Source organism: Rhodococcus sp. IEGM 1341, assembly GCF_030056895.1.
Classification (GTDB): Bacteria; Actinomycetota; Actinomycetes; order Mycobacteriales; family Mycobacteriaceae; genus Rhodococcoides.
Genome location: NZ_JASHKV010000003.1, coordinates 229,522 through 344,864, shown reverse-complemented (window position 1 = coordinate 344,864; position 115,343 = coordinate 229,522). Strand labels below are relative to the sequence as shown.

Below are 115,343 nucleotides of genomic sequence, written 5' to 3'. Positions count from 1 at the left end.
AGGGGTACCGAGCGTGTCGATCACGACCTCCGCGACGGCCTTCATCGTGGTCCGGCGATCCATCGCGGCTCGCTGAATCCACTTGAACGCCTGCGGTTCTGTGAGCGATTGCGATTCCATCAGGATGCCCTTGGCCTTCTCGATGAGCTTGCGCGTCTCGAGCCGATCCTGCAGGTCGACGATCTCGGATTCGAGGGCGGAGATCTCACCGAAACGGCTGGCGGCCAACTCCACCGCAGGCATCAGATCGGCTTTGGTGAACGGCTTGACCAGATACGCCATGGCCCCGGCATCGCGCGCCTTCTCCACGAGCTCGCGTTGACTGAACGCGGTGAGAATGACGACGGGCGCGATGCGCTTCTCTGCAATCTCCGACGCCGCATCGATTCCGTCCCGACGCGGCATCTTCACATCCATGATGACCAGATCGGGACGCAGTTCGACGGCCAACTCCACCGCCTGCTGACCGTCGGCCGCTTCACCGACCACGTCGTACCCCTCCTCGCGGAGCATCTCCACGAGGTCCAATCGGATCAGGGATTCGTCCTCTGCCACCACCACACGAAGCGGGGGCTTGCCAGTACCGTGCGCACCAGGAGCATTCATCTGTATCGGTCTCCTTTGACAGTCATCGCCCATCAGGGCCGTCGAGCATCTGAAGGGTACCGGTGCGCGAGGCCGAAAGCGCATCTTCTAAACTCGTCAATCGTTGCTTGAAAGACGCCAGCCCTCGTATCCCAATTGGCAGAGGAAACGGATTCAAAACCCGTCCAGTGTGAGTTCGAGTCTCACCGAGGGCACCACAGCACAGCGTTCGACTCTTCGGGTCCGGTAATGGTCACCCTCGATCGCGCCTACAGTGGAGTGATGTACATACCCAGCAGTCTTCGTTGCCACGACACCAGTGCGGGCAATTTGTGCGCAGCGAAGGTCGACCATCGTTTCGGGGATTCGGCGGACCAGTCCGCCCAGTGGGTCTTCTACACCTGCAGCGCCGATTCCACCCACGAGACCGGTTACGTCGACCGCCTGGTCACTGCCTGAAACATGTTCGTAGAACGCGCGTACGTCCATGCCGACGATGTCGGATCGGACTGGCCCTTCACCGTGCCTGCTGTCGCCGACCTCGCTCGCGACGGACTCGAGTTCCTGGCACCGGTCACAATTCTGGTCGGAGACAACGGTTCCGGTAAATCGACGCTCGTCGAAGCAATAGCCGAGGGTTTCGGAATCGATGCCCGCGGCGGTCGCGCGGCGCAGCAGTCGCGTCGACTCGACGAGGTGACCAGCGCGCTCGGAGAGGTACTCGAACTCGAGACCACGCCACGAGGTTCTCGAATGCTTCGTGGCCCACGACTGAACAAGCGCGGCTTCTTCCTGCGCGCCGAGACCGCGTTCGACATGGCCGAGAACCTCGGCGGCGTGCCGGGTTTCTGGGACGAGAACACCGCCGAGATGAGCCACGGTGAAGGGTTCCTGACCATGTTCGGTGCAATGTTGGCCGAACCCGGTTTCTACGTTCTGGACGAGCCCGAATCGGCCCTGTCGTTCACCGCGAGCCTGCAGCTCGTTGCACTGATGTCCGAGCTGGGCAATGACGGCGCGCAAATCGTCTGCGCCACCCACTCACCGATTCTGGCGTCGACGCCCGGTGCGGACATCGTGGAAGTCGGCGAACACGGTCTACGCCGAAGCACTTGGGACGAACTCGAATTGGTACAGCACTGGCGTCGCTACCTCGACGACCCGAACAGCTATCTCCGTCACCTGCTCGACTGACCGTCGGCCATCGACACCTCACGACGGCGACGCACACTTCCCGGCGAGACGCCCGTGGCGCGCTTGAACGCCTTCCCGAACGCAGCCTCCGACAGATACCCACTGCGCCGGGCCACTTCGGCCATCACCACGTCCTCGGATCGCAACGTGCCGTACGCGACCTGCATCCGCCACGTCGCGAGATAGCTCATCACGGAATCACCGACCAGCTCGGTGAAACGTGCCGAGAACGCCGAGCGAGACATGTTCACCCTCGATGCCAGACCCGCAACGGTCCACCGCTCGTGCGGGTGTCGATGGATCAGCGCCAACGCCGTTCCGATCCGATCGTCCTGCAATGCACCGAGCCAACCCGACTGCGCACCTGGCGTATTCGCGATCCACGACCGCAGCGCATGGATCACCAGAATGTCGGACAGCCGGGTGATCACCGCTTCTCCCCCGGGCTCGAGCACACGCGCCTCGTCCGCGACCATGGCCAGCACGTTCTGCATCCTCGATTGCCTCGGGCCCGGATCAGCGTCGACCACCACCAGCGCGGGCAACAGGCGAACGAGCTTCTGCGCGGCAGGATGATCCAGCCGCACCGCCCCGCACACGAGAGTCGCAGCACGGCCGGCACCGCCCGCGTCGTGAGTGAGCACCGCGTAGCGATCGCTGATGTACTCGTGCGGGAGATCGTGAACGCTCGTCGCCCGAACCGAAGCGTCGCCGGCTGCAATGAGCACGTGCCCTCGCCCGTGCGGTACCAACGCGAAATCGCCGGGGACCAACTCACGCGTCGGCTCGCCGGGAACCGACAACGCGCAACTGCCGTCGACGACCGTGTGAAACCACAGCGCATCCTCCATGGCGGGCAGTGCGAGACCCCAGGATCCGCTCATCTCGGAGCGCACGTAGAACGATCCGGTCATCCGTAGAAAGTGCAGCGCTTCACCCAGAGGGTCGGACGACTTCCAGGGATCTGCGCCGCGCATGCACCGATCGTCCCACGAAATGGACGATCGGACATCGAATGCGGCTGTGTGCGCATTGCTCATCCCGCCCCTCGGGACGAGGGTGGACAACTGAACGCTCACCTGCCGGAGGGAACCACCGTGTTGGATCGAATGCTCGCAGCCGCCACCGCCGTTGCTGCCGTCGGATGTGGGCTCGTTGCCGGAGTGCTGCTCGCCTTCTCCATCAGCGTGCTCCCCGGCCTGGCAACACTGCCGGTACCCGACGCCATCGCCGCCATGCAGAGATTCAATGCGGCGATTCTCAACCCGATGTTCCTCGGCCTGTTCTTCGGAACGGCCATATCGTGCACTCTCGCAGCGATTATCGCCGTATCGACCGGTCGGGGTTCACCGGTGCTGGTCGTGAGCGGAGCTGTTCTCTACCTTCTCGGATGCCTCGCGATCACGGCTGTTGCGAACGTCCCCCTCAACGACGCGTTGGCCGGGGTGGATCCCGGCAGTGCTGCCGACACCCAGGTGTGGCAGAACTTCACCGAGAAGTGGACGCGATGGAACACCGTCAGAACAGTGGCCGCGACTGCGGCCTGCGCCGTTCTGATCCTCGGTCAGGGTAGATCGGCGCTGGGCTGATCGGACACCGAGTCCTGGTGTCGCTTACGGATTTCTTCCTCGAACCGCGCGATGAGGTGGTCGGTGTCTGCCGTGGACACATCGCGCGCGCCCTCGTCCATCGAGGCGTCACGACCCCGGCGCAATGCAGCAAGTTCGGCTTCGAGTTCGTTGTTGTCGAGTACACGTGGATCCAGCATGACCTCCATTGTGGTCCCCTGTCCGGTGCCCCCGCGGGGAATTGCTTTAATCACGCAATGAACGTCGTGCACAGCTTCGCACCGATTCTCGGCCGCGGCGCGACCACCTTGATTCTGGGCTCGATGCCCGGCGTCGCGTCGCTGGCCGCGCAGCAGTACTACGCGCATCCACGAAATGCGTTCTGGCCGATCATGGGAACGCTGTTCGGTGCAGGCCCCGAACTTCCCTACGATGCGCGCACCGAGCGTCTGCGCAGCCAGGGCGTCGCGATATGGGACGTGCTGAAGCTGTGCACGCGCGAAGGAAGCCTGGACTCGGTGATCGTCGAATCGTCCATCGAGACAAACGATTTCGAGCAATTGTTCGCCGAGAATCCCGGCATCGACAGGGTGTTCTTCAACGGAGCCAAGGCCGCCGAGACCTACCGGCGGTACGTGAAATCGGCAACGCCCCAGGTGGAATTCGAACGACTACCGTCGACCAGTCCGGCGCACGCAGCACTCGATCTGCAGGCGAAAACGCGAATATGGACCGACGCACTCAGTCGCGGACCCGTTTCGGGAAGTGCCGGATGAGACCTTCCTGAACGACGGTGGCGAGCAGCTGCCCGTCCATCGAGAAGAAGCGGCCGGTGGCCAGTCCGCGCGAGCCGGCCGCGACCGGCGATTCGGTGGCGTAGAGAGCCCATTCGTCGAACCGGAACGGCCGGTGAAACCAGATGGAGTGATTCACCGTCGCCGCGACGATGCGGTCGAGTCCCCACGACAGTCCGTGGGTGGTGATGATCGAATCGAGCACGGTGGTGTCCGACGCGTAGCCCATGGTCGCGGCGTGGAAGATCGAGGCGTCGGGCAGATCCCCGTCGGCCTTCATCCACACGCGATTGTGATTGAGCTTCTCCCCGGTGCCGTGCATGATCCACGCGGGATCGTTCGCGTAGCGCATGTCGATCGGCTTGAGGGCGTCGACGAACATCTGCAGACGGTCCTCGTACCCGACGAAATGATCGCCGAGCGGAGGCACTGCGTCGGGATACGGAACCTCGGGAACCTCGACGCTGTGCTCGAGGCCCTTACCGAAATCCTGGAAGGCCGCGAGCATGACGAACAGCTCGTTGCCGTCCTGTACGGCGGTGACCTGCCGGTTGGCGAAGGCTCGGCCGTCGCGCTGACGCGAGACCCGGTACTCGATGGGCTTCTTGACGTCACCCCCGCGAATGAAGTGCGCATTGATCGCGTGCACGTCCCGCGACGTACCGGATACGGTCCGGCCCGCCGCGATCAGGCCCTGAGCAACGAGCTGCCCCCCGAACGTTCGACTGCCCACCTGCTCGGGGTGAACGCCGACGAACACGTCCTCCTCGATCTCCTCGAGTGCGAGGAGATCGAGGAGCGTCTCTAGATCTGTCCTGCGTACAGCTGTACTGCTCGGCGCGCTTTCGCTGACGCCGGTTCCCCCCGCTTCGACCACTTACCGGTCCTCTTCTCCGATTCGGTGCACATGGATCAAGTTGGTCGAGCCTACTGTGCCGGGAGGGGCACCGGCCACGATCACGACCTGATCGCCCTTGTTGTACCGACCGAGTTCGAGCAGCGCCTTGTCGACCTCTTTGACCATCGCGTCCGTCGAGCCCACATCGGGGACCAGGAACGTCTCGGTTCCCCAGCTCAGCGACAGCTGGCTGCGCACCTCGGAGATGGAGGTGAAGGCGAGCAACGGAAGCTTGGTGTGCAGACGAGCCAACCGTCGAACGGTGTCACCCGACTGGGTGAACGCGACGAGTGCCTTCGCGTCCAGGCGCTCACCGATGTCGCGGGCAGCGTAGGAGATGACGCCACGCTTGGTGCGCGGGACGTGCGTCAGCGGGGGAACACTGTCGCCCTCGGTCTCGACCGTCTCGACGATGCGAGCCATGGTCCGCACGGTTTCCATCACGTACTTACCGACCGAGGTCTCACCGGAGAGCATGACCGCGTCGGTACCGTCGAGCACTGCGTTGGCGACGTCGGACGCCTCGGCGCGCGTCGGGCGGGAATTCTCGATCATCGATTCGAGCATCTGGGTCGCGACGATGACGGGCTTGGCGTTGGCGCGGGCGATCTGGATGGCACGCTTCTGCACCAGCGGAACCTGCTCGAGGGGCAACTCGACGCCGAGGTCGCCGCGGGCGACCATGATCGCGTCGAATGCGAGCACGATGGCTTCGAGATTGTCGACGGCCTCGGGCTTCTCGAGCTTGGCGATGACGGGAACTCGACGGCCCACGCGGTCCATCACGGCGTGGACGAGTTCGACGTCCGCGGGAGAACGGACGAACGAGAGCGCGATGAAGTCGACACCGAGGGCAAGGGCGAACTCGAGGTCGGCGATGTCCTTCTCGCTCATGGCGGGAACGGACACGTCCATGCCCGGCAGGGACACGCCCTTGTTGTTGCTGACCGGTCCACCTTCGGTGACACGGCACAGTACGTCGTTGCCTTCGACGCCGGTGACCACGAGGCCCACCTTGCCGTCGTCGACGAGGAGGCGGTCGCCTTCCTTGGCGTCCTGGGCAAGCTCCTTGTACGTGGTCGACACCCGGTCGTGAGTGCCCTCGCACTCCTCGACGGTGATGCGGATCAGCTCACCGGCCGCCCAGGTGGTCGAGCCCTCGGCGAATCGGCCGAGACGAATTTTCGGTCCCTGCAGGTCGGCCAAGATACCCACGGCTTTGCCGGTGGCGTCCGATGCTGCGCGGACCCTCTCGTAGTTGGCCTGATGATCGGGGTGATCACCATGGCTGAAGTTCAGTCGTGCGACATCCATTCCACTCTCGACGAGTTCGCGGATGCGCTCTGTGGTTGCGGTTGCGGGTCCAAGGGTGCAGACAATCTTCGTACGTCGGCTCACGAAGGCGAGCCTAGCCGCTGGACGCCGCGTTCTCTATCGCAGACGCATCCACTAGAATACTACCGACGGGTAGCCGCGCTACCCCGCTGCTGGGACGGTCTGTACCGGTTCAGAGACGGGGGTCACCCGACCGCCAGAGGCAGTGCGGTCGGGTGTACCGGCGACGGCAATTCCGAGTGTCCGGTGAGGAAAGCATCGACTCCGTGAGCCGCGGATCGACCCTCCGCGATGGCCCACACGACCAACGACGCACCGCGATGCGCATCCCCGCACACGAACACGCCCGGTGCCGTGGTCTGCCAGTCGGGACCACACGAGAGCGCACCCCGCTTGGTCAGCGCCAGGCCGTACTCGTCGAGTAGCGGACCGTGCTCGACACCTTCGAAACCGATCGCGAACAACGCCAGATCACAGGGCAATTCGATCTCCTCCCCGATGGGCGTGACGATGCGTCGACCGTCCGCGTCGCGCTGCACCTCCACCTCGGCGAGCACCATCGCACGAACGTGCCCGCGCTCGTCACCGAGGAATCGCTGCACCGCGACCTGATGACGCACGACGCCACCCTCGGCGTGCGCGGGTGAGGTGCGCAGCACCAGCGGCCACGACGGCCACGGCGAGAGACTGTCGTCGCGAGCCCCGGGCAGAGCCGGGTTGTAGTCGAGCTGAGTGACCGATGCTGCACCCTGCCGGTGGGCCGTTCCCAAACAGTCGGCTCCGGTGTCACCGCCGCCGATGATGACCACGTGCTTGTCCGCAGCGGAGATCGACGTGGGACCGTCGCCCTCGCATTCCTTGTTCGACGGCACCAGATGCTCCATGGCCAGGTGGATGCCGTCGAGTTCGCGACCGATGACCTCGGCGTTGTCACGGGCCCGCAGAGCTCCGACTGCGAGAACGACTGCGTCGAAGGATTCACGCAGTTGCTCGACGGTGAAGTCGATCCCGACCTCGCAGTCGGTGACGAAGTGCGTTCCCTCGGCCCGCATCTGCATGAGCCGCTGATCAAGCACGGACTTCTCGAGCTTGAACTCGGGGATGCCGTATCGCAGCAGACCGCCCAGACGATCGTCCCGCTCGTACACGGTGACGTCGTGCCCGGCGCGGGTGAGCTGTTGCGCCGCAGCCAATCCCGCAGGGCCGGATCCGACGACGGCGACCCTCTTGCCGGTGGTGATCGTCGGCGGCTGCGGAACGATGCTGCCGTCTTCCCAGGCCAGATCCGCGATGGTCTGCTCGACCCGCTTGATCGTCACGCTTCCGCCGGTGGCCGCCTCGGAGATCGACAGCACACATGCCGATTCACACGGGGCCGGGCAGACCCGCCCGGTGAACTCCGGAAAATTGTTGGTCGCATGCAGTCGATCGCTGGCCGCATCCCAGCGGCCGCGGCGCACCAGGTCGTTCCATTCGGGGATCAGATTTCCCAGCGGGCAACCCGCAGTCCCCGAGTGGCAGAACGGAATACCGCAGTCCATGCAGCGACGCGCCTGATCGGAGACCTCGGCAGCACGCTCGCTCGTCGGCTGGTGCGAATACACCTCGTTCCAGTCCTTGACGCGCTCGCCGATCGGACGCTTGGCAGCCTCACGCTTGACGACTTTCAGAAATCCCTGTGGATCAGCCACGTGCAGCCTCCATGATCGCAGCATCGACGTCGCGCCCTTCGGCACGCGCCATTCTTGTCGCCTCCAGCACTCGCTGGTAGTCGACGGGCATGACTTTGGTGAACAACGCAGACCGGCGGGGCCAGTCGGCCAGCAGCGAGGTCGCGACGGTGGAACCGGTCCACCGTCGGTGATTCTCGACGGTCTCGCGCAGCCACACCAGATCGTCCGGGTTGGGCACCTGCAGTTCGACCATCGCCATGTTCACGTCCGCCGGATCGAGACCGAGGACGAACGCGATACCGCCGGACATACCCGCAGCCATGTTGCGACCGGTCGGCCCGAGCACCACGACGCGACCGCCGGTCATGTACTCGAACGCGTGGTCGCCCACGCCCTCGTTCACCGCGATCGCTCCCGAGTTACGGACCGCGAACCGCTCCCCCGCCTTACCGCGCAGGTACACCTCACCCGAGGTGGCACCGTAGAGAATCGTGTTTCCTACGATCACGTTGTCCTCTGCGACGAACGGTGCGTCGTCGGCAGGGCGCACGACTATTCGACCGCCCGACAATCCCTTACCGACATAGTCGTTCGCGTCACCGACCAGATCGATGGTGATACCCGGCGGCAGGAAAGCCCCGAGAGACTGGCCGGCCGATCCGGTGAACGCGATGCGAATGGTGTCGTCCGGCAACCCGACTGCGCCGTAGCGCCGGGTGACCTCGGACCCCAGCAGCGTTCCGACGGTGCGATTGACGTTGCGTACCGGCAGCTCGAGCTTGACCGGATGCGCATCCTCCAACGCTCCTTCGGCCAACTGGATCAGAGTCCGATCAAGCGCCAGATCGAGACCGTGGTCCTGCGCGCGGAGGCGTCGACGCTGTGTCATCGGGGCACCGTGGCGGTCGACGGGCATCGCGAAGATCGGGGTCAGATCGAGTCCCTTGCTCTTCCAGTGCGCCACTCCGGCTGCCGTCTCGAGCACGTCGGCGTGACCGACCGCCTCGTCGATACTACGGAAACCGAGCTGCGCCAGGTACTTTCGCACGTCCTCGGCGATGAACTTGAAGAAGTCCTCGAGGAACTCGGGCTTACCGGTGAACCTCTTGCGCAGCTCCGGGTTCTGGGTGGCGACACCGACCGGGCAGGTGTCCAGGTGGCAGACGCGCATCATGATGCAGCCCGCCACGATCAGCGGGGCCGTCGAGAACCCGAACTCCTCCGCGCCGAGCAATGCCGCAACGATGACGTCGCGTCCGGTGCGCATACCGCCGTCGCACTGCACGGTGATGCGATCACGCAGGCCGTTGAGCACCAGCGTCTGCTGGGCGTCGGCGAGGCCGATCTCCCACGGAGCGCCTGCATGCTTGAGCGAGGTCAACGGCGCAGCACCGGTTCCGCCGTCGTATCCGGAGATGAGAACGACGTCCGCGTGTGCCTTGCTGACGCCCGTCGCCACCGTGCCGACGCCGACGGAACTGACGAGCTTGACGTGCACGCGCGCCTTCTCGTTGGCGTTCTTCAGATCGTGGATCAGCTGCGCGAGATCCTCGATCGAGTAGATGTCGTGGTGCGGGGGCGGCGAGATGAGGCCGACACCCGGCGTCGAGTGTCGGGTCTTGGCCACCCACGGATACACCTTGTACCCGGGCAGCTGACCACCCTCGCCCGGCTTGGCACCCTGCGCCATCTTGATCTGAATGTCCGTGGCGTTGACCAGATAGTCGCTGGTGACACCGAACCGACCGCTGGCGACCTGCTTGACGGCACTGCGTCGCGTCGGATCGTAGAGCCGGTCGACGTCCTCGCCGCCCTCCCCCGAGTTGGACCGTCCGCCGAGATTGTTCATCGCGACGGCCATCGTCTCGTGCGCCTCGGCGGAGATGGATCCGTAGCTCATCGCGCCGGTGTTGAACCGCGTGACGATCGACTCGACCGATTCCACCTCGTCGAGCGGAACCGGCGGCCGGACACCGTCCTTGAACTCGAACAGACCGCGCAAGGCACCGCCCTCGCGAGCGAGCCGGTCCACCTCGTCGGTGTACTTCTGGAACACGTCGTATCGGCCGGTACGCGTGGCATGCTGCAGCAGGAACACCGTCTCGGGGGTGAAGAGGTGCAGCTCGCCCTCGCGTCGGAACTGATACTCGCCGCCGATCTCCAGCCGCCGATGGACGCGGTCGGTCGGATTCTCGGGGTAGGCCCTGCGGTGGCGCAGCTTGACCTCCTCGGCGAGCACGTCGAGACCGACGCCACCGAGCTTGCTGACCGTGCCCTTGAAGTACTCGCGCACCACCTCGCGATCGAGACCGACGGCCTCGAAAACCTGTGCGCCGGTGTAGGACCCGACGGTCGAGATGCCCATCTTCGACATCACCTTGAGTACGCCCTTGCCGAGCCCGTACAGATAGTTCCGTACCGCGATCGTCGGTTCGACTCCGGTCAGTTCACCCTCGCCGACCAGATCCTCGATCGACTCCATCGCCAGATACGGATTGACCGCTGCGGCACCGAAGCCGATGAGCAGCGCCAGATGGTGCACCTCGCGCGCGTCACCGGATTCGACGACGAGCGCGATCTTTGTGCGCTCCTTGGTGCGAACCAGGTGATGGTGCACCGCCGAGGTGGCCAGCAGCGACGGGATCGGGGCCCGCGTGTGGTCCGAATCGCGATCGGAGATGATCAGCGTGGTGTAGCCCGCAGCGATCGCTTCCGATGCCCGGGCCCGCAACTCCTCGATGGCCTCCGCGAGACCTTCACCGCCGCGCTCCACCTCGTACAGCCCACGCAACACCGTGGCCGACAGTCCCGGATGGTCTCCGTCGTCGTTGATGTGGATGATCTTGTTCAGCTCGTCGTTGTCGAGCACCGGCCACGGCAACACGATCTGCCTGCACGACGCCGCAGTGGGCTCGAGCAGGTTCTGCTCCGGACCCATCACCCGCGCGAGCGAGGTCACGATCTCCTCGCGGATCGAGTCCAGCGGCGGGTTGGTGACCTGTGCGAACAGTTCGATGAAGTAGTCGTAGAGCTGACGCGACCGCTGAGACATCACCGCGGCCGGGGTATCGGTACCCATCGATCCGAGCGGCTCGCCCCCGGATGCGGCCATCGGCGTCAACACGACGCGCAGGTCTTCCTCGGTGTAGCCGAAGGCGACCTGCCGACGCACCACCGAGTCGTGGTTGTACTGGATGTGAGCGCGCTCGGGCAGGCTCTTGATCTCGAGCAGGCCCGCGTGCAGCCACTCCTGGTACGGATGTTCGGTTGCCAGTTGAAGTTTGATCTCCTCGTCCGGCACGAGACGTCCGGCGACGGTGTCGATCAGGAACATCTTTCCTGGCTCGAGGCGACCTTTGGCGACGACCTCGGATTGGGGAACGTCCAGCACGCCTGCCTCACTGGCGAGGATCACACGGCCGTCCGCCGTCTGCCACCAGCGGCCGGGGCGAAGGCCGTTACGGTCCAGCACAGCTCCGACATAACTGCCGTCGGTGAACGTCACGCAGGCCGGACCGTCCCAGGCCTCCATCATCGACGAGTGGAACTGGTAGAACGCTCGCACCCGCGGATCCATCGTGCGGTGGTTCTCCCACGGCTCGGGCACCATCATCATCACCACGTGCGGCACGCTGCGTCCGCCGAGGTGCAGTAGTTCGAGCACCTCGTCCAAGGACACCGAGTCCGAGGCATCGGGGTTGCAGATCGGGAACAAGCGCTCCAAGTCGCCGGGGATCAGGTCGCTCGACAGCAGCGCTTCGCGAGCCCGCATCCGATTTCGGTTGCCCTTGACGGTGTTGATCTCGCCGTTGTGCGCGACGTAGCGATGCGGGTGCGCCAGCGGCCACGACGGGAACGTGTTGGTCGAGAAGCGACTGTGCACGATGGCAATGGCGCTCTTGCACAACGGGTTACGCAGTTCCGGAAAGTACAGCGGCAGCTGCATCGTGGTGAGCATGCCCTTGTAGACGATGGTGCGCGAGGACAACGACGGAAAGAACAGTCCCGACCCCTCGGCCTCGATCTCGGGGGTGACTCGCTCGGAACGCTTACGCAATCCGTAGACGAGACGGTCGAGAGCCAGACCGGCCGGACGCGTGCCGTCGACCTCGGGAGCGGTGACGTAGAGGTAGCTCATGTACGGCATGCAACCGAGGGCGGTGAGGCCAACATCGGCTCGATCGGGATCGACCTCGACCGGAACCCAGCCCAGGATGTCCAGACCTTCTTCGGCGGCAACGGATTCGACGCGCTCGACGGCGATGGCCCGCTCACGGATGCCCTGCGGCAGAAAACACACTCCGGCCGCGAACGTGTTGTCACCGTCGGCTCCGGGCGCGGGCAGGTCGAACGGCGCGAGGGAGTCGAGGAGTTCGACAGGGAGCTGAATCAGAATGCCCGCGCCGTCACCGCTGTTGGGCTCGGCACCGGCAGCTCCGCGATGTTCCAGGTTCTCCAGTGCCAGAACCCCGTCGGCGACGATCGCGTGGGAACGGCGACCCGCGATGTCGGCGATCATCGCCACGCCACAGGAATCCTTCTCCGAGCTCGGGTCGTACAGACCTTGCTCCGCAGGCATCCGAGAAAACAGCACCACGATCACCTCCACGTAGGCCGGTGGGGTGCGTGCAAGCGGTGCAGTGTCTACGACCCTGCATCGGAAGTCTCGGCAACCCCGTCGGCTGGTCGGCTCGGATCGACCGAAACGGTCGGATGAGCCGAATTGAACTGCCTATCGGGAATTCACCGGGACAGCTCTGGCCCGCGAAAGAATCCGGGATCTCTCCCGGCTGGCGAAATCGTAGCAGCTGGCATTCGCATCGATGCAATCACGAATGTCGGCTGTGACGAATGCGATCGTCAGTCGCGCAACGGTCGACCGTGCTGATCACGCACGCTGCCGGTGAGCATCAAGATGCCGTCGATCAACGGCCAGATTCCGCCGATACCGCAGGTGAGCCACGTGACGGCTATCTGCGCCACCGCGATGCCCGGCTGGTTGAGATAGAAGCGACCCGCTCCGAACGCGCCCAACAAGATGCCGAGCAGACCTGCCGTCAGCTTCTGCTTGTCCGAGAACGGCTCACCGGTGACCGGGTGCCGACCGTACGGAGCCATCGGGTCCATGTATCCGGGCCCGCCCGCGTACGGGGGACCACCGTATTGGGGAGCGCCGTACTGAGGACCGCCGTACTGGGGAGCGCCGTACTGACCGTCCGCATAGTGCGGCGGCGCACCGTACTGGCCGGAACCCTCGGATGGCGGTGGGTAACCGGTGCCGGGCGGAGGTCCGAACTGCTGACCCTGATCACCGGCACCGGCACCAGGGGTGTTCGGGGTGCCGTGGTTCGGGGTCGTGTACTTGGGGTCGGGTGCGCCGTAGACGGGACCCGATCCTGTAGGGGTGTTCTTCTCGAACGAGATCGTCGGCTCCGTCGAACCGGATCCGTCTTCCGGCGAACCGTTGGACGGCCATTTACCTGAGTCACTCACTTCGGGCTCCCTTGTGCGGATGCGGTGCGAACACGGGTTCAGTCTCTCAGTTTTCGCCCCTGAGGGTCCGTCACATTGCCCACCAGTATCAGCACGCCGTCGACGAGGTGCCAGACGAACAGCCCGAACAACACGATCAGTCCGAGGCCGAACACTGCGGTGAGCAGCACCCCGAAGAAGAACAGGAACAGCTGGGCGACACCGATCCCGATACTGCCGAGATAGAAGCGACCCACACCCAACCAGCCGAGAAATATCTGCAGCAGGCCACCGACGATCTTGGACTTGTCCGACAGCGGCTCGCCGGTCATCGGATCACGCCCGTACGGTGCATCGGGGCCTACACCGAACCCGGGTCCGCCCTGGTAGCCAGGGGGTACGCCATAGCCCTGCTGGCCGTAGCTCTGTTGCGGGAAACCCTGCTGGCCGTACCCCTGCTGTGGGTAGCCCTGCTGTTGATAACCCGGCTGTGGGTAACCCTGCTGACCGAAATTCTGTGGCTGGCCGTACCCCTGTTGCGGATAGCCCTGCTGCGGATACCCCTGTTGCGGATAACTCTGCTGGCCGTAACCCTGCTGCTGGTAGCCGGGGGGTGGCGGAAATCCACCCAGCGGATTATCGGTACTGCCGTCCGGACTCGGTGCCGGGTAGCTCGGCGTGCTGGACCAACCCGGCCCGTTTCCGATACCCGAGTACGTGTCCCACCCCGGACCCGTGGGGCCGGTCGGACCGTGCGAGGGCGCGGACTCCGAGGTTCCAGGAGGCTCCGAGAGCGACGCTTCGGCAGTGGCGTCGTAGTCGAACGGCGTGCCGAACGACGCGGTCGGCTCGGTTGCGTTGTCGCTGGAATCGGCAGTGCCGGAACCCGGCTCGGGCTCGGGTCCAGGGGTCTTGTCGAAATCAACCACGCGTACTGCCTTCTTCCTCGGCTTTCTTGTCGGACTTCCCAGCGGGCTGCACGTCGGCGGTGCCCGCGTCCGTGGTGTCGTCGACCGGCGTCGGGCGCGAGCCTGTCGGATCCGACGAGGTGACCTCGGAGACCTCATGATCCTCGTCGTCGTTCGACCTCAGCGTCGCCGGTTCTTCTCGGCCCTTGGTGGCAATCACGAAGTACGCGACCGCCAGAACGAAGATGATGGCGGAGGTGAAGGTGTTGATGCGGATACCGGCGATCGTCGTGGCGAAGTCGTCGCGCATGAGCTCCACCCAGAACCGCCCCGCGCAGTATCCGGCAACGTACAGCGCGAACAGTCGACCGTGGCCGATCGCGTACTTGCGGTCCACGAGAACCAGAAGGACTACGACCGCGACGCTCCACAACAGCTCGTACAGGAACGTCGGATGCACCACTTTTTCCACGAAACCGGTCGAGACTCCGTTGAGTGGATCGAGTCGTCCGTTGGCGTCGACCCGTTCGTAGATCTCCAGACCCCACGGCTGAGTGGTGGCACGGCCGTACAGTTCCTGGTTGAAGTAGTTACCGATGCGGCCGATCGCCTGGGCGAGAAGAATCGGTGGGCCGACAGCGTCACCGAATGCCGGCAACGGAATTCCGCGTCGACGGCAGGCGATCCAGGCACCGACGCCGCCGAGGAACACCGCTCCCCAGATTCCCAATCCGCCGTTCCAGACGTACAACGCTTCGATCGGGTTTCCGCCGGGACCGAAGTAGGTCTTCCAGTCGGTTGCGACGTGGTACAGACGCCCGCCCAGTAACCCGAACGGGACGGCCCAGACTGCGACGTCGAGGACTGTGCCCTTGGTTCCGCCTCGGGCCACCCAGCGCCGATCACCCCACACCACGGAAACGACGATGCCGATGATGATGAACAGGGCGTAGGCCCGCAGAGCCAACGGTCCGACGTGCCACACCCCCTGCGGCGGACTGGGAATGTAGGCCAGGATCGCGGTCGAAGTCACGACGCTACGTTAGCGGAACGGACACCCTCGGCGAGTTCCGTCGTCAGGTCACGCACGGCGTCGAGTCCCTTGTCCACGGCACTGACCAATGCCGAACCGACGATCACGGCGTCGGCATAACGGGCGATCTCGGCAGCCTGCGCACCGGAACGGACACCGAGGCCGACACCGATCGGGATGTCGGAGTGCTCACGAATGCGCGCCGAGAGCGCGGGGGCCATCGAGGACACCGCGTCGCGGGCTCCGGTGACGCCCATCGTCGAGGCCGCGTAGACGAAGCCGCTACTGGCTTCGACGGTGCTGACGAGCCGCTCCTCGGTCGACGACGGCGCGACGAGGAAGATTCGGTCGAGTTCGTAGCGGTTCGAGACCTCGATCCATTCCTGCGCCTCGTCGGGAATGAGATCCGGAGTGATGATTCCGAGCCCACCCGCGCCTGCGAGGTCCCGCGCGAAGTTCTCGATGCCGTACTTGAGCACCAGGTTCCAGTAGGTCATGACGACCGCTTTTCCGCCCGCGGCAGAGACCTGCTCGGTCACTGCGAACACGTCCTTGACCCGAGCACCGGCTCGCAGCGCAACGTCGGCTGCGGCCTGAATCGTGGGGCCGTCCATCACGGGATCGGAATACGGAATACCGACCTCGACGAGGTCGCATCCGGCGTCGACCATGGTCTTGAACACCTCGACCGAGCGCGGCACGGTCGGAAAACCCGCGGGTAGGTATCCGACGAGTGCTGCGCGCCCTTCGGCGCGGCACTGCGCGAAGGTCCCGGAGAGGCGAGAGTCGTTGTTGCTCATGGCTTGATACCCACTTCGTCGTCCACGTTCGCTTCGCCGTCTCCGTCGATCAGCCCGAACCATTCGGCCGCGGTGTCGACGTCCTTGTCGCCACGCCCGGACAGGTTGACCAGGATGATCGCACCTTCGCCCAGCTCCTTGCCGAGTGTCAATGCACCGGCGATGGCATGCGAGGACTCGATCGCCGGAATGATGCCCTCGGTGCGGCACAGCAGCTTGAAGGCGTTCATGGCTTCGGTATCGGTGATGCCGCGGTACTCGGCGCGCCCGATGTCGTGCAGGTACGAATGCTCCGGACCGACGCCCGGGTAGTCCAACCCCGCCGAGATGGAGTGGGAATCGACGGTCTGACCGTCCTCGTCCTGCAGCAGATACGAGTACGCACCGTGCAGCGCTCCGGGGGTTCCACCGCTGATGGTCGCGGCGTGGCGACCCGTCTCGACGCCGTCACCTGCCGCCTCGAAACCGATCAGTCGAACGTCGGCGTCGTCGATGAAGGCATGGAAGATGCCGATCGCGTTGGAGCCACCTCCGACGCAGGCAGCGATGGCGTCGGGCAGCCTGCCCGTGGACGCGAGCACCTGCTGCCGCGCTTCGAGGCCGATGATGCGTTGGAAGTCGCGCACCATGACCGGGAACGGGTGCGGCCCGGCGACAGTGCCGAAGCAGTAATACGTGTTGTCCGCGTGGGTGACCCAGTCGCGCAGCGCCTCGTTGATCGCGTCCTTGAGAGTGCGTGAACCGGACTTCACTGCGACGACTTCCGACCCGAGCAAACGCATTCGTGCGACGTTGAGGGCCTGGCGCTCGGTGTCGACCTCGCCCATGTAGACGACGCAGTCGAGACCCATCAGCGCACAGGCCGTGGCGGTCGCGACGCCGTGTTGACCGGCACCTGTCTCCGCGATGACACGAGTCTTGCTCATCCGCTTGGCGAGCAAAACCTGGCCGAGAACGTTGTTGATCTTGTGAGAACCGGTGTGGTTGAGGTCTTCTCGCTTGAGCAGAATACGAGCGCCGCCTGCGTGCTCGGACAGCCGTGTCGCCTCGAAGACCGGTGACGGGCGACCGGTGTAGTCGCGCTGCAGTCGGTCGAGTTCAGCGAGGAACTCGTTGTCGCTGCGCACCTTCTCGTACTCGGCGGTGACTTCCTCGATCACACCCATCAGAGCCTCGGGCACGAATCTGCCGCCGTAGACGCCGAAGTGGCCACCCACATCGGGCTCGTGCGCGCTGCGATCGGTGAGGCCGATGCTGCTCTGCGGCAGATCAGCGCCCTTGAAACGGACTGCCTGCGGGGCGTCCGTGGTGGAAGAAGAATTGCTGGTGCTCACCGGTCCAGTGTGCCCCAACGGCGGACCGCAGCCGCGCTCGGGTCAGCGTGCGGGCTTGGGGCACGACGGATGCGTTCCCGCCGTCACCAGGTCCGAGACGGCCGTGCGTGGATCCCCTGCCGTGACCAAGCCCTCGCCGACGAGTACCGCGTCGGCACCGGCACCGGCGTAGGCGAGCAGATCTGCAGTGCCCCGCACCCCGGACTCCGCGATACGGATGATCTCGCTGGGCAACCCGGGCGCGATACGGCCGAAGCTGTCACGGTCGATCTCGAGCGTCTTCAGATTGCGGGCGTTGATACCGATGACGCTGGCACCGGCTTCGAGGGCGCGATCCGCTTCGGCCTCGGTGTGCACCTCGACGAGCGCAGTCATACCCAACGACTCGGTGCGGTCGAGCAACGAGGTCAACGCATCCTGTTCCAGTGCCGCGACGATCAGCAGGATGACATCGGCACCGTGGGCCCGAGCCTCGTGGATCTGGTACGGACCGACGATGAAATCCTTGCGCAGCACGGGAATCGAGACGGCGGCACGGACCGCGTCGAGGTCCGCGAGTGAACCGTGGAACCGACGCTCCTCGGTGAGAACGCTGATGATGCGAGCGCCGCCCTGCTCGTATGCGCGAGCGAGAACAGCCGGATCACCGATGTCTGCCAACGCGCCCTTGGACGGGCTCGCCCGCTTCACTTCGGCGATGACGCCGATGCCGTCCTCACGGAGGGCAGCTGCCGCGTCGAGGGGGGCCGGGGCTGCTTTCGCTGCTGCTTTCACGGCGGCGAAATCGACCACCGATTCACGCGCGGCCACGTCGGCTCGCACACCGTCGAGAATCGAGTCGAGAACAGTCATGGTGCCCCCAGTCCTTTCTGAGCGTCGACGTCCGATGTGAGGAATCTCATCGGGGTCGGACCTAGCGTAGAGGTCCGTTTCAATCCGACGAACGCCGGGTACCGGACTCGTCGGTAGGGTCTTCGCCTGCGTCGAGCGCGTCCCACATCATGCGTTCGGTGAGGTCCTCTCCCTCGTCCTCCGCGCCGGCACCGGATGCCGTGGTGCGCGCGCGCCGAGCGACCTCGTCGCGACGCACCGCCGGGGCGTCGTACTTGGACGAGAGTACCTGCGGCGCAAACGTTTTCCGAATCGACACCACAGCAGCAGCGAAGGCGCAGACTGCACCGACGAGGGTGACGATCGCCGGCAGAATCGAGACGTCCGTCATCGAGACCTGGGCGCGTGCAGGAAGCTCAGCCAGCGCCGCGGATTCGGAATTCGAAGCCCCGGCAGTGAGCAGTCGAACTGCCGGAATCGCGGCCGCCACGGCTACAACGGCGATCAACAGGGCCAGCACCCGAGAGGCCCACCCTCGCACGGCGAACGACGCTGCGATCGCTGCCACCAGCACGAGCGCGAGCGGCGTCGTGGCAGCAGCCCAGGTGCTGCCGAGCAGCTCGTCGGTCCGGCTCTCACCGAGGCCGTCGAACGACGTCACCCGAACCCAGGTCATTCTCGACGCGCCCCACAGGCACGCCGCTGCAACGACCAGAAGCGCGACGGGAAGAGCGGCCGACCCGCGGCGACCGGATCGCTCGGTCATCGGCCGCCGACCTCACGGAGCGATTCCGCTGCCGCGACGGCTCCCAGCACCGCCATCGCCTTGTTCCGTGCCTCGTCGTCCTCGTACTCCGCAACCGAGTCGGCCACGACGCCTGCCCCGGCCTGAACGTAGGCGGTGCCGTCCTTGATCAGAGCGGTCCGAATCGAAATGGCCGTGTCGGCGTCCCCCGCGAAATCGAGGTAGCCCACGATGCCGCCGTAGATGCCGCGTCGCGTCGGTTCCAGCTCGTCGATCAGTTCCATCGCGCGCACTTTCGGGGCCCCGGAGAGGGTGCCTGCCGGGAAGCAGGCCTTGACCGCGTCGAGGGCGCGCTTGCCCTCGGACAACCGTCCGGTGACCGTCGACACCAGATGCATGACGTGGCTGTATCGCTCGATGTGGCGGTAGTCGCTCACGCGAACGGTGCCGGGAGCGCAGACGCGTCCGAGATCGTTGCGGCCCAGATCGACGAGCATCAGGTGCTCGGCGTTCTCCTTCTCGTCGGCGAGCAGGTCCTTCTCGAGCAGCACGTCCTCTTCCTCGGACGTGCCGCGCCAACGCGTACCCGCGATCGGATGCGTGGTGGCCAGACCGTCGACCACCGTCACCAACGCCTCGGGGCTCGATCCGACGATGGAGAACGCCGTCTCGTCGTTCTCGCCCGGGACGTGCATCAGATACATGTACGGGCTGGGATTGGAGGCGCGCAGCATTCGGTAGACGTCGAGGGGTGACGCATCGGTGTCCATCTCGAAACGCTGAGAGAGCACAACTTGGAACGCCTCCCCTGCTTCGATCTCCTCGACCAGGCGAGCGACGTCGGCACCGAAGCCCTCGGACGTGCGCTGCCGCCGGAACTGCGGCGTAGGCCTGGACACGGTGGAGACGGTGGAGGCTGCGGGCTTCGACAGGTCCGCACACATGCGATCGAGACGACGCACGGCGTCGTCGTACGCCTCGTCGACGTGCTCGTCGGTGCCGTTCCAGTTCACCGCGTTCGCGATCAGGGTGATCGCACCCTCGTGGTGGTCGACGGCCGCGAGATCGGTGGCGAGCAGCATGACCATCTCCGGGACACCGAGATCGTCCTGCGCGTGCTCGGGCAGTTTTTCGATGCGCCGCACCGAGTCGTATCCGAGGTAACCCACCATGCCGCCGGTCAACGGGGGTAGACCGGGCAGCCGCTCCGAGTGCAACAGCTCCAATGTCCGCGCCAGCACTTCGAGAGGATCACCGCCGCTCGGCACGCCCGCGGGGACGTTGCCGCGCCACGCGGCTTCACCGTCGATGACCGTGAGCGACGCCGGAGCGCCTGCACCGATGAACGACCACCTGGACCACGAGCTGCCGTTCTGCGCGGATTCCAGCAAGAAGGTTCCGGGTCGGTCGGCACCGAGCTTGCGGTATGCAGACAGTGGAGTCTCGGAGTCGGCGAGCACCTTTCGCGTCACGGGCACCACGCGGTGCTCTGCGGCGAGATGCCGGAACACCTCACGTGAGGTGGTCGAGTCCGAGTTCTCGGTATCGGGAGTGGGGCTGGGGTCGGTGGTCGTCTCGCCGTGCATTTCTCCATCCTCCCAGGTGCGGCAGGAAGGTCGGTGCCCGCGGTAACCTGCCGAGCATGAAACCAGGCGAGCTCGTTCCCGATTTTTCCCTGCCGGACCAGACCGGAGAGACCCGAACACTGACCGGATTGCTGGCGAACGGTCCGATCGTGCTGTTCTTCTACCCCGCGGCCTTCACTCCCGGTTGCACCGCCGAGGCGTGCCACTTCCGGGACTTGGCATCGGAGTTCGCCGAAGTCGGAGCAACCCGCGTCGGCATCAGCGCCGATGCCGTCGCCAAGCAGGCCGAGTTCGCCGCCGCCAAGTCCTTCGACTACCCGCTGCTCTCCGACGAGGACGGCAGTGTCGCCACCGCATTCGGCGTCAAGCGCGGTCTGCTGGCAAAGCTCTCCCCGGTCAAACGCGCGACGTTCGTGATCGGCACCGACCGGAAGGTACTCGAGACCTTCTCGAGCGAAGTACGGTTCGAAGCCCATGCGGACAAGGCTCTGGAGTACCTGCGGGCACATCGCAGCTAGAGCACTGTCCGACGCGATGCCTCGGGTGGGGGGAACCTCGAGGCATCATGTGCAGGCGACAACCAACTCGATCGAGAGGTTCCCCGCGATGAACACGTCGGCGACACCGCAACACACGGTGGATCCCCGTTGGCTCACCGAGAGTCAACAGGAGGCCTGGCGATCACTCGTCGCGCTGGTCACTCGGTTGCCGGCAGCGTTGGACGCTCAGCTGCAGCGCGATTCGCAGCTGACCCACTTCGACTACTTCGTCCTCGCGACGGTCAGCGAGAATCCCCAGCGGCGGATCCAACTCCGCGATCTGGCCGAGTACGCGAATGCGTCGCTCTCGCGCCTGTCACACGTGGTGACGAAGCTCGAGAAGGCCGGGTGGGTCGAGCGCGAGAGCATCCCGGGCAGCCGGGGATCCTATGCGGTGCTGACCGACGCAGGTATGGCCAAGGTCGTGGAATCGGCACCCGGGCACGTCGGCACGGTGCAGTCGCTCGTGTTCGAGGGTCTGTCCGACGCGGAGGTCGAGCAGCTCGGGACCCTGAGTTCGACTCTGCTGGCGCAGTTGGACAAGGGAATAGCAGCGGGGACCGGTCACGCCTGAGTGTCGGGTCCCAACAGGACGTCGGCGTCGAAGCAGGTATGTGTGCCGGTGTGGCATGCCGCGCCGACCTGATCGACGACCAGCAGCACGGTGTCACCGTCGCAGTCGAGTCGAACCTCGTGCACGTACTGCGTGTGACCCGACGTCTCACCCTTGACCCAGTACTGCTGCCTGGACCGTGAGTAGTAGGTGCCCTTACGGGTGTCGAGGGTTCGAGCGAGTGCCTCGTCGTCCATCCAGGCAACCATGAGTACCTGACCGGTGGATCTTTCCTGCACGACAGCGCTGAACAGCCCGGCCTCGTTGCGCTTGAGCCGCGCGGACAGCGTCGGGTCGAGTGTCATCGAAAATCCTCTTCGCTATCGAACGACGATGTGCTCGGCGCGCATCGCATCTTTGACCTGGCCGATGGTGAGATCGCCGAAGTGGAAGACACTCGCGGCAAGAACGGCGTCCGCTCCGGCGTGCACTGCCGGCGAGAAGTGCTCGACGCTACCGGCTCCACCGCTGGCGATCACCGGCACGTGCACCGCAGACCGAACGGCGGCGATCATCGGCAGATCGAATCCGGCCTTCGTTCCGTCGGCGTCCATCGAATTGAGCAGGATCTCCCCGACGCCCAGTTCTGCACCGCGTACTGCCCATTCGACGGCGTCGATGCCGGTGCCGCGTTTGCCGCCGTGCGTGGTGACTTCCCAGCCCGACGGGGTGTCCTGCTGCCCCTGAGGGACGGTTCGGGCGTCGACCGAGAGCACGATGCACTGTGAGCCGAACCGTTCGCTGAGCTCGCGCAACAACTCCGGTCGGGCGATCGCAGCGGTATTGACGCTGACCTTGTCCGCCCCGGCTCGCAACAGCCGATCCACATCGGCGACGGTGCGCACTCCCCCGCCGACGGTGAGCGGGATGAAGACCTGCTCGGCGGTGCGGCTGACGACGTCGAGCATCGTGCCCCTGTCCGAGGTCGACGCGGTGACGTCGAGGAAGGTCAGTTCGTCGGCACCCTGCGCGTCGTAGGCGGCCGCGAGCTCCACGGGATCGCCTGCGTCACGGAGGTTTTCGAAGTTGACTCCCTTGACGACCCGTCCGGCGTCGACGTCGAGGCACGGAATCACTCTGACCGCGACGCTCATCGCACCGGTCCTTCCAGATAGTCGACGGGATCACCGAGTTCGGTGATCACCTTCAGCAATTCTTCGTGCACTCCTGGCCCGGCTGCCAGGACCGATGCAGAGTCGACGGTCCAGGGTTCACCCGCGAGGTCGGTCACGATTCCGCCTGCTGCGCGTACCAGCAGCGCACCGGCCGCGTTGTCCCAGGCACGGTGACCGAAGACGACTGCGCCGCCGAGTACTCCGCTGGCCGTGTACGCCAGATCGACTCCGGTGGCACCGTGCATCCGCAGTCGCGAGGAATGCATCGACAACTCTTCGAGAATGCGGAATCGGAACCGGCCCGGCAGCGAACCGCGGCTGGCGACGTTGAACGCACCGAACCCGATCATGGACTCGCGCAACGCTTTCGGCTTCAGCGCCGGGAGGGCGACACCGTTGAGCAGCAGGGGCCCGCCTGCCACAGCGCCGAAACGCTGATCCACCAACGGCAGCCAGGTGAGCCCGAGCACCGGCTCGCCGTCGTCGAGCAACGCCAACAACGTTCCGGCCGAGGGCAATCCCGACGAGTAGTTGAAGGTCCCGTCGATCGGGTCCAGCACCCAGACGAGTCCCGAGTTCAGGTCCGGTCCCCCGAACTCCTCACCGTGAACGGCGATTCCGGTGGCCTCGTACAATTCCGCACCGAGCCGCCGCTCGAGTTCCAGGTCCACCGCCGTGGCGAAGTCGTCGGGGCCCTTCTGCACCGCGCTCGGTGCGCCGACGCCGGCGACGAACCGATCGTGGATGCCGTCGAGCAGACCGCCGGCGATCTCGAGCAGACGAGTCGGGTCCTCGGGAACGGTCATTCCTGCGTTACCGAGACACCGCGGCGAGGGCGTCCGGGAGCGTGAAACGTCCGGCGTACAGCGCCTTTCCGACGATGGATCCCTCCACCCCGCGGTCGACGAGTCCGGCGATCGCCTCCAGGTCTGCAATCGTGGACACGCCACCCGACGCGATGACCGGCTTGTCGGTCTTGGCACACACATCGGCGAGCAGTTCCAGGTTGGGTCCGGTCAACGTGCCGTCCTTGGTGACGTCGGTGACGACGTAGCGCGAGCACCCGTCGCGCTCGAGCCGCTCGAGAACCTCCCAGAGGTCGCCGCCGTCGCTCACCCAACCGCGACCGCGCAACCGCGGCGCTCCGTCGACGATGAGCACGTCCAGACCGACGGCGACACGATCACCGAACTCGCCGATCGCGCGGGAGCACCACTGCGGATCTTCGAGGGCTGCGGTGCCGAGATTGACTCGCGCGCAACCGGTCGCCAGCGCCGCGCGCAGCGACTCGTCGTCACGAATTCCGCCGGACAGCTCCACCTTGACGTCGAGCTCGCCGACGACCGACGCCAGCAGCTCGCGGTTGGATCCGCGGCCGAACGCAGCGTCGAGATCGACGAGGTGGACCCACTCGGCACCGTCGTTCTGCCACGCGAGTGCGGCGTCGCGAGGCGACCCGTACTTCGTTTCGCTTCCTGCTTCTCCTTGAACGAGACGGACAGCTTCGCCGCCTGCGACATCGACAGCAGGCAATAAGACCAGGCTCACGTGCGGTTATGCTACGGGCCGAGCGTGTGTGAACTCAAAACGGGTCGACTGTGGTGCTACCGGAGTTCCTTGCGCGTCATGCGGGTGGACACCACGCCCATGGCCGCGATCGCGCCGACCACACCGGCCAACGCGATGACCAGACCCACCCCGGCGCTCGGCTGCAGCACCGCGATCAGTGCCGTCGCGAGGGCGAGCACGATCACGGCTGCACCGAGTGCTCGAAAGGCCAAGCGCCCGAGTGAGAACTCGCGCTCGCTCACACCGATCGGACCCAGTTCTCCAGCAGCGCGGCCCCGGCGTCACCGGACTTCTCCGGGTGGAACTGAGTGGCCGAGAGCGCACCGTTCTCCACTGCAGCGAGAAACCGGCCGCCGTGATCGGCCCAGGTGAGCAACGGGGCAGCGATGGTGTCGCTGAGTTCGAGCTCCCACTGCTGCGCGGCGTAGGAATGGACGAAGTAGAACCGGGTCTCGGGATCGATGCCGTCGAACAGCACGCTCTTCTCGGGTGCCTCGACGGTGTTCCATCCCATGTGGGGCAGCACCTCGGCCTGCAAACGCTCCACCGTTCCCGGCCACTCCCCGCAACCGTTCGCCTCTACACCGAACTCGACGCCGCGGTCGAACAGGATCTGCATTCCGACGCAGATGCCGAGCACGGGACGTCCGCCGGCCAGGCGACGGCCGATGATGCGGTCGCCCTTCACCGCCAACAGACCTTCCATGCAGGCGGCGAACGCACCGACACCGGGAACGACCAACGCTTCTGCGTTCAGAGCCTCGTCGAAGTCCGAGGTCACGGTCACATCGGCACCGACCCGGGCGAGAGCCCTCTTCGCCGAATGCAGATTGCCCGAGCCGTAATCGAGCAACACCACAGAAGTCATGTGGGAAGTCTATCGGGGCGTGGTCTCGCGATGAGCGCCACCGCCGCGACGACGACCACCGTGGCAGCGGCGGCTGTGAATCCAGCGGTGTACCCCACACTTGTCGCCAGGACGCCGAGGGCGAGGGCGCCCGCCCCGGTACCCGCGTCGAAGCTGATGTTCCAGACGGCGCTCGCGCTGCTGAATCGCGCGGGGCCGGCTGCGTCGAACGCCATCACGAGACTGTCGTTCTGGCATGCGCCGTATCCGATTCCGAACAGGACGGCTGCGACGAAGAACAGCGCCGCGGGCATGTTGCCGAGCGCGGCAATTGCGAAGAGTGCGATCCCGATCGCCGCGGACACCAGCGCCGGAAACACGGAGCGTCCGATTCCGATTCGATCCGCCACCGAGCCTGCGACGTATCGCCCGACGAGCATCGCGGCGCTGACAACGGCCAGTGCGAGTCCGATCATCGCGGCTCGGTTCGATTCGGCGATCGGCAACAGACTGGTGATTCCCCCGTATGCCGCGGACACCGAGGCCACGACGAGACACGGCACCAGGAATTGACGTACGTCGAGGCGAACCCGCTCGATCCTCGGCGGCTGCGGTGCGGGCCGGGTCGGCGGCAACAGCGCCACTCCGATCAGGCCGGCTGCGGGCACCAGAGCACCGAGGACGAACACGGCCGTCGGACTCGCCGCGAAGATCACCAGACCCAGTGGCAGCGTGACCATCTGAGCCAAGGCGACGGCGATCCCCTGCGCGCCCGTCGCCCGGCCGAGCAGCGCTGTCGGAGCGAGTTCGGCGACTATGGCGGCACCGGCGACCGTCAACAATCCGAAACCGGTGCCCCGCAGGGCGGACACCGCCAGCGCCGGTACGGCCTCGACCGAGACGATGAACAGCAGTGCAGGCAGCCCGAGGAGCAGACACCCGGCGGCCAGAACCGCGCGGTGGCCGACTCGCATCAGCATGCGCGGCACGAAAAGCTGAGTGATCACCGTCGTGGCCATGAAGATCGCGGTGCTGGCAGCGGCCACCGCGTCCGATGCCCCCGACTGGGACACAGCGAGGGGAACCACCGGGAGCAGCAACCCCCAGCCGCCGAAGGAAGCCGCGCCCATGGCCATCGCGGCCGGAAGACCGCGGATGGAGCTCAGGCCACTCAACGCACGAGCGCCGATCGACCGATCACAGACTTCCCTTGGTGGACAGCACGCCGGTCACGCGAGGGTCGTACTCGGTTGCCTGACGCAGTGCACGAGCCACGGCCTTGAACTCGGCTTCGGTGATGTGGTGCTGATCACGGCCGTAGATCACCCGAACGTGCAGTGCGATCCGAGCGTTCGAGGCCAGCGTCTCGAACACGTGCTTGTTGATCACCGTGGAATACGGAACGCCTGGATAGCCGCCGATGACGGAGTGCACCATGTAGTCGGGCTCACCGGTGTGTACGCAGTACGGACGACCGGACACGTCGACGGCCGCGTGCACGAGCGTCTCGTCCATCGGAATGAACGAGTCGCCGAACCGGGTGATGCCCGCCTTGTCGCCGAGGGCCTGACCGAGCGCCTGGCCGAGGACGATCGCGGTGTCCTCGACGGTGTGGTGCGCCTCGATCTCGATGTCGCCCTTCGCGCGCACTGTCAGGTCGAAACGAGCATGGGTGCCGAGCGCGGTGAGCATGTGGTCGTAGAACGGAACGCCGGTGGAGATATCGACAATGCCGGTGCCGTCGAGGTTCAGCTCGACCGAGATGTCGGATTCCTTGGTGGTTCGCTCGATCTTTGCGATGCGGGGAGCGGGTGTTGTCACTTCGGTGCCTCTGCTGTTTCGGTCGATGCGAGTGCTGCGCTGACGGTGAGGAATCGGTCGTTCTCGTGCGCCAGTCCGATGGTGACGCGAAGATACCCGGAAATTCCGACGTCCCGGATCAGCACGCCTTCGTCCAGGTACCGCTGCCAGGTCGCGGCCGCATCGGAGAACCGGCCGAAGAGCAGGAAATTGGCGTCGGACGGCACCACGTCGTACCCCTGGTGGCCCAGAGCCGCTGCCACCCGATCTCGTTCGGCGGAAAGTTCGGCCACGCTCCCGAGAGTGTCCGAGGCGTGCCGCAGGGCCGCCCGCGCAGCTGCCTGCGTGACGACCGAGAGGTGATAGGGCAAGCGCACCAACAGCATTGCGTCGACGACGGCCGGGGCAGCCACCAGATATCCCAGCCGACCGCCGGCGAACGCAAACGCCTTGCTCATGGTTCGGCTGACCACGATCTTGCTGGGGTAGCTCTCGATCAACCCGATCGCGCTGGGCGCAGAGGAGAATTCCGCATAGGCCTCGTCGACCACCACGATTCCCGGTGCGGCGTCGAGGATTCGGCGCAGATCCGCCTCGTCGATGCTGTGGCCCGTCGGATTGTTGGGGCTGGTGACGAACACGACGTCGGGCTTTCGTTCCTCGATCGCCTGCACTGCATAGTCGACGTCGAGAGAGAAATCTGCCCGACGCTTCGCCGGAATCCATTCGGTCTGCGTCCCGGAGGAGATGATCGGGTGCATCGAGTACGACGGCACGAAGCCCAGCGCGGTGCGATCCGGTCCCCCGAACGCCTGCAGCAACTGCTGCAGAATTTCGTTGGACCCGTTGGCCGCCCACACGTTGGCGGTGTCGACAGCGAAGCCGGTCTGCTCGGTGAGGTAGCGAGCGAGGTCGGCCCGCAATTCGTCGGCATCGCGATCCGGGTAGCGGTGCAGCTGCCCGGCGGCGAGCCGAACGGAGTCCGCCACATCGTCGATCAACGCCTGCGTCGGCGGGTGCGGATTTTCGTTGGTGTTCAACTGAACCGGCACGGTCAGCTGCGGCGCACCGTACGGCGACTTGCCGATCAGTGCCTCACGCAGCGGGAGGTCGTCCAACGAGACCGCTTGTCCCAGAGCATCGGTCATGATGGATCACCGGTACGCAGCCCTTCGAAACGCAGCCGCACCGCTTCTCCGTGAGCCGGAAGATCCTCGGCATTGGCCAGCGCAATGACATGTGCAGCAACATCTTTGAGTGCAGCTTCGCTGTAGTCCACCACGTGGATGCCGCGCAGGAACGTCTGCACACTCAGGCCGGACGAGTGGCGCGCGCAGCCGGCCGTCGGGAGTACGTGGTTGGAACCGGCGCAGTAGTCACCGAGGCTCACCGGAGACCACGCTCCGACGAACACGGCACCGGCGCTGCGCACCCGGGCTGCGACGTCGGACGCGTCCTTCGTCTGGATCTCGAGGTGCTCGGCCGCGTAGGCGTTGACCACGGCCAAGCCCTGCGTGACGTCGTCGACCAACACGATGCCGGACTGGCTGCCGTTCAGTGCGGTGGCCACGCGTTCTGCATGCCGGGTGGACGCCATCTGTGCGTTGACGGCCTCGTCCACGGCATCGGCCAGTTCGATACTGTCGGTGACCAACACGCTGGCCGCCATGACGTCGTGTTCGGCCTGGCTGATGAGGTCCGCTGCCACGTGAATAGGGTCCGCGGTGGCGTCGGCGAGAATCGCGATCTCGGTCGGTCCTGCCTCGGAGTCGATTCCGATGAGCGAGCGACACAGCCGCTTGGCCGCCGTGACGTAGATGTTGCCCGGACCGGTGATCAGATCGACCGGTGCCAACTCGCCGCCGTCGGTGTCGACTCCTCCGTAGGTGAGCAGCGCGACACCCTGGCCACCGCCGACCGCCCAGACCTCGTCGACGCCGAGCAGCTGCGCCGCAGCCAAGATCGTCGGGTGCGGCAGTCCGCCGAAGTTCTTCTGCGGCGGAGACGCCACCACCAGAGATCCGACGCCTGCGATCTGCGCGGGCACCACGTTCATCACGACCGACGACGGGTACACAGCGTTGCCGCCGGGCACGTACAGGCCGACGCGATCGACGGGGATCCAGCGTTCGGTCACGGTGCCGCCGGGTACCACCTGGGTGGTGTGGTCGGTTCTGCGCTGATCCGAGTGCACCAGGCGGGTCCGTTCGATGGCGACCTCAAGGGCAGCGCGAACATCGGAGTCGAGCTCTGCGAGGGCCTTGACCAGTTCTTCCTGCGGGACGCGAACGCGGTCCGGTCGGACTCCGTCGAACTTCTCGCTGAACTCAAGGGCCGCGTCGGTACCGCGCTCCTTGACCGCGTCGACGACAGGGCGAACCTGATGCAGCACCGAATCGACATCCACTCCGCCTCGGGGAAGTGCGCCGCGTAGTTCGGCAGTGGATGGAGTTCGTCCGCGTAGATCGACGCGGGCGAGCTCGATGCGGGCAGGCATAGTGGGCCCCTTCGTGAAGTCGGTTCGGTGCCGGGGTTCGGTCGTAACAGTGTGGTTCGAACACCCAGGATAGTTCCACCGAATTCCGCTCAGCCCCGCACGTCCCACAGATGATGGATGGGGTCGTGAATGTAGTAGGCGGCCAGTGATTCGACCGAGAAGTTCGATCCGTCGCTGCGCCGGCCGGTCCGATGCCGACTCTCGGGCAGAACGGCGGCGAAATCGTCGGCGAGGGCGCGCGCGGCGTCACCGAGTTCCGACGCCACTGTCGCGGGATCCTGGGAATTGTAGTCGTCCGCCAGCGCAGTGGCGTCCTGGTCCCAGTTCGCGAACTCGGGATCGTCCTCGGTCAGCACCAGCGCCAGCCGGGTACGGAAGACGCGGTGCGCGTCACGTACGTGCGCGGCGTACTCGAGGTCGGACCACGTCGAGTCGTCGGGTCGCAGTGCAACGTCTTTGCGCCGCAGAACCGCTTCCCAACGCTCGACGTCGGCGCGAATCAGGTCCGGGATGTCGTCGTATACGACGGCACTGGAGTCGAACCCGCAATCCGGGCACGCTCGTTCGAGTACCCAGGTCCAGTTCTTGGTGTCGGGATCGATCGGCATGCCGGTCAGAATAGATGCAGGTCAGGCGTAGCGGGCAGCCAGGTTGTGCAGCGTGCTCTTGATGCCCTGGGCGTTCTTCTGCGGCATCTTGAACAGTTCCAGCATCTTCGGGGACTTCGCCGTTCCGTACTTGAAGCTCTCGGTGACCGTCGTCAGTCCCGGCTGCTTCTCCTCGAACTCCCAGCGCCAGCTGTGCCCCAGCGGATGCTGCCACTCGACGACCTTGTGCTTGTCCGCGTCGACGAACTCGGTGACGGTGCTGGTGATCTTGTACGGCACGCCGTACTGCTTCATGCCGACCGAGAATGTGGCACCGCTACTGAGACGATCGGGACCTTTGACGGTGTCCTTGACGGTTCCGGACCCGTCGAGTTCGCCATGGCGGCGCGGATCGGCCACGATCGCGAACAATTCGGCCGCAGGCGCTCGAACCTCGGTCTGCTTGGAAACTTGCTGCGGTCCTGTGTCGATGGATCTGATGTCTGCCATTCGGGAGGTCTACCCCGTCGCGCTGCGTTCGACACCCGCGGCCGGGCGGAATCGGAGTTGACGGGCGTAGTTCAATGAACGCATGTCCTGGTCAGTGTGGCTCGCATTCCTCGGCGCGAGCATCGTCATCAGTCTCTCCCCCGGTGCCGGTGCCATCGCGTCGATGTCCACCGGGCTTCGCTACGGCCTACGCCGCGGATACTGGAACATCTTCGGGTTGCAGATCGGGTTGCTCCTGCAGATCGGCATCGTCGCCGTCGGGCTCGGAGCTGTTCTGGCGAACTCCGCGCTGGCCTTCACCGCCATCAAATGGTTCGGTGTCGCCTACCTGGTCTATCTGGGCGTTCGCCAGTGGCGTGCGGCACCCACCGATGTCGCCGACGCTCCCGCAGTGGCCGATCGAGGAACGACGATGCTCGCCCGAGGATTCCTTGTCAACGCGAGCAACCCGAAGGCGGTCGTCTTCATGGTCGCAGTGCTCCCCCAGTTCCTCGACCCGGCTCGGCCCCTACTGGCCCAGTACCTGGCGATCGCGGCCACGATGGTGGCAGTCGACATGCTGGTGATGACCGGATACACATCCCTGGCATCTCGGGTGCTGCGGCTGATGAAGTCGCAGCGCCAGCAGAAAGCGATGAATCGCACGTTCGCCGGGATGTTCTTCGCCGCTGCGACGTTTCTCGCGACCGTCCGGCGCGTGACTCCGTGAGGAAATACCGCGTGATCATGAAGAACGCACTCGGCGGCGACCCGATCCCACTGGGACTGTTCGACACACTCCTCGAGGCCAACACGTGGATCCAGGACGTCGGCAAGCGAGACGAGCACGAACTGGGCACTTACACAGTAGGAGTGGAGCCTGCGGAACGACCAGGTGATCCCGAAGTGGAAGCAGCGGAGTGAGTCGGCGGTGTCCGTGTTCGAGCGGTGACACGTTCGACGCATGCTGCGAGCCGTATCTGCTCGGAGTAGCGAACGCACCGACGGCGGAGACACTGATGCGTTCGCGATTCACCGCGTTCGCCGTCGCAGACGTGGACTACCTCCGCAGATCGTGGCATTCCGACACCGCACCGTCCGAGCTGGAATTGGACCCCGATCAGCGGTGGTATCGACTCGACATTCTGGCAACCGACGCCGGTGGATTGTTCGACGACGCAGGAACCGTCGAATTCCGAGCTCGGTACAAGCATCCCGATGGGGCGGGCTCGATGACCGAGGTGAGCCGCTTCGTCCGAGTGGACGGCCGCTGGCGTTACCTCGACGGGGTGGTCTCCCGCTAGAGGTTGCGGAGCTTTGTCGGCCGATTACCGGCGGTACGACGTGCTTCTTGCTTCTCCTTGATGCGTTCGGCATCCTTGCGCACCTGAATCTGGGTGCGCCGCTCCCGGACGAGCCACTGCGGCGGGCTGGCGACGAGCTCGTCGATGGCATCACTGGTCAACGCTTCGGTGACACCGCCGCGGGCCAGTCCTGCGATGGACACGCCGAGCTTCTTCGCGATGACGTCGCGCGGGAAGGGTCCGTTGGTCTGCAAGTCGGTCAACCACTGAGGCGGATCGCTGCGCAACGCGTCCAGTTCGGACCTGCTGACCATCGAATTCTGGAATTCTTCGGGTGCTGCGGGAAGATAGATGCCGAGCTTGTTCGCCGCGGTCAATGGCTTCATGGTCTGCTGCTTGTTCTCCGGGCTCACCGGAACAGCTTATCCGGCCATGAGCGCTCTCGACGCCACGGTCGCTCGCGGCCCGCGTCGTCCCATAGGGTCGACACCGTGAACATCGATGTGCAGACACTGCGCTGGTATGCGGCCGTGGCGCAGCAACTGCATTTCGCGCGCGCTGCTCAGTCGCTGGGAATTTCTCGAATCCGATTGAGCAAGACGGTCGTGGAACTGGAGGAGCAGCTCGGCGTCGACCTGTTCGTACCGGGTGCCTCGCCCACCGAGCTCACCGCGGACGGCCGCGATCTACTGGAGCGGGCGCTGGCGGCGATAGCCGAGGACGACCGGCTGTCGGAACTCGCGCAGGTTGCTGCAGCCGAGCCGACGACCTTCACCATCGGGTACGCCGAGGGAGTCACGCTCACCAAGTGGACACGCATCTGGGCCGATAGGTTTCCCGATGTCACTCTCTCCGTGGTGGCGACAACCCCGGAGACACAGGTGGCGGCCTTGCACGACGGCACGGTCGATGTGAGCTTCGTTCGTCCGCCGATCGATCGCGAAGGCCTCAACGCAATCGGTCTCTACCAAGAAGTGCAGGTCGTGGTGGTACCGAAGGACCACGCAGTCGCCGCATTCGATTCGGTCACCGCCACCGACCTCGCCGACGAACATCTGCTCGCCGACCCCGCGACGGTGCCCGAATGGGCAGCTGTGGCAACCGAACTCATGACCGGCAATCGCCCGGAACTTCCGCCGATGAACTCCGCCGCGGAGACGTTCGAGTACGTGGCCGCCGGGTTGGGGGTGGCGATCGTGCCGCACTCGGTGGCGCGTTTCAACGCCCGTAAGGACCTCGTCTACCGCCCGGTGACCGACGTCGAGCAGTCGCAGATCGCACTGGCCTGGGTCGCCGAACGCGAGGACGACCGCATCGAGGAATTCATCGGCATCGTCCGCGGCCGCTCGACCCGCAGCTCACGCGGTGCATCGGACGAGGCACCGGTCAAGAAGAAGAAAGCGCACCCCTCCAAACCTGCTCGCCCCGTTGCCAAGACGAAAACGAACGCCCGACGCAGCGGGAAGCGTCGCTGAATCTGCACCCTCGCGCCGGCCCGAATCCTGGACGAACCTGTGTTCGAAAGTTTGTCGGTGGGTCGCGATAGATTCTGTTCATGCTTTCGGGGGACGGCGGATCAGGGGTGGACGACATCGATACGGTGCCGCCTGCCCTTGACGTGTCCGATCCCGAGTTGTCGGTGCTGGTGGAGCGGGTCGAGTTCGCGGTTGCCGAGTTGGCGGGGCAGGCGTCGGTCGCGTGGTCGAACCCGGATCGGCGTGCGGTGATCCAACGCATGGAGATGCTGACACGGTCGCTGACCGCGTACTCGTACACCTGGCTGAACGAGTTGATTTCTCAGCATGGCCTCGACGTGTATCCGGGCTCGGTCCCGTCCTCGGTGGCGTGGATGCTGCGGATCACCCCTCGAGCAGCAGGAGCACGAGTCCGTCTGGCCGCGGAATTGGGTGACCGGACTGCGTTCTCCGGAGAAGTACTGGCCCCGTTGCTGCCGCGGACAGCGCAAGCACTGCGGGCGGGGTTGCTCGATGCCAAGCATGTGCAGATGATCCGCGAATTCTTCCGCCATCTGCCCTCGAGTATCGATCCGCAGACCCGCGATCTCGCCGAACGACAGTTGGTGGAACAGGCAGTGAAATTGCGGCCGGACGATTTCGCGCCGGTGGTGGCGTGCCTGGACGCGATGGTGAACCCGGACGGCGACCACGATGATGACGATGACGATGACGACGGAAACCCGCCGAAGCCACGGAAGCGGAGGGATGCGTTCTTCTACCTCGGCGAGCAAGGGGTCGACGGGATGTCGGAAGGAAAATTCTGCGTCGACCCCGAACTACGCGCCTACCTCGAGGCCCTGTTCTCCAAAGCCGCGAAACCGGGAGTGAACAACCCCGCAGACCCGACATCGATCGTCCACGACGAGACCGAAGGGGACGGCAGTGCCACTGCGCCGCAGCCCGAGTCGACGTCCAATGATGCACGGTTGTGGGACAACACCGGCTGTGACGGTGAGGGCGAATGCGGCGAGGGTGCCGACTGTGGTTGCGGCACTGAGTCAGGTGACACGCCTGACACCGGCGACGACGACAGCGACACTGGTGTCGACGATCCTGCCGCGGACAAGACAGCAACGCGGGACGCGGCCGCCGCACGCGATCCCCGCACCCAGAACGAACGTCGTCACGACGCCCTGAAACTGGCACTCCGGCAGGTAATGGCATCCGGAACCCTCGGCACACACCGAGGCCTGCCCGTCACCGCCATCGTCACCATGAGCCTGAAAGATCTCGAAGCCGGCTGCGGTTACGCGAAGACCGCCACCGGATCACGAGTGTCGATCCGCGACGCGATCCGCATGGCCTCCCATGCCCACCACTACCTGACGATCTTCGACGACGACGGCAGAGCCCTGTACCTGGGTCGATCGAAACGCATCGCCTCCGCAGACCAACGCATCGTGCTCATCGCCCGAGACCGCGGTTGCAGCTTCCCGTCCTGCACCCGCCCCGCAACCTGGTGCCAAGCCCACCACCTCACCGACTGGATCGACGGTGGCACCACCGACATCGACGGGTTGACCTTCGGCTGCGACATGCACCACGCACTCGTCGGCACCGGACCAGGAAAGTGGGCAACCACCAAAACCACAGCAACACATCGCTACCCAGGCCGGACCCTGTGGCATCCACCAGCCGGGATGGACCCAAAGCGCCGCGGGCTGATCAATCACGCACACCACCCCGAAGAAGTCCTCTGTCCACCCGACCAACACGACGACACCGGCGACGAGGAACCACGACAACCCGCCTGACGACCCACACCAGTCTCAGGGCACAGCCCTGCCCGCACCCGCGCTGACGTGCCTCAGCGAACCGGGTGGCGCTTCCGATTGTGAATCAGAACAGCTACCCCGAGTCCCACCGACATCAACAGAAGCGGTGCAGCGATGACGAGGGAAGCGTCGATCGCCACGAACAGAATGAGCAGCAACGCTGCTGCCAGAAAATACACGGCGGCGAAACGTGGAGTCCACAGGACGGAGTCCATTCCACACCTCCTTGCGCGTACGAACTACTTGTCGTTACCGAAGGTAACTGAAAGGAGTCGGGTGCACTAGAGGCCCAGGCCCCGCAGTCGGTCGATCTCACGACGATCGCGCTTGGTGGGCCTGCCTGCCCCTCGATCGCGTCTCGGCACGGAAGCCAGTACTTCCTTCGGGGGCGGCGGCGGACTTCGATCGATCAAGCACTCGGGTACGACCGCTGCGCCGACGCGTTTGCTGATGGCCCGCACCACGACGACGATCTTCTCGAGCCCGTCGGCTCGAAGCCTGATCTCGTCGTCGGGGCCGATGCGATGCCCTGGCTTGGCGGGTGTTCCGTTGACGCGAACGTGCCCGCCGCGGCAGGCAGCAGCAGCGGCAGACCGCGTCTTGAACAACCGGACCGCCCAGATCCAGCTGTCGAGGCGGACACTCTGAACTTCCATCTTCGAACGAATTCCTCACATTGCGAGGCGCGACTACATGTCCAGGCCGAGATCGAGCACTGTCACCGAGTGTGTCAGACCGCCGACAGCAAGAAAGTCGACCCCCGTGCGCGCATAGTCACGTGCCACGTCGACGGTCAGGCCACCCGAGGATTCCAGCTGCGTCTGCGGCGCGAACTTGTCTCGGCGCTGCACGGCCATCTGCGTCTGCCACAGCGCGAAGTTGTCCAGCAGAACGAGTTCCACGTTCTCCGCCAGCACCTGGTCGAGTTGCTCGAGGCTGTCGACCTCGACCTCGCATGCGATGTCGGGAGCCGCAGCCCGCACCGCGTTCAGAGCGGCGACGACCGAACCGGCCGCTGCGACGTGATTGTCCTTGATCAGCGCGGCATCGCCCAGACCCATCCGATGATTGACGCCGCCACCTGCGCGCACTGCGTACTTCTGCAGCGAACGCAACCCCGGCAACGTCTTTCGACTGTCCCGGATCTTGCAGTCGGTGTCTGCGACCTCGGCGACCCAGCCGGCCGTCGCGGTGGCGATCCCCGAGAGATGGCAGACGATGTTGAGCATCGTGCGTTCGGCAGTGAGCAAACCCCGAGTCGGGGCCTCGACCGTCAGAACGGCGTGTCCCGGTTCGACCTCGGATCCGTCCTCGATGCGATGCACGACGGAGTATCCGTCAGCTCCGATCACCTCGTCGAGAACCAGGAGGCCGACGTCGATCCCGGCGATCGTGCCGAACTGGCGCGAGACCACCGACGCCGTGGCGACGGCATCCTCGGAAACCGTTGCCAGCGTGGTGATGTCGGGCCCGTACCGCAGGTCCTCGTCGAGCGCGGTCCGAATCAATGCGAGTACCTCGGCGCGATCGACGCCCGGGTTCACCTCGTTCGCGGTGTCGGTCATGTCAGCGTGCTCCCGTCATCACGTCGTCGTTCACGATCGCCAACCGTCCGTCGAGATCTCGTTCGACGAACAGGCTTCGGCGTTGCGCAGGTGCGCTCTCCGGATGATCGCGTCGGGTATGGCACCCTCGGCTCTCACGGCGCTCGGCCGCGGCCAGCACGATCACCTCCGCCGCAGCGGTCAACGCTGCGTCCTCGACGGCGCGCGCATCCACAGGCGGTTCCGATACCACGCCGTGCGCCAGAACGCGTTGCGCTGCAACAAGACCCGTTGCATCTCGTACCACGCCGACCTCGGCGGTCATGGTTCGCTGCAGTACCGCGCGGTCGATACGGGAATACGTGGGCATTGCGACATCGGAAATGCTGCCGTGTCGGCCGACCCGTTCGACGGCCACGTAGGCCGCACGCTCACCGACGACGAGACCCTCGAGCAGACTGTTCGACGCCAACCTGTTGGCACCGTGCAAACCGGTGCGCGCCACCTCACCTGCGGCGAGCAAGCCGGGAACCGAGGTGCGCCCGGATGTATCCGTCGCCACGCCCCCGCAGGAGTAATGCGCTGCAGGTGCCACCGGAATCAGGTCTTTCGCCGAATCGATGCCGGCCTGCAGGCATGAGGCGGTCACGGTCGGGAACCGTTCGTGGACGCGTTCCACCGCGCGGGCATCCAGCAGCACGTGGTCGTCACCGCGCTCGTGCAACAGCTCGGCGATGGCGCGGGACACAACGTCGCGAGGCGCGAGGTCGCCGAGTGGATGCACTCCCGTCATGAAGGCACGGCCGGTGACGTCGACCAGACGAGCTCCCTCGCCCCGCACTGCCTCGCTGATCAACGGGCGACGGCCCGTCGACCCCGCGGCGAACAGCACCGTCGGATGGAACTGCACGAATTCCAGATCCGCGATCCGAGCACCGGCGTCGAGGGCGAGTGCGATGCCGTCGGCCGTCGCGCCGGACGGGTTGGTGCTGCACGAGAAGAGTTGTCCCAGTCCGCCGGTCGCGAGCAGCACCGTCGGGCAATGAACGACGCCGACACCGCGAGGCCCGCGCACGAGCAGACCGACCACCTCGCCGTGGGTGGTCAGTACCCGCAGCGCGGTGGTGTCGAACTGCACCGTGGGCACGGACGCGTCCAACGTGCGCTGCACCTCTGCCCCGGTGGCGTCTCCCCCGGCATGAACGATGCGACGAACGCTGTGGCCACCCTCGCGGGTCCGCGCAACGGTGCCGTCGGCCGCTAGGTCAAACTGAGCGCCCGCAGCTTCGAGCGAGGTGATCGCCGCCCGCCCGCCGGAGACGATGGAACGCACCGCGTCCTCGTCGCACAGGCCGGCACCGGCGACGCAGGTGTCGGCCACATGCGATTCGATAGAATCCTCGAGTTCGGGGCCGACGACCGCGATCCCACCCTGGGCGTACTGCGTCGCGGTGTCGGTGGAACGCCCCTTGCTGACGGTAAGCACCCGCAGGCCGCGAGCTGCCGCCGTGCGAGCCGCGGTGAGTCCGGCAATTCCACCGCCGACCACGACGAGATCGGCCGCGGTTTCCCACGCGACCGATGGATTCACTCGCCGCCGCCAGGGGTGCCGATCTCGATCATCCGCTGCACCGACTTGCTCGCGATGTTCGCGGTCTCGAGGTCGACGTGCACCTCGTCGCGCCCCTCGACGAGGCAGCGCAGCAGAGCAGCAGGGGTGATCATCTTCATGTAGCCGCACGATGCGCGGTCGTTGACGGCGAGGAAGTCGACGTCGGGTGCAGCCATCCGCAGCTGATGCAGCATGCCGATCTCGGTGGCGACCAGAACCTGCTTGGACGCGGTGGTGCGGGCAGCGTCGAGCATGCCGCCGGTGGAGAGGATCTTGACCTTGTCGGCGGGTACGAACCCCTCGCCTGCGAGGTACAGAGCCGATGTGGCGCAGCCGCATTCGGGGTGCACGTACAGCTCGGCATCGGGGTGGGTGCGAGACTTCTCGGCCAACTCGTCGCCGTTGATACCGGCGTGCACATGGCATTCTCCGGCCCAGATGTGCAGGTTCTCGCGCCCGGTCACGCGCTTGACGTGCGCGCCGAGGAACTGATCGGGCAGGAACAGGATGTCGCGGCCCGGATCGATCGACTCGACGACCTCGACGGCGTTCGACGAAGTGCAGCAGATGTCGGTCAGTGCTTTGATCTCGGCGGTGGTGTTGACGTACGAGACGACGACGGCGTCGGGAAAATCGGCCTTCCATTCGCGGAGCTGGTCTGCGGTGATGGAATCGGCCAGTGAGCAGCCGGCGCGCTGGTCCGGGATGAGGATCGTTTTCTGTGGGCTCAGGATCTTTGCCGTCTCGGCCATGAAATGAACTCCGCAGAACACGATCGTGTCCTCGGAGACCTCGGCGGCCATCCGCGAAAGCGCGAGCGAGTCGCCGACATGGTCGGCAACGTCCTGAATCGCAGGCAGCTGGTAGTTGTGCGCGAGCAGCGTCGCGCCGCGCAGATCGGCGAGCCGTCGAACCTCTGCCGCCCACTGGGGAGTTGCCTCCACTCCCCCGTAACCACCTGCTCCGTCGACGATGTCGCGAACTCCGGCGAATGCCGAGTCCAGGATGTTCACCCGGGTAGCGCTGCTGGTCATGACGGTTCTCCTTCACCGATCATCCGGTCGTCGGTGACCGAATTTCCTCCGAGGGAGTTTTCGACCTATGATCGAAAACGTGACCTATCGTAGCACCGTCCACGAAGTACTCATTGCGGTGTTCCAAGTTCGAGCCTTTTCCGACCCCGACGCCCCGGAACTGGCGGTGCTGCTGTGGCAGCGCGCCCTCGACCCCGAGGCCGGCACCTGGTCGCTGCCCGGTGGCACGCTGCGCGACGACGAGAACCTCGCCGCCTCCGCGCGCCGTCAGCTCGCCGAGAAGGTCGACGTGCGCTCGGTGGCGCACCTCGAGCAGCTGTCGGTCTTCAGCGAACCCGAACGCGTACCGGGAGATCGGCGGATCGCGTCGACCTTCCTGGGCCTGGTACCGATCTCGGCCGAGCCGACACTTCCCTCGGACACCGCATGGCACCCGGTTGCGGCACTGCCCGACATGTCGTTCGATCACGGAACCGTCGTCGCGCACGCGAGACATCGACTTGTCGCCAAACTGTCTTACACCAACATCGGATTCGCACTGGCTCCGGTCGATTTCGCGATCTCGTCGCTGCGCGAGATCTACGGTGCCGCACTCGGATACCAGGTCGATGCCACCAATCTGCAGCGGGTGCTGAGCCGGCGCGGTGTCATCGAACCCACCGGACGGCGCGCGCCGTCGGGCAAGGCCGGTGGCAGACCGCCTGCACTGTTCCGCTTTGCCGACAACAGCATTCGAGTCACCGACGAGTTCGCCGCATTGCGGCCGCCCCAGGCGTGAACGGCTGCTGTCAGTCGGCTCGATTCGAGTCGAACGACGGTGGCGGCGGGAAGAACTCGACATCGAGGTCGTCCGGATCGGGATCGGTGTGTTGCAGATTGTCGTTGGGATTCATCGCCGCCAGAAGCATGATCACCAGCGAAGCCATCAGCGCCTGAACGATCAGCACCTGCGGAGTCTCGATACTGGGCGCAACGGTGACGATCGACCCGACCGCCGGATCGGTGACCTTCGGGAACCGAAGAGCAGCAATCCCGTTGCCCACCAGGATTGCAGCGACCGAGCCGACGAGTGCGCCGACGAAGACGGCACCGAACAGCCGTGGACCCCGCTCGGACCTCCACAGCCACCAACCGATCGGGAGAACGAGACCGAGGGCCAAGGAAAGGAACGAGAACATCGCGAGGCCGTCGAAGCTGTGCAGGCTCTCCCCGGTCAGGGCCGCCCCACGATCCTGCGCCACCACGAGCAACTGCTGCGCCGGTGCCAGGAATCCCCACAGCATCCCACCCAGAGCCGACACTGCCACCGAGATTCCGACAACCACCGACAACACCCGAACGGTGCTGCTCCGCGGCGGCACTTCGAGAACGTCCGACATGACCACCTAGCGCCTACCCGTCGCGGCCGAATCGACGAGGCCGTGACGCGAGCACAGCGACGTCCACCCGTCGGGGACTATCTGCACCACCAGGCGGCGACCGCATTCTGCGCAGAACCGCGGCGGCTCCAAACCGAGCCGGACGGCAACCGACAACGAACCCGCACTCACCTCGGCTCCGGCGTCGACAGGCCGACCGGTGTACGGGTCGTAGTGGGTCTCGCTCGTCATTCGACCCACCCTAATACGCCCATCAGATCGTCGAGTTCAGCGCTTTGATCGGCATCTGCAGCTCGCCGAGAAGATCGAGATCCTGCTCTGCCGGGCGGCCGAGTGTCGTCAGGTAGTTGCCGACGATGACGGCATTGATCCCGCCGAGAATTCCCTGCTTGGCACCGAGGTCGCCGAGGGTGATCTCCCGTCCGCCTGCAAATCGCAGAATCGTGCGTGGCAGAGCGAGACGAAACGCGGCGACGGCGCGCAGAGCATCGGATGCCGGCAGCACATCGAGATCTCCGAACGGCGTTCCAGGCCTGGGGTTGAGGAAGTTCAGGGGCACCTCGTCGGGTTCGAGAGCAGTGAGATCGGCGGCGAATTCGGCCCGCTGCGCGAGCGTCTCCCCCATACCGAGAATTCCGCCGCAGCACACCTCCATGCCGGCCTCCCGCACCATGCGCAGGGTATTCCACCGCTCCTCCCAGGTATGGGTGGTCACCACGTTCGGGAAATACGAGCGAGAGGTCTCGAGATTGTGGTTGTACCGATGCACGCCCATCGCCGCGAGCTGATCGACCTGGTCCTGGTCGAGCATGCCGAGCGAGCACGCGATATCGATCTCGACTTCGTTCCGGATGGCTTCGATACCGGCGGCGACCTGCGCGAGCAGCCGAGCGTCGGGGCCGCGCACCGCCGCGACGATGCAGAATTCCGTGGCTCCGGTCTTCGCGGTCTGCTTCGCAGCTTCCACCAGCGACGGAATGTCGAGCCACGCAGCACGAACCGGGGAAGCGAAAAGTCCGGACTGCGAACAGAAGTGACAATCCTCGGGACACCCACCGGTCTTGAGGCTGATGATTCCTTCCACCTCGACCTCGGGCCCGCACCACTTCATCCGCACCTCGTGGGCCAACAGCATCGTCTCCTCGAGACGGTCGTCGCCGAGCTCGAGAACCTCGAGAACCTGAGATCGATCGAGCGCGATGCCGTCGCCGAGCACCTGAGTACGCGCCGTGCGCAAAATGTCCATTCCGGGTCCCCTCGTAGTCGAACGGCATCATCATTGAACACCGTTCAAGTTGAACGGCGTTCACGTTAGGCGCCGGGCTCGGCTACTGTCAAAGCGAAGATGCGTCGAACGACTTGGGGGCAGCAGTGCAACTGAACAGGCAGGACGTCCTGGACGGCGCGATCGCCATTCTCGACGAGTACGGCCTGGCAGACCTGACGATGCGGCGACTCGCTACGTCGCTGCACGTGCAACCCGGCGCGCTGTACTGGCACTTCCCCAACAAACAGACGCTGCTCGGTGCCATCGCCGATCACATACTCTCCGGTGCCGATGCGCCGTCCACCGAAGATTCGTGGGACGCACAGATCGGGCAGATCGCCCACCGACTGCGCGACGCCCTTCTCTCCCGACGCGACGGTGCCGAATTGGTGGCCGCCACCTACGCGTCGAGGCTGACCACCAACCACATTCGCGAACGCATTGCCGCCGTGTGCATTCGAGCGGGACTGCCCCGACGCGACGCGGAACTCACCGCCGACACGTTGCTGTACTACATCCTGGGCCAGACCGTGGACGAGCAGGCGCGCCTACAGATGGACTCCGTCGGAGCCCTCACGCCCGACGCGTCACCGCTGTTCGAAGAACCCGACCCGACGAGCAGATTCGATTTCGGACTGAAGCTCTTCCTCGACGGAGTACGGCATACCGCGGCGGACCGCATCCGCCACTAGTCGATCAGAATTCGGCGAAGACGATCCGCCCGTTCCCGTTGTCCAAAGTCATGGTTCCGTCGTCCCGAGACCACCGCGGAGTGGAGGTCAGGAACTCCGACAGCCACCGGTCCTGCTCCATCAACGCCTCCGGGCAGGCCATCCGCGTCGACCCGAGAGAGTCGATGGTGATCCTGCCCTGCGAGGTGTCCACGGTGCCGAACAACCTGTTGCACCCGGCCTCGGCCGAGATTCGGTCGTCGACGAACTCGAGCCTGACCGTCGTTCCGGCGACCGGCGTGTAGGAGTCGGGTGCCTCGACCGACGAGTACGTCTTGCCTGCCGGGAATTCACCGTACGAGTCGGTGCACCCGGAGGCCACCGCACTCGCACCCAACGCGAGAGCGACCAGCGCGCGCCGCGCGTCAGCCACCGAAGATCGGCCCCAGACCGGCCGCACCGGCATTTCCGCGGGACGCGAACGGGTTGTCGTGCACCATGTACGTCCAGGTCGACGTCGGGCGTCGCAAGCCCGCTTCGTCCAGATCGATTCCGTCCGAGGTGATCTCGGCCGACTCGAACGTAGCGTGCGAGAGATCCATCGCCTTGGAGGACACCGTCTTGAACGCCTCGACAGCGATCCGGTGGTACTCGTCCAACGGATTCTCCCGACCCAGTGCGCGCAGGTGAATACTCTCGCGCACGTCGGCGAGGTGCGCGAGATAGTCCGACCACGACCGATCGAGGTGGTACAGAACGATCTGACGGGCGACCTCGACCAGAGTCTCCTCGGACACGTTCTCGCGCAACTCCTTCGAGCGCGCAGGCGCGTGCTGCTCGAGTAGCGTCAACGCCTCGTCGGTGTCGAGCAACGTGGCCCGGCGGCGGTCCAGGATCTCACGGTGCTGAGCCGTCAGCTGGTTGTAACGCCAGGTACGCGAATGTATCTCGAGCATCTGACCCTCGGCGATGCGCTGTGCATGATCGACGCGGTCGGCCGCAGCCGAGGAAGTGAACATTCCGCTCTCGTCGGTGTCCTTCGGTGCATCCTTGTCGCCGATGTTGTTCTTGACGACGTCGTCCTCCCAACTGCCGAAGAACAGCGAGCGCCCTGGATCTCCCTGCCTGCCTGCACGTCCGCGGAGCTGATTGTCGAGACGCTCGGTGGTGTGGCGACCGGTACCGAGAACGAACAGTCCGCCGAGCTCGGCAATACGTTCGCGATCGGTGCCCTCGGGACCACCGAGCTTGATGTCGGTTCCGCGCCCGGCGATCTGCGTCGATACCGTCACTGCGCCGTGCACACCCGCCGCGGCGATGACCGCCGCTTCCTCGGCGTCGTTCTTGGCGTTGAGTACCACCACGTCGACGCCCGAGGCGGTGAGCGTCTCGGCCAGCGCCTCGGACTCGGCGACATCGTGGGTACCGATGAGAATCGGCTGACCGGTCTCGTGAATCTCTTTCACCTGCAATGCAATTGCAGCGTTCTTGTGCTCGATCGTGTCGTACACACGGTCGTCCTCGTCGACGCGCACCGTCGGCACATTGGGGGCGATGACCGAGACACCGAGGCTGTAGAACGTGCGAAGCTGCTCCCCCGCCGCCATGGCCGTACCGGTCATACCGCACACCGTTGCGTACCGGTTGATCAACGCCTGCACGGTGATCGTGTCGAGAATCTCACCGGTCTCGGTGGGGGCGAGCCCTTCCTTGATCTCGACCGCGGCCTGCAACCCGTCCGGCCAGCGCTGCAGTTCGGCCACTCGGCCACGTGAGGCGTTGATCAGCTGCACGCGTCCGTCACGAACGATGTAATCGACGTCGCGCTGGACCAGCACCTGGGCGTGCAGGGCCACGTTGACCGCAACCAACGTCGTCCCTACGTGCTGCTCGGAGTACAGGTCGATTCCGCCCAGTTCCTTCTCCATCCGCAACGCGCCCTCGTCGGTGAGGAACACGTTGCGTCCTTCGGCATCGGTGTCGAAATGAACGCCCTTGTCCAACAACCGGACTGCATCCATGACCGTCGAAGTCGAGACGTCACCGGAGACCGAACCGGCCAACACCAGCGGAACGAGCGCCTCGTCGACCAGCACGGAATCGGCCTCGTCGATCAGGGCAACGTCCGGCACGGGCGCGACCAGATCGTCGCGGTCGTTCACCAGATGATCACGCAGAACATCGAAACCAATTTCGTTGACCGAGGCATAGGTGATGTCGCAGGCGTAGGCGGTGCGCCGCTCCTGGGCAGTCGAGGACTCGCCGATGGAACCTACGGTGATACCGAGGGACTCGAACAGCGGTTGCATCCACTGCGCGTCGCGTTGCGCGAGAAAGTCGTTGACCGAGATGACGTGCACCGCGCGTCCGGACAACACGTATCCGACGGCAGCGATCGCGCCGGCCAACGTCTTGCCCTCGCCGGTTGCCATTTCCACCACGTCACCGGCGAGCAACCGCACGGCACCGTGCAGCTGCACGTCGAAGGGCCGTAGCTTCAGCGCACGCTCACTCGCCTCGCGCGTCAGCGCCAGATACCGCGGAACGTCGAGACGCTCGGCGGCGTCGACACGCAGCGCGGCCGCCTCGGTCGCCAATTCACTCTCGCTCAGGGCGGCTGCCCACTCCGCGTGCTCCCGGGCCCGGTCGACGCTTCGACGCGAGGTGCTCTGCGCCTTCTGTGCGGATCGGCCGAGTACACGCCAGAATCGGTCGGAGCCCAAAGCCATCTGTTATCCCTACCTGAGAAAGAAAAACCGTTCTCACCCACAGTACCGATGCGGCTCCGCCCAGCTCTAGGCATCGAGCGGCGTCGTCACCGCAATCCGACGCGTGCCGTCGTCCAACGTCACCACCTGATAGGCATTGCGCTCGGTTCCCACCGGCGAACCGTCGGAGTCGAGGTTCTCGAGAAGAAGATGCCCGACCCAGATACCCGGCACCTCGGCCTCGGTGACGATGTCGCGGGCCCGCACACCCTCGATTCCGCGCGACCGATAGTAGGTCTGCCCCTGCCGAAAGAACTCTCGGGTCTGCTGCGGCTCGGCGATCGCCGCACATCCCCGCGCTGTGACCGCCAGAGCCGGATAGTTGTAGATCTCGGCCAGACCGTCGAGATCACCCGAGGTCAGGTACCCCGTATAACGAGCGAAGAAGCTGTCGACCGATTCGTTGTCAGGTGTCATATCGACAACGGTAGGACCCATTCCCGTCAGGGCTGTGTCGGGAATCGGGAAAAATTCGGACGGTGCCGAAGCAGAATGCGCCCCGGTCGCTCGACAGCGCACTCACCCTGCGCCGCGTCGCGCGTCAGCAACGGATCGTCGAGTGGCTGGGGTCGGCGGCTGCGCCGTTGACCTCGCCCGAACTCGCGCAGCGGCTCGGGGTCTCCGTGCGCACCGTCGAACGCGACCTCGCCCGGTTGCGTGAGTCCGGGGTCCCCCTCGATGCGGTGCCGGGTGTGCACGGCGGATCTCGGCTGGCAAGTGTCGCCTCGCCTCGGCCAGTGCGGTTGACCGCCCCCGAGATAGCAGCACTCATCGCCAGCCTCGCCGCTCTGGGGCCCACCGAAACCGACAGTGCCGCATCGGCAATGAACGCTCTGATCGAGGCATTGACCACCGAGTGACCTGGGAGTGGGCATCACCGTTTTCCACGCCACCAGAAGTCAGAGTTGCGCAACCAATGCCGGCAATCCCGTCGCGGCCGTGGTGCGCCACCGGTGATCGGCCATGTCCGAGACCTCGGTCTCGACCGGGTTGATCTCGACCACCGTCGCTCCGGCGCTGCGGGCGATCGCGGGCAGCCCGGCGAACGGGTACACCACTCCGGACGTACCGACGACGAGAACGAGGTCGGCCTCACGAACCGCGTGCTCGGCCGCCTCCCACGCGGCCTCGGGCAAAGATTCGCCGAACCATACCGCTCCGGGCCTGATCAGCCCGCCGCACAGCGGGCATTCCGGCGGCGGAACTCGCTGATCGGCCTCGGCCGGGGCGTCGGCCGCACCGTCGTCGAACGATGCTCGTGTTCCACAGTCGCTGCAGTACGGCTCGAACAGACTGCCGTGCACGTGCGCGAGAACCGTGGCCCCGGCCCTCTCGTGCAGGTCGTCGACATTCTGGGTGGCGATGTCCACGTGCGCCCGTTGCTGCCATTGCGCAAGTGCCACGTGACCGGCGTTGGGCTCGGAGCGTCGGACCAATTCGGCTCGCCATCGATACCAGCCCCACACCAGATCGCTGTCGGCCGACCACCCCTCCGGGCTCGCGAGATCTCTGGGGTCGAAGTCCTTCCACAATCCGCTCTGGGCATCCCGAAATGTGGCGATCCCCGACTCGGCGGACATGCCTGCGCCGGTGAGTACGGTGATCCGCGAGGCCTCTCGCGCGGAGTCCACGACGGGCTTCGGAACGGCTACGGGCGACTGGTTCTCGGAAGTGCTCACCCGGTTATTGTGCCGAGCGGTGTGCCAGGTCGCGCTACCGTGGTCGCATGAGCATCGACACCACCGCGCGCACTCGACGACGCCGGCCACTGTGGTTGGCCGCCGGCGCAGCTGCCGTCGTGGTGGTGGCTGTCGGGGTTCTGTGGCTGGCACCGAGCCGGTACCTCCCGTGGGACACCGAAGCGTTCCCCGAGGTGAGCACCGGCGAGCTGACCGCCGATCAGGCTCGGGTGGTCGAACTCCTGCGTACCGAGCACGAACTGCAGCGTCCGGGCACGTTCTACGCCGAGGGCGTCGAGGAAGCGTGGTGCGCCGATTTCGTCAGCTGGATCATGAAGGAGGCCGGCCTGCCGTTGTCGAACCCCCATTCGGGTTCGTGGCGCATTCCCGGCGTCTACACCCTGCAGGAGTACTACCAGGAGCAGGGACGATTCGAGGCCGTCGGCGACTACACGCCATCAGTGGGCGATGTGGTGCTCTACGACAACACGAGCTTCAGCGGACAACACACCAACGTGATCGTCGCAGTCGACGGCGACGAGGCCGTCACCGTCGGCGGCAACGAGGCCGGCAAGATCAGAGTGCACACGCTGCACTACGAATCCGATTCCGGGGTAGTCGGATTCGGTCGACTCCAGAGCTGACGGTCACTCCGGCGGGATTGCATCTGCGTCACCGTACGAACGAGCGCCGCCGTCTCGTTTGGCTCGATAGAGCAACATGTCCGCGCGGTCGAAGCAGTCGTCGACGGACTCCCCGGCACGCAGTGTCGTGTAGCCGGAAGAGAAGTTCTGTCCGTCGGGCACGACCGCCGACAACTCGGCCAGCACGGCCGACATGGTCGTCGCACCCACGCCGGGCATCACCAGAGCGAACTCCTCGCCGCCCCATCTGGCGATGGATCCGCGGCCACCGAGCAGGTCCTCGGCAGCAGCAGAGAACCGAATCAACAGCCGATCTCCGCGTCCGTGCCCGTACTTGTCGTTGTACGACTTGAACCGGTCGAAGTCGAGCATCGCCAGAGCCAATACGACATCGGCACCGCGCGGTGTCGTCAACTGATGCAGCCGATCTCGCCATCCTCGCCGGTTGAGCAATCCGGTGAGGGCATCGGTCTGCGCGGCCTGCCGAAGGTCGTCCTCGACGCGCCGACGATCGGTGGTGTCGTGCACTACAGCCATCGTCCACCGAATGCCCCCGGGGCCCGGGACCTCACTGGCCGAGACCCATCCCCACCGGACCGTGCCGTCCGGATGCAGGTAGCGCTTCTCGACGTGCACCGATTCCCCACGCGCCTTGGCGTCGGCCATGATCTGTTCCATGGCGGCATGCTGGGCCAGATCGTCGGGATGAGTGAACTCGCGAGAGGACCGGCCGGCCAACAGGTGACGGGGACAACCGACGATGGCCGCGTACGCCTCGTTTGCGAGAACCAACAATCCGTTCTCGTCGGCCAGGGCCAATCCGACCGTGCTGGCCTCGAACATCTCCCGATACCAACGTTCGGTGTCGACCATCTTCAGCCGGTCTCTTCCTCGAACAGTGCAAGCCACGTCGAATCGCACGGACCACCGAGAATACTCGGTGCGTCGCACCCGGGCGGCACGTGAGCAGGGCTCTGCCGATCTTGACCTTGACATAGCGTCACGGTTCACACTGAACACATGAGAATCGGATCCCTGGCCGACGCCGCCGGAACGACACCTCGAACAGTGCGGCACTATCACCGTCTCGGCCTGCTCGGTGAGCCACGCCGTCTGTCCAACGGGTATCGCGAGTACACGATCGACGACGTGGTTCGACTCATGAGAATCCGCTGGCTCGCCGATGCCGGAATGCCCCTCGGCGCGATAGCAGCCGCCCTCGACCGGTCCGAGGCGGACGAGAGCAACGTGGTCGCCGATCTACGGGCTCTGCTGGCCGGTATCGAATCGGAGCAGAAAGCGTTGGCGCACAAGCACACTCGACTGTCGGTCCTGCTCGACGACGCCGTCGAGCATCGTCCACTGACCGCTCTGCCGCGCGATGCGGCGGACACACTTGCCGCATTGATCGATGCCGCTGCGGAGACCGAGCGAGAAGCGCTGCTCCGTGAGCGTGACCTGCTCGAGGTGATGGCGATCGCGGGCACCGTCCCCGCATCGTTCTTCGAGACGACGACAGCGGCGCTGGCCGATCCCGGAACCCGGCAGACATACCTGGCGCTCCTGCGTAGATTCAGCGCGCTCGAAGGCCGAGACGTCGACGATGCCGCAGACGACATCGATTCGCTCGCAGCAGAATTGGCCTCGATGCTCGATATCGGCGCTCTTCTCTCGGCTGCGCCCGACGACACTGCCGACGAGACCGGCCCGCTGAGCATCGACGACATCGTGCCCGATCCCGCTCAGCGCGCAGTGATCATCGAAGCCACCGCACGTCTGCAGACCACCGAACCGAGCAGACCGGGTGATAGTCGATGACGGTCGTCGCGACGGTGGACCGAGCGAGCATTGTCTCCGCCCGAATTCACCACCGCTTCGGCGTCGTGTCGCCGACGCTCGACGGCGGCCGACTCGTCCTACCGAATCAGGACGGCACCACCGTCGACATCGATTTGTCCTGCGCAACAGTGGTGTCCGTGCCCGCACCCCTGCGGCGGTGGTGGGTCGAGGGTAGTGCCCACTCCTTCGGCCTTCACGTGGACGATCCCGCGGCACTGGTCGCAGCGCTCGGTCGGTCCGCCCCCTCGATCGGATCCGCGTCGGCGCGTCGGAGCAGTCCGGTTGCGAACAACAGCACCATCAAGGCCGCCGCGGTGATACCGGATCCGGCCCAGATGGGCGAGGTGTAGCCGAGACCGGCCGAGATCGTCACACCACCGAGCCACGCGCCCAACGCATTTCCCAGGTTGAACGCGGCGATGTTCGCGCCGGACGCCATCGTCGGAGCGTCGGATGCGAACGACATCACCCGCATCTGCAGCCCCGGGACCGTCGCGAAGCCGAACGCACCCATCAACACGAGGGATGCGATCGTCGCCGGGCGACTCTCCGCGGTGAGCGCGAAGAAGACGAGTACGACGGTCAGTGCACCCAGCAGAATCGTCAGCGATCCGGTGAGGTTGCGGTCTGCTGCCTTGCCGCCGAGGTAATTGCCGACGAACAATCCACCGCCGAACAGCACGAGCAGCCACGGCACCGAACTCGACGCGAAGCCACTGACGTCGGTGAGCGTGAACGCGATGTAGGTGAACGCACCGAACATGCCGCCGTACCCGAGCACCGTGACCGCGATGGACAGCCACACCTGCACCGACCGGAACGCGCGCAGCTCTCGACGCAGATTGCTTACCTCACCGCTCCCGGTGTCACGAGGAACGAGGGCGGCGATACCGATCAGCGCAACGACGCCGATCACCGTGATCGCCCAGAACGTCGAGCGCCAACCGTGGTTCTGACCCAGGAACGTCCCGAACGGAACTCCGAGGACGTTGGCGGCGGTCAGACCGGCGAACATCATGGCGATCGCACCCGCCTTCTTCGCCGGCTCGACGAGGCTGGCCGCCACGACGGCACCGATGCCGAAGAACGCTCCGTGACACAGCGCTGCAACGACGCGGCCGAGCAGCATCATTTCGTAGCTGCTCGACAGTGCGGAGACGAGATTGCCGACGATGAACAGACACATCAGTGCGAGCAGGACACTCTTGCGAGGAAACCGTGTCACGGCGGCGGTGACGAGCAGGGCCCCGACGACCACGGACAGCGCGTAGCCCGTGATGAGCCAACCGGCCGTGGCCTCGCTGACCGCGAAATCGGCCGCGACTTCGGGCAGTAGCCCCATGATGACGAATTCGGTCAAACCGATTCCGAATCCCCCGATGGCGAGGGCGAGCAGGCCGAGTGGCATGTCCGATACTCCTGATTGGAAGATGCGTACGCAATTATCGCGCTATCGCGTGTAGTTGCACGCGCTGAGCAAATGCTTGCATACGCGCTATACATGCGCAAGCCAGACACCGCTGGATCAGACCGAAACCGTCCCCGAACTGGGCACATCGCGGCAAAGCAGACTCCGAGGGTTACTTCACCTCACGTACACGTATTGTTTGCCCCAGAATCCCGTCTTCACCAGAACCGGGTACCACCGTCCGCGACCCCCGACCGAGTGGTCGATACACAGCCGGGAAGTCACTTCTCCTCCATGCACGTACCCCACAGCAGCTCCGATACTTCGGCTTCGGTTGTTCCGGCTCAGGGGGACACCGCTCTTTCGCCCAGCGGACCGCAGCGGCCACCGCAGCGGCACGACCTCGACGGGCTGCGCGGCGTGGCCATCGCGCTCGTTGTCGTATTCCACATCTGGATGGGTCGGGTGTCGGGAGGCGTCGATGTATTTCTCACCCTGTCCGGCTTCTTCTTCACCGCATCTCTGCTGAGATCGGCCGAGGCCGGGGCGAGCCTGAATCCGTTCACCCGGATCACTCGGGTGCTGCGCAGGCTCGGGCCTCCCCTGCTGATCACGCTGGCCGCGGTTGCCGTCGCATCGGTATTCCTGCTGCCGCGCACTCGCTGGGCCGACCTGGGCGATCAACTCGTATCCGGCGTCTTCTACTACGTGAACTGGCAGCTGGCGACCACCGCGAACGACTACCTTGCGGCCGACCCCTCGGTGAGCCCTCTTCAGCACCTGTGGTCGGTGGCCGTCCAGTTCCAGTTCTATCTACTGGCCATCGCTGTCGTGTTCGGTCTCGCGTGGATACGACGCACCGTGCGTCCCGACGGACCACGAAGCTTTCGACCGCTGACGTTCGCGGTGATATTCGCCGTCATCGCGGTGGTCTCCTTCGTGTACGCAGCGGACGGTGTGCAACGCCACCAGGCGTGGAACTACTACGACACCGGTGCCCGGCTGTGGGAAATCATGCTCGGAGCCGCAGTCGCCGCCGTGTTCGCCGCACGCAGCGGCGAGCCGTCCACCGAGCCGACCTCCGATGACACCCGAACGCGGTCGCAGCTACGCGGGGCCCTTGCCGGTATCGGAATAGCGGTCATCGTCGCGTGCGGCTTTCTCGTGGACGGTGTATCGGCGTTTCCCGGTCCCCTGGCCCTGATTCCGGTGCTGGCCACCCTCGCGTTGATCGTCGCGGGCTCCGAGACCGCAGTGGCGGCCACGCTCTCCAACCGGTTCTTCGCCTGGCTCGGATCCATCGCGTTTCCGCTGTACCTGTGGCACTGGCCGCTGCTGATCTTCTACCTGTCGGCCACTGGCCGACCTCACACCGACGTTCTCGGCGGTCTCGGCATCGTCGGAGCCTCGGTTGCATTGGCATGGCTCACCGTCCGCCTCGTCGAGCGACCCACGCAGTCGCCGACATTCACGCCGGCACGCATCGCGGTGACTGCGACTGCGGCGATCGCTGCCGTCACGGTGACGGCAGGGTCGATCGGATGGAACTTCCACATCGACCGGTCGATCAACGCCGTGCAAGCCGACGGATCGGTCGACGAGCAGACTCACCCCGGAGCGCTCGAACTGACCGACGGGATTCGCGTGGAGCCGGCCGACGTCAGTCCCCCGCTGTACTCCGCCCCCGAGGATCTGCCGGCCACCACCCTCGAGGGCTGCATCGCGGACTTCGAGACGCGCGACGCGGTCTCGTGTACCTACGGCGACGTCGACTCGGACCGGACGATCGTGCTTGCAGGCAGCTCGCACGCCGAACACTGGGTGACCGCCCTCGACACGCTCGGTCTCCGGCACGGCTTCGCGGTCGTCACGTTCTTGAAGATGGGCTGCCCGCTGAGCACGGACACGATGCCGATGCTCGGCCCCAACGAATACCCCGACTGCCTGGACTGGACACAGACCGTGCTGGCCGAGGTGGCCGAGATGCAACCCGACTACCTGTTCACCACCGCCACCCGGCCCAGGGAGGACGCGCCCGGCGACTTCACACCGCCCTGGTACGCCTCGGTGTGGCAGCAACTGACCGCGAACGGCGTCGGAATTCTGGGCATCCGAGACACCCCGTGGCTCGCGTATCGGGCCATCGACTGCCTCGCCGACGGCGGCACGGCCGCCTCCTGCGGTATCCCGAGGGACGAGGCGCTGGACCCCGTCAACCCGGCCCTGGCCTCCTCGTTCCAGCTGCCCGGGTTCTCTGCTCTCGACCTGTCCGATGCGGTGTGCGACGACACCGTGTGCCGCGCCGAGCAGGGGAACGTTCTGATCTACCGTGACGAACACCATCTGACCGCCACCTACGTGCGAACGCTCACCACCGAGCTGGGCCGACAGATCGGATCGGCCACCGGCTGGTGGGCCGGACCGTGATCGGAGTCGGTCCAAGGCCAGGGGCATGCGGCTCGCGCTCGGTAAGCCCGGGCCCAGCCGCCACAGTAGGGTTGATCCATGCTGCACGAAGCCTCCGACGACACGCCTGCCATCGCAGTATGGCCGGGATCCGCTTATCCGCTCGGCGCGACCTACGACGGAGCAGGAACCAATTTCGCATTGTTCTCCGAGGCCGCTGAGGCCGTGGATCTGTGCCTGATCGCCGCTGACGGAACCGAGACCCGCATCCGTTTCGAGGAGTCCGACGGCTACGTCTGGCACGCGTATCTGCCCACGGTGGAACCGGGTCAGCGCTACGGCTACCGCGTGCACGGCCCGTGGGATCCGGCAGCCGGGCACCGCTGCGATCCGAGCAAGCTGCTCGTCGATCCGTACGGCAAGGCGTTCGAGGGATCGTTCGACGGCGACCGATCGCTGTTCTCGTACAACATGGATGCGCCGGCTCCCGAACCCGAGGCCGCGGTACCGACCGACGACGAATCCGCGGATTCACTCGACTCCGAGGCACCGTTCGAGGACACCACCGATCTCACCGATCCCGACGACGAGATCATCGAGGACGCTCCCCTCGCGCACGACGACGCGCCGAACAACGACTTCCCCCAGCACGATTCGCTCGGACACACGATGACCACCGTCGTCATCAACCCCTTCTTCGACTGGCAGGCCGATCGCGCCCCCAAGCGCCCGTACCACGAGACGGTGATCTACGAGGCCCACGTCAAGGGCATGACGATCAACCATCCCGACATCCCCGAAGCCGAGCGCGGCACCTACGCGGGCCTGGCGCATCCGGTGATCATCGACCACCTCAACCACCTCGGTGTCACGGCCATCGAGCTGATGCCGGTGCACCAGTTCATGCAGGATCAGGTTCTGCTGGACAAAGGGCTGCGAAACTACTGGGGCTACAACACGTTCGGCTTCCTGGCCCCGCACGCGGAGTACTCCTCACACAAGTCCCCCGGTGCCGCCGTCACCGAGTTCAAGGCCATGGTTCGTTCGTTCCACGCCGCAGGCATCGAAGTGATCCTCGACGTGGTCTACAACCACACCGCCGAGGGCAACCACATGGGCCCGACCATCAGCTTCCGCGGGATCGACAACGCCGCGTACTACCGGCTCGTCGACGGCGACCTCGAGCACTACATGGACTACACCGGAACCGGCAACAGCCTCAATGCGCGACACCCGCACACGCTGCAGCTCATCATGGACTCACTGCGCTACTGGGTCACCGAGATGCACGTGGACGGATTCCGATTCGACCTCGCGTCCACCCTGGCGCGCGAACTGCACGACGTCGATCGCCTGAGCGCGTTCTTCGATCTGGTGCAACAGGATCCGGTCGTCAGCCAGGTGAAGCTGATCGCCGAGCCCTGGGACGTGGGCGAAGGCGGCTACCAGGTCGGCAACTTCCCCGGCCTGTGGACGGAGTGGAACGGCAAGTACCGCGACACCGTCCGCGACTACTGGCGGGGTGAGCCTGCCACGCTGGGCGAGTTCGCGTCGAGGCTGACCGGATCCTCGGATCTGTACGAGGCCACCGGTCGTCGCCCCGGTGCCAGCATCAACTTCGTCATCGCGCACGACGGGTTCACGCTCAACGATCTGGTGTCGTACAACGACAAGCACAACGACGCCAACGGTGAGGACAACAACGACGGCGAGAGCCACAACCGCTCGTGGAACTGCGGCGTGGAAGGCCCGACGGACGATCCGGAGATCCTGGACCTGCGTGCCCGCCAGATCCGCAATATCATGGCGACGTTGCTGCTCAGCCAGGGCACGCCCATGATCGCCCACGGCGACGAGATGGCGCGTACTCAGCAGGGCAACAACAATGTCTACTGCCAGGACTCCGAACTCGCCTGGATGGACTGGTCGTTGGCCGAGAAGAACGCCGAACTGATCGAGTTCACCCGCAACGCCATCTCGCTGCGCGCAGAGCATCCGGTGTTCCGGCGTCGACGATTCTTCGAGGGCCGCCCCATTCGCACCGGCGAGCAGGCCCGAGACATCGCCTGGCTCACTCCGGCGGGCGAGGAGATGACCCCGGAGGACTGGGACAGCGGTTTCGGCAAGTCGCTGACGGTCTTCCTCAACGGTGACGGAATCCCGGAACCGAACCAGCGCGGCGAGCGCGTCGTCGACGACTCGTTCCTGTTGTGCTTCAACGCACATCACGAGACCATCGAGTTCGTGACCCCGGACGGGAACTACGCCAAGGAATGGACTGTGGCGCTGAACACCGCGTCGCGAACCGGGACAAGTGAGAAATCGATCGAAGCGGGTACACCCGTGGAAGTCACCGCTCGTTCCCTGCTCGTTCTACGAAAGACTGCCTGACATATGCCGCTGCCCACCAGTACATACCGGTTACAACTGCGGGGCGATGCCTTCACCCTGGCCGACGCCTCCGACGTGGTCGACTACCTCCACGACCTCGGGGTCACCCACCTGTATCTGTCGCCCATCCTGACTGCGACCGAGGGCTCGACCCACGGCTACGACGTCACCGACACCGCCACGGTCTCGGCCGCACTGGGTGGCCGGGAAGCGTTGACGCAGTTGCATTCTCGCGCGGCAGAGCTGGGCATGGGGATCATCGTCGACATCGTCCCCAACCACGTCGGAGTGGAGGACCCGCGGCAGAACGCATGGTGGTGGGACGTGCTGCGACGCGGCCGTGACTCCGACTACGCGACGTACTTCGACATCGACTTCGGAGCCGACAACGGCGTCGACGGCAAGATCGCCATTCCGGTTCTCGGTAGCGCGAGCGACGTCGGCGAACTGACCGTCGACCGCTCCGAGGACCAGCCTCTGCTCGCGTTCTACGAGCACCGCTTCCCCATCGCCGACGGCACGGACAGCGGCGACGCGCAGGCCGTACACGATCGTCAGGCGTACCGACTGGTGAGCTGGTCCGATGGACTGATCGGGTACCGACGGTTCTTCTCGGTGAACGGCCTGGCAGGAATTCGGCAGGAAGACCTCGACGTCTTCACCGACTCCCATCGCCAGGTGGCCAGTTGGATCGAGGACGGTCTGATCGACGGACTTCGCGTCGACCATCCCGACGGCCTGGCCGACCCGGCCGGCTACCTCACCGAACTACGCGGGCTCCTCGGCCCCGACCGGTGGCTGGTCATCGAGAAGATTCTGGCCGACGGCGAACCGCTGGACGAATCGCTCCCCGTCGACGGCACGACCGGATACGACGCTCTGGCCGCGGTCGGCGGAGTCTTCGTCGATCCCGAGGGCGTGCACGCGCTCACCGCACTTTCTCAGGTGCGCTCGGGCATCGCCTACGACAGCGAGACGCTGCACGAGACGGAACTCGACCTCAAGACCGGTGTCGCCCGCGGGGATCTGTCCCCGGAGGTGCGACGCCTCGCCCGGGCGGTCGTACGGGAGTCCGGCACCACCGTCGAGCTCGAGTCCGTCATCGACGCGATCGTCGCTGTCGTCGCGGCCGTCCCCGTGTACAGGACCGACTATGCACCGCTGGCCCGCGTACTGCCCGGCGTGATCGCGGACGTCGGCGAGGAGCAGCCCGAATTGGCAGCCGGCCTCGGTGCGTTGACGACAGCTCTCATCGGCGGTGCCGAATCGCCGGTGCGATTCGATCAGGTGTGCGGTGCCGTCACCGCCAAGGGCGTCGAGGACTGCCTGTTCTACCGCGCCAACCGGCTCATCTCGTTGCAGGAGGTCGGCGGCGATCCCAGCCGATTCGGTTGCAGCACAGAGTTCTTCCATCTCACCAATGCGGACCGCGCGAAGCGATGGCCGGCGGCGATGACGACGCTGTCGACTCACGACACCAAGCGAGGCGAGGACGTGCGAGCGCGCATCGGCGTGCTGTCGCAGACTCCCGAGCTGTGGGCCCGATGCATCACGGACTGGGAAGAACTGACCCCGAGTCCCGACGGCACCACCGGAATGTTCTTGTGGCAGAACCTGTTCGGAGTTTGGCCGGCGGACGGCGTGGTCACCTCCTCGTTGCGTGAACGCGTCCATGCCTACGCGGAGAAGGCGATTCGCGAGGCCGCCCTTCGCACCACGTGGACCGATCCGGACGAGGAATTCGAGTCCGCGGTACACAGCTGGCTGGATGCGATCTTCGACGGTGCCGTCGCCCGTTCGATGTCGATGCTCGTCGAGAAGCTCGCTCCGCACGGCCATTCCGACGCTCTGGGCCAGAAGCTGTTGAATCTGGCCGGACCCGGCATCCCCGATGTGTACCAGGGCACCGAGCTGTGGGAGGACTCGCTCGTCGACCCCGACAACCGCAGGCCCGTCGACTACTCGGTTCGTCGATCGATGCTCGCCGCGTCGAACCCCGCTGCGCTCTCGGTCGATACGGGTGCCGCCAAGCTCGCCGTCGTTCGCTCCGCCCTGCACGTGCGACGCGAGCGACCCGCGAGTTTCGTCGGCGGAACCTACGCACCCATCGTCGCGGACGGATCCGCAGCCGAGCACCTCGTCGGATTCGCACGTGGCCCACTGCCCGGCAACGCCGACGTGGTGGCACTGGCCACCCGGCTCTCCCTCGGTTTGGCCGAGCAGGGGTGGGGCGAGACGACCGTGACCCTGCCCGACGGTCGCTGGCGCGATCGGCTCACCGACGTCGAACACACCGGCACCGTGTCGGTGGCCGAGGTGTTCGCCTCGCTCCCGGTCGCACTTCTGGTGCGCGACAACGAAGGAACGGTGACACAGTGACGTCTCCCGCAGTGACATCACCGGCAGTGACATCGGCAGCAGCAACTCGTCGGTTCCAGGTCTGGGCACCGACCCCCGAGACGGTCCGGCTCCAACTCGACGACACAGTGCATCCGATGCAGCGCTCCTCGAACGGGTGGTGGCACGCGGATGTCGAGTGCAGCCCGACGAGTCGTTACGGCTTCCTGCTCGACGACGCAGACAAGGCCCTCCCGGATCCGCGGTCGCCGCGGCAGCCCGACGGAGTCCACGAGCTGTCCCAGGTCTTCGACGTCGATCCGACGCTGTGGACCGACGCGGCCTGGACCGGCCGGCAGCTGCCCGGCTCGTCGATCTACGAAATGCATATCGGCACGTTCACCGACGAGGGCACGTTCGATGCGGCCATCACCAAGCTCGATCATCTCGTCGATCTCGGCGTGACGTTCATCGAGATCATGCCGGTCAACGGGTTCAACGGCGTGCACAACTGGGGCTACGACGGTGTTCTCTGGTACACCGTGCACGAGGCGTACGGCGGCCCGGAAGGCTTGCAGCGGTTGGTCGATGCGTGCCACGGCCACGGCATCGGCGTCGTTCTGGACGTGGTCTACAACCACCTCGGCCCGTCCGGCAACTACCTCGACCGCTTCGGCCCGTACATGACCGAGGGTGCCAACAGTTGGGGCCAGGCGATCAACTACGCCGAGGCCGACTCGGGCGAGGTGCGGCGCTACGCCCTCGACAACGCGCTGCGATGGTTCTCCGAGTTCCACATCGACGCGCTGCGACTCGACGCGGTGCACGCGATCGTCGACCACACTGCGATGCACCTCCTCGAACAGCTCTCGATCGAAACCCGAAGCCTCTCGGCTCATCTGGGTCGGCCATTGACCCTGATCGCCGAGAGCGACCTCAACGATCCGATGCTGATCACTGCTCGATCGGGTGGCGGTTACGGACTCGACGCCCAGTGGGACGACGACATCCACCACGCGATCCATGCCGCGGTCTCCGGTGAGCGGCAGGGTTACTACGGTGATTTCGGTTCACTGCAGGGGCTTGCGAACACGCTGCGGCAGGGCTTCTTTCACGCCGGAACGTACTCGAGTTTCCGCGGTCGCGTCCACGGTCGCCCACTGGACACCCGGCGTATCCCGGCCAGTTCCCTGGTGACCTACACGACCACACACGATCAGGTGGGCAACCGTGCGATCGGCGACCGACCGGGCTTCTACCTCTCCCCCGGCCAGCTCGCGATCAAGGCCGCCCTGGTGCTGACCTCCCCCTACACTCCGATGCTGTTCATGGGCGAGGAATGGGGAGCGTCTACGCCGTTCCAGTTCTTCACCTCGCACCCCGAGCCCGAGCTGGGCAAGGCCACCGCAGAGGGGCGCAAGGCGGAGTTCGCCGAGCACGGTTGGGACAAGAGCGATATCCCCGATCCGCAGGATCCCGAGACGTTCACGCGGTCGAAGCTGAACTGGTCGGAGTTGGGCGACGGCGATCATGGGCGACTGTTGGCCGTCTACCGCGATCTGTTGCGGCTGCGTCGTGACCGGACCGAACTGACCGATCCGTGGCTCGACCACGTGAAGGTGGAGTACGACGAGGACGCGCAATGGATCGTCGTACGCCGAGGCCGCATCAGCGTGGTGTGCAACCTGTCCGAATCCGCAGTGACGGTGCCGGTCGGCGGCTCCGCACTGCTCGAGTGGGAGCCGACGACCTCGGACGAGACCGGCTCTGCCACCACGGTTCCCGGTCACTCCGTCGTCGTGTTGGAGTCCTGACGCTTACGTAGATTGACCAGGACGAACACGGCGGTGATCGCCAGCACCACCGCGGTGGCGACGGCCGCGACATGCATGCCCGACACGAACGCAGCATGCGCGGAATCGAGCAGAACCGTCGCCACCGAGTCCGGCAACTCACGAGCCACCGCATCCGCGCCGCCGAGTGTCTCCCCTGCCCTGGCTCCGAGCTCGGGGGTCAACTGGGTGACGTCGATTCCGCGACGGAAGATGGCCATGACCACGGTGCCGAGTACGGCGACACCCAACGCGATACCCAGCTCGTACGCGGTCTCCGACACCGCCGAGGCCGCTCCCGCTCGTTCGGGTTCGACGGAGCTGACGACCAACTCGGAGGTCAGCGTGAGCGCCACACCGACCCCGGCTCCCACCAGGACGAACCCTGCGATGAACAACGCCGGTCCGCTGTCGGTCGCGAGTCCGACCAGGATGCCTGCGCCCACGGCGGCGACGATCATCGCGACGCCGAGAACCGTTCCCGCGCTGAAGTATCGAACCAGGACCGCGACCAGCAGTGAGGTGACGATACTGGCGGCGGTGCCGGGCAGCAGCAACAATCCGGCTTCGAGTGGGCTGTTGCCGAGCACGAGCTGCAGGTACTGCGAGCCGAAGAACAACACCCCGGCGAGGGCGAACACCGACAGGAAGTTCGTGGCCACGCCCGTCGAGAACGCCCGGTTGGCGAACAGTCGTAGGTCGATCATCGGGGCGGCAAGCGTCCGCTGACGACGGACGAACACGTACCCGGCGATGACGCCGACCACCGCGGAGAGCAGGTAGACCACGTCGAATCCGTGTGCCGCAGTCTCTTTCACCGCGAACACCACGGGGACGATGGCAAGCATCGACAGTGCCGAGCTCGTCAGGTCGAAGCGCCCCGGGTTCGGATCCTTGGACTCGGGGATGACCAGGGGCCCGAGCGCGATCAGCACGATCATCACGGGGATGTTGATGAGGAACACCGATCCCCACCAGTAATGCTCGAGCAGCCAGCCGCCCACGAGCGGGCCTGCGGCGGCACCGCCGCCTGCCATCGCGCCCCACACGCCGATCGCGGCGACGCGTTGACGCGGGTTCAGGAAGATGGTCCTGATCAGGCCCAGAGTCGCGGGCATCAGAGTTGCGCCGGAGATGCCCTGCAGCACTCGGGCGGCGATGAGCATCTCGGCGCTGGTCGACACGGCGGCGACGAGCGAGGCGAGACCGAAGCCCGCTGCTCCGATCAGCAGCAGTCGACGACGACCGATTCGGTCACCGAGCGTGCCCATGGTGATGAGCAGGCCGGCCAGGACGAACGAGTAGACGTCGATGATCCACAGCAGCTGGTTGCTGGTGGGTGCCAGATCCGCGCTGACGAACGGCAGGGCCAGATCGAGGACGGTGCCGTCCACAGCGATGAGCAGCACCGCGAAGGCAAGCACCACCAACCCGAGCCAATCTCGGGGGCCGGCCCGATGCTCGGACGCTCCGTCGACCTCGTGCACCGAACCGGTGCGCACGTCACTCACCACGATCTCCTACGTTCTGCGCTCGGCCACCGGGTAGGTCGGCCGAAGCGACGACAGGTACCGACCGTCCAGCCGGTACAGTGATCGAGAGTACCGCGAACCGTCCAGCCGGTAAAGTGAGTTTCATGTCATCGGACACCCGCGACCGAATACTCGACGCACTCGAATCGATGCTGATCGAACACGGCATGACCAAGGTGACCCTCGACAGCGTCGCCGCCGCCGCAGGCGTTTCCAAGGGCGGCTTGCTCTATCACTTCAAGACCAAGGACGCCCTGGTTGCCGCCATGGTGAGGCGACTCGGTGCCCAGGCCGATCAGCAGCGCGCCGATGCTGCAGCAGGGGGCACCTCGGTGTCCGAGTGGTATCTGCAACCACCCGACTCCATCTCCGAGAAGGAGATCGCACTGTATCGATCGACCCTGGCCGCGTTACGGAGCGTCGACGGTAATTCCGGCGAGGTGCAGGACGCCGTCACGGAGATGATGCGGTTGTGGGACGAGGGGCTACGCGCCGAAATCGACGACCCCGTTCAGGCCGAGATCATCCGACTCGTCGGCGACGGCATCTACCTGGGCGCCCTCCTCGATCTCCCGGGCGTGGACCCCGAACTGCACCGACAGGTGGTCGATCGCCTCCTCGGCCGGTAACGCCGTAGGTAGGTGCGGTGGGCCGACTCAGGTCAGGTAGCGGTACACCGGAGAGCCCGGCTCCAGCTGCTCGACGTGCAGGTGCGAATTCCGCATACGTTCGAGCAGCGGGCTCAATCCGGTCGCCGACCCGAGTTCGACGCCCACCAGAGCCGCTCCGGTCTCGCGGTTGTTGCGCTTGACGTACTCGAACAACGTGATGTCGTCCTCGGGGCCGAGCACCTCGTCGAGGAATCGGCGCAGCGCCCCGGGTTCCTGCGGGAAATCGACCAGGAAGTAGTGCTTGAGCCCCAGGTGGACCAGAGAGCGCTCGAGAATTTCTCCGTAACGGGAGACGTCGTTGTTACCACCCGAGACCAGGCACACGACGGTACTGCCGGGGGCGATGTCGAGGTGCTCGAGCGCAGCCACCGCGAGTGCGCCCGCGGGCTCGGCGATGACGCCCTCGTTCTGATAGAGCGCCAGCATCGCCGTGCAGATCGCGCCCTCGTCGATCTGTGTGATCAGGAACGCGCCCGGGCCCGCACTTTCGAATACCGGCGCAGTGAGCAGCGGCAACGAGGCATGCGAGACCACACTCGCTCCCAGCGACCGCAGCGCGGCGTACGGCACGTCTCCGATCCGGCGGACGGCAGCTCCGTCGACGAACGGATCGATGTCGGCGAGTGTCACCGGACCACCGGCGATCAGTGCGGCGGTCATCGACGCGGCTCCGGACGGCTCGACGCCGACCAGTGAGGTCTGCGGTGCTCGCTCACGCAGGTAGCTCGAGATGCCCGCGATGCATCCGCCGCCGCCGACCGGCATCACGACGACATCCGGTGCGCCGCCGAGCTGGTCGACGATCTCGGCGGCGATGGTGCCCTGGCCGGCCACGGTTCGGGGGTCGTCGAACGGCGGCACCATCGTGGCACCGGTACGAGCGACATCCTCGGCAGCCGCGGCAGCCGCCGCGTCGAACGTGTCGCCGATGACGATGAGATCGACGAATTCCCCTCCGTGCACCCGGATGCGGTCACGCTTCTGCTTGGGGGTGTTGGCCGGGACGTAGATCCTCCCCCGCACCTGCATCGTGCGGCATGCGAATGCGACGCCCTGTGCGTGGTTCCCGGCGCTCGCCGTCACCACGCCCACGGCGCGCTCGGCATCCGTCAGCTGATCCATCAGGTTGTATGCGCCGCGAATCTTGTACGACCGCACGATCTGCAGGTCCTCGCGCTTGAGGTAGACCTTTGCGCCCGTCTCCGCAGACAGCCGCTCGCACAACTGCAGGGGTGTCGCGGCCACCACCGAAGAAATTCGCACCGCAGCGGCATCGATGTCGGCAGCGGTGACGGCTACCGACGATGAGTGCTGGGAGGCGAGTTCAGGGGATGAAGACACCAGGACATGCTGCCACCAGCGTGGAACGGTTGCCCATCCGGGACCGTTCCACGACCGGTGCAGACACTCCTCAGGCGCGCGAGAGAACCAGAACCGGTATCTCGCGGTCGGTCTTCTTCTGGTACTCGGCGTAGTCGGGGTACGCGGCAACCGAGCGTTCCCACCACACGGCCTTCTCGTCGCCGGTCACTTCACGTGCGATGTAGTCGTGCTTCTCGGGACCGTCCTGTAGCTCGACCAGTGGCTCGGCCTTGACGTTGTGGTACCAGACGGGGTGTTTCGGCGCGCCGCCGAGGGAGGCGACGATGGCGTACTCGCCGTCGTGTTCGACCCTCATCAACGGCGACTTGCGGAGCTTGCCGCTCTTGTTGCCCTTCGTGGTCAGCAGCACGACCGGCATACCGTTCATCATCGTGCCTTCGGTTCCGCCGGAGTTCTCGTAAAGCTCGGCCTGCTCGCGGGCCCAGTCGGATGAACTCGGTTCGTATTCTCCTGTCAATGGCATGGCTCTCAGTCAACACCCACCGACGTTGCGACGCCAGGAGATCGGCAACAATGCCAGGCCGGAGCCCAAGTTCGGTGGACCGAATCTTTTGTTGGGTATAGTCTGAACTTCCCGCAGCGGAGACCCGAATCTGCCGGTGGCACCAGAGGAGAACGCGATGACCTACACGAGCACCCAGGTGACCCGTCGACCCGCTCCTACCCTGCGCACCGCGGACGTGGCAGGCATCGCATGGCCGGTCTACAAGCTCGAAGCCCTCGCACTCGGACTTCTCGTGTTCGCCGCGACCCTCGTCATCGCCGGCTCGCTGCAGGCAGCCGTGCTGGCCGGCGCAGCGGTCGCCGTAGTCGCCTGGTGGACGCTGCGGCTGACCGAGTTGGGTTCGACCGGGCCGGCCTCAGCCCGTCAGGCAGCCCGGCCCCAGTAGCGCCTTCAGGTCGCCCATCAACGCCGAGGTCGGCGTCACCCTCAGGCTGTCGTCCAGCTTCATCGTGGTGATCTTGTCGCCGCTGACCAACCGCAGATGGACGTCCGAGGTCCCTGGGTGACTGATCAACACCCGCTTGAGCGCGCCGACCTTGTCGGCGGTGCACAGTCGCGTCGGTAGACTCACCGCGAGCGGCTTGTCGATACCGATGGCCGAAAGATCCGGCACCGCAAGGTCGTTCGCGATCAAGGAAACTCGGTCGTCACGCACCGAAACCCGACCCTTGACCAGCACCACCGAGTCCTCGGTGACATCGGCACCGAACACCGAGTACGCCTGTGGGAAGAACAGCACCTCGATACCACCGGCCAGATCCTCGAGCTGAGCCGACGCCCACGTCAGACCGTTCTTGTTGATCCGACGGTTCACCGAGGCCAGAATGCCGCCCACAGTCACCTGGGTGCCGTCCTTGATGTCACCCTCGAGGATGGTCGGGATGTTGCAGTCGGACTTCGCCGCCAACATGTGCTCGACGCCCAGGAGCGGGTGGCCCGAGACGTAGAGACCGAGCATCTCGCGCTCGAGGGCGAGCCGATGCTTGGATTCCCACTCCTCGTCCGGCACTCGGACGTTGAACACCGCGGAGATGGACTCGTCGGCATCCTCGCCGCCGAACAGATCGAACTGACCTATCGCCTCGGCCTTCTTGGTGCCCATCACCGCGTCGATCGCGTCGGCATGGATGAGCATCAGACCTTTGCGCGGATGGTCGAGCGAGTCGAAAGCACCTGCCTTGATGAGGGATTCGGTGACCTTCTTGCTGCAGGCAATTGCGTCGATCTTGCCGAGGTAGTCGGAGAAGTCGGTGTACTTCGACTTCTCCGATCGCGCCCTGATGATCGACGCGACCACATTGGTACCGACGTTGCGGACAGCGCCGAGACCGAACCGGATGTCCTTGCCCACCGACGCGAAGTTGAGTTCGGACTCGTTGACGTCCGGCGGCAACACCGTGATTCCGAGCTTGCGGCAATCGGCCAGATAGATCGCAGCCTTGTCCTTGTCGTCGCCGACACTGGTGAGCAGGCCGGCCATGTACTCGGCCGGGTAGTTGGCCTTGAGGTACGCCGTCCAGTACGACACCAGGCCGTAGCCCGCGGAGTGAGACTTGTTGAACGCGTAGCCCGCGAAGGGCAGCACGGTGTCCCACAGCGCCTTGATGGCCGCCTCGGAGAAGTCGTTGTCCAACATGCCCTGCCGGAACCCGGCGTACGCCTTCTCGAGCTCGGAGAGCTTCTTCTTACCCATGGCACGACGCAGCAGGTCGGCTTGGCCCAGGGTGTAGCCGGCCACCTTCTGCGCGAGCTGCATGATCTGCTCCTGGTAGACCACCAGGCCGTACGTCTCACCGAGAATCACCTTGAGCGGCTCTTCGAGCTCCGGGTGAATCGGCTTGACCTCTTGCCTACCGTTCTTTCGGTCGGCGTAATCGTTGTGCGAGTTCATGCCCATCGGACCGGGCCGGTACAGCGCCAGGACGGCGACGATGTCCTCGAAACCGGTGGGCTGCATGCGTCGGAGCAGATCGCGCATGGCACTGCCGTCGAGCTGGAAGACGCCGAGAGTGTCTCCGCGAGAGAGCAAGTCGAAGGTCGCCGGGTCGTCGAGCGGGAGAGCGTCGAGGTCGATGTCGATGCCGCGGTTGGCCTTGATGTTGTCGATGGCGTCACCGATGACGGTGAGGTTTCGCAGGCCCAGGAAGTCCATCTTGAGCAGGCCGATGGCCTCGCACGACGGGTAGTCCCAGCCGGTGATGATCGCGCCGTCCTGCGCGCGCTTCCACACCGGAATGGCGTCGGTCAGCGGCTCCGAGGACATGATCACCGCGCAGGCGTGCACGCCTGCGTTGCGAATCAGGCCCTCGAGTCCCTTGGCCGTCTTGTAGATGGTCGCGACATCGGGGTTGGAGTCGATCAGCGCTCGAACCTCGACGGCTTCCTTGTAGCGCTCGTGCGACGGATCGGTGATGCCCGCCACCGAGATGTCCTTGGCCATGATGGGCGGCGGCAGCGCCTTGGTGATCTGATCGGCGATCCCGAAACCGGGCTGGCCGAACTGCACTCGGGCCGAGTCCTTGATCGCGGCCTTGGTCTTGATGGTGCCGAACGTGATCACCTGGGCGACGCGATCGCTACCCCACTTCTCGGTGGCGTAGCGGACCATCTCACCGCGGCGGCGATCGTCGAAGTCGATATCGATATCGGGCATCGACACACGCTCGGGGTTGAGGAATCGCTCGAAGAGCAGACCGTGCGGCAGTGGGTCGATGTTGGTGATGCCCATGGCGTAGGCGACCAACGATCCGGCGGCGGAACCTCGGCCCGGCCCGACGCGGATGCCGACGGCTTTGGCGTGGTTGATCAGGTCGCCGACCACGAGGAAGTAGGCCGGAAAGCCCATCTCGAGGATGACCTTGATCTCGTACTCGGCGCGCGCCAGGTAGTCCTCGGCGGGGCCGTCGGGGAACCGTCGCTCGAGTCCGGTCATGACCTCGTGGCGCAACCAGGTGCCCTGGGTGTGGCCCTCGGGCACGGGGAAGATCGGCATGCGGTCGCGGTGCGCCCACACCTCGTCGTACGGCTGCACTCGCTCAGCGATGAGCAGGGTGCTGTCGCAGGCACCGGGCACCTGATCGTCCCAGAGCTCGCGCATCTCGGCGGCGGACTTGAGGTAGTAGCCGTCACCGTCGAACTTGAAGCGAGTGGGATCGCTGAGCGTCTTACCGGTCTGGATGCACAGCAGCGCCTCGTGGTTCTCGGCGGCATCCTTGGTGACGTAGTGGCAGTCGTTGGTGGCCAGCGGCGGAATCGAGAGCTTCTTGCCGATGTCGAGCAGGCCTTCGCGGACACGCCGCTCGATGGACAGGCCGTGATCCATCAGTTCGAGGAAGAAGTTCTCCGGACCCCAGATCTCGCGCCATTTGGCAGCGGCCTCCAGCGCCTCACGATCCTGGCCGAGTCGCAACCGAGTCTGCACCTCACCCGACGGGCAGCCGGTGGTGGCGATGATGCCCTCGGCGTGCTGGGCGATGATCTCCTCGTCCATCCGGGCCCACTTGCCCAGCTGACCCTCGATGGAGGCGAGCGAGGACAGCTTGAACAGGTTGCGGACTCCGGTCGCGTTCTCGGCGACCATCGTCATGTGCGTGTACGCACCGCTACCGGAGACGTCGTCGGACTTCTGGCTGCGGTCGCCCCACAGCACACGCTTCTTGTTGAATCGGGACTCGGGCGCGATGTAGGCCTCGATGCCGATGATCGGCTTGATCCCGGCCTTCTTTGCCTCGTTGTAGAACTCGCTGGCCCCGTACATGTTGCCGTGGTCGGTCATGCCGACTGCCGTCATCTCCAACCGTGCTGCCTCGGCGAACATCGCGCCGATCTTGGCGGCACCGTCGAGCATCGAATATTCGGTGTGGTTGTGCAGATGAACGAACGAATCGGCCACGAAGGTTCTCTCCTGAAGGTCGTGCGTCGGCGTGAATACGAGCCGCGAACGTACTCACTGTAAGCGGTCGAACCGACAGAATTTTCACGCTGCCGGTGTGTCCTGGGAGGACGTGACAGGTGTGACGGATGCGACGAGAAATCGCCTCATCGGGTCGGCACGGGACCGTCGTCCGGGAGCGGACCGACGACGTCGACGTGCTCCGGCAGGAGCGGCTCGACTGCGAACTTGCCGGACACCGCATCCGACGGAAGCGCCTGCACCGCTCGCACATCGGCGCGGCCGGCCAGCTCGCTCAACTCGGCTGGGGTCGCGCGCACCACCAACGTCACCACACACGCACACCCGTCGAGCAGACGTTGCTGCGAGACTGCGGCGATCTGCGCCTGCCGGTCTCCCGCCCCGAACGATTCGGTCGCCAGGCTCGCTGCCCGCGCGGTCGAATTCAGTACCGAGCGTTCGCTGCCCGGCACGCCGACGGTCAGGATCGGGGTTTGCACACGATCGAGCGGAACACGCACGAGCACCTGCGAGATACGAATCCCGTCGGCGACGGCATAGGCCTGTTGGGCGGTGAGTTCGCGATCGAACGACACCGATCCCCACCGAGGTTCGGTGTTGTCGCTGCGCAGGCTCGCCTCGGCGCGGGCCAGGTAGTCGACCACCTGCTCGCCGCTGTCCGGGCCGAGCCGGTCGGTGCCCACGCCCAGCTGTCGTACCGGGTTGAGGTGCCCGATCACCGCGAGCGCCACGAACACGAGTGCCGCGGCAACGACACCGCCCAGCACTCCCCTGGTGCGCATCACGCCTTCCGAAGCACCTCGAGTGCGTGCTCGAGGTCGGCCGGATACTTGCTCTCGATCTCCACCCAGCGGCCGTCGGACGGATGCGCGAAGCCGAGCGACCGCGCATGCAGCCACTGCCGCTCCAGGCCCAACCGTTCGGCCAGCCGCGGATCGGCACCGTAGGTCAGATCGCCGCAGCACGGATGACGCAGAGCCGAGAAGTGCACCCGAATCTGGTGCGTGCGACCGGTTTCCAAGTGCACGTCCAGCAGGCTCGCGGCCTGGAACGCCTCGACCGTGTCGTAGTGGGTGACGCTGGGCTTGCCGTCGGCACGGACGGCGAACTTCCAGTCGTTGCTGCCGTGTCGACCGATCGGGGCATCGATCGTTCCACTGCTCGGATCCGGATGCCCCTGCACCAGTGCGTGGTAGCGCTTGTCGATCGTGCGCGCCTTGAACGCCCGCTTGAGCACGGTGTACGCCCGCTCGGACGTGGCGACCACCATGACCCCGGACGTGCCGACGTCGAGGCGGTGCACGATGCCCTGACGCTCGTGCGCACCGGAGGTCGAAATTCGGAAACCGGCGGCCGCGAGACCGCCGATGACGGTGGGTCCGGTCCAGCCGACGCTGGCATGCGCGGCGACCCCGACGGGCTTGTCCACGGCCACGATGTCGTCGTCGGCGTAGAGGATGTCCATCCCCTCGACCGGCTCCGCCTCGATCGTCAACTCACGGGCCGGCTCGGGCAGCGTCACTTCGAGCCACGACCCAGCGGCCAGCCGGTCGGACTTGCCGACGGCACCGGCATCGACCAGAACCGAGCCCTCCTCGGCCAGCGCCGCGGCGACGGTACGCGAGAGCCCGAGCAACCGAGCGAGACCGGCGTCCACCCTCATTCCGTCCAGACCGTCGGGCACCGGCATCGAGCGCGATTCCCTCACTTGTCGGCCTCGGCTGCGGCATCGGAGTTCGCCTTGGTCACCCGTTCACCGTTCGGCTCGAACCCGAACAGGCTCAGGACGACGAGGAGGATCGCACCACAGACGATGGACGAATCGGCAACGTTGAACACCGGCCACCAGCCCACCGACACGAAGTCGACGACGTGTCCCTGGAACGGACCCGGGGCACGGAAGAATCGGTCGATCAGGTTGCCGAGCGCGCCGCCGAGAACCAGACCCAATCCCAGTGCCCACCACGGCGATCGCAGCGTCCGACCGATCTTGATCACTCCGATGACGACCGCGACTGCCACGACCGTGAGCAACCAGGTCATGCCGGTGGCCATCGAGAACGCCGCACCGGGATTACGCACCAGCCGCAACGTCACGACGTCTCCGACGATCGAAATCGGGTTGCCGGGCTTGACGTAGTGCACCACCACGATCTTGGTCACGAGGTCGAACAGCAGAATCACGGCCGCGATCGCGACCAGCAACCGCGTCTTGAGCGGCTTCGGAACTCGACTCGCGGCGCTGTCGGTATCGGTCACCTGCGAGTCCGCGGTCTCGTTCGGTGCCGGAACACTACTCGTCTCGGCTGGCGGATCGTCGGCGCGGTCTTCACTCACCTGTCCATCATGGCGTATGGACGGCGGCGGGTCCTCATCCGTGCCGCGCACCACCGGTCGCCACGGGCGGTGTCAGTAGCCTGGTGGCCGTGAAGTCGACCGATCGTTTCCGCACCGTCCGCTCCAGCACCGTCCGCTCCGGTTTCCTCGCTGCCTGCTGTGCACTGGTTCTCGTCGCCGGATGTTCGAGCGCCGACACCGACACCGATCCCGCTCCCGAGCAGGCGGCGTCCTCGAACGAGGTGACGATCGCCGTGACGCCGACGACCACCACCGTGGTCGACCCCGGCACCGAGCCGCGACGCGTACTGGCCTTCGAAACCTCCGACGCGAACGAGCAGAACGTGGACCTCACCACCACCTCCACCGTCTCGCAGCAGATCAGCGACGGGGCTCCACAGGACTTCTCCAGCCCCGAACTGACCGTGCCCCTGTCCGCATCGACGTCCGATACCGTCCCGGACGACGACGCCTCGACCGGCGCTACCCGGTCCGTCGAGCTGACCATCGGAGCTGCGACGTCGCCCGACGAGGGCCTGACCGACGCACTCTCCGCATCCGAGGGCTCGTCGGCACGGCTGGCGACCACCGACTCGGGAGCGATCACCGCACTGCACATCACCCCCGCCGACGCCGCGCTCGACACCGCCCGCGCGGCGATCGAACGCTCGTTGAACGCCGCGGTGTACCGCTCCGTCGACTTCCCCGAAGCAGAGGTGGGAGTGGGCGCGACATGGACCGTCGATCAACAGGTACTGAGCGGCATCACGTTGAACCAGCGCACCACGGTCACGCTGCGCGCACTCGACGGTGACCGAGCGACCCTGGACGTCGCGATCACCCAGACGCCCGAATCGACCACCTGGAACCTGCCCGACGACGCAGGGACGCTCAATATCGAGACGTACACGTTCACCGGCTCGGGAACGCTCGAGATCGATCTGACCCGACCACTTCCCGTCGGCGGATCGATCACCGCAGGTGGCGAGCAGATGTACACCGACCCCGAAAGCACAACCGTGCTGCGTCAGACCGTCGGAGATTCGATCACCTGGGCCGCCCGATGACCGGGCGGACCGCGACGCAGCTGCTGGCGGCGCTGTCTGTCCTCGGCGTCGCCGCGTCCGGGTGCAGCGCAGACGAGCCGGCCCCGACCCCTGCACCCGCGCCCAGCTCCGTCCCCGCACCCGATCCCTTGCTCGGTGCCCCCATCACCGACTCCGGCGTCCTCGCCGCAGCGATGTTGGGTCTCGGCGACCTCCCGGACGGCTTCTCCTCGATTCCCGACCCCGTTCAGGATCTCGGTCTCGATCCGGCTCCCGAGTACGACTCCCCCGACGAGTCCGGTACCGATCCTGCCGAGTGCGCTGCGGTACTGGCACCGATCTCGGAGCAGCGGGGCGGTGCGGCGTCGAACGCAGTCGTCCGCTTCTCGGGACCGAACTTCTCCTCGATCGACGAGGACGCGGCGAGTTACCCCGATACGGGCACGGCCGAGGCCTTCACGGCGATCCAGCAGGCGTGGGTGGGGTGCACGACGTTCAGCGGCACGGATGCGGACGGGGTGAGCGTCGACTACGCGTTGGCGGGCCGGGAGCAGTCGACGGTCGGTGACGCGTCGGCCTCGGTACGCCTGACCACCAGCAGTGAAGGGTTCACCTTGGTCTCCGATGTGGTGGTGGCCGTGGTCGACTCGACCGTCGTCCAGATCGTCGTCTCGGATCAGGCCGGCCTGGAACCGGAGACCGTCACCGCTGTCGCCGAGGCTGCCGTCGAACGCATTCGATCGGTGACACCGAGCATGTGAATCGAGCCGGGCCCACGAAAAACTGCCGGTGACACGTCCCCGAGGGGACATGTCACCGGCAGTGTTCTTGTCGGTCAGAGACGATCGGCAGGACTCAGGGTGCGGGGCACGCCGGGCTGGTCAGCTGCGCGAGCGAGACGATGCCGCACGCGTTGTCCTTGGAGAGCTTCCAGACGCCGTCCTCGGGGACGAACTGGAAGGTGCCGGGGTTGGCCTGGCCGTTGAGCGTGATCGTGATGCCCGCGTTGAGGACGCCGGTGCCGAGATCGTCGATGCTGGTGATCTCGATCTGCGCGTTGTTGGCGACGGCAGCGGCGGCGACCTGGTTGATCAGTTCGGGATCCTCGGATGCACCCTGGATCAGGGCGGCCTTCTCCTCGACCGGAACGTTGGGGTCGAGCCCGCGTACGAGCTGAGCGTTGAGGTCCTCCACGGTCGGCACCGGCGGGTACGCACCGGCGTCGGGAGCGGCAGCGGCAGAAGTTGTGACCGCCGTCGTCGTCGCGGTGGGCTCTTCGTCGCCTCCGGAGCTGCAGGCGGTCATGGTGAGCGCTCCGGCGATGGCGATGCCGGCAACCATTGCCCGTCGGGTGTTGCGAAGCTTCAAGTGCTTGTCCTTTTCACTCTGAGTCACGTCTCGATCGTTCTGTGACTCGTCGGTCGTCTGGAATGGGGTCGTCTCGGACCTGGTCCACTATGTCAGCTCGACACGCCCGAGTCACAACGCGATCGGCATACCTGTGAAACCTCACAGAGTTTCCTCAGCGACGCCACAGCTCACTTCAGGCTGTCGAGAACGTCGGCAACGACCAGGTTGTCGTCCGATTCGGCGAAGGTGCGCGCGATTCCCGGCCCGCTGGTTCGCGTCTCGAATCGCACGGTCACCACCGAGTGACCGGCCCCCTGCACCCAGCCGTGACCGAAGTCGGGATGCCGGACGTCCATGCCCGGTTGCCACCGCGGACCGTCCGGGACGACGACATCCGCGGCGGCCTCGATCGGTGCGGGCGACTCCTCGGTCGCATCCGCGGCAGGCTCGTACTCCAGCTCGGGAAACAGCGAACCCTGTCGCACGGCCGACAGCCCGGCCAGCCCGACGCCGACGAGCCTGATCGGACCGACGTCGACCGGATCGACGGCAAGTCGCTGTGCCGTGGCCACGATGGTCTGCTTGTCCACCGTCGCGTACGGCAACGTTGCCGATCGGGTGATGATGCTCATGTCGGACTTGCGCAGTTTCAGTACCACCGTCCTGGCACCCCGACCGTCCTTCAGCAACCGGCGATGCGTCGAATCGACGATGGACTCGATGGCCGGGCGGAGCTGAGCGAGAGAGATCAGGTCCTGTGCGAACGTCGTCTCGGCGCTGACCTGTTTGGCCTCGGCCCGCTCGGCCACGACGCGATTGTCGATTCCGCGTGCGAGCTGATGCAGGCTCGGCCCCATCGTGGCCCCGAGAATCGACGCCACCTCGGACTCCGGGGTGGCCACGAACTTGCCGATGGTGTCGATCCCCAAGCGTCGCAAGCGCTCTCCGGCCACCGGTCCGATCCCCCACAATTTCCGAACCGGCAGAGCCGCCATCAACTCGGCCTGGATTCCCGGAGCGACGACGGTGATGCCGTCGGGTTTGGCCAGTCCCGACGCGATCTTGGCAATCTGTTTTCCGGATCCGGCACCGATCGAGGCGACCAGTCCGGTCTCGGCGAGTATCAGTGCGCGCAGGCCCGCGCAGAACTGCTCGACCTCGTGAACCGTCGCACCGGCGAGTTCGAGCGGCTCACCGAACGCCTCGTCGATCGAGAGTTGTTCGAGAACGGGCATGGGTCCGCGTAGTGCCTCGAAAGCGCGTCGGCTGAGCTCGGAGTAGAGAACGAACCGCGGTGGCAACACCACGGCCCCGGCTCCGACGAGTCGGCGAGCCTGATGCATCGGCATGGCCGAACGCGCCCCGAAGGCACGCGCCTGGTAGCTGCAACCGGCCACCACTCCCCGCCCACCCGCCCCGCCGACGAGGACCGGGCGGCCCCGCAACGTGGGGCGAGTGAGCTGTTCGGCGGATGCGAAGAACGCGTCCATGTCCAGGTGCAGCACCCATCGGCGACTCCGCAGAGTGTCGTCGGCGATGTTCGACATGGTCAGCCGAGATCGACGGTGAAGCCGAGCGTCTGCGCCGCACGGTCGGGTGTCGTACCCGACCACTGCTCGGTGGGCACGACGACCGATCCGTCGACGTCGATCATGACGACTTGGTGATCGCTGCCCGCACTCCCTCACCGAGATCGCTGCCGTCGTCCCCGACGCGTCCGTCGACGAGCGAGAGTGCGAGCACCTCACCGGCGATGAGATCGCGGTGCGTGTCGAGCCACGCCTGCCGATGTTCGGGGACCTCGATGACGATGTCGATGCGGTCCGAGACCTCGAAGCCGTGATTGCGACGCGCGTCCTGCAGTTCGCGGATGCGGTCCTTGGCCCAGCCCTCGGCTTCGAGCTCCTCGGTGACGGCGGAATCGAGCACGACCAGTCCGGCGTTTCCGGGCAACGGCGCCGTCGATTCGGGCTCGGCGGCAACGAGCCTGCGAGTGAATTCCTCCGGCAGCAGCGCAATTCCTGCTGCGCTCACCACACCGTCCGCGTCCTCGGACCAATCGCCTGCCTTCACGGCCTTGATGACGGTCTGGACGTCCTTGCCGATCCGCGGGCCCGCAGCACGCGCGTTGACGACGAGCTCGAACTTTCCGTGTACCGCAACGTCTTCGGTCAGATCGACCTTCTTGACGTTGACCTCGTCGGCGATGATGTCGACGAACGGACGCAGCCGCTCCGCATCGGCGGCCGCGACGGTCACCTCGGGCAGCGGCAACCGCACGCGCAGGTTCTGTGCCTTGCGCAGACCCAGAACGGTCGAGCACACGGTGCGGACCTCGTCCATGCTCTCGACGAGTTCGGGATCCGACGGCAGTTCGTCGGCCTCGGGCCAGTCGGTCAGGTGCACCGAGCGGCCACCGGTCAAGCCCCGCCACACCACTTCGCTGATCAGGGGCAGCAGCGGGGCGGCGATGCGCGTGAGCACCTCGAGCACGGTGTGCAGGGTGTCGATCGCGTCGGCGTCCTCGCTCCAGAACCGCGAACGCGACCGTCGCACATACCAATTGGTCAACGCATCGCAGAACGTGCGCAGCTCGTCGCAGGCACCGGCGATGTCGTTGCCCTCGAGCGCATCGGTGATCGCGTCGCGGGTGGCCGACAGCTTGGCCAGAACGTAACGATCGAGCACGTGCGGCGAACCGGTTCGCCACTGCCCGGGCTTCGAGGCGTAGAGCTGAAGGAAGCTCCACGCATTCCAGATCGGCAGTAACGCCTGGCGGACGCCCTCGCGGATGCCCTGCTCGGTGACGATGAGGTTGCCGCCGCGCAGGATCGGTGAGGACATCAGGAACCACCGCATGGCGTCGGAGCCGTCGCGGTCGAAGACCTCCTTGACGTCCGGGTAGTTGCCCTTGGACTTGCTCATCTTCAGGCCGTCGTCACCGAGCACGATGCCGTGTGCAGCAACAGTTTTGAACGCCGGTCGATCGAAGAGGGCCGTGGCCAGCACATGCAACGTGTAGAACCAGCCGCGTGTCTGCCCGTTGTACTCGACGATGAAATCGCCCGGGTTGTGCGTGGAGAACCACTCCTCGTTCTCGAACGGGAAGTGCACCTGCGCATACGGCATCGAGCCGGACTCGAACCAGCAGTCCAACACCTCGGGAACGCGGCGCATCGTGGACTCACCCGTCGGGTCGTCCGGGTTGGGACGCGTCAGATCGTCGATGTAGGGCCGGTGCAGATCGGTCGGCCGCACACCGAAGTCACGCTCGAGCTCGTCCAGGCTGCCGTACACATCCAGCCGTGGGTACGCCGGGTCGTCGGAAGTCCACGCCGGAATCGGACTGCCCCAGTACCGGTTTCGGCTGATGTTCCAGTCGCGTGCACCTTCGAGCCACTTGCCGAACTGGCCGTCCTTGATGTGCTCGGGAACCCAGGTGATCTCCTGGTTCAGCTCGACCATCCGATCACGGAACTTGGTGACTGCGACGAACCACGACGGCACCGCCATGTAGATCAGTGGCTGACCACTGCGCCAGCTGTGTGGGTACGAGTGCTCGATGGTCTCGTGCCGCAGCAACCGACCCGACGCCTTGAGGTCCTTGATGATCACCGGATTGGCGTCGAACACCATCAGGCCCTCGTACGGCGGCACCAGCGAGGTGAACTTGCCGCCTGCGTCGAGCGGTTGCACCACCTCGATGCCGTTCGCGGTGGCGACGTCCATGTCCTCCTCGCCGAAAGCCGGTGCGAGGTGGACGATTCCGGTGCCCGAATCGGTGGTGACGTAGTCGGCTTGCAGCACGCGGTGCGAGTTCTCGTGGCCGAGGAAGAAATCGTACGGCGGTGCGTAAGCAAGTCCGACCAACTCGGTACCGGTGTGCTCCGAGAGCACCTCCGGCTCCTCCCCCAGTTCCTTCGCGTAGTGCGAAAGACGCGCAGCGGCAAGCACGTAACGCTCACCGTCGGTGCCTCGCACCTGCACGTACTGCACCTCGGGATGCACCGCGATCGCCAGGTTCGACGGCAGGGTCCACGGCGTGGTGGTCCAGATCAACGCGTTCGCGCCGTCCAGGGGCGAGCCGGGAGCCGTCAACGGCATCGTGACGGTGACCGCGGGATCCTGACGCATCTTGTACGCGTCGTCGAGGCGGGTCTCCTGATTGGACAGGGGCGTCTGCTCGTACCAGCTGTACGGCAGAACTCGGTAGCCCTGGTAGATCAGGCCCTTGTCGTGCAGCGTCTTGAACGCCCACATGACGGACTCCATGAAGTCGACGTCGAGGGTCTTGTAGTCGTTGTCGAAGTCGACCCACCTCGCCTGCCGAGTGACGTAGTCCCGCCACTCGTCGGTGTACTGGAGTACCGACTGCTTGCAGTAGGCGTTGAACTTCGCCAGACCCATCTCGTCGATCTCGGACTTGTCCTTGATACCGAGCTGCTTCTCCGCTTCCAACTCTGCGGGCAGACCGTGGCAGTCCCAGCCGAAGCGGCGCTCGACCTTCTTGCCCCGCATCGTCTGGAATCGCGGGACGAGGTCCTTGACGTAGCCGGTGAGGAGGTGGCCGTAGTGCGGCAGACCGTTCGCGAAGGGAGGGCCGTCGTAGAAGACGAATTCCTCGGCACCCGCTCGATTGTCGATGCTGGCTCGGAAGGTGCCGTCCTCGGCCCACTCGTGCAGCACGATGCGTTCGAGATCGGGGAACGGGACACTGCCCGATCGGCCCTCGGCCAGATCGACCAGCGGGTAGGACGCATTCTTCGGACGTGCGCTCGCATCTGCCATATCTGTCTCCTCCGTGCCGGACGCGTACTGGACGCGACACCTGTTGGCACGGGGACGACATTCGACGATCGGGACGTCGGATACCGCGGTACCACCCCGCTTGCTCGGCTCCGACGACACTGTCGCCGGAGCAAGCCTCTCCACGTGAGCTGTGACGGGCTCACCCGTTCGGTTCTACTGGACGTCGATTCGAGGTGGTTGCCCATCGAACCGAGTCGTTCTTCCGAAAGCTCCCCGGTGATAGCCGGATCGACGCCTGAAACAACTGGGGAAATCAGCACATATTACTTGTCGGGTTCCGGCGGTGGTCGTTTGCCCGTCAGTGCACCGACAAGTAGCAGAACTGCTCCCACGATACACACGACGATGCAGGCCCACGCCCACACGACCGACCCCGTCATCAACGCAAGAATTAGAAAGCCGAAGCCGATAGCCGCTGCGCCGAGAGTCAGGACCAGCACGTGATTCCTCGCTCACCGTTCGACGCGACGTCAGGGTGCGATGCTGCCGTGTTCGGCAGCATCGACACGAACTCCTGCGTCAGTTGCCCTTGGCGTACGACTGGCTGTACCCCGACGACTGGCTGTCCTGGTTGAAGTTGTCCTGCCCGTTGTCCACCGGCAGCGCCGAGGAACGGTTCTCGAGCTCTTCGAGCTGCGATTCCAGGTAGGACTTGAGCCGCACGCGGTACTCGCGCTCGAACGTCTTGAGCTGCTCGATGCGACCTTCGAGGACCGAACGCTGCTGGTTGATCGTCGCCATGATCTCGGTGTGCTTGCGCTCGGCATCGGCCTGCAGTGCGTCGGCCTTCTCCTTGGCCTGACGCAGCTGGGTCTCGGAGCGCGTCTGTGCGTCGGACAGCAGCGACTCGGACTTCTGCCGAGCCTCGGACATCATCGACTCCGAACGCGTGCGGGCATCCGAGACCAAACGCTCGGCGTTGGTGCGCGCGTTGCCGAGCAGCTGCTCGGACTCCGACTTGGCATCACCGGTGAGACGATCGGCCATCTCCTGAGCGAGGCCCAGAATCTTGGCGGCCTGCATGTTGGAGTCGCCGCTCTGCTGCGGGGCCGCCGCAACGGGTGCGACCGGAGCGGGCTGGGCCGCGACGGGCGGTGGCTTGGGGGGATCCACCGGGCGCTGTGGCTCGGCCTTCGGTGCCGCGACCTGAGCCGCCTGCGGGCTCTGCCGCGAAGCGTTCTTGGCGTCCGCAAGCTCCTGGTCGAGCTCACCGACCCGCTGGCGGAGGTCGGCGTTCTCTTCGATCAGTCGCGACAACTCTTGCTCGACGAGGTCGAGAAAAGCGTCGACCTCGTCTTCGTTGTAACCACGCTTACCGATGGGCGGCTTGCTGAACGCGACATTGTGCACATCAGCTGGAGTCAGCGGCATGGAAGGATCCCTTCACGCGTCTTGGGGCGGTAGAGCAAGCATTCAGTTATATGCCATTCCGCGCGAGTGCAGAACAATCAAACTGTAACTGGCGTCCATTCTGTCACACAGGACACGCAGCATGCGCTGGGTCCCGCGTTCTAACATTTCGTCTGCGATCTCAGGCCGCGAGACCGCTGGTCACATTCCACGCGATGAAGACGACGAACAGCAGGACCATGATGGACAGGTCCAGTCGCACTCCGCCGAGGTTGAGCGGCGGAATTATCCTGCGGAGGAACTTCACCGGCGGGTCGGTGACCGTGAAGATCGCCTCGAGCACGATGACGACCAACCCGGTCGGTTGCCAATCTCTCGCGAAAGTTCTGATGAACTCGACGATGATTCGACCGATGAGAAGGAGCCAAAAAAGAAACAATACGATGTTGATCACCGTGAACACGATCACGGCTATACTCTGCCTGAATTCGACGGGCTGAGCAAAGCGCGCTGGTCACAGCCCTGCACTACCGCCCCGAACAGCGAATCTCTCACTGCTGACTGTAGAAGCCGGTCTCGGCGATCCGCCTGCGCTCCTGCGGCGAGACGTCGACGTCGGCCGGCGAGAGCAGGAATACCTTGGTCGCCACCTTGTCGAAGGAACCGCGCAGCGCGAAGGCGAGCCCGGCCGCGAAATCGACCAGGCGCTTGGCGTCGGCGTTGCTCATCTCGACCAGGTCCATGATGACCGGAGTGCCGTCGCGGAAACGCTCACCGATGGTGCGCGCCTCGCTGTAGTCACGCGGTCGCAGCGTGGTGATCTTCGAGAGCGGGCCGCCGTCGTCCGCGATAGGGCTGCGTCGCGTCTCCGCACGCACGTCCATCCGAGTGTCCATGGCCAACGCTCCCCTGGTTGCTGCACCTCGCGTGGTCGGTGCCGCGCCACGTCCTCGTCCGCCGATCGGGGCCAGCGTCGCCGGACGCGGGGCCTCGTAGTCGTCGTAGTCGTCCTCGACCTGCGCGTGCCGAGATCCACCGAACGACGGCTTCACGAATTCACGCTCATCCATGTCGTCGTAGGTGTCACGACCACCACGGGAACTGCGTCGCGTGTCCGGATCGTCGAGGTAGTCGTCCTCGTAGTCGGCGAGCGGAACCATGCCGAAGTACGCCTTGAACTTGTGCAGGGTGCTCATCGTTCTGCCTTCCGTGGCGGTGTGTCTACTGTCCATCTCCAGGTTCGCAAGTGTCTGTTGTGACTGATGTGATCCATGGACTGTTATTGCGAGGTTATCGGCCGCGCGCCGAGTATTGCGGTACCGACACGCACGCACGTCGATCCGTGCCGCACAGCAGCTTCCAGGTCTCCGGTCATGCCTGCGGACAGCTCGAGCGCTTCGGGATGATCGGCCGTCAGCCGACGGTGCAGGCTCTCGAGATCGGCGAATGCGGCGTCCGGATCGGCACCGAGCGGTGGCACCGCCATCAACCCCGCCAAACGCAACCCGGACGCGTTCGACACCGCGTCGGCAAGCTCGTGGAGTTCGTCGCGTTCGACGCCGCCGCGGTGCACATCCCCGTCGAGACTGACCTGAACGATCACGTCGAGTTCGGTCCGACGCACACCCTCGTCCAATGCCGCCGTCGTCGCCTTGGACAGTGCGGCCACCAACCGCGCACTGTCGACGGAATGAATGGCGTGCGCCCACGCGGCAACCGACTTCGCCTTGTTTCGCTGCAGGTGTCCGATCATGTGCCAGCGAGGCGGATCGCCGACGAAATCTTCGGCCGTCTCGGCGACCTTGGGCGACGCGTCCTGCTCTCGGGACTCGCCGAAGTCGCGGCACCCCAGTTCGTAGAGAACCCGCACGTCCGAGGCGGGGAAGAACTTGGTCACCGGCAGCAGAGCCACGTCGGCGGGCGACCGGCCCGCATCGACACAGGCGCGGTGCAACCGCTCGCGCACCGACGTCAACGCCGTCTCGATCTCCTGCGCCCGGTCGGTGCCCGACGCGCTGCCGGTGGGTTCGCTCATGACAACCTCTTCTGCCGGTTCACCGGTCTGCCGTTTCGGCCCGATCACCTGGGGATGTGCTGTCCATCCAGACGACACTGGCGATTCGGCCGGTCGATCCTTCACGACGGTGACTGAACAAGGCCCGGTCCTCGATGGTGCACCGCGGATCCTGAGCGACACCGGACACTCCCGCGGCGAGCAGCTGAGCGCGGATACCGGCGGGAATGTCCAGCCCCGGCGTGTTGCGGACCGTGGTCGTCGCGCTGCCGGGGAGATGCTTGTCGACGTCCGCTCGCATGGAGGCGGGCACCTCGTACTGTCGGCCGCTCGCCGCCGGACCGAGAAATGCGCCGATCCGCGCCGGAACCGCCCCGAGCTCGACCATGGCGGCCAACACCCGGGGAACGATGCCGATGCGGGCACCGACCCGTCCTGCATGCACCGCTGCGATCACGCCTGCCTCCTCGTCGGAGAGCAGGACCGGCACGCAATCGGCAGTCAACACCACCAGACCGAGATCACGTTGCGTCGTCACCAACGCATCGGTCATCGGCACCGGCTCGGACACCGGACCGTCCACCACGGTGACGGTGCGTCCGTGGACCTGCTCCATGAACACGAGCCGTTCGAGTCCCATACCCAGTCGATCGCCGAGGCGTCGACGGTTGGCTTCCACCGAAGCGGGGTCGTCACCTACGTGATCGCCCAGATTGAACGTGTCGAACGGCGGTGCCGAGACGCCGCCCGCCCGCGTCGTCGAGACGCGTCGGACACGAAACGGACCGGCGGAAGCGGTGTCACTCACCGCCGCATGAAGGACGGCACATCGACTTCGTCTTCGCCCTCGTCCTCGGCGATCGGAACGCGACGGCCGGAACCGACGGACTCGCGGCCCTGTCCGGACGAGTCCCGGCCCTGGCCGGACGAGTCGCGACCGTAACCCGCTGCGGATTCGCGGCTCGACGATTCGCGGTTGGACGAGCTCGACGAGTTCAGCGGCGGCAGACTGCTACCACTCGGTGCGCCGACCGGGTCGCGGAACACAGCACCGTCGGAACTGTCGGTCGATTTGGAGGACACCTCGCCCGAGCGAGCCGATCCGATGGGGCCGCGGGTGGAGGTGGCAGCTTCGACCGGACGCCGCGTCGGGGTTCCGCCGTCGAAGCCTGCGGCGATGACGGTCACGCGGACCTCGTCGCCGAGCGAGTCGTCGATGACGGTGCCGAAGATGATGTTGGCGTCGATGTGTGCGGCTTCCTGCACCAGCGAGGCGGCCTCGTTGATCTCGAACAGACCGAGATCGGATCCACCGGCGATGGAGAGCAGCACTCCGCGTGCACCTTCCATCGAGGCTTCGAGCAGCGGCGAGTTGATCGCCGATTCGGCCGCCTTGATCGCGCGACCCTCACCGCGTGAGGATCCGATACCCATCAGTGCACTGCCTGCGCCGGACATGACGCCCTTGACGTCGGCGAAGTCGACATTGATCAGTCCGGGAGTGGTGATCAGGTCGGTGATGCCCTGGACACCGTTGAGCAGTACTTCGTCGGCGCTGCGGAACGCGTCCATGAGGCTGACGGCCGCGTCGCCGAGCTGGAGCAGTCGGTCGTTCGGGATGACGATGAGCGTGTCGCAGGACTCGCGGAGCTGCTGGATGCCGGTGTCGGCCTGTCCACCGCGCCGCTTGCCCTCGAAAGAGAACGGCCGGGTGACGACACCGACGGTCAGTGCGCCGAGCTTGCGAGCGATGTTGGCGACGACAGGAGCGCCACCGGTACCGGTGCCGCCGCCCTCGCCTGCGGTGACGAACACCATGTCGGCACCCTTGAGCACCTCTTCGATCTCGTCCTTGTGATCGTCTGCTGCGCGGCGGCCGACCTCGGGATCGGCACCTGCGCCGAGTCCGCGGGTCAGTTCGCGGCCGACGTCGAGCTTGACGTCTGCGTCACTCATCAGCAAGGCCTGAGCGTCGGTGTTGACCGCGATGAACTCGACTCCCTTGAGTCCCTGTTCGATCATGCGGTTGACCGCGTTCACGCCGCCGCCGCCGATGCCGACGACCTTGATTACGGCGAGGTAGTTGTGCGGGGGCGTCATGGGCTCTCGCCTTCCGTGGATTGTTGCCTGAAATGTGGAAAACCCTCAACCTAAACCACAGGCTTAGAGTTATGTCAAGTACTGAACTGGTCGAAACGCTATTCATCGCCGACGACTATCGCCATTAGGCGCGCCGACGCCACGCGAGAAATTCCGGTCCGCGCGTCGAAACTATTTGGTGGTGGGCAGATCCGGACTCGACACGTCGAAGATCTGACCGGGTTGGGACAGCAATGCGATCGCGACCGCGCCCTTGCGCTCGGAGTCGTCCTTGCTGCCCCACACGACGGTGCGCCCGTCGAGCAGCAGAATCGAGATGTCGGACAGCGTGCTCGCCCGCAGCTCGGCGGCCTGATCGCGCAGCAGCGGTGGCAACGTATCGAGAACCGCCAGTGCATCTTTCGTCACCGGATCACCGAACACCGGATTGTCGGTCACCAGACGTACTACCCCTGGCGGTGGCGGCGCGATCGCGAAATCGACGCCGGTGGAGTCCAGGAGATGGGTGCCGTCCGGAGAATCGAAGAACGCCACCGGAACTCGCTCCTCGACCGTCACCTGCACGGTGGACGGATACTGGCGTTGCACGCGGACCGTCGCCAGCGCCGGGATCGTCGCCACCCGCTGCGCAGCGGCCGCTGTGTCGACCCGAACCAGCGGAAGGCCGACGGGTACGTCCAGCCGATCGAGGATCTCCTGCTCGGACACCGACGATGCCCCCGCGACCGCGATGGTGCGAACGGACAACAGCGGCGTGAAGTACACCAGCGCAGCCGATCCCACCACGACGACCACCACGGCGAGCGCAATCAGCGCGGCTTTGCGACGCGACCGCTTCACTCGGGCGCGCTCTTCTTCCCGTGCCTGAGCACGAGCTTGCTTGTCGGTGACCGCGGACGGCGAATCACCCTCTCGTGCAGCTGTTCCCGACCTCGAAGAACGGACTCGATCGGAGCGGCGGGTCACGTCGACGGCCGATCCTTCGGTACTCCGCGGCCGGTCGCAGCACCGAAATCGGTCTTCGAGCGAAGCGCATCGAGAATCGGCCCGCCGAGCATCGTCACGTCGCCGGCTCCCATGGTGATGACGACATCGCCGGGCACACTCAGGTGGGCGACCTGCTTGGCCACCAACGACAGATCCGGCTGATAGTTCACCGGCTTGGTCACCGAAGCGGCAACCAGCGCCCCCGTCACACCGGGCAACGGCTCCTCGCGCGCGCCGTAGACGTCGAGCACGACGATCTCGTCGGCCAACGACAACGCGGCACCGAACTCCTCGGCGAACGTCGCGGTCCGCGAGTACAGGTGCGGCTGGAACACCACCACCACCCGTCCCTGCTCGCCACCCGAACGATCCTGGCCTGCTACGAGGGCCTGCGCGGCAGTCAGCACCGCACGCACCTCGGTCGGGTGGTGCGCGTAGTCGTCGAACACGCGGACGCCGTGCTCACGCCCGGTGAACTGAAAGCGTCGATGCACGCCGCCGAAACCGGTGAGTCCGGCCAGCAATTCCTCGACACCGGCACCGACCTGGCGCGCCGCGACGAACGCCGCCAGCGCGTTGAGTGCAGTGTGCCGGCCGGGGACGCCGAGCCGTACGGTGCGCGCCGCGTCCTCACCTGCGATCTGCAACTGCGCGACGCCACCGATGTCCTCGGGCTCCCACGCCAGCAACCGAACGGCCATGTCGACCGGCCCGGCGTCGACGTCCGAGGACCCGTATCCCAGCACTTTCACTCCGGGAAGGTTCCGCTCGACCACGCGTCGAGCCAGCGCCGCCGAACCCGGGTCGTCCATGCAGGCCACGAGCACACCGCCGGGACCGAGGAGCGCAGCGAAGTCGTCGAACACCTGAACGTAGGCGTCGGTGGTGCCGAAGTAGTCCAGATGATCGGCTTCGATGTTGGTCACGATGATGACGTTGGCCGTGTACTGCAGCAGCGAGCCGTCGCTCTCGTCCGCCTCGGCCACGAACACGTCGCCGCTGCCGTGATGGGCGTTGGTCCCGGCTTCGTTGAGCTCTCCTCCGACGGCGAACGACGGATCGAACCCGCAGTGCTGCAGGGCGACGACCAGCATCGAGGTCGTGGACGTCTTTCCGTGCGTACCCGAGACCAACAGCGTGCGGTATCCCTGCATGAGAGAAGACAGCACGGCCGGTCGCAGCACCACCGGGATTCCACGTTCGCGGGCTTCGACGAGTTCGGGATTGGTCTGAGGAATCGCGGCGTGGGTCGTCACCACCACGGTGGGTCCGCCGTCGATCATGTCCAGGGCGCTGGCGTCGTGACCGATGCGGACCTGGGCGCCGCGTGCGCGCAGTGCGAGCACGCCGCGCGATTCCTTGGCATCCGAACCCGACACCTGTCCCCCGCGAGCGAGCAGGATCCGCGCGATGCCGGACATTCCGGCACCACCGATGCCCACCATGTGTACTCGTTCGAGCTCTGCCGGCAGATCCGACATCGCACCCTCAGTTGTCACGCGGACGTCTCCCTCGTTCTCTTCTCATGCGCGACGCCGCCCAGCTCAGCGCCGCGCCGCGTGCGCGGTATCGAGCACGATCTGCGCGACGGCAGCTGCTGCGTCCTTGTGCCCGGCACCGGCGGCGGCACGAGACATGGTGGCGATTCGTTCGGTGTCGGCCAGCAGCGCGACCACTGTCTCGCTCACGTACTGCTCGGTCAGTGTCGCATCGGCTACCAGGATGCCACCTCCGGCGTCGACCACGGGACGGGCGTTGAGTTCCTGCTCGCCGTTGCCGTGCGGCAGGGGCACGTAGACGGCGGGCAGACCGGTCGCGGAAACCTCGGCGACCGTCATGGCACCGGAGCGACAGATCGCGAGGTCCGCGGCCGCGTACGCCAGATCCATCCGGTCGATGTAGGCGCGCGCGACGTACGGCGCGGCCGGATTGCGCTGCTCGACATCGAGCGAGTTCTTCGGACCGTGGGCGTGCAGAACCGAGATTCCCGCATCGGCGAGAGCCGCCGAGGCTCCGGACACCGCGTCGTTGAGCGATCGGGCCCCCTGTGAGCCGCCGAACACCAGCAGCACCGGGCCGTTCTCGGGCAGGCCGAAGTGCGCGCGAGCCTCCGCGCGGACGGCAGCCCGGTCGAGTCCGGTGATGGTGGGACGCACGGGAATTCCGATCACGTCGGCGTCGGCAGCACCGCGCGCGGCGATCCCCGAGCCCGCGACCGCGGCGAGTACCCGCTCGGCCGAGCGGGCACCGACCTTGTTGGCGATACCCGCTCGTGCGTTGGCCTCGTGGATGACCACGGGAATTCGGCCACCACGGCCGAACAGTCGACCGCGGGCCGCGAGATAGGCCGGTAACGCGACATAGCCGCCGAATCCGACGAGCACGTCCGCCTCGACGGCCGCGAAGATCTCTCGGGTGCGGCGCACCGATCGCACGACGCGCAGCGGCAACTTGAGCAGGTCGACGGTGGGCTTACGAGGCAGCGGAACGGGCGGAATGAGCTCGAGTGCGTACCCGCGAGCCGGGACGAGAGTCGTCTCGAGGCCCCGGCTGCTGCCGAGAGCGGTGACGGTGACGGTGGGGTCGAGGACACGCAAGGCGTCGGCCACAGCGAGCGCAGGCTCGATGTGCCCGGCCGTTCCGCCCCCGGCAACCACTACGGAAATCGGTCGAGATGTCTGCTTCACCGTCGATATCCTCGCTCACCCGAGCGGACGGGAGGGCGACCGGGTTGTGGTTCCGGCCGCGGACGGTATGCCGATCGCGATCCTGCGGCGGGCTCTCGCCGGACCGGATCGCTTCGACGGGGGTTGCCGCGGGCGTTACCGCGGGGAGCGTCGCTCCGGTACGCAGCCGATGTGGGCGACATCGCGTCGGTCCGGGAACTGGAGACGCGCGTGCGGGCACGGCCGGGCTCGGCAGCCCGCGCTGTCCGTGCGTCACTGCCCTTGCCCTTACGGGACTCTAGGCGTTTGCGATCCTGCGCCGCCAGTGTGGGGCGAGTGGACTTCGAGCGCGCCATCGCGGCTCGCTTGGGCGAGAACACGGCGGGCAGCGGCAGCTTCAGAGCTCGCGCGATTCGGCCCTCCTGCCCTGCGTGCAGGGCCGCGATCGCCTCGGGTTCGTGGCGGGCGGCGCTCGCGATGATGCCGAACATCAGCAGCGTGATCGCGGTCGAGGTGCCACCGTAGGACACCAGGGGCAGCTGCAGACCGGTCACCGGCAGCAACCCGACGACGTAGCCGATGTTGATCATGGCCTGGCCGAACACCCAGCACGTGGCACCTGCGGTCAACAGCCGCAGGAACGGATCGACCGAACGCATGGCGATGCGCAGGCCGGTGTAGACGAAGAGGCCGAACAATCCGATGACTGCGAGGCAGCCGATCATTCCGAGTTCCTCGCCGATGATGGCGAAGATGAAGTCGTTGTGCGCGTTGGGCAGGTAGCTCCACTTCGCGCGGCTCTGCCCGAGCCCGCGACCGAACATTCCGCCGTCGGCGAGAGAGTATTTCGCCTGGGTGGACTGATATGACAGGCCCTGGGTGTCCTCACCCGGGTTGAGCCAGGCCTTGACGCGATTGGATCGGTAACCGGCGGTGAACGCGAGCACGGTCGCCAACGCCAGACCGGTCATCAGCACCGCACCGAACAGCCGAGCGTTCAGGCCCGCGAACCACAGCAGCGCCACCAGGATGATGCCCAGGGCGATGGCGGTACTGAGGTTCGGCTGCAGCACGACGAGCAGACACATCAGCAGACCTGCAGGCAACAGCGGCACCAGCAGCGATTTGATGTTGCCGTGCTCGCTGCGCCGCGAGGCCAACAGGTGTGCGCCCCACAGAACCAGCGCGACCTTGGCCAGCTCGGACGGCTGGAAGGACACGACGCCGAAGTCGAACCAGCGGCGCGCACCTTGGCGTTCGGCACCGATTCCGGGAATGAGCACCAACATCAACATGGTGATCGAAACCAGGAACAGCGGAAACGACAGCTTCCTGAGGTAGCGAACCGGCAGCCGGAGAGCGACGTAGAACGCCACGACTCCCAGCGCGACACCGATCAGCTGCTGGGTGAAGAGCGCGTACCCGGACTCATCGGCTGCGAAGGACTCGGCGGACGACGCCGACAGCACCATCACCAGGCCCAACACCGTGAGCAGTACCGCGATCGTGACGACGAGGTGGAAGGACGCGAGCGGTCGGCCGAACCACAGGCCGATTCGGGTGCGTGGAGCGGCGGTGCGGCGAGGTGGACGCGGCGGATGACCGGCGGCAGTCACGATCGCGACGATCCGATGTCGGTGGCCTCGAGGCGCTGGACCGACTCGGCGAAGCTGCGGCCGCGGTGGCCGTAGTCGGCGAACATGTCCAGTGACGCGGCGGCCGGGGCCAGCAGGACCGTATCCCCCGGCGCGGCGAGTTCGGCCGCATGGGCCACGACCGCCCGCATCACCGCATCAGCATCTTCAGCACCATGAGTCACACCAGCATCGTCTCCCGAAGGGAGCCTGACGACCGGAACATCGGGCGCGTGTCGCGCCAAAGCCTCTGCGATCTGCATCCCATCGCGCCCGAGAACGACCGCAGCCACGAGACGATCGGCGATCTCGACCACCAGATCGTCGATCACCGCACCCTTCAGCAACCCACCCGCGATCCACACGACGCGATCGTGCGCCGAGATCGAGGAGCGAGCGGCGTGCGGGTTGGTCGCCTTCGAGTCGTCGATGAACGTCACCCCGCCGAGCTCGCGCACCACCGCCGCACGATGCGGACCCACCCGATAGGTCTGCAGCCCCACCCGAACAGCGTCGGCCTCCACCCCGATCGAACGAGCCAGCGCGCCTGCCGCGAGCGCATCGAGAATGCCGGACGGGCCGCTCGGCTCCACGTCCTCCGCAGCGAGAAACTCGACGTTCGCACCGAAGGCGTCGTCCACGAGCATCCCTGCCCGCACTCCCAGCTCACCCGAGGCCGGCTCACCCAACCGAAACCCGACGACGGTGGCTGCGGGCGATCCGGCAGCGAGACTCGCCGCCCTCGAGTCGTCGAGACCGACCACCGCGACATCGCCACTCAACGCACGAGCCTTGGCCTGGACATATCCGTCCATACCGCCGTGCCAGTCGAGATGGTCCTCGGCGATGTTGAGCACCACCCCCGCCGCCGGACGCACCGACGGAGCCCAGAACAACTGGAACGACGACAACTCCACGGCGAGCACACTCGGATGCGGGGTACCGCGCAACGCGTCGGCGATGGGGAGTCCGATGTTGCCGCAGGCCATCGATGCGATGCCTGCCGCGTCGAGTATCGACGCCAGCATCGAGGTAGTGGTCGTCTTTCCGTTGGTGCCGGTGACCACCAGCCAGCGAGTTCGGGGTCCGTACAACTCGGCCCGGTCCACGTGCCAGGACAACTCGACATCGCCCCACACCGGAATGCCCTGCTCGGTGGCCGCGGCCAGCACCGGAGAGTCGGGACGAAAGCCGGGACTGGTGACGACGAGCGAAAACGCAGCGAGCGCCGCCGGATCGTCGAGCAGGTCGTCCTGCAGCACCACGGCAGCCCCGGATTCCGACGCCTCGTCCAGCGCGGCACGATTCGAGTCGGTGACGGTGACGACGGCACCGAGATCGAGCAACGGTTGCACGACGGCCAGTCCCGAGATGCGGGCACCGGTCACCAGCACCGAACTGCCGCGCAACCAGGTCAGGTCGGTCCGAGCGTCGTGCGGAGATTCGTCCATGCCCTATCCGCCGACAGCAGCGAGATACTCGCTGTAGAACAGGGCGAGTCCGACGGCCGACGCGATGGCGGCCAACAACCAGAACCGGATGATCACCGTCGTCTCGGCCCATCCGGCCAACTCGAAGTGATGATGGAACGGTGCCATGCGGAACACGCGTCGGCGACTGGATCGGAACACCGCGACCTGGATGACGACCGATGCGGCCTCGGCGACGAACAGCGCACCGATGACCACCATGATCAGTTCGGTCTTGGTCACCACCGACAGGCCCGCGATCAGACCGCCGAGGGCCAGGGATCCGGTGTCGCCCATGAAGATCTTGGCAGGCGCGGCGTTCCACCACAGGAAGCCGATGCAGGCTCCCGCTGCGGAGGCGCAGACCAGTGCCAGGTCGAGGGGATCTCGAACGTCGTAGCAGCCGGGGGCGGGCCCGGCGGGCCCGGCGCACGCCTGGCGGTACTGCCAGAAGGTGATGACGGTGTAGGCACCGAGCACCAATGTCATCGACCCGGCTGCGAGGCCGTCCAGGCCGTCGGTGAGGTTGACCGAGTTGGACCATGCGATCACGAGCAGGCAGACGAAGAACACGAAGACCACCGCGGACATCGACCAGGTGGCGATGTCGCGTACGTACGACAGTTGGGTGCTGCCAGGAGTGAGCCCACTCTCGCTGCGGAACTGCAACACCAGGATCGCGAACAGCACGGCTGCCGTTATCTGACCGACGTACTTACCGGTGGCGTTCAGACCCAGGTTGCGCTGCTTGCGGATCTTGATGAAATCGTCGAGAAAGCCGACGAGACCGAGCACCGTGGTCAGACCGAGAACGAGCAGGGCCGAGGCCGAAGGGCCGTCTGCGTCGTAGCCGATACCGATCAGGTGCGAGCCCCAGTAGCCGGCCCAGATGCCGACCAGAATTGCGACGCCACCCATTGTCGGTGTGCCCCGCTTGGACTGGTGACTCGCCGGGCCCTCCACTCGAATCTCCTGGCCGAAGCCCTGTTTCGAGAAGGTCTTGATCAGCACCGGGGTCAGGAGGATCGCGACCGCGAGCGCGATGCCTCCGGCGAAGAGGATCTGCCTCACTGCTCACCCTCCGCGGTGGCGCTCGACGCATCGGCCAGCAGGGCGTCTGCGACGGTCCACATCGCCCCGGACTGCGAGGCTTTCACCAGCACGATGTCGCCGGGACGCACTTCCTCGTGCAGTACTGCGATCGCCGTTTCACGGTCGGGCACCAGCATCGATTCCTCGCCCCACGAACCCTCCATGACGGCACCCTGGTGCAACGCCCGGGTGGGACGGCCGGAGTCGACGATGATCAGACGGTCGACATCGAGGCGGACGGCGAGGCGGCCGATCGCGTCGTGCTCGACCACCGAGTCCGAACCCAGCTCGCCCATCTCTCCCAGCACCGCCCAGCTGCGGCGCTTCGGCCCGTCGTCGCGACGCGACATCGACACCAGTGCTTTGAGTGCGGCGCGCATCGAATCGGGGTTGGCGTTGTACGAGTCGTTGACGACGGTGACGCCGTCGGCGCGGGTGCGCACGTCCATCCGCCTGATCGACGTCGGTGCGGCGGCCCCGAGCGCCTGGGCAACCTGCGTCAGCGTTGCTCCGCACTCGAGGGCGACGGCCGCTGCCGCGAGGGCGTTGCCGACCTGATGCTCACCGTGCACCGCCAGGGTGATCGGTACCGAACCCGCTGCGCATTCGAGCGTGAACGATGCCCGGGCGTCGGTGTCGACCTGCACGTCGAGGGCTCTGATGTCGGCATCTGCGTTGCGCCCGACCGTGACGACGGCAGCCGTTGTACGCGTGACCATTTCGGCGACGAGGCGATCGTCGATGTTGAGGATCGCCACTCCCCCGTCGGCGGCACTCGGCAGCGCCTCGACCAGCTCGCCCTTCGCCAGTGCGATGGCCGCGCGCGAGCCGAACTCGCCCAGGTGCGCGGTTCCGACATTAAGGACCACCCCGATCCGGGGCGGTGCGAGCGTGGCGAGTTCGGCGATGTGGCCGATTCCTCGGGCGGACAACTCCAGACAGAGGAAATCGGTCTCGGCATCCGCTCGCAGCGCCGTCCACGGATGTCCCAACTCGTTGTTGAACGATCCGGGCGGTGCCACCACCGAGCCCAGAGGCTCGAGGACCGCAGAGATCAGGTCCTTGGTGGAGGTCTTCCCGGAGGATCCCGTCACACCGACGACGGTCAGGCCGTGCGCGGCCGTCAACTCGAGCACCGAGGCCCGGGCCAGAGCGCCGAGCGCGGACAGCACTGCCGAACCGGAGCCGTCCGGGTCGTTCTCGAGTGCCATCGCGCGGCTCTCGTGCGGGACCGGACTGACGACCACGGCCTGTACGCCCACCGGACGCGCGGCCAGTACCAGCGCCGCACCTGCGGCAACCGCGGCGGCGGCATGGTCGTGACCGTCCACCTTCGCACCGGGTAGGGCGAGGAAGATGCTGCCGGGGGTGACCTTGCGGGAGTCGAACTCCACCGGTCCTGGCACCACGACCGACGGATCCGGCACATCGTGCACCGTGCCTCCGACGATCTCGGCGATGCGGTCGATCGAGAGGGGGATCACCGTACGCCCGCGCTCGTGCCGACCCGACGCGCATCGATGGCCGAGGCGAGTATCACTCGATCGTCGAACGGATGCTTCACACCCGCTACCTCTTGTCCGGTCTCGTGCCCTTTACCTGCGATCAACACAACATCCCCTTCGCGTGCCCAGGCCACGGCCTGTTCGATCGCCGCCGCGCGGCCTGCCACGTTTCGTACTTCACCGCGGGCCTCGTCCGGCACCGACAATGCGCCGTCCTCGACGGCCTGCCGAATGATGGCCGGATCCTCGCTGCGCGGGTTGTCGTCGGTCACCACCAGGAGCTCTGCGCCGCGCGCTCCGGCGGCACCCATCAGGGGACGCTTCGCGGTGTCGCGGTCGCCACCTGCTCCGAGCACCACCGCGATTCGTCCACGCGAGGATTCGCGCAACGTCGCCAGCACGGCCTCGACGGCGGCAGGCTTGTGCGCGTAATCGACCACCGCCAGGAAGTTCTGTCCACGGTCGATCCGCTGTACGCGGCCCGGCACGTCGACCGTCGCGACCCCGGTCACGGCCTTGCGCACGTCGGCCCCGGCCGCCGCGCAGGTCGCCAACGCCAGCACGGTGTTCGCGACGTTGTAGCGACCCGGCAACCGAACCGAGACCGGCAGCGACGCACCCTGCGGATCGGCGACGGTGAACGACTGGGTGCCGTCGTCGTGCTTGGCCCAATCCGAGACCGTCCACTGCGAATCGGCACCGGTCGACGCCGTCACCACGGCCGACCCGGCCGATCGAGCGATGTCCGCCATCCGCACGCCCCACGCGTCGTCGACACAGACGACGGCGGTGTCGGCACGAACCGCCGAGTCGGCCGCGAACAACCGACTCTTGGCCGAGAAGTAGTCCTCGAGAGAGTCGTGAAAATCGAGGTGATCCTGGGAGAGATTGGTGAACGCACCGATCGCGAAGCAGGTGCCGTCGACCCGGCCGAGGGACAACGCGTGGGAGGACACCTCCATCACCACAGTGTCGACACCCTCTTCGAGCATGACGGCGAAGAGCGCGTGCAGTTGCGGGGCCTCGGGCGTGGTGAGCGCGCTCGGTACATGCCGGCCCAGAACACGTGTCTCGATGGTGCCGATCAGACCGCATCGACGACCTGCAGCAGTCAGGCCGGCTTCGAGCAGATACGACGTCGTCGTCTTCCCCGAGGTACCGGTGATACCGATGACGGTCATCTTCGACGACGGGTTGCCGTACACGAGAGCGGAGACAGCACCCAACACCTGGCGCGGACGCTCGTGCACCAGAACCGGAACCTGTCGACCCGTGCCTGCGAGCGCTCTCCGCACGATCTCGAGTCCGGCCGGATCGGTGAACACCGCCACGGCACCCCGCTCGACTGCGTCGGCGACGAACTCGGCACCGTGTCGAGACGATCCGGGCAGTGCGGCGAAGAGATCGCCGGAAAGAACGGACTGTGCACGCAGATCGATACCGGTCACGCTCACACCGGCGGGATCGGCCTCGCCGATCGTTGCACCGACCGCGGACGCCACCTCCCGTACTTCGGTGTGCGGTGGATGCGCCGGACGTGAACCCGGAGCCGGGTGTGAATCCGATGACACAGTCACTCCTGCTCCCTTCCTCTCTACTGCCGGCCACGCGCCTGCCGCGGCTCGATCACGCCGCGGCGGCAGACGAACGAAGACGCCCGAGCCGATGTGTCAGATTACCGGCGTCCGGGATCGTGATGTCGCCGCCCCGACTACGAGGACCGGCGGGTCGGGATCTCAGTCCGCCTGCAGAACCAGCTTGGGTCCGGGGTCCGCGGACATCGGCACGCTGTCGCGCTGCAGCATCCAGCTGGCGATGTTGTGGAACAGCGGTGCTGCCGACTGGCCGCCCGAACCGTCGGCGCTGCGGGTCGGGGCGTCGAGCATGATCCCGATCACGTAGCGGGGATCGTCGGCAGGCGCGATGCCGGCGAACGTGATCCAGTAGTTCGAGTTCGAGTAGCACTTGCACTCGGGATCGACCTGCTGAGCCGTACCTGTCTTGCCGCTGATCTGGTATCCCTCGACCCCCGCGGCCACGCCGGTACCGCGCTGGTTCCCGGTGTCGTCCTGGGTGACGGATCGGAACATGTTGCGGACGGTCTTCGCGGTGTCGGGACTGACCACGTACACCCCGTCGGGCTGCTGGGTCTCGGTTCGCTGACCGTTGGCGTCCACTGTCGCTTCGACGATCCGCGGCGGGATGCGAACCCCGTCGTTGGCGATGGCCTGATACATCCCGGTCATCTGCAACAACGTCATGGACAAGCCCTGACCGATGGGGAGGTTGGCGAACGTTCCACCCGACCACTGATCACGGCTCGGAACATTTCCCGCGCTCTCGCCGGGCAGACCGACGTCGCTGCGTTGGCCGAGACCGAACTTGGTGAGCATGTCCGCGTAGCGATCCTCACCGACGCGCTGCGCCAGCATGAGGGTGCCGACGTTGGAGGACTTACCGAACACCCCGGTCGTCGTGTACGGCACGACGCCGTGGTCCCATGCGTCCTTGACCGACACGCCGGACATGAAAATGCTGCCCGGTACCTGCAACACCTCGTCGGGTGTGGTGAGTCCGTACTCGATGGCTGCGGCCGCGGTGATGATCTTGTTCACCGAACCGGGCTCGAACGGCGTGGTGACGGGCAGATTGCCCATTTCCTTGGTGCGCTCGTTGTTGCCGACTCCGATACCGGGGTTGAAGGTGTTGTCGTTCGACATGGCGAGCACCTCGCCGGTGTGCGAATCCTGAACGTACGCCGAGGCGTTCTTCGCTCCCGACAGGTCCTTCGCCAACTGCACCTGCTGTTGCACGTAGTACTGCAGATCTGCGTCGATGGTCAGTTCGACACTCGAACCGTTGACCGCCGGCTGCTTGTCCCGCCAGCTTCCTGGAATGACGGCACCGTCGGATCCGCGGTCGTAGGTCTGCGAACCGTCGGTTCCGGCCAGAGTCGCGTCGAGCGAATCCTCCAGACCGAGCAGACCGTGTCCGTCCCATCCGGTGGCACCGACGATGTTCCCGGCCAGCGATCCGCCCGGGTACTCACGGATGTCCTGACGCTCGAGTCCGACCTGCTTGAAATCCTTGCTGATCTTCGACGCCACGGTGGCGTCCACTCCGCGGGCGAGGTAGGTGAATTCGTCGTTGCTCTTCAGCTTCGCGAGCAGGTCCTTCTCGCTGATCACATCGCCGAGATCGCTGTGGATGCGGGCCGCGATGTCCTCGAGGTACTGCTCGGTCTCCGGCTCGGTGGGGTCCTTCGCCCTCGCCTCGTCGAGTTCCTTGCGAACCCGAACCGGTTGGAACGTCAGCGCTTTGGCCTCCATCGTGAAGGCGATCGGATTGCCGTTGCGGTCCAGGATGGATCCACGCATCGCCGGATCGACGAGAGTTGTGGTGCGTTGCGACGCCGACTCGGCCGACAACCTCGGCGCATCGAATCCCTGAATCCACAGCAACTGTGCCGCCGCGACGGCGAGCGCCACATACATCAGAACGCGACCGGTGCCGTGACGGAACCGAAAGGTGGATGAGTCGAGACGCTTTCGGCTCGGGGGCCGACGGCGTGGAGCAGGCGACGGCCTGGTCACTGCCCGCCACCCGATGCTTCGCCGGTGGACTCGGGGGCTTCGACCGCAGGTGTTTCGAGCGAGGGGATGCTCATGGGAACCAATTGTTCAGCAAGCGCGGTGTTTCCAGCTCCATTGCTTGTACTCGGCGTGGCGGCGCGGGTGTCGATCGTGCCCGAGGTTCGGTTGGGCTGAGACGCGCTTCGCGGCGTCTGCTGCTGCGATGACTGCGTGCTCGGATTCGCGACGGTGCCCTCGCCTGCGGCCGCGGCCGGTACCGGATCGAGCGGCGCCACCGGCGCACCGTCGGCCGGAGCCGGAGTACCGACGACCTGGACACCGCCGTCCGGAGCGACGATCAGACGCGCGGAGTTCTTCGCCGGGACCATCCCGAGCTCGGCGGCCTTGCGCGCCAACTCCGGAGCCGATTCCGCCAACTCCACATCACGCTGCAACGACGCCCGCTGCTGAGCGAGTTCGGCGTTGACGGCCTTGGCGGCGCTGAGATCGTAGGAGTCTCCTGCGGACCGAGTGGTCAGGAGCAACGTCAGACCGAGACCGATGGCGAGCAGGCCGATGATCAAGGCGACGAACGGAATTCGCGCGGCGATAGCGCTTCCGTTGAGCGAAGGCCGTGCACCGGCCCCGGAACCACGCGCAGAATCCGAGGTGTGGATCGACGCACGCTGCTGCCTGCGCTCGTATGCGCGAAGTGCAGCGCCGGATCGTCCACCACCCTTGCTCGTACGCTCGGGTCGCGAGAGTGGAGCCTGCGGAGCGACCCTGTTCCTCGGTGCTGGAACCCGATTGCGTTGTGTTCCAACGGTTGTGCCTGGAACCGTCATTCCGCTCTCCTTGCAATCCGTTCGGCGGCGCGCAATCTCACCGGAGCCGAACGTGGGTTGTCGTCTATTTCTGAATCCGAGGCACGCTCGGCACCTCTGGTCAGGAGCCGGAACTCCGGACCCATTCCTGGAAGCTCGACCGGCAGCCCCTCGGGACTGCGGGACTTGATCCGAGGTGCCAACTCCTGCTTGACAACTCGGTCTTCGAGCGATTGATACGACATGAAGACGACCCGGCCGCCGACAGCCAATGCGTCGAGCCCGGCAGGTACCGCCGCCTTCAACGAATCCAGTTCACCGTTGACCTCGATGCGAAGTGCCTGGAAGGTGCGCTTGGCAGGGTGTCCGCCGGTGCGCCGGGTCGCGGCCGGAATTGCGGCATAGAGCAATTCGACCAACGGGCCACTCGTGGTGAACGGCGTGTGTTCTCGGCGTCGCAGTACAGCGGAAGCGATCTTGCCGGCGAACCGTTCCTCGCCGTACGTGCTGAGGACCCGTGCGATGTCGCCGTGCGAGTACGTGTTGAGGACGTCTGCGGCGGTGATTCCCACGGTCGGATTCATTCGCATGTCCAGCGGGGCGTCCACGGAGTAGGCGAATCCGCGATCGGACTCGTCCAACTGCATGGACGACACTCCGAGGTCGAACAGAATCGCGTGAACGGACCCGACAGCAGGCAGACCGGCCTCGTCGAGCGCTTCGGCGATGCCGTCGTAGGTCTTGTGCGCCAACGTGATTCGATCGGCAAAGGGAGCCAAACGGGCTCCGGCCAGCTCGAGCGCATCGGGATCCCGGTCGAGTCCGATGAGGTGCAGGTGCGGGTAGGTCCGCAGGAAATGCTCGGCGTGACCACCGAGGCCGAGTGTTGCGTCGATCATGACGCGAGTACCGCCGGTGGAGCCGAGTGCGGGTCCGAGCAGTTCGTCGGCTCGTTCGAGTCGAACCGGAACGTGGAGCGGGCCTGCGGATCGACGGTGGGGTCGGTCGGCGGACGACTCGATGTCGTCCGGTCCGGTGCCCTCCGTCATGGTTCCTCCCGGTCGCGCGTACGTACTTCTCGCCCGGGTCCGGGCCGTGCGGGTCGCCCACCGAAGCCGACGCGAATGCATCGAGGTCCCTGTCCGATAGGGAACCTGGCGTTGGGGAAGAACGTCAGGGTCCTGATCTGCGAAACCTGGCGTTGGGGAAGAACGTCAGGGTTCTGATCGGGCAGAGGCCTCGCTGCACTCGCAGGCGACCTGGTTCGGGCTACAAGATCCCTCCGAGGGACTCGTCGAAAGCGTCGGAGAAATCCTGTTCGTTCTCGGCGGAGTAGCGCGCCCACGCTTCGTCGTTCCAGATCTCGATGAAGTCCATCGAACCGATCACCACGCAGTTTCGTTCGAGCCCCGCGTACCGGCGATGCTCGGGACTGATGGTGATTCGACCCTGTCCGTCCGGCCGCTGTTCGTCGGTTCCCGAGAAGAACTGGCGAACGTAAGCACGGGCTTTGGGGTTGGCACGAGAAGCCGCCGTCAATTTCCGAGAGCGCTCCGCGAAGTCGGCCGCGGTGTAGACAGCGAGGCTGAAATCCTGCCCCTTGCTCACCATGACCCCTCCTGCAAGCGCGTCCCGAAACTTGGCCGGCAACGTGAGTCGACCCTTGTCGTCGAGCTTCGGCGTGTAGGTACCGAGAAACACTCGCCACCTCCAGCCTCGACTCTCCGCTGCGGACCACTTTACCCCACTCTCCCCCACTTCGAACCATCCGCCGCCGGAAAACTTTGGCCAAAGTGACATTCATGCAGCTCAGCGTGCACAAGATCGGCTGCTTCGGCAGCGATGCCGCGGGTGATATCGCCGGTTCGATTCGGGAGCGACGGCCCTTGGGTCCACCACTGCAGCCGTCTGAGCAGCACCTCGACGTCGGGTGTGGCGGTTGGACGCAGATCTCAGCCCTTCAGTGGGGCCTTGGTGGGGAGAAGTGGGGAATGTGGGTGAAAGTGGGGAGTGTCGGGGAGGGATCCCAGAACTCCCGTGCGCGGGAGTGTTCGAGCCGGCCCTCGACGCGGAGCGGAGGGCTGCAGGCAATTCTGCGGCGTCTGTTCGCGGGCAGAAAACGACAACAGCACCTCACCCGAGGGTGAGATGCTGTTCTACGTCGATGCGTGAAGCTGTGGAGACGAGTCGGTTCGATGGAACCCGGTCGATTCAGTCCTGCTCGAACCTCTTACGGAACCGATCTTCCATGCGAGAGGTGAAGCTGCCGCCCTTGCGACCACCCTTCGATTTCTGTCCGGTAGAACGCCCGGACGTCTCGGCAGCATCGTTGGCTGTGCTGCCTTCGTCCTGCGACGCTGCGGCTCCCTTGCTGGAACCGCCGAACAGGAACAGTGCCCCGGCACCGAACATCAACAAAAAGCCGATGAGACTGACGACGAGAAAAGCCAAACTGTTCGTCGACAATGCAACACCGGCGACGAGCAACACGAGTCCCACTACGAACAGCGCGGCAGCCTGAAAGCGCCTCCTGCTCGACGCCGCGCGTACGCGACCGCCCCTCACATGAGACGCGAATTTGGGATCCTCGGCGTAGAGAGCGCTCTCGATCTGATCGAGCATGCGCTGCTCGTGCTCGGAGAGTGGCACGGTACCTCCCCCTGCACAGATATTGAAGGTCATTTCGGTTACGAAACGACGGGAAGCTGACCTTGGCGGCTACCTGTTGTCGATGATACGAGCTGAATCGGCCGCTTACCACCTACTCGGTCGATGTGTTCCTGAGAAACACCGAAGTTTTCGAGACGCACGTCCCGAAAACTCCGTGCGAACACCGCATGACGTGGCGATTGTCGGCTGACGTCCAGCTGTGTGAGCTACGCCGACAAGGGTGCGGTCATCGGGTCGACGGACGCGAAACGCCCCTGCCCGCCGAGTCGATCCTCGACGGAGTTCAGAAAACGACCGACGTGCCGCTGGAAATCGTCGGCATCGAGATCGTCGATCGTGCTCGACGCACCGGCCTCGACTGCAGCCCGGGTGGCCGAGAAGGACGCGAAGTAGTCGGCCCAGACTGCGAGTTCCGGTGCCGCCTTCGCCATCAACACCCACGCGCTGCGTGAACGAGGACGCGCTCCGATCGAGTTCGGCAACGACGCGAGCACCGCTGCCGCGCCTTTCAGTGCGGCGGCGTAGCTGCCGAGAAATCGATCTCCGGCATTGCTCTCCCCGATGGACTCGGACAGCAGAGCATCCGCTCGACCCAACAGAACCTGAGCCTGACGCGACACCGGCGACCGCACTCCGGCATCGAATGCCTTCGTGATCGTCATACTCGAACACCTCCAGTTCGAATCTCCGGCGCGCACCTGGCGCGGCCGGAACCGTGGCGAAGCCTTACAGTCGAACTCCGGAGACTCCGACTCGAGGATCCGAGCCGGAACCACCGGCGCACTCGGCCCCGATTGTCGAACACCCGTTCGACACATTCAATATAGCTGTGCCCACCGACAAGTTTCCGAAGAAAGGTTGAGAACAGTCGTCACCGATGCGCAGACAACGCCGTACCTGGTCGATCTGACGCCCCCGGAATTCCGCCAGCGGCTGTTCGAGGCACTGTCCATCTACGTCGAGGCCATGGGCTATCCGCGTGGAACCGAACAGAGCAGAGCACCGATGTGGAGCGAACATCTGCACCGGCCGGGCTGGCGAGCAGTCGGTGCACTGCTCCCGAACACCGACCCGACACAACCTGATTCCCTGGTCGCCGTGGCATACGGCTACAACGGTGCCGCGCACCAGTGGTGGCATCAACAGGTTCGCGACGGTTTGCGACGCACGGGGCATTCCCCACAGAACGTCGAGGCCACGCTCGACGACTACTTCGAGCTCACCGAGTTGCACGTCCTGCCGAGCGCTCAGGGGCACGGCCTCGGCGGACGGCTGTGCAGCCGTCTGCTCGACGGCGTTTCCGCGCAGAACGTGATGTTGTCCACACCCGAGGTACCGGAGGAGGACAATCGAGCCTGGCGGCTGTACCGGCGGCTCGGCTTCGCGGACGTACTACGCGAATTCACGTTCGCCGGTGACCGACGCCCCTTCGCAGTCCTGGGCCGCCGGTTGCCTCTCGATGGGCCAGTAGCCTGAGGGTGTGATCGATGCTGTGGTGGTGGGCTCCGGCCACAATGCCCTGACCTCTGCCTGTTACCTGACCGACGCCGGCATGTCGGTCGAGGTTCTCGAGCGCGACTCCGTTGCCGGTGGCGCGGTGTCGACGGTGGAACGCTTTCCCGGCCACCGTGTGGACCGTGGTTCGTCGGCGCACATCATGATTCGTCACACCGGCATCATCGAGGAGCTCGGACTCGCCGACTTCGGTCTGCGCTACATCGACTGCGATCCCTGGGCGTTCGCGCCTGGGGCCGTCGGCACCGACGAACGCGGCATCGTCTTCCACCGCGATCTCGACCGAACCTGCGACTCCATCGCTGCTGCCTGCGGCACAGCCGACGCACGCGCCTACCGCACCTTCGTCTCCGTCTGGGGTCCCCGCAGCGAACGCACCATGCGTGCGTTCGGCGGACCACCAACCGGGGCGAAACTGCTCCGATCCTTCTGGGGCCTCGGCGCGCCCGACGGCGGCAGCATGCTCTCGCGGGAATTCCTGGCCACCGGCGATTCCCTGCTGGACGAGATGTTCTCGAGCGAACGACTCAAGGCCGCACTCGCGTGGTTCGGCGCACAGTCGGGTCCGCCGATGTCCGAGCCGGGTACCGCACCGATGGTCGGCTTCGCTGCCCTCATGCACACCCTTCCGCCGGGCCGCGCCGTCGGCGGTAGCGGCGCGCTGACCGAGGCGATGATCGCTCGGCTACAGCGCGACGGCGCCGAACTGACGCTCGGCGACGCCGTGACCTCGCTCGTACGCCGCCCACACGGCTGGACCACCAGGACCGCGTCGGGACGGGAGATCGACAGCGGCATCGTCGTGGCCGGTTGCCACATCGTGACCACCCTCGACCTGCTGGCAGCCGGCGGCCACGATTCGGCGCAGCTCGCGCGGTGGCGCAGCACCATTCGGGTGGGGCCCGGGATCGGTACCGCGGTCAGACTGGCCACCGACGCCCTTCCGGCGTTCCCGAGCGCGGACCGGATCGCGGACGGCACCCACGGTCTGGCGCTGCTGGTACGCGACCGCAGCCAACTGCGGTTGGCACACGGGCACGCGCTGGCAGGCGATCTGCCGCCCACCCCGGCTGTGCTGGGGATGTCCTTCAGCGCGCTCGATCCCACCATCGCACCGCCGGGACAGCACCAGATCTCTCTGTGGTCGCAGTGGCATCCCCACACCCTCGCCGACGGCAGACAGTGGCGATCGGATGTTCCCGGCGAGCGCTCGTTGGCCGAGTTCGAGGCGGATCGGATCGTGGCCGAACTGGACCGATACGCACCCGGTTTCGCAGGATCGGTGCTGGATCGGTTCGTTCAGTCGCCACCCGACATCGAGCGGGAGCTCGGTCTGGTCGGAGGCAACATCATGCATCTGGACATGTCGCTGGACCAGATGATGATGTGGCGACCGCATCCTCAACTGGCCGGACATCGGGTCCCCGGTGCAGACGGGCTCTATCTCACCGGCGCATCGACCCATCCCGGCGGAGGGGTGACAGCGGCCAGTGGTCGTTCGGCGGCGCGGATCGCGATCGCCGACGCCCGCGCCGCCCGCCGTCGCACGTTCTTCGGAAGGAAACGGGTATGAAGGTTGCGCCGATCGTCGTGGCTGCCGCTGCCGTGGGCTGCCAGATCCTCTACCCCTTGGTGTCGGGATCGACCAGAGACGTGGTGACGGTGGCGGTGGTGGCCCTGCTCGCGCTCGCGTCGATCCTGCACGCGGCACTCAATCGCGGCATCGTATGGGCCACCATTCTCGTCGTCGTGACCGCAGGTACCGGGTTCGCGTCCGAACTCGTCGGTACGGCCACCGGCATCCCGTTCGGCGAATACTTCTACGCGCAGAATCGCTTGGGCCCGAGCCTGTTCGAGGTGCCTGTCGTGGTTCCCCTGGCGTGGACGGCCGGGTTCTATCCGATCTGGTGTGCCGTGACCTTCGTCGTTCGCCGTCTCGATACGACGCAGGTACGCGCCACCGCACTCCGAATCGTGGCGGTCGCGGTGGGGATGGTCGGTTGGGACCTGTATCTCGATCCGCAGATGGTCACCGACGGACAGTGGACCTGGACTGCCGGTTCCGCCGGGCTGCCCGGGGTGCCGTCGATTCCGCTCACCAACTACCTCGGCTGGCTGGTGGTGGCCACCCTGATGGCCGCGGTGATGGAATCGCTCGACCGCGCCGTCGGTCGCCCACAGCCATCCGACGACGCGGTGCCCATCGGGTTGTTCCTGTGGACGTGGCTGGGGTCGGCGCTCGCGCACGCGGTGTTCCTCGACGGTCCGGAACTCCGATACTCGGCGGTGTACGGGTTCGTCGTCATGGGCCTCGTCGGCATCCCCCTGGTGTGGATTGCCCGTCGCGACCGACCACTCGGGGCCGGACCGCGTGCGGCCGTCGATCGCTCCGGTACCGACACGCCTCGCTGACAACCCCTGCCGACTGACATCACCTCGATGTCCTGGCACGATGTCGCTGTGCAGTCGACATCGCGAACATCTCATCGAACCCACCGCCGCCGCGTTCTCTCGGTGGTCGCGCTGGCGCTGCTGGTCGCGCCGATGCTGGCCGGTTGCCTGCGTGTGCAGGTCACGATGGGCGTGTCGGCGAACGACCGCGTCGCGGGTCAGATCGTGGCTGCCAGCGTGCCGACATCGGACTCCGACACCGGCCCGGAACTGGTGGTGCCCTCCTCGATCGAGGACAAGGTTCGCGTCGAGCCGTACAACCAGGACGGATACGTCGGGTCGCAGGCCATCTTCGACGATCTGTCGTTCGGCGACGTGCAGACCCTCTGCTCGATCTTCCAGAACGCGGCCGGATCGTTCCAGCTGACGCTGCAGCGCTCGGGTGACACCGTCACTCTGGCAGGCAACGCCGATCTTTCCTCCGTTCCGGTGCAGGGCTCGGACGTACAGTTCACCATCGCGTTCCCGGCCCGCATCGGCACCACCAACGGCACCCGCGAGAGCGACAACTCGATCTCGTGGAAGTTGCCTGCAGGCGAGGTCACCTCGCTGCGCGCCGAGGTCAACTATCCCGATCCCAACACCCGCAGCTTCGCCGGCTGGGCCGGCATCGTGGGCGGCGTGACCGTCGGCGTCGCGGCCATCGTCGGGGCCATGGCCTGGGTGTCGCGAAACCCACCGCTGCGGGGCCGCGGGTCGCCTAACACCGACTCCGGAAGCTCCGCCGACAGAACGTCTGTGTGAGAGCCCGCCTGCTCGCGCGCACGACGGCGACGGCAAGCGTCCTCGCCACAGCGTCGGCCGCATTGTCGGTGTTCAACTCTCGGTTCATGCCGAGCCTGCGCTCCCCGGACCACGACGTCACCGAGCGCGTCGTCGTCTGCATTCCCGCCCGCAACGAGGTTGCGACGCTGCCTGCGCTGATCGGCGACCTCACGCGGCAACGATCGTGCACAAACTTGCGCGTGATCGTCCTCGACGACGATTCGACCGACGGAACGGCGTCCGCTGCCCGTGCGGCTGCGGACGGTGACCCGAGGATTCGCGTCGTGACCTCCGGTGTCGCTCCCCCGGCCGGCTGGACCGGCAAGGCCGCAGCGTGCGCCGAGCTCGCCAGACTGGCCGACGAGGACGACCCGATGACGTCGCTGATCCTGTTCGTCGATGCCGATGTGCGACTCGAACCGGAGGCGGTGGCGGCAGCGGCCCGGGTACTGCGACGGCGCGGTGCCTCCCTGCTGTGCCCATGGCCGGAGCAACTTGCCGAGAGCACCGTCGAGCGACTCGTCCAGCCGCTGCTCGCCTGGTCGTGGATGTCCACGCTTCCGGTACCTCTGGGCAACGCCACTCTCGCACCGTCGATGGCGGTCGCCTGCGGGCAGTTCATGGCCTTCGACGCCGCCGCCTATCGCGCCATCGGGGGCCACAGCCGCGTGGCGGCGAGCGCAACCGAGGACCTGGATCTGGCACGCGCTCTGCGTCGACGAGGATTCTCGACGGCGGTGGCGTCGGGTGCGGGGTTCGTCCGATGCCGGATGTACCGATCGGCCGCGGAGTTGCGGTCCGGCTACAGCCGGTGGTTGTGGAGCGAGTTCGGTGGACCGGCCGGTTCGGCTGCGGCGGCCCTGGCACTGACGGCAGTGTACGTACTGCCCCCGATCACCGCGCTCACGTCCTCGGGTGTCACACGTCGCCTCGGCCTCGCCGGGTATCTCGCCGGAACGGTGTCTCGGATGTCCACCCGGCGGAGCGAGGTGGGATTGCGGTTCGGGGTGGTCGACGCAGTCGATGCTGCGCTGCACCCGGTGTCGATTCTCGCGTTCGTCGGCCTCGTCGCGGAATCCCACGTGCGCAGGCGTCGTGGCTCGCTGTCGTGGAAGTCGCGTCCGATGCCGCGCCGCGAGCCCTGACCGGTCTCACACTCGTGCGGCCGCGAGCCCCAGATTGCTCAACACCTCACGCGTCGCGCGCGCGAAGTTCAGGGTGATGAAGTGCAATCCGGGCGCGCCCTCGGAGATCAGGCGCTCACCGATGTTCGTGGCGAGTTCGATGCCCACCTCTCGGACGGCGGCGCGGTCCTCCTCCGGACCGGATCCTGCTGCGCGAGTGAACTTCTCGTCCAGGTGCGACGGAAGCGTTGTGCCCGAGAGCTCGAGCATCCGGCGAACCGAACGAAGTGAGGTGATGGGCATGATCTCGGGAATGATCGGCTTGGCACCCTGCTCGGCGTCGAACGCACTCACGCGGTCCCGCAGGCGCAGGTAGTCGTCCACATCGAAGAACATCTGAGTGATCGAGTACTCGGCACCCGCCCGCAACTTGCCGACCAGGCACCGGGTGTCCTGCTCGAGGTCGGCGGCGCGGTGGTGACCTTCGGGGAACGACGCCACGCCGACGTGGAAGTCGCCGAGATCACGTACCAACCGGACCAGCTCCTCGGCGTACTCGACTCCGTCCGGATGCTTCTCCCAGTCGCCGAGTGGATCTCCGGGGGGATCTCCTCGCAGTACGAGAATGTTGGTGATGCCGCGGTCCGCGTACGACCCGACCATCGATCGCAGCTCGTCCACACTGTGCGAGACGGCAGTGAGATGCGCCACAGGGAGGAGGGTGGTCTCCTCGGCGATCTGCCCGGTGACGCGCACCGTTCGATCGCGGGTCGAGCCGCCTGCGCCGTAGGTCATCGACACGAATGCGGGCTGAAGTTGTTCGAACTCACGAACCGCTCGCCACAGCCTGGCTTCGGCCGCCGCGTCTCGTGGAGGCGAGAACTCCACCGAGAACGGGATCCTGGCCTCGGGTTCTGTCCGTAGCCGGTCGACGATGGACGGTGTTCTCGTCACGAATCCTCGACTCGACCGCCCCCTGACGGATTCTTCGCTCACCCGAAGATCATAGGTTGCGCCCCACCGACGCCCGTGAGGCCTCCCGGACGAGAGATGTTCGCTGCACGTCGGCCCAGGGTGTGCGCGGCTATTACTGTGGGAACCGGAAATCCACGCAATTCACAGCAACCTTGGAGGATCGTCCTGTCCGGAGACTTTTCTTCACCCGTAGCCGACGCCCCCGTCGCCGCGAACGACCCGAAGGCGATGCGTTCGGCAGTCGACGCGACTCTCGCCGAGTTCTTCGCCTCGCGCCGAGGTGTCGTGGACACCGTCGGCGGCGGCTACCCCGATGCCGTGGCCGATCTCGAGGCGTTCGTGCTTCGCGGCGGCAAACGCATGCGCCCCGCGTTCGCCTGGACTGCGTGGCTCGGTGCAGGCGGAGAATCCACCGGTGCCCGCGCCGAGGCAGTGCTGCGGGCGTGTTCGGCGCTCGAACTGATCCAGGCCTGCGCTCTGATCCACGACGACATCATCGACTCGTCCAGCACGCGACGCGGTTTCCCGACCGTGCACGTCGGCTTCGCCCAACGGCACCGGGACGCGGGCTGGACCGGCTGTGCGGACCATTTCGGTGAATCGGCAGCGATACTCGTCGGCGATCTCGCTCTGTGCTGGGCCGACGATCTACTGCGCGAGTCGGGTATCGACGCCGATGCCGCGCGGCGAGTCCAGCCGGTGTGGTCGGCGATGCGCACGGAGGTTCTCGGCGGTCAGTTGCTCGACATCGAAGCCGAGGCAGGCACCGACGAGAGCGTTGCGGCGGCAATGCGCGTCAACCGCTACAAGACCGCCGCGTACACAGTCGAGCGGCCGCTTCATCTCGGGGCGGTCCTCGCCGATGCCGACGAGAACCTGATCTCGGCCTACCGCAACTTCGGTGCGGACATCGGAATCGCGTTCCAGCTGCGCGACGACCTCCTCGGAGTATTCGGCGATCCCGAGGTGACCGGCAAACCGTCCGGCGACGACATCACCGAGGGCAAACGCACGGTCCTGATCGCGCTGGCACTGCAGAAGGCGGACGAGACGAGGCCGGATCACGCAGCCACGATCAGGGCCAGCCTCGGGACCGAACTCGACGCCGACGAAGTGGCCGACATCCGGTCCATTCTCGTCGAACTCGGCGCAGTGGACGCGGTCGAGAAACAGATCGACGACCTCGGGACCCGGGCCGTCGCAGCCCTCGACAACAGTTCGATCGAACCGGTCGCTGCCGCGCACCTGCGCGCCATGGCAACCGCCGCCATCCAACGGCAGTACTGAAAGAGAGCGCCATGTCTTCGATCCGCACGGTCTCCGGCACCACCGACTCCGTCGTCGTCGTGGGAGCCGGATTGTCAGGCCTCGCCGCCGGTCTGCACCTACTGGGAGCGGGCAGAAAAGTCACGCTCGTCGAGCGTGACGAGACCGTGGGCGGCCGCGTCGGGGTGTACCCGGTGTCGGACACCGACGGATCGCACCTCTACGACATCGACAACGGTGCAAGCGTGTTGACGATGCCGAACCTGGTGCTCGAGGCACTCGCCGCCGTGGGCGCCGACTTCGAGTCGACCACGCCGCCGATTCGGCTGACGGCCCTGTCGCCGTCCTATCACACGCGCTACGCCGACGGCACGTCCATCGACGTCTACTCCGATCCCGAGGCCATGGCGGCCGAGGTGGAACGCACCTGCGGCCCCGCCGAGGCGCAGGGATACCGCGAACTGCGACGCTGGCTCGCCGACATCTTCGACGCCGAGTTCGACCGCTTCATCGACTCGAACTTCGATTCACCGCTCGACCTCGTGGGATCGAAAGCTGCGATCTCCGACACCGCGACACTCACGAAACTGGGCGGCTTCGGCCGCCTCGGGCCCCGCGTCGACAAGTTCCTGAAGGACACCCGCCTACGCCGCGTCTTCACGTTCCAGGCGCTCTACGCAGGCATGGCACCCCAGAAGGCCCTGGCGGTCTACGGAGCCATCGCGCACATGGACACCTCCCTCGGAGTGTTCTTCCCCGAGGGAGGGATGGCGGCCATCGCCAAGGCCATGGCCGACGCGTTCGTCACCGCAGGCGGCACGCTCGAACTCGGCACCGAGATCGTCGACATCACCGTCGACCGGGGTCGGGCCGACTCCGTGATCACCGCAGCCGGTGGTCGAATCGCCTGCGACGCACTCGTTCTCACCGCAGACCTGCCCGTCGTCGATCGACTCCTCGACAGGGCGTCGGTGTCGAAGAAGGGCCGACGGAACGGATACGGCGTGGTCTCACCGTCGGCGGTCGTCGCGCACGGAACCGTTCCCGTCGAGCTGACGGAGACGTGGCCCGCTCGCGCTCACCACACCATCGACTTCGGCGACGAATGGGCCGAGACCTTCCGCCGCATCACCGCGCGATCGGGCAAGGGATCGTTGATGGCCGATCCGTCCCTGCTGATCACCCGACCGTCGGTGAGCGATCCCGATCTCGAAGTGGTGCGCGGCGGAGTACGCAGCGAACCGGTGTCGATCCTCGCACCGTGCCCCAATCTCGACAGCGCTCCACTGCCGTGGGGCGAGCTGGCGCAGCCGTATCTGAACGAGATCCTGACGACTCTGGAGGCTCGCGGATACAAGGGTCTGCTCGACGGATTCACGCTCGACCACATCGACACACCCGAGACCTGGGCGCAGAAGGGCATGATCGAGGGTTCTCCGTTCTCGTCCGCCCACGTGTTCAGGCAGACCGGACCGTTCCGACGCAAGAACATGGTCGCCGGGCTCGACAACGTGGTTCTCGCCGGCTCGGGCACGACTCCTGGAGTGGGCGTCCCCACGGTTCTGGTGTCGGGAAAGCTCGCCGCGCAGCGGGTGACAGGGCGCACGGGCCGGTAGGTTCGTTCGATTCACTGCGTCGACCAACTAAGCTGAGCGCGATCGTTTGCCGGTCGCGCTCATTGCTGCGACCATGATCGTTCGGTGATCGGCGAGAACCATCGGCCGACGTACACATCTCGACCCACAACTCGTTGCAGAGGAGGAGCAGGCGGCAATGTCTTCGATCTCGTCGCACTCCACCTCCGAGGATCGATCGTCGGACGGCGGCACCCCACCCTCGGCTGCGCGACGACCGTCCAGACTGACCGCAACCGGCAATTTCCTGCGCAGTCCCGAGGGCAAGGCAGCGATACTCGGTGTGGTCGGTGCCGTCTGCATCGTGTTCGGCGGGTTCGGCGCGGGCAGTGTGCGCCGACGCGATCCGTTGCTCGAGGAGATGCACCTGTCGTGGCTGCGATTCGGTCACGGATTCGTACTCTCCACCATCATCGTCTGGGTCGGCGTACTGCTGATGATCACCGCGTGGGTTCGGCTCGGGCGCGCAACCCTGCACGGCCGCACCACGGTGGGCGAACTGCGCTGGATCGTCCCGGCATGGACCGCTCCGCTACTGCTGTCGGTGCCGATGTTCAGCCGCGATGCGTACTCCTACCTGGCCCAGGGCGCTCTGCTCCGCGACGGATTCGACCCGTATGCCGTTGGCCCCGTTGCCAATCCAGGAGTTCTGCTGGACAACGTCAGCAACGTCTGGACCACCACCACCGCCCCGTACGGCCCGCTGTTCCTGCTGCTCGGTCGCGGAATCACCAGCCTGACCGGCGACAACGTCATCGCCGGGACCATGCTGCTGCGCCTGACGATGCTGCCCGGCCTGGCACTGATGATGTGGGCGGTTCCGCGGCTGGCGAAACACCTCGGCGGCCGCGCGACCACCGCGGTGTGGCTCGCCGTCCTCAACCCTCTCGTCCTGATCCACCTGATCGGCGGAGTGCACAACGAGTTGCTCATGGTGGGCCTGATGACCGCAGGGATCGTGCTGACGCTCGAACACCGACACGTGGGCGGCATCGCACTGGTCGCGATCGCGGTGGCGATCAAGGCCACAGCAGGCCTGGCGCTGCCCTTCCTGGTGTGGATCTGGATGCTCCATCTGCGAGAGAAGGCGCGGGCCGAGGGGCGAACCCCGATGCCGCCCGCCCTGGCGTTCGTCAAGACCGCGGGCATCGGAGCCGCCGTCTTCGTTGCTGTGTTCGCCGTGGCGTCGGTGATCGCCGGAGTCGGAATCGGTTGGCTGACCGCGCTTTCCGGATCGGCCAAGATCATCAACTGGCTCTCGCTTCCCACGATCCTGGCTCACCTGGTGACCGTCAGCACGTCGTGGTTCCTCGATCTACGCCTCGGACCCGTTCTCGACGTCACCCGCCTGCTGTGCGCCATCGCGCTGGTCGTCGTGCTAGCGGTCGCCTGGTGGTTGGGCCGCAGATCCGAACGCGACGCGGTCAAGGGCATTCTGATCGCCCTGGTCGCCACCGTCGTCCTCTCCCCCGCGGCCCTGCCCTGGTACTACTCGTGGCCACTGGCTGTCGCCGCAGGCTTCGCACTCTCGCGCACCACCCTGATGATCCTGACGGGTCTGTCGACGTGGCTCATGCTCGTCTTCCAACCCGACGGATCGATCGGCCTCTACACCCTCGGACACGTCGCACTGGCGGTCTTCGCCGCGGTCGTCGCAGCTCTGTCTCTGACGCGCGTCGATCCGCTGCGTCTACGATCGGACCGATCCAGGCAACACCGTGCCGTGCCGAACGCACCCAAGACCCCAGCAACGGAACCGACCGGAGACGAATCCACGTCATGAAGGCTCGCGTGATGAAAGAACTGGACGGGATCGATCCGGAGCTGCACGAGGCATACCGCATCTGTCGCGAACTCAACGCCCAGCACGGCAAGACGTATTTCCTCGCCACTCGCCTGCTCCCCACCGACAAGCGCGCAGGCGTGCATGCGTTGTACGGGTTCGCCCGGATGGTCGACGACATCGTGGACCTCGAGGGCACCGACATCTCCGTGGGATCTGACGAACTCAATGCCAGACGCATCGTCGAACTGGACGTGATCGAGTCCCGGGTGCGCGACGCCTTGGCCGGAAAACCGTTGTCCGAGAGCGTGTCCGATCGAGTGTTGAGCGCGTTGTGCGACACCGTGGGGCGCTACGACATTCCGCACGACTATTTCTACGCGTTCATGCACTCGATGCGGATGGACATTCCGGGGAGTCCGATGTTCGTCTCGCGCTACCGGACGATGGAGCAGCTGCGCGAGTACATGTACGGCTCCGCTGCGGTCATCGGACTGCAGATGTTGCCGATCCTGGGAACCGTCGTCGAGCGGTCGGAGGCCGAGCCTCCCGCCGCAGCCCTCGGCGAGGCGTTCCAGCTCACCAACTTCATCCGAGACATGGGTGAGGACCTCGATCGCGACCGCATCTACCTGCCCACCGACGAACTCGCGGCGTTCGGTGTCGACGAAGAACTGCTCCGGTGGTGCCGCACCACGGGAAATGTCGACGCCAGGGTCTCCAGGGCCCTCGCGCACCTGATCGCCGTCACCCGCTCGATCTACCGCACGTCCGACGCGGGTATCGAGATGCTGGATCCGCGAGTGCGACCGTCGATGCGCACGGCATCGATCCTGTACGGCCGCATACTCGCAGAGGTCGAGTCACAGGGCTACCGCGTGCTCTCGCAACGGGCGACGGTGCCGCAGTGGACCCGAGCACGCATCGCGCTTCCGCAGTTCGCCGTCACCGGCTTCAAGCGCGCAACGATTCGCTAGAAGGCCATTGCCTGAGCTCGCCTGATCACTTCGCGCATCAGGTCGCCGTGCAGAGCAGCGACGGGTGCACCGGGCAAGCTCTCGTCCTCGGTGAACAGCCACCGCAGGATTTCCTCGTCCTCGTAGCCGCCGTCGTGCAGCACGGCCAGCAGACCCGGCAGCCCCTTGACGATGGTGCCCTTGTCGGTGTCGAGGAACTGCTCGGGAACACCGGGCACGCGCGAGCGCTTCAGCGCCAGCAGCTGCCGATCTCGAATCAGCTGCTCGACGCGGGTCTTGGGAACGTCGAGAATCTTCGCGACGTCGGCGAACTGCAGCACGGACACCGACGGATCGAGCACGTCGTCGGCATAGGGAATGGCACTCACGCAGGTAACGTTAACGGGTCCGGCATCCAGACATCAAAAGCGTGACAGTCGGCCCAGCAGGACGAACACACGAGCCACGATCGTCGGTCGGCATCTCCTGCACCGATACGATCGACTTCAGCATCCGGCGTCGAACGCCGGAAGACCAGTGGACGACGAGGGGAGGTTCGGTGATACCGGGTTCGATGCTCGATCGTCGATACCGAATAGACGCACCGATCGCGCGCGGCGGTATGTCGACGGTCTACCGCGGACTCGACACCAGGCTCGACCGCCCCGTGGCGGTGAAGATCATGGACCCGAAGTTCGCCGAGGACCCACAGTTCGTCCAGCGCTTCGAGTTCGAGGCACGGGCCGTGGCCAGGCTCAGTCACCCGGGCCTCGTCGCCGTCTACGACCACGGTCGAGACGGCGAACACGCCTTCCTCGTCATGGAACTCGTCGAGGGCGGAACTCTGCGTGAGCTGCTGCGCGAGCGTGGACCGATGCCTCCGCATGCTGCAGCGGCCGTCATCCGGCCGGTCCTCGACGCACTCGCCGTAGCCCACCGAGCCGGTCTGGTGCACCGCGACATCAAGCCCGAGAACATCCTGATCAGCGACGACGGTGACGTGAAGATCGCGGACTTCGGACTCGTCCGAGCCATAGCGGCCTCCACCGTGACGTCGAGCAGTGTGATTCTGGGCACCGCCGCGTACCTGTCTCCCGAGCAGGTCACCACCGGTTCCGCGTCCGCGAGCAGCGATGTCTACGGCGTCGGTGTCGTGTTGTTCGAGCTGCTGACCGGACGCACGCCGTTCACCGGCGACACCTCGCTGTCCATCGCCTACCAGCGCATCGACAACGACGTACCGCTCCCCTCCACCCTCATCGCAGGCGTCCCCCCGCAGTTCGACGAGGTGGTCCAGCGTGCCACCGTCCGCGCCCCGGAACACCGGTACCGCAATGCCGACGACATGGCCCGGGCCCTGCGCGCGGCCGCGTCGGCGCTGGCGCTGCCCGAGTACCGAGTGCCGGCACCCAAGCGCTCGGCCGAGCACCTGAGCTCGGCCGCAGCCGGAGCACCGACGACGGTCGCGGGCAACCGTCCGCCGTCCGCTCGCACCCAGGTCGTGGACACTTTGCCGCCGCCACCTCCGCAACACGGGGTGCAGCACACCAGGGTGGTCACCTCGCCCACAGCGCGGGGCATCGACCACGGCCAGGACATCGCCGAGGTGCCGCCCGCCGGACCACCCCCGACCGGCAGGCGGCACTACGAGTTCCCCGATTTCGACGCCGACCGCCAGCGCTCGCGCCGAGCGATCGTCATCTGGCTCCTCGTCGTCGCCCTGCTCGCGGTGTTGGTCGGCTTCGGCGGATGGTGGATGGGCTCGGGTCGCTACACCGCAGTCCCGATGGTGGACGGGCTCGACACCACCGGTGCCACCAGTGCCGTGGAAGCCGCCGGTCTCGAAGCCGCGGTGCGCGGAACCTACTCCGACTCGGTGGACACCGACCTTCTCATCGGCACCGACCCCACCGGCGGATCGCGAATCGCCAAGGGCGACACGGTGTCTCTGTTGGTGTCACTGGGACGCCCCACCGTTCCCTCGATCGACACGAGCGCATCCGTCGACGACATGGAGCAGCAACTGCGAGACCGAACGTTCACGCCCGTCGACGGCGGCGAGGCCTTCAGCACGTCCGCTCCGATCGGCGGCGTCGCAGCCCTGGACCCGCCGCCCGGCACCGTACTGACCACGGGAAGCTCGGTCACGGTGCTGCGCAGCAAGGGGGCACCGCCGGTCGAGGTACCCGACGTACGCGGGCAGAGCGTCGACCAGGCCAGGACAACGCTGGAATCGGTGGGCATCACCGTCGGCGAGGTTCGGGAGACCTTCGACGAGGACACCGACGGCGGCAGGGCGATAGGGACGACGCCGGAGGCCGGGCAGACGGTGCGATCCGGGACCACCGCTGCGCTCGAGGTGTCCAACGCCGTCACCGTGCCGTCGCTGCTGGGTCGCTCGGTCGGCTCGGCCCGGACCGCTGTCGAGACGTTGGGCCTGACGATCGACGTCCGTCAGGTGGTGGACACCGACGGGTCGCTGATCATCACCCAGAGCCCCGGAGCCGGTTCTCGGGTGGAACCGGGCTCCGAGGTCATGGTCGTCTCGCTACCCTGATCAGTCGCGGAGCATCTCGGCGACCAGGAATGCCAGTTCGATGCTCTGCTGCGTGTTCAGACGCGGGTCGCAGGCGGTCTCGTACCGGCCGGCGAGGTCCAGGTCCGAGATGTCCTGGGCACCGCCGAGGCACTCGGTGACGTTGTCGCCGGTCAGTTCGACGTGAATTCCGCCCGGATGCGTTCCGAGGCCGTTGTGCACCTCGAAGAATCCCTGGACCTCGTCGACGATGCGGTCGAAGTGGCGCGTCTTGTAGCCGGTCGAGGCCTCGTGAGTGTTGCCGTGCATCGGATCGCACTGCCAGATGACCTGGTGGCCGGTGGCCTGAACCTTCTCGATGATAGCGGGCAGGATGTCGCGAACCTTGCCGTTGCCCATGCGTGAGATCAGCGTCAGACGTCCCGGCTTGTTGGTCGGGTCGAGGCGCTCGACGTACTCGACGGCCATCTCGGGCGTGGTCGTGGGCCCGATCTTGAGACCGATCGGGTTGGAGATCAACTCGGCCAGCGCGATGTGCGCCCCGTCGAGCTGGCGGGTGCGGTCGCCGATCCACAGGAAGTGCGCGGACAGGTCGTACAGCTTGGGGTGATCGTCGGTGTTGTCCAGGCGCAGCATCGCACGCTCGTAGTCGAGAACGAGCGCTTCGTGGCTGGCGAAGATCTGCGCGGT

At 65.9% G+C, this 115,343-nt stretch carries 110 protein-coding genes and 1 tRNA gene (2 of these 111 only partly in view); 35 read left to right on the top strand and 76 right to left on the bottom strand.

Annotation, left to right across the window (positions count from 1 at the left end; all coding sequences use genetic code 11):
- Nucleotides 1-606: the 5' portion of an ANTAR domain-containing response regulator gene (locus tag QM615_RS11075; protein ID WP_068052227.1), read on the bottom strand. Its footprint begins 27 nt before the window's first position; only the first 606 of its 633 coding nucleotides appear in the window; it begins with the start codon at nt 604-606; the stop codon falls past the left edge of the window.
- 120 nt (nt 607-726) lie between these two features.
- Between QM615_RS11075 and QM615_RS11070 the strand changes: the two genes are divergently transcribed.
- The 3 genes from QM615_RS11070 (at nt 727) to QM615_RS11060 (ending at nt 1,779) form a co-directional block, all read left to right on the top strand.
- Nucleotides 727-803, top strand: a tRNA-Leu gene (locus QM615_RS11070).
- 64 nt (nt 804-867) lie between these two features.
- Complete coding sequence (locus tag QM615_RS11065) at nt 868-1,044, top strand: hypothetical protein (RefSeq protein WP_188078653.1); 177 nt, start codon at nt 868-870, stop codon at nt 1,042-1,044.
- Nucleotides 1,045-1,047: 3 nt separating this feature from the next.
- On the top strand, nt 1,048-1,779 hold the full coding sequence (locus QM615_RS11060; RefSeq protein ID WP_269593954.1) for an AAA family ATPase: 732 nt from the start codon (nt 1,048-1,050) through the stop codon (nt 1,777-1,779).
- On the opposite strand, the gene QM615_RS11055 is transcribed toward QM615_RS11060, so the two are convergent.
- Nucleotides 1,764-2,756 carry an AraC family transcriptional regulator gene (locus QM615_RS11055; protein WP_269593953.1) on the bottom strand — a complete coding sequence of 331 codons (993 nt, stop codon included), beginning with the start codon at nt 2,754-2,756 and terminating at the stop codon, nt 1,764-1,766. The two genes, QM615_RS11060 and QM615_RS11055, sit on opposite strands and share 16 nt — an antisense overlap.
- Nucleotides 2,757-2,804: 48 nt before the next feature.
- On the opposite strand from QM615_RS11055, the gene QM615_RS11050 reads away from it, so the two are divergent.
- Nucleotides 2,805-3,368 (top strand): anthrone oxygenase family protein, encoded by a 564-nt coding sequence (locus QM615_RS11050; RefSeq protein ID WP_269593952.1) that lies wholly within the window; start codon nt 2,805-2,807, stop codon nt 3,366-3,368.
- On the opposite strand, the gene QM615_RS11045 is transcribed toward QM615_RS11050, so the two are convergent.
- Nucleotides 3,344-3,547 (bottom strand): hypothetical protein, encoded by a 204-nt coding sequence (locus QM615_RS11045; protein WP_141215240.1) that lies wholly within the window; start codon nt 3,545-3,547, stop codon nt 3,344-3,346. The genes QM615_RS11050 and QM615_RS11045 overlap by 25 nt on opposite strands.
- Nucleotides 3,548-3,604: 57 nt before the next feature.
- Here QM615_RS11045 and QM615_RS11040 point away from each other — a divergent pair, with 57 nt between their 5' ends.
- Nucleotides 3,605-4,123: a DNA-deoxyinosine glycosylase gene (locus QM615_RS11040; protein WP_269593951.1), complete on the top strand. Its 519-nt coding sequence runs from the start codon at nt 3,605-3,607 to the stop codon at nt 4,121-4,123.
- On the opposite strand, the gene QM615_RS11035 is transcribed toward QM615_RS11040, so the two are convergent.
- The 12 genes from QM615_RS11035 to QM615_RS10980 form a co-directional block, all read right to left on the bottom strand.
- On the bottom strand, nt 4,089-4,913 hold the full coding sequence (locus tag QM615_RS11035; RefSeq protein ID WP_269594001.1) for an acyl-CoA thioesterase: 825 nt from the start codon (nt 4,911-4,913) through the stop codon (nt 4,089-4,091). The genes QM615_RS11040 and QM615_RS11035 overlap by 35 nt on opposite strands.
- A gap of 105 nt (nt 4,914-5,018) precedes the next feature.
- Nucleotides 5,019-6,437 (bottom strand): pyruvate kinase, encoded by a 1,419-nt coding sequence (pyk, locus tag QM615_RS11030; RefSeq protein WP_082073683.1) that lies wholly within the window; start codon nt 6,435-6,437, stop codon nt 5,019-5,021.
- 122 nt (nt 6,438-6,559) lie between these two features.
- Nucleotides 6,560-8,065, bottom strand: coding sequence for a glutamate synthase subunit beta (locus tag QM615_RS11025; RefSeq protein WP_269593950.1), 1,506 nt, complete (start codon nt 8,063-8,065; stop codon nt 6,560-6,562).
- A complete protein-coding gene (gltB, locus tag QM615_RS11020) occupies nt 8,058-12,641 on the bottom strand; it encodes a glutamate synthase large subunit (RefSeq protein WP_269594000.1) in 4,584 nt (1,527 codons plus the stop codon). Before gltB ends, QM615_RS11025 begins: the two co-directional genes overlap by 8 nt.
- Nucleotides 12,642-12,907: 266 nt before the next feature.
- A complete protein-coding gene (locus QM615_RS11015; RefSeq protein WP_269593949.1) occupies nt 12,908-13,540 on the bottom strand; it encodes a TM2 domain-containing protein in 633 nt (210 codons plus the stop codon).
- A gap of 38 nt (nt 13,541-13,578) precedes the next feature.
- Nucleotides 13,579-14,448 carry a TM2 domain-containing protein gene (locus QM615_RS11010; RefSeq protein WP_269593948.1) on the bottom strand — a complete coding sequence of 290 codons (870 nt, stop codon included), beginning with the start codon at nt 14,446-14,448 and terminating at the stop codon, nt 13,579-13,581.
- Nucleotides 14,441-15,460 (bottom strand): prolipoprotein diacylglyceryl transferase, encoded by a 1,020-nt coding sequence (lgt, locus tag QM615_RS11005; RefSeq protein ID WP_269593947.1) that lies wholly within the window; start codon nt 15,458-15,460, stop codon nt 14,441-14,443. Before lgt ends, QM615_RS11010 begins: the two co-directional genes overlap by 8 nt.
- Complete coding sequence (gene trpA / locus QM615_RS11000) at nt 15,457-16,260, bottom strand: tryptophan synthase subunit alpha (RefSeq protein WP_269593946.1); 804 nt, start codon at nt 16,258-16,260, stop codon at nt 15,457-15,459. Before trpA ends, lgt begins: the two co-directional genes overlap by 4 nt.
- Complete coding sequence (trpB, locus tag QM615_RS10995; RefSeq protein ID WP_269593999.1) at nt 16,257-17,528, bottom strand: tryptophan synthase subunit beta; 1,272 nt, start codon at nt 17,526-17,528, stop codon at nt 16,257-16,259. The genes trpA and trpB overlap by 4 nt, the downstream gene beginning before the upstream one ends.
- 108 nt (nt 17,529-17,636) lie before the next feature.
- Nucleotides 17,637-18,446, bottom strand: a complete 810-nt coding sequence (trpC, locus tag QM615_RS10990; RefSeq protein WP_037192691.1) for an indole-3-glycerol phosphate synthase TrpC — start codon at nt 18,444-18,446, stop codon at nt 17,637-17,639.
- 79 nt (nt 18,447-18,525) lie between these two features.
- Complete coding sequence (locus QM615_RS10985; RefSeq protein WP_269593945.1) at nt 18,526-19,191, bottom strand: TIGR02234 family membrane protein; 666 nt, start codon at nt 19,189-19,191, stop codon at nt 18,526-18,528.
- Nucleotides 19,188-20,756 (bottom strand): anthranilate synthase component I, encoded by a 1,569-nt coding sequence (locus QM615_RS10980; protein WP_269593944.1) that lies wholly within the window; start codon nt 20,754-20,756, stop codon nt 19,188-19,190. Before QM615_RS10980 ends, QM615_RS10985 begins: the two co-directional genes overlap by 4 nt.
- 56 nt (nt 20,757-20,812) lie before the next feature.
- On the opposite strand from QM615_RS10980, the gene QM615_RS10975 reads away from it, so the two are divergent.
- Together QM615_RS10975 and QM615_RS10970 are read left to right on the top strand one after the other, a co-directional pair.
- Nucleotides 20,813-21,274, top strand: coding sequence for a peroxiredoxin (locus QM615_RS10975; RefSeq protein WP_269593943.1), 462 nt, complete (start codon nt 20,813-20,815; stop codon nt 21,272-21,274).
- A gap of 88 nt (nt 21,275-21,362) precedes the next feature.
- Nucleotides 21,363-21,869, top strand: coding sequence for a MarR family winged helix-turn-helix transcriptional regulator (locus QM615_RS10970; protein WP_068052632.1), 507 nt, complete (start codon nt 21,363-21,365; stop codon nt 21,867-21,869).
- Here QM615_RS10970 and hisI read toward each other — a convergent pair.
- The 12 genes from hisI to QM615_RS10910 form a co-directional block, all read right to left on the bottom strand.
- Nucleotides 21,860-22,213, bottom strand: a complete 354-nt coding sequence (gene hisI, locus QM615_RS10965; protein WP_068052616.1) for a phosphoribosyl-AMP cyclohydrolase — start codon at nt 22,211-22,213, stop codon at nt 21,860-21,862. The two genes, QM615_RS10970 and hisI, sit on opposite strands and share 10 nt — an antisense overlap.
- A 15-nt stretch (nt 22,214-22,228) precedes the next feature.
- Nucleotides 22,229-23,002 (bottom strand): imidazole glycerol phosphate synthase subunit HisF, encoded by a 774-nt coding sequence (gene hisF, locus QM615_RS10960; RefSeq protein WP_068052619.1) that lies wholly within the window; start codon nt 23,000-23,002, stop codon nt 22,229-22,231.
- On the bottom strand, nt 22,999-23,829 hold the full coding sequence (locus QM615_RS10955) for an inositol monophosphatase family protein (protein WP_094640092.1): 831 nt from the start codon (nt 23,827-23,829) through the stop codon (nt 22,999-23,001). Before QM615_RS10955 ends, hisF begins: the two co-directional genes overlap by 4 nt.
- Nucleotides 23,830-23,836: 7 nt before the next feature.
- Nucleotides 23,837-24,571, bottom strand: a complete 735-nt coding sequence (priA, locus tag QM615_RS10950; RefSeq protein ID WP_008715867.1) for a bifunctional 1-(5-phosphoribosyl)-5-((5-phosphoribosylamino)methylideneamino)imidazole-4-carboxamide isomerase/phosphoribosylanthranilate isomerase PriA — start codon at nt 24,569-24,571, stop codon at nt 23,837-23,839.
- A gap of 56 nt (nt 24,572-24,627) precedes the next feature.
- Nucleotides 24,628-24,834 carry a hypothetical protein gene (locus tag QM615_RS10945; RefSeq protein WP_094669887.1) on the bottom strand — a complete coding sequence of 69 codons (207 nt, stop codon included), beginning with the start codon at nt 24,832-24,834 and terminating at the stop codon, nt 24,628-24,630.
- Nucleotides 24,831-25,460 (bottom strand): imidazole glycerol phosphate synthase subunit HisH, encoded by a 630-nt coding sequence (gene hisH / locus QM615_RS10940; RefSeq protein WP_094688504.1) that lies wholly within the window; start codon nt 25,458-25,460, stop codon nt 24,831-24,833. Before hisH ends, QM615_RS10945 begins: the two co-directional genes overlap by 4 nt.
- Entirely contained in the window at nt 25,457-26,575 is a 1,119-nt protein-coding gene (locus tag QM615_RS10935; RefSeq protein WP_149406342.1) for an MFS transporter, read from the bottom strand. Before QM615_RS10935 ends, hisH begins: the two co-directional genes overlap by 4 nt.
- A 61-nt stretch (nt 26,576-26,636) precedes the next feature.
- The gene (gene hisB / locus QM615_RS10930) at nt 26,637-27,260 is read right to left on the bottom strand and encodes an imidazoleglycerol-phosphate dehydratase HisB (protein WP_032394340.1); all 624 of its coding nucleotides are present in this window, start codon (nt 27,258-27,260) and stop codon (nt 26,637-26,639) included.
- Nucleotides 27,257-28,387 (bottom strand): histidinol-phosphate transaminase, encoded by a 1,131-nt coding sequence (locus QM615_RS10925; protein WP_149406094.1) that lies wholly within the window; start codon nt 28,385-28,387, stop codon nt 27,257-27,259. Before QM615_RS10925 ends, hisB begins: the two co-directional genes overlap by 4 nt.
- On the bottom strand, nt 28,384-29,736 hold the full coding sequence (hisD, locus tag QM615_RS10920) for a histidinol dehydrogenase (protein ID WP_149406095.1): 1,353 nt from the start codon (nt 29,734-29,736) through the stop codon (nt 28,384-28,386). The genes QM615_RS10925 and hisD overlap by 4 nt, the downstream gene beginning before the upstream one ends.
- A gap of 89 nt (nt 29,737-29,825) precedes the next feature.
- Nucleotides 29,826-30,344, bottom strand: coding sequence for a DinB family protein (locus QM615_RS10915; protein ID WP_149406096.1), 519 nt, complete (start codon nt 30,342-30,344; stop codon nt 29,826-29,828).
- 21 nt (nt 30,345-30,365) lie between these two features.
- Nucleotides 30,366-30,833 (bottom strand): SRPBCC family protein, encoded by a 468-nt coding sequence (locus QM615_RS10910; protein WP_149406097.1) that lies wholly within the window; start codon nt 30,831-30,833, stop codon nt 30,366-30,368.
- 82 nt (nt 30,834-30,915) lie between these two features.
- Between QM615_RS10910 and rhtB the strand changes: the two genes are divergently transcribed.
- From rhtB to QM615_RS10895, 3 genes are read left to right on the top strand one after another with little or no spacing between them, the layout of a single operon-like run.
- Nucleotides 30,916-31,542, top strand: a complete 627-nt coding sequence (rhtB, locus tag QM615_RS10905; protein WP_149406098.1) for a homoserine/homoserine lactone efflux protein — start codon at nt 30,916-30,918, stop codon at nt 31,540-31,542.
- A gap of 11 nt (nt 31,543-31,553) precedes the next feature.
- Entirely contained in the window at nt 31,554-31,736 is a 183-nt protein-coding gene (locus QM615_RS10900; protein WP_149406099.1) for a hypothetical protein, read from the top strand.
- On the top strand, nt 31,733-32,116 hold the full coding sequence (locus QM615_RS10895) for a YchJ family protein (protein WP_149406100.1): 384 nt from the start codon (nt 31,733-31,735) through the stop codon (nt 32,114-32,116). Before QM615_RS10900 ends, QM615_RS10895 begins: the two co-directional genes overlap by 4 nt.
- Here QM615_RS10895 and QM615_RS10890 read toward each other — a convergent pair.
- The gene (locus QM615_RS10890) at nt 32,113-32,529 is read right to left on the bottom strand and encodes a DUF5997 family protein (protein WP_149406101.1); all 417 of its coding nucleotides are present in this window, start codon (nt 32,527-32,529) and stop codon (nt 32,113-32,115) included. The two genes, QM615_RS10895 and QM615_RS10890, sit on opposite strands and share 4 nt — an antisense overlap.
- A 78-nt stretch (nt 32,530-32,607) precedes the next feature.
- Between QM615_RS10890 and QM615_RS10885 the strand changes: the two genes are divergently transcribed.
- Nucleotides 32,608-33,591: a LysR family transcriptional regulator gene (locus QM615_RS10885; protein ID WP_149406102.1), complete on the top strand. Its 984-nt coding sequence runs from the start codon at nt 32,608-32,610 to the stop codon at nt 33,589-33,591.
- Between the two features lie 80 nt (nt 33,592-33,671).
- Nucleotides 33,672-35,387, top strand: coding sequence for an HNH endonuclease signature motif containing protein (locus QM615_RS10880; protein ID WP_149406103.1), 1,716 nt, complete (start codon nt 33,672-33,674; stop codon nt 35,385-35,387).
- Nucleotides 35,388-35,440: 53 nt separating this feature from the next.
- Here the strand turns inward: QM615_RS10880 and QM615_RS10875 are convergent, their stop codons facing one another.
- The 5 genes from QM615_RS10875 to nadA form a co-directional block, all read right to left on the bottom strand.
- Entirely contained in the window at nt 35,441-35,623 is a 183-nt protein-coding gene (locus QM615_RS10875; RefSeq protein WP_149406104.1) for a hypothetical protein, read from the bottom strand.
- Between the two features lie 66 nt (nt 35,624-35,689).
- On the bottom strand, nt 35,690-36,064 hold the full coding sequence (locus tag QM615_RS10870; RefSeq protein ID WP_149406105.1) for an RNA-binding S4 domain-containing protein: 375 nt from the start codon (nt 36,062-36,064) through the stop codon (nt 35,690-35,692).
- Nucleotides 36,065-36,097: 33 nt separating this feature from the next.
- Nucleotides 36,098-36,973, bottom strand: coding sequence for a carboxylating nicotinate-nucleotide diphosphorylase (gene nadC / locus QM615_RS10865; RefSeq protein ID WP_149406106.1), 876 nt, complete (start codon nt 36,971-36,973; stop codon nt 36,098-36,100).
- Nucleotide 36,974: 1 nt separating this feature from the next.
- Nucleotides 36,975-38,543 carry an L-aspartate oxidase gene (locus QM615_RS10860; protein WP_149406107.1) on the bottom strand — a complete coding sequence of 523 codons (1,569 nt, stop codon included), beginning with the start codon at nt 38,541-38,543 and terminating at the stop codon, nt 36,975-36,977.
- A complete protein-coding gene (nadA, locus tag QM615_RS10855; protein ID WP_262498362.1) occupies nt 38,540-39,598 on the bottom strand; it encodes a quinolinate synthase NadA in 1,059 nt (352 codons plus the stop codon). Before nadA ends, QM615_RS10860 begins: the two co-directional genes overlap by 4 nt.
- Nucleotides 39,599-39,665: 67 nt before the next feature.
- Here nadA and QM615_RS10850 point away from each other — a divergent pair, with 67 nt between their 5' ends.
- Entirely contained in the window at nt 39,666-40,376 is a 711-nt protein-coding gene (locus tag QM615_RS10850; protein ID WP_176460262.1) for an NUDIX hydrolase, read from the top strand.
- A gap of 10 nt (nt 40,377-40,386) precedes the next feature.
- Here QM615_RS10850 and QM615_RS10845 read toward each other — a convergent pair whose 3' ends face one another.
- From QM615_RS10845 to bioB, 3 genes are read right to left on the bottom strand one after another with little or no spacing between them, the layout of a single operon-like run.
- A complete protein-coding gene (locus QM615_RS10845; RefSeq protein ID WP_262498363.1) occupies nt 40,387-40,977 on the bottom strand; it encodes a DUF2567 domain-containing protein in 591 nt (196 codons plus the stop codon).
- A gap of 6 nt (nt 40,978-40,983) precedes the next feature.
- Nucleotides 40,984-41,208: a biotin synthase auxiliary protein BsaP gene (gene bsaP, locus QM615_RS10840; protein WP_149406109.1), complete on the bottom strand. Its 225-nt coding sequence runs from the start codon at nt 41,206-41,208 to the stop codon at nt 40,984-40,986.
- 22 nt (nt 41,209-41,230) lie between these two features.
- Nucleotides 41,231-42,223, bottom strand: a complete 993-nt coding sequence (gene bioB, locus QM615_RS10835; RefSeq protein WP_068052684.1) for a biotin synthase BioB — start codon at nt 42,221-42,223, stop codon at nt 41,231-41,233.
- Between the two features lie 125 nt (nt 42,224-42,348).
- Here bioB and QM615_RS10830 point away from each other — a divergent pair, with 125 nt between their 5' ends.
- On the top strand, nt 42,349-42,936 hold the full coding sequence (locus QM615_RS10830) for a TetR/AcrR family transcriptional regulator C-terminal domain-containing protein (protein ID WP_149406110.1): 588 nt from the start codon (nt 42,349-42,351) through the stop codon (nt 42,934-42,936).
- 4 nt (nt 42,937-42,940) lie between these two features.
- On the opposite strand, the gene QM615_RS10825 is transcribed toward QM615_RS10830, so the two are convergent.
- The 3 genes from QM615_RS10825 to QM615_RS10815 all read right to left on the bottom strand — a co-directional run bounded on the left by QM615_RS10825 (nt 42,941) and on the right by QM615_RS10815 (nt 46,100).
- Nucleotides 42,941-43,348 carry an META domain-containing protein gene (locus QM615_RS10825; RefSeq protein WP_068052689.1) on the bottom strand — a complete coding sequence of 136 codons (408 nt, stop codon included), beginning with the start codon at nt 43,346-43,348 and terminating at the stop codon, nt 42,941-42,943.
- A complete protein-coding gene (gene secA2, locus QM615_RS10820) occupies nt 43,341-45,644 on the bottom strand; it encodes an accessory Sec system translocase SecA2 (RefSeq protein ID WP_149406111.1) in 2,304 nt (767 codons plus the stop codon). Before secA2 ends, QM615_RS10825 begins: the two co-directional genes overlap by 8 nt.
- 66 nt (nt 45,645-45,710) lie before the next feature.
- Nucleotides 45,711-46,100 carry a DUF6841 family protein gene (locus QM615_RS10815; protein WP_094640108.1) on the bottom strand — a complete coding sequence of 130 codons (390 nt, stop codon included), beginning with the start codon at nt 46,098-46,100 and terminating at the stop codon, nt 45,711-45,713.
- A 62-nt stretch (nt 46,101-46,162) separates the two neighbouring features.
- Between QM615_RS10815 and QM615_RS10810 the strand changes: the two genes are divergently transcribed.
- Nucleotides 46,163-46,543: a helix-turn-helix transcriptional regulator gene (locus tag QM615_RS10810; protein ID WP_231893909.1), complete on the top strand. Its 381-nt coding sequence runs from the start codon at nt 46,163-46,165 to the stop codon at nt 46,541-46,543.
- Between the two features lie 39 nt (nt 46,544-46,582).
- On the opposite strand, the gene QM615_RS10805 is transcribed toward QM615_RS10810, so the two are convergent.
- Nucleotides 46,583-47,362, bottom strand: coding sequence for an SIR2 family NAD-dependent protein deacylase (locus tag QM615_RS10805; protein WP_094640109.1), 780 nt, complete (start codon nt 47,360-47,362; stop codon nt 46,583-46,585).
- Between the two features lie 47 nt (nt 47,363-47,409).
- Here QM615_RS10805 and QM615_RS10800 point away from each other — a divergent pair, with 47 nt between their 5' ends.
- Nucleotides 47,410-48,006, top strand: coding sequence for a CHAP domain-containing protein (locus tag QM615_RS10800; RefSeq protein ID WP_149406112.1), 597 nt, complete (start codon nt 47,410-47,412; stop codon nt 48,004-48,006).
- 3 nt (nt 48,007-48,009) lie between these two features.
- Here the strand turns inward: QM615_RS10800 and QM615_RS10795 are convergent, their stop codons facing one another.
- Nucleotides 48,010-48,879, bottom strand: coding sequence for a GGDEF domain-containing protein (locus tag QM615_RS10795; protein ID WP_188078654.1), 870 nt, complete (start codon nt 48,877-48,879; stop codon nt 48,010-48,012).
- Between the two features lie 147 nt (nt 48,880-49,026).
- Between QM615_RS10795 and QM615_RS10790 the strand changes: the two genes are divergently transcribed.
- The gene (locus QM615_RS10790) at nt 49,027-49,824 is read left to right on the top strand and encodes a MerR family transcriptional regulator (protein WP_068051886.1); all 798 of its coding nucleotides are present in this window, start codon (nt 49,027-49,029) and stop codon (nt 49,822-49,824) included.
- A gap of 214 nt (nt 49,825-50,038) precedes the next feature.
- Here QM615_RS10790 and QM615_RS10785 read toward each other — a convergent pair whose 3' ends face one another.
- Nucleotides 50,039-51,253 carry an MFS transporter gene (locus tag QM615_RS10785; protein ID WP_149406114.1) on the bottom strand — a complete coding sequence of 405 codons (1,215 nt, stop codon included), beginning with the start codon at nt 51,251-51,253 and terminating at the stop codon, nt 50,039-50,041.
- A gap of 294 nt (nt 51,254-51,547) precedes the next feature.
- Between QM615_RS10785 and QM615_RS10780 the strand changes: the two genes are divergently transcribed.
- The 4 genes from QM615_RS10780 to treZ all read left to right on the top strand — a co-directional run bounded on the left by QM615_RS10780 (nt 51,548) and on the right by treZ (nt 60,201).
- On the top strand, nt 51,548-53,680 hold the full coding sequence (locus tag QM615_RS10780; RefSeq protein ID WP_149406115.1) for an acyltransferase family protein: 2,133 nt from the start codon (nt 51,548-51,550) through the stop codon (nt 53,678-53,680).
- Nucleotides 53,681-53,758: 78 nt separating this feature from the next.
- Nucleotides 53,759-56,050, top strand: coding sequence for a glycogen debranching protein GlgX (gene glgX / locus QM615_RS10775; RefSeq protein WP_094640114.1), 2,292 nt, complete (start codon nt 53,759-53,761; stop codon nt 56,048-56,050).
- 3 nt (nt 56,051-56,053) lie between these two features.
- Complete coding sequence (gene treY, locus QM615_RS10770; RefSeq protein ID WP_149406116.1) at nt 56,054-58,429, top strand: malto-oligosyltrehalose synthase; 2,376 nt, start codon at nt 56,054-56,056, stop codon at nt 58,427-58,429.
- Nucleotides 58,430-58,455: 26 nt separating this feature from the next.
- Entirely contained in the window at nt 58,456-60,201 is a 1,746-nt protein-coding gene (gene treZ, locus QM615_RS10765) for a malto-oligosyltrehalose trehalohydrolase (protein WP_149406344.1), read from the top strand.
- Here the strand turns inward: treZ and QM615_RS10760 are convergent.
- Nucleotides 60,174-61,730, bottom strand: coding sequence for an MFS transporter (locus QM615_RS10760; protein ID WP_394855263.1), 1,557 nt, complete (start codon nt 61,728-61,730; stop codon nt 60,174-60,176). The genes treZ and QM615_RS10760 overlap by 28 nt on opposite strands.
- Nucleotides 61,731-61,855: 125 nt before the next feature.
- On the opposite strand from QM615_RS10760, the gene QM615_RS10755 reads away from it, so the two are divergent.
- Entirely contained in the window at nt 61,856-62,380 is a 525-nt protein-coding gene (locus tag QM615_RS10755) for a TetR/AcrR family transcriptional regulator (protein ID WP_068051915.1), read from the top strand.
- A 27-nt stretch (nt 62,381-62,407) separates the two neighbouring features.
- On the opposite strand, the gene ilvA is transcribed toward QM615_RS10755, so the two are convergent.
- Nucleotides 62,408-63,763 carry a threonine ammonia-lyase IlvA gene (ilvA, locus tag QM615_RS10750; protein WP_094688484.1) on the bottom strand — a complete coding sequence of 452 codons (1,356 nt, stop codon included), beginning with the start codon at nt 63,761-63,763 and terminating at the stop codon, nt 62,408-62,410.
- 70 nt (nt 63,764-63,833) lie between these two features.
- Nucleotides 63,834-64,268 (bottom strand): nitroreductase family deazaflavin-dependent oxidoreductase, encoded by a 435-nt coding sequence (locus QM615_RS10745; protein WP_068051906.1) that lies wholly within the window; start codon nt 64,266-64,268, stop codon nt 63,834-63,836.
- 157 nt (nt 64,269-64,425) lie between these two features.
- Between QM615_RS10745 and QM615_RS10740 the strand changes: the two genes are divergently transcribed.
- A complete protein-coding gene (locus tag QM615_RS10740) occupies nt 64,426-64,695 on the top strand; it encodes a hypothetical protein (RefSeq protein WP_094640117.1) in 270 nt (89 codons plus the stop codon).
- Here QM615_RS10740 and dnaE read toward each other — a convergent pair.
- The 4 genes from dnaE to lspA form a co-directional block, all read right to left on the bottom strand.
- Complete coding sequence (gene dnaE, locus QM615_RS10735; protein WP_094688482.1) at nt 64,666-68,202, bottom strand: DNA polymerase III subunit alpha; 3,537 nt, start codon at nt 68,200-68,202, stop codon at nt 64,666-64,668. The genes QM615_RS10740 and dnaE overlap by 30 nt on opposite strands.
- Nucleotides 68,203-68,348: 146 nt before the next feature.
- Nucleotides 68,349-69,005 (bottom strand): hypothetical protein, encoded by a 657-nt coding sequence (locus tag QM615_RS10730; protein ID WP_149406346.1) that lies wholly within the window; start codon nt 69,003-69,005, stop codon nt 68,349-68,351.
- Complete coding sequence (locus tag QM615_RS10725; protein ID WP_094640119.1) at nt 69,005-69,931, bottom strand: RluA family pseudouridine synthase; 927 nt, start codon at nt 69,929-69,931, stop codon at nt 69,005-69,007. The genes QM615_RS10730 and QM615_RS10725 overlap by 1 nt, the downstream gene beginning before the upstream one ends.
- A complete protein-coding gene (gene lspA, locus QM615_RS10720; RefSeq protein WP_068051928.1) occupies nt 69,928-70,560 on the bottom strand; it encodes a signal peptidase II in 633 nt (210 codons plus the stop codon). The genes QM615_RS10725 and lspA overlap by 4 nt, the downstream gene beginning before the upstream one ends.
- Before the next feature lie 89 nt (nt 70,561-70,649).
- Between lspA and QM615_RS10715 the strand changes: the two genes are divergently transcribed.
- Together QM615_RS10715 and QM615_RS10710 are read left to right on the top strand one after the other, a co-directional pair.
- The gene (locus tag QM615_RS10715; protein WP_262498364.1) at nt 70,650-71,627 is read left to right on the top strand and encodes a hypothetical protein; all 978 of its coding nucleotides are present in this window, start codon (nt 70,650-70,652) and stop codon (nt 71,625-71,627) included.
- Nucleotides 71,624-72,367, top strand: a complete 744-nt coding sequence (locus QM615_RS10710) for a hypothetical protein (protein ID WP_068051932.1) — start codon at nt 71,624-71,626, stop codon at nt 72,365-72,367. Before QM615_RS10715 ends, QM615_RS10710 begins: the two co-directional genes overlap by 4 nt.
- Before the next feature lie 94 nt (nt 72,368-72,461).
- Here QM615_RS10710 and QM615_RS10705 read toward each other — a convergent pair whose 3' ends face one another.
- The 24 genes from QM615_RS10705 to QM615_RS10590 all read right to left on the bottom strand — a co-directional run bounded on the left by QM615_RS10705 (nt 72,462) and on the right by QM615_RS10590 (nt 100,310).
- On the bottom strand, nt 72,462-72,947 hold the full coding sequence (locus tag QM615_RS10705) for a WKL family lipoprotein (protein WP_176460298.1): 486 nt from the start codon (nt 72,945-72,947) through the stop codon (nt 72,462-72,464).
- Nucleotides 72,948-73,144: 197 nt separating this feature from the next.
- Entirely contained in the window at nt 73,145-74,503 is a 1,359-nt protein-coding gene (locus QM615_RS10700; RefSeq protein WP_068051935.1) for a DNA polymerase IV, read from the bottom strand.
- 103 nt (nt 74,504-74,606) lie between these two features.
- Nucleotides 74,607-77,744 (bottom strand): isoleucine--tRNA ligase, encoded by a 3,138-nt coding sequence (gene ileS / locus QM615_RS10695; RefSeq protein WP_149406117.1) that lies wholly within the window; start codon nt 77,742-77,744, stop codon nt 74,607-74,609.
- Between the two features lie 284 nt (nt 77,745-78,028).
- Nucleotides 78,029-78,205 carry a hypothetical protein gene (locus QM615_RS10690; protein WP_176460265.1) on the bottom strand — a complete coding sequence of 59 codons (177 nt, stop codon included), beginning with the start codon at nt 78,203-78,205 and terminating at the stop codon, nt 78,029-78,031.
- 79 nt (nt 78,206-78,284) lie between these two features.
- Nucleotides 78,285-79,136: a DivIVA-like cell division protein Wag31 gene (wag31, locus tag QM615_RS10685; protein ID WP_094640120.1), complete on the bottom strand. Its 852-nt coding sequence runs from the start codon at nt 79,134-79,136 to the stop codon at nt 78,285-78,287.
- Between the two features lie 160 nt (nt 79,137-79,296).
- Nucleotides 79,297-79,584 carry a YggT family protein gene (locus QM615_RS10680; protein ID WP_068051947.1) on the bottom strand — a complete coding sequence of 96 codons (288 nt, stop codon included), beginning with the start codon at nt 79,582-79,584 and terminating at the stop codon, nt 79,297-79,299.
- A gap of 82 nt (nt 79,585-79,666) precedes the next feature.
- Nucleotides 79,667-80,311, bottom strand: a complete 645-nt coding sequence (locus tag QM615_RS10675; RefSeq protein WP_068051950.1) for a cell division protein SepF — start codon at nt 80,309-80,311, stop codon at nt 79,667-79,669.
- A gap of 83 nt (nt 80,312-80,394) precedes the next feature.
- The gene (locus QM615_RS10670; RefSeq protein ID WP_068051992.1) at nt 80,395-81,150 is read right to left on the bottom strand and encodes a YggS family pyridoxal phosphate-dependent enzyme; all 756 of its coding nucleotides are present in this window, start codon (nt 81,148-81,150) and stop codon (nt 80,395-80,397) included.
- A 19-nt stretch (nt 81,151-81,169) separates the two neighbouring features.
- Nucleotides 81,170-81,937 (bottom strand): peptidoglycan editing factor PgeF, encoded by a 768-nt coding sequence (gene pgeF / locus QM615_RS10665; protein WP_068051953.1) that lies wholly within the window; start codon nt 81,935-81,937, stop codon nt 81,170-81,172.
- Nucleotides 81,934-83,229, bottom strand: coding sequence for a cell division protein FtsZ (gene ftsZ, locus QM615_RS10660; protein WP_068051956.1), 1,296 nt, complete (start codon nt 83,227-83,229; stop codon nt 81,934-81,936). Before ftsZ ends, pgeF begins: the two co-directional genes overlap by 4 nt.
- A 171-nt stretch (nt 83,230-83,400) precedes the next feature.
- Nucleotides 83,401-84,195, bottom strand: a complete 795-nt coding sequence (locus QM615_RS10655) for a cell division protein FtsQ/DivIB (protein WP_149406118.1) — start codon at nt 84,193-84,195, stop codon at nt 83,401-83,403.
- Nucleotides 84,192-85,697: a UDP-N-acetylmuramate--L-alanine ligase gene (gene murC / locus QM615_RS10650; protein WP_094669869.1), complete on the bottom strand. Its 1,506-nt coding sequence runs from the start codon at nt 85,695-85,697 to the stop codon at nt 84,192-84,194. The genes QM615_RS10655 and murC overlap by 4 nt, the downstream gene beginning before the upstream one ends.
- 63 nt (nt 85,698-85,760) lie before the next feature.
- A complete protein-coding gene (gene murG, locus QM615_RS10645; protein WP_217901112.1) occupies nt 85,761-86,903 on the bottom strand; it encodes an undecaprenyldiphospho-muramoylpentapeptide beta-N-acetylglucosaminyltransferase in 1,143 nt (380 codons plus the stop codon).
- On the bottom strand, nt 86,900-88,498 hold the full coding sequence (gene ftsW / locus QM615_RS10640) for a putative lipid II flippase FtsW (protein WP_068051961.1): 1,599 nt from the start codon (nt 88,496-88,498) through the stop codon (nt 86,900-86,902). The genes murG and ftsW overlap by 4 nt, the downstream gene beginning before the upstream one ends.
- The gene (murD, locus tag QM615_RS10635) at nt 88,495-89,967 is read right to left on the bottom strand and encodes a UDP-N-acetylmuramoyl-L-alanine--D-glutamate ligase (protein ID WP_149406119.1); all 1,473 of its coding nucleotides are present in this window, start codon (nt 89,965-89,967) and stop codon (nt 88,495-88,497) included. Before murD ends, ftsW begins: the two co-directional genes overlap by 4 nt.
- A gap of 3 nt (nt 89,968-89,970) precedes the next feature.
- A complete protein-coding gene (gene mraY / locus QM615_RS10630; RefSeq protein WP_032394385.1) occupies nt 89,971-91,056 on the bottom strand; it encodes a phospho-N-acetylmuramoyl-pentapeptide-transferase in 1,086 nt (361 codons plus the stop codon).
- Complete coding sequence (locus QM615_RS10625; protein WP_149406120.1) at nt 91,053-92,561, bottom strand: UDP-N-acetylmuramoyl-tripeptide--D-alanyl-D-alanine ligase; 1,509 nt, start codon at nt 92,559-92,561, stop codon at nt 91,053-91,055. Before QM615_RS10625 ends, mraY begins: the two co-directional genes overlap by 4 nt.
- A complete protein-coding gene (locus tag QM615_RS10620) occupies nt 92,558-94,159 on the bottom strand; it encodes a UDP-N-acetylmuramoyl-L-alanyl-D-glutamate--2,6-diaminopimelate ligase (RefSeq protein WP_094688474.1) in 1,602 nt (533 codons plus the stop codon). Before QM615_RS10620 ends, QM615_RS10625 begins: the two co-directional genes overlap by 4 nt.
- 159 nt (nt 94,160-94,318) lie before the next feature.
- Nucleotides 94,319-96,175, bottom strand: coding sequence for a peptidoglycan D,D-transpeptidase FtsI family protein (locus QM615_RS10615; protein WP_068051974.1), 1,857 nt, complete (start codon nt 96,173-96,175; stop codon nt 94,319-94,321).
- The gene (ftsL, locus tag QM615_RS10610; protein WP_262498365.1) at nt 96,172-96,999 is read right to left on the bottom strand and encodes a cell division protein FtsL; all 828 of its coding nucleotides are present in this window, start codon (nt 96,997-96,999) and stop codon (nt 96,172-96,174) included. The genes QM615_RS10615 and ftsL overlap by 4 nt, the downstream gene beginning before the upstream one ends.
- Complete coding sequence (rsmH, locus tag QM615_RS10605) at nt 96,996-98,027, bottom strand: 16S rRNA (cytosine(1402)-N(4))-methyltransferase RsmH (RefSeq protein WP_262498366.1); 1,032 nt, start codon at nt 98,025-98,027, stop codon at nt 96,996-96,998. The genes ftsL and rsmH overlap by 4 nt, the downstream gene beginning before the upstream one ends.
- 220 nt (nt 98,028-98,247) lie before the next feature.
- Complete coding sequence (gene mraZ, locus QM615_RS10600) at nt 98,248-98,679, bottom strand: division/cell wall cluster transcriptional repressor MraZ (protein ID WP_027497352.1); 432 nt, start codon at nt 98,677-98,679, stop codon at nt 98,248-98,250.
- A 510-nt stretch (nt 98,680-99,189) separates the two neighbouring features.
- Entirely contained in the window at nt 99,190-99,627 is a 438-nt protein-coding gene (locus tag QM615_RS10595; RefSeq protein WP_068051986.1) for an SCO2097 family morphological protein, read from the bottom strand.
- Nucleotides 99,628-99,854: 227 nt separating this feature from the next.
- Entirely contained in the window at nt 99,855-100,310 is a 456-nt protein-coding gene (locus tag QM615_RS10590) for an SAV_6107 family HEPN domain-containing protein (protein WP_068051989.1), read from the bottom strand.
- Nucleotides 100,311-100,506: 196 nt separating this feature from the next.
- Between QM615_RS10590 and QM615_RS10585 the strand changes: the two genes are divergently transcribed.
- Genes QM615_RS10585 through QM615_RS10565 form a run of 5 tightly spaced genes read left to right on the top strand, consistent with a single transcriptional unit; the run spans nt 100,507 to nt 105,524 of the window.
- Nucleotides 100,507-101,124 carry a GNAT family N-acetyltransferase gene (locus QM615_RS10585; RefSeq protein ID WP_149406121.1) on the top strand — a complete coding sequence of 206 codons (618 nt, stop codon included), beginning with the start codon at nt 100,507-100,509 and terminating at the stop codon, nt 101,122-101,124.
- 4 nt (nt 101,125-101,128) lie between these two features.
- Nucleotides 101,129-102,736, top strand: a complete 1,608-nt coding sequence (locus tag QM615_RS10580) for a phytoene desaturase family protein (RefSeq protein WP_149406122.1) — start codon at nt 101,129-101,131, stop codon at nt 102,734-102,736.
- Nucleotides 102,733-103,575: a carotenoid biosynthesis protein gene (locus QM615_RS10575; protein WP_094640127.1), complete on the top strand. Its 843-nt coding sequence runs from the start codon at nt 102,733-102,735 to the stop codon at nt 103,573-103,575. The genes QM615_RS10580 and QM615_RS10575 overlap by 4 nt, the downstream gene beginning before the upstream one ends.
- A 27-nt stretch (nt 103,576-103,602) precedes the next feature.
- Complete coding sequence (locus QM615_RS10570; RefSeq protein ID WP_188078656.1) at nt 103,603-104,358, top strand: LppM family (lipo)protein; 756 nt, start codon at nt 103,603-103,605, stop codon at nt 104,356-104,358.
- On the top strand, nt 104,355-105,524 hold the full coding sequence (locus tag QM615_RS10565; RefSeq protein ID WP_262498367.1) for a glycosyltransferase family 2 protein: 1,170 nt from the start codon (nt 104,355-104,357) through the stop codon (nt 105,522-105,524). The genes QM615_RS10570 and QM615_RS10565 overlap by 4 nt, the downstream gene beginning before the upstream one ends.
- A gap of 6 nt (nt 105,525-105,530) precedes the next feature.
- On the opposite strand, the gene metF is transcribed toward QM615_RS10565, so the two are convergent.
- On the bottom strand, nt 105,531-106,457 hold the full coding sequence (gene metF / locus QM615_RS10560; RefSeq protein WP_068052013.1) for a methylenetetrahydrofolate reductase [NAD(P)H]: 927 nt from the start codon (nt 106,455-106,457) through the stop codon (nt 105,531-105,533).
- A 249-nt stretch (nt 106,458-106,706) separates the two neighbouring features.
- Here metF and QM615_RS10555 point away from each other — a divergent pair, with 249 nt between their 5' ends.
- The 4 genes from QM615_RS10555 to QM615_RS10540 all read left to right on the top strand — a co-directional run bounded on the left by QM615_RS10555 (nt 106,707) and on the right by QM615_RS10540 (nt 112,138).
- On the top strand, nt 106,707-107,765 hold the full coding sequence (locus QM615_RS10555; protein WP_068052016.1) for a polyprenyl synthetase family protein: 1,059 nt from the start codon (nt 106,707-106,709) through the stop codon (nt 107,763-107,765).
- A gap of 11 nt (nt 107,766-107,776) precedes the next feature.
- Complete coding sequence (gene crtI / locus QM615_RS10550; RefSeq protein ID WP_188078657.1) at nt 107,777-109,360, top strand: phytoene desaturase family protein; 1,584 nt, start codon at nt 107,777-107,779, stop codon at nt 109,358-109,360.
- 157 nt (nt 109,361-109,517) lie between these two features.
- Nucleotides 109,518-111,161 carry an alpha-(1->6)-mannopyranosyltransferase A gene (locus tag QM615_RS10545; RefSeq protein ID WP_094640129.1) on the top strand — a complete coding sequence of 548 codons (1,644 nt, stop codon included), beginning with the start codon at nt 109,518-109,520 and terminating at the stop codon, nt 111,159-111,161.
- Nucleotides 111,162-111,172: 11 nt separating this feature from the next.
- Entirely contained in the window at nt 111,173-112,138 is a 966-nt protein-coding gene (locus QM615_RS10540; protein WP_149406351.1) for a phytoene/squalene synthase family protein, read from the top strand.
- On the opposite strand, the gene QM615_RS10535 is transcribed toward QM615_RS10540, so the two are convergent.
- Nucleotides 112,135-112,506 carry an Rv2175c family DNA-binding protein gene (locus QM615_RS10535; protein ID WP_068052028.1) on the bottom strand — a complete coding sequence of 124 codons (372 nt, stop codon included), beginning with the start codon at nt 112,504-112,506 and terminating at the stop codon, nt 112,135-112,137. The two genes, QM615_RS10540 and QM615_RS10535, sit on opposite strands and share 4 nt — an antisense overlap.
- Nucleotides 112,507-112,691: 185 nt before the next feature.
- On the opposite strand from QM615_RS10535, the gene pknB reads away from it, so the two are divergent.
- On the top strand, nt 112,692-114,674 hold the full coding sequence (gene pknB, locus QM615_RS10530) for a Stk1 family PASTA domain-containing Ser/Thr kinase (RefSeq protein WP_149406352.1): 1,983 nt from the start codon (nt 112,692-112,694) through the stop codon (nt 114,672-114,674).
- On the opposite strand, the gene QM615_RS10525 is transcribed toward pknB, so the two are convergent.
- Nucleotides 114,675-115,343, bottom strand: partial view of a class II 3-deoxy-7-phosphoheptulonate synthase gene (locus QM615_RS10525; protein ID WP_032394396.1) — the final stretch only. It continues 717 nt past the right edge of the window; 669 of the gene's 1,386 nt are visible here — the last part of the coding sequence; its start codon lies off the right edge, out of view; its stop codon occupies nt 114,675-114,677.

Excerpts from the sequence above, each read along its gene's own strand:
- QM615_RS10875 (WP_149406104.1), bottom strand. The coding sequence starts at position 35,623 with ATGGACTCCGTCCTGTGGACTCCACGTTTCGCCGCCGTGTATTTTCTG.
- QM615_RS10670 (WP_068051992.1), bottom strand. The coding sequence starts at position 81,150 with ATGAGCGAACCCACCGGCAGCGCGTCGGGCACCGACCGGGCGCAGGAG.
- QM615_RS10545 (WP_094640129.1), top strand. The coding sequence starts at position 109,518 with ATGTCTTCGATCTCGTCGCACTCCACCTCCGAGGATCGATCGTCGGAC.
- trpA (WP_269593946.1), bottom strand. The coding sequence starts at position 16,260 with ATGAGCAACAACGACTCTCGCCTCTCCGGGACCTTCGCGCAGTGCCGC.
- QM615_RS11040 (WP_269593951.1), top strand. The coding sequence starts at position 3,605 with ATGAACGTCGTGCACAGCTTCGCACCGATTCTCGGCCGCGGCGCGACC.
- QM615_RS10910 (WP_149406097.1), bottom strand. The coding sequence starts at position 30,833 with ATGGCAGACATCAGATCCATCGACACAGGACCGCAGCAAGTTTCCAAG.
- QM615_RS10800 (WP_149406112.1), top strand. The coding sequence starts at position 47,410 with ATGAGCATCGACACCACCGCGCGCACTCGACGACGCCGGCCACTGTGG.
- bioB (WP_068052684.1), bottom strand. The coding sequence starts at position 42,223 with ATGGACATTTTGCGCACGGCGCGTACTCAGGTGCTCGGCGACGGCATC.
- QM615_RS10880 (WP_149406103.1), top strand. The coding sequence starts at position 33,672 with ATGCTTTCGGGGGACGGCGGATCAGGGGTGGACGACATCGATACGGTG.
- nadC (WP_149406106.1), bottom strand. The coding sequence starts at position 36,973 with ATGACCGACACCGCGAACGAGGTGAACCCGGGCGTCGATCGCGCCGAG.
- QM615_RS10815 (WP_094640108.1), bottom strand. The coding sequence starts at position 46,100 with ATGACACCTGACAACGAATCGGTCGACAGCTTCTTCGCTCGTTATACG.
- crtI (WP_188078657.1), top strand. The coding sequence starts at position 107,777 with ATGTCTTCGATCCGCACGGTCTCCGGCACCACCGACTCCGTCGTCGTC.
- QM615_RS10555 (WP_068052016.1), top strand. The coding sequence starts at position 106,707 with ATGCGTTCGGCAGTCGACGCGACTCTCGCCGAGTTCTTCGCCTCGCGC.
- hisI (WP_068052616.1), bottom strand. The coding sequence starts at position 22,213 with ATGACACTCGACCCGACGCTGTCCGCGCGGCTCAAGCGCAACGAGGCC.
- QM615_RS10785 (WP_149406114.1), bottom strand. The coding sequence starts at position 51,253 with ATGCCACTCGGCCTGCTCGCCCTCGCCATCGGGGGATTCGGAATCGGT.
- secA2 (WP_149406111.1), bottom strand. The coding sequence starts at position 45,644 with ATGGCTTTGGGCTCCGACCGATTCTGGCGTGTACTCGGCCGATCCGCA.
- QM615_RS10980 (WP_269593944.1), bottom strand. The coding sequence starts at position 20,756 with ATGCACGGCGAGACGACCACCGACCCCAGCCCCACTCCCGATACCGAG.
- QM615_RS10780 (WP_149406115.1), top strand. The coding sequence starts at position 51,548 with ATGCACGTACCCCACAGCAGCTCCGATACTTCGGCTTCGGTTGTTCCG.
- rhtB (WP_149406098.1), top strand. The coding sequence starts at position 30,916 with ATGTCCTGGTCAGTGTGGCTCGCATTCCTCGGCGCGAGCATCGTCATC.
- QM615_RS10730 (WP_149406346.1), bottom strand. The coding sequence starts at position 69,005 with ATGCGCACCAGGGGAGTGCTGGGCGGTGTCGTTGCCGCGGCACTCGTG.
- nadA (WP_262498362.1), bottom strand. The coding sequence starts at position 39,598 with ATGACCAGCAGCGCTACCCGGGTGAACATCCTGGACTCGGCATTCGCC.
- QM615_RS10970 (WP_068052632.1), top strand. The coding sequence starts at position 21,363 with ATGAACACGTCGGCGACACCGCAACACACGGTGGATCCCCGTTGGCTC.
- QM615_RS11060 (WP_269593954.1), top strand. The coding sequence starts at position 1,048 with ATGTTCGTAGAACGCGCGTACGTCCATGCCGACGATGTCGGATCGGAC.
- QM615_RS10700 (WP_068051935.1), bottom strand. The coding sequence starts at position 74,503 with ATGTCGAACATCGCCGACGACACTCTGCGGAGTCGCCGATGGGTGCTG.
- bsaP (WP_149406109.1), bottom strand. The coding sequence starts at position 41,208 with ATGACGAGCGAGACCCACTACGACCCGTACACCGGTCGGCCTGTCGAC.
- ftsZ (WP_068051956.1), bottom strand. The coding sequence starts at position 83,229 with ATGACGCCCCCGCACAACTACCTCGCCGTAATCAAGGTCGTCGGCATC.
- QM615_RS10870 (WP_149406105.1), bottom strand. The coding sequence starts at position 36,064 with ATGGAAGTTCAGAGTGTCCGCCTCGACAGCTGGATCTGGGCGGTCCGG.
- QM615_RS10755 (WP_068051915.1), top strand. The coding sequence starts at position 61,856 with ATGTCATCGGACACCCGCGACCGAATACTCGACGCACTCGAATCGATG.
- QM615_RS10575 (WP_094640127.1), top strand. The coding sequence starts at position 102,733 with ATGAAGGTTGCGCCGATCGTCGTGGCTGCCGCTGCCGTGGGCTGCCAG.
- QM615_RS10710 (WP_068051932.1), top strand. The coding sequence starts at position 71,624 with ATGACCGGGCGGACCGCGACGCAGCTGCTGGCGGCGCTGTCTGTCCTC.
- QM615_RS10975 (WP_269593943.1), top strand. The coding sequence starts at position 20,813 with ATGAAACCAGGCGAGCTCGTTCCCGATTTTTCCCTGCCGGACCAGACC.
- QM615_RS11055 (WP_269593953.1), bottom strand. The coding sequence starts at position 2,756 with ATGCGCGGCGCAGATCCCTGGAAGTCGTCCGACCCTCTGGGTGAAGCG.
- QM615_RS10675 (WP_068051950.1), bottom strand. The coding sequence starts at position 80,311 with ATGAGCACCCTGCACAAGTTCAAGGCGTACTTCGGCATGGTTCCGCTC.
- QM615_RS10850 (WP_176460262.1), top strand. The coding sequence starts at position 39,666 with ATGATCGAAAACGTGACCTATCGTAGCACCGTCCACGAAGTACTCATT.
- QM615_RS10740 (WP_094640117.1), top strand. The coding sequence starts at position 64,426 with ATGACCTACACGAGCACCCAGGTGACCCGTCGACCCGCTCCTACCCTG.
- QM615_RS11045 (WP_141215240.1), bottom strand. The coding sequence starts at position 3,547 with ATGCTGGATCCACGTGTACTCGACAACAACGAACTCGAAGCCGAACTT.
- rsmH (WP_262498366.1), bottom strand. The coding sequence starts at position 98,027 with ATGACGGAGGGCACCGGACCGGACGACATCGAGTCGTCCGCCGACCGA.
- QM615_RS10795 (WP_188078654.1), bottom strand. The coding sequence starts at position 48,879 with ATGGTCGACACCGAACGTTGGTATCGGGAGATGTTCGAGGCCAGCACG.
- hisF (WP_068052619.1), bottom strand. The coding sequence starts at position 23,002 with ATGAGCGTCGCGGTCAGAGTGATTCCGTGCCTCGACGTCGACGCCGGA.
- murD (WP_149406119.1), bottom strand. The coding sequence starts at position 89,967 with ATGGACGAATCTCCGCACGACGCTCGGACCGACCTGACCTGGTTGCGC.
- ftsL (WP_262498365.1), bottom strand. The coding sequence starts at position 96,999 with ATGACGGTTCCAGGCACAACCGTTGGAACACAACGCAATCGGGTTCCA.
- QM615_RS10935 (WP_149406342.1), bottom strand. The coding sequence starts at position 26,575 with ATGGCCATGGGCGCGGCTTCCTTCGGCGGCTGGGGGTTGCTGCTCCCG.
- hisH (WP_094688504.1), bottom strand. The coding sequence starts at position 25,460 with ATGACTTCTGTGGTGTTGCTCGATTACGGCTCGGGCAATCTGCATTCG.
- QM615_RS10985 (WP_269593945.1), bottom strand. The coding sequence starts at position 19,191 with ATGACCGAGCGATCCGGTCGCCGCGGGTCGGCCGCTCTTCCCGTCGCG.
- QM615_RS10925 (WP_149406094.1), bottom strand. The coding sequence starts at position 28,387 with ATGACCGATGCTCTGGGACAAGCGGTCTCGTTGGACGACCTCCCGCTG.
- QM615_RS10955 (WP_094640092.1), bottom strand. The coding sequence starts at position 23,829 with ATGACCGTTCCCGAGGACCCGACTCGTCTGCTCGAGATCGCCGGCGGT.
- hisD (WP_149406095.1), bottom strand. The coding sequence starts at position 29,736 with ATGCCTGCCCGCATCGAGCTCGCCCGCGTCGATCTACGCGGACGAACT.
- QM615_RS11065 (WP_188078653.1), top strand. The coding sequence starts at position 868 with ATGTACATACCCAGCAGTCTTCGTTGCCACGACACCAGTGCGGGCAAT.
- QM615_RS10790 (WP_068051886.1), top strand. The coding sequence starts at position 49,027 with ATGAGAATCGGATCCCTGGCCGACGCCGCCGGAACGACACCTCGAACA.
- murC (WP_094669869.1), bottom strand. The coding sequence starts at position 85,697 with ATGTCGGATCTGCCGGCAGAGCTCGAACGAGTACACATGGTGGGCATC.
- treY (WP_149406116.1), top strand. The coding sequence starts at position 56,054 with ATGCCGCTGCCCACCAGTACATACCGGTTACAACTGCGGGGCGATGCC.
- QM615_RS10590 (WP_068051989.1), bottom strand. The coding sequence starts at position 100,310 with ATGACGATCACGAAGGCATTCGATGCCGGAGTGCGGTCGCCGGTGTCG.
- ileS (WP_149406117.1), bottom strand. The coding sequence starts at position 77,744 with ATGGCAGATGCGAGCGCACGTCCGAAGAATGCGTCCTACCCGCTGGTC.
- QM615_RS10745 (WP_068051906.1), bottom strand. The coding sequence starts at position 64,268 with ATGCCATTGACAGGAGAATACGAACCGAGTTCATCCGACTGGGCCCGC.
- QM615_RS10915 (WP_149406096.1), bottom strand. The coding sequence starts at position 30,344 with ATGCCGATCGATCCCGACACCAAGAACTGGACCTGGGTACTCGAACGA.
- pknB (WP_149406352.1), top strand. The coding sequence starts at position 112,692 with ATGCTCGATCGTCGATACCGAATAGACGCACCGATCGCGCGCGGCGGT.
- trpC (WP_037192691.1), bottom strand. The coding sequence starts at position 18,446 with ATGACTGTTCTCGACTCGATTCTCGACGGTGTGCGAGCCGACGTGGCC.
- glgX (WP_094640114.1), top strand. The coding sequence starts at position 53,759 with ATGCTGCACGAAGCCTCCGACGACACGCCTGCCATCGCAGTATGGCCG.
- wag31 (WP_094640120.1), bottom strand. The coding sequence starts at position 79,136 with ATGCCGCTGACTCCAGCTGATGTGCACAATGTCGCGTTCAGCAAGCCG.
- QM615_RS10845 (WP_262498363.1), bottom strand. The coding sequence starts at position 40,977 with ATGTCGGACGTTCTCGAAGTGCCGCCGCGGAGCAGCACCGTTCGGGTG.
- QM615_RS10705 (WP_176460298.1), bottom strand. The coding sequence starts at position 72,947 with ATGGTTGCCGGCATCGCCATCGCCGGAGCGCTCACCATGACCGCCTGC.
- QM615_RS10540 (WP_149406351.1), top strand. The coding sequence starts at position 111,173 with ATGAAAGAACTGGACGGGATCGATCCGGAGCTGCACGAGGCATACCGC.
- QM615_RS10570 (WP_188078656.1), top strand. The coding sequence starts at position 103,603 with ATGTCCTGGCACGATGTCGCTGTGCAGTCGACATCGCGAACATCTCAT.